The organism is Pseudomonas sp. FP2300 (assembly GCF_030687595.1).
Classification (GTDB): domain Bacteria; phylum Pseudomonadota; class Gammaproteobacteria; order Pseudomonadales; family Pseudomonadaceae; genus Aquipseudomonas; species Aquipseudomonas bijieensis.
In genome coordinates this window covers 230,035-345,377 of the sequence record NZ_CP117440.1, presented here as the reverse complement: position 1 = coordinate 345,377, position 115,343 = coordinate 230,035, and the positions used below count along the sequence as shown (strand labels likewise).

At 61.6% G+C, this 115,343-nt stretch carries 81 protein-coding genes and 1 tRNA gene (1 of these 82 running past the window's edge); 29 read left to right on the top strand and 53 right to left on the bottom strand.

The annotated features are described in order from the left end of the window. Positions 1-98 precede the first annotated feature (98 nt). Entirely contained in the window at positions 99-845 is a 747-nt protein-coding gene (locus PSH86_RS01425) for an NRDE family protein (RefSeq protein ID WP_109751887.1), read from the bottom strand. A 328-nt stretch (positions 846-1,173) separates the two neighbouring features. Here PSH86_RS01425 and PSH86_RS01420 point away from each other — a divergent pair, with 328 nt between their 5' ends. The 3 genes from PSH86_RS01420 to PSH86_RS01410 all read left to right on the top strand — a co-directional run bounded on the left by PSH86_RS01420 (position 1,174) and on the right by PSH86_RS01410 (position 3,855). Further along, entirely contained in the window at positions 1,174-1,956 is a 783-nt protein-coding gene (locus tag PSH86_RS01420) for a sulfite exporter TauE/SafE family protein (RefSeq protein WP_109752344.1), read from the top strand. Between the two features lie 68 nt (positions 1,957-2,024). Continuing rightward, entirely contained in the window at positions 2,025-2,834 is an 810-nt protein-coding gene (gene lgt / locus PSH86_RS01415) for a prolipoprotein diacylglyceryl transferase (RefSeq protein ID WP_163855770.1), read from the top strand. 49 nt (positions 2,835-2,883) lie between these two features. Further along, entirely contained in the window at positions 2,884-3,855 is a 972-nt protein-coding gene (locus tag PSH86_RS01410) for a thymidylate synthase (RefSeq protein WP_163855772.1), read from the top strand. Positions 3,856-4,022: 167 nt separating this feature from the next. Here PSH86_RS01410 and cadR read toward each other — a convergent pair whose 3' ends face one another. Further along, the gene (cadR, locus tag PSH86_RS01405) at positions 4,023-4,469 is read right to left on the bottom strand and encodes a Cd(II)/Pb(II)-responsive transcriptional regulator (protein WP_003196623.1); all 447 of its coding nucleotides are present in this window, start codon (positions 4,467-4,469) and stop codon (positions 4,023-4,025) included. 85 nt (positions 4,470-4,554) lie between these two features. Here cadR and PSH86_RS01400 point away from each other — a divergent pair, with 85 nt between their 5' ends. After that, the gene (locus PSH86_RS01400) at positions 4,555-6,774 is read left to right on the top strand and encodes a heavy metal translocating P-type ATPase (RefSeq protein WP_163855776.1); all 2,220 of its coding nucleotides are present in this window, start codon (positions 4,555-4,557) and stop codon (positions 6,772-6,774) included. A 152-nt stretch (positions 6,775-6,926) separates the two neighbouring features. Here the strand turns inward: PSH86_RS01400 and PSH86_RS01395 are convergent, their stop codons facing one another. Genes PSH86_RS01395 through PSH86_RS01385 form a run of 3 tightly spaced genes read right to left on the bottom strand, consistent with a single transcriptional unit; the run spans position 6,927 to position 12,135 of the window. Next, the gene (locus PSH86_RS01395; RefSeq protein ID WP_116833923.1) at positions 6,927-9,974 is read right to left on the bottom strand and encodes an efflux RND transporter permease subunit; all 3,048 of its coding nucleotides are present in this window, start codon (positions 9,972-9,974) and stop codon (positions 6,927-6,929) included. Continuing rightward, a complete protein-coding gene (locus PSH86_RS01390) occupies positions 9,971-11,035 on the bottom strand; it encodes an efflux RND transporter periplasmic adaptor subunit (protein WP_109751883.1) in 1,065 nt (354 codons plus the stop codon). The genes PSH86_RS01395 and PSH86_RS01390 overlap by 4 nt, the downstream gene beginning before the upstream one ends. Beyond that, a complete protein-coding gene (locus PSH86_RS01385) occupies positions 11,032-12,135 on the bottom strand; it encodes an efflux RND transporter periplasmic adaptor subunit (RefSeq protein ID WP_109751882.1) in 1,104 nt (367 codons plus the stop codon). The genes PSH86_RS01390 and PSH86_RS01385 overlap by 4 nt, the downstream gene beginning before the upstream one ends. Positions 12,136-12,261: 126 nt before the next feature. Between PSH86_RS01385 and PSH86_RS01380 the strand changes: the two genes are divergently transcribed. Further along, positions 12,262-13,422 carry an AAA family ATPase gene (locus PSH86_RS01380; RefSeq protein WP_116833921.1) on the top strand — a complete coding sequence of 387 codons (1,161 nt, stop codon included), beginning with the start codon at positions 12,262-12,264 and terminating at the stop codon, positions 13,420-13,422. A gap of 145 nt (positions 13,423-13,567) precedes the next feature. On the opposite strand, the gene PSH86_RS01375 is transcribed toward PSH86_RS01380, so the two are convergent. From PSH86_RS01375 to PSH86_RS01340, 8 genes are all read right to left on the bottom strand, one after another. Further along, complete coding sequence (locus tag PSH86_RS01375) at positions 13,568-14,449, bottom strand: transporter substrate-binding domain-containing protein (RefSeq protein WP_109751880.1); 882 nt, start codon at positions 14,447-14,449, stop codon at positions 13,568-13,570. Further along, positions 14,446-15,228 carry an amino acid ABC transporter ATP-binding protein gene (locus PSH86_RS01370; RefSeq protein ID WP_116833920.1) on the bottom strand — a complete coding sequence of 261 codons (783 nt, stop codon included), beginning with the start codon at positions 15,226-15,228 and terminating at the stop codon, positions 14,446-14,448. The genes PSH86_RS01375 and PSH86_RS01370 overlap by 4 nt, the downstream gene beginning before the upstream one ends. Then, positions 15,225-15,884, bottom strand: a complete 660-nt coding sequence (locus tag PSH86_RS01365; RefSeq protein ID WP_109751878.1) for an amino acid ABC transporter permease — start codon at positions 15,882-15,884, stop codon at positions 15,225-15,227. The genes PSH86_RS01370 and PSH86_RS01365 overlap by 4 nt, the downstream gene beginning before the upstream one ends. Continuing rightward, on the bottom strand, positions 15,865-16,530 hold the full coding sequence (locus PSH86_RS01360; RefSeq protein WP_092446076.1) for an amino acid ABC transporter permease: 666 nt from the start codon (positions 16,528-16,530) through the stop codon (positions 15,865-15,867). The genes PSH86_RS01365 and PSH86_RS01360 overlap by 20 nt, the downstream gene beginning before the upstream one ends. A 493-nt stretch (positions 16,531-17,023) precedes the next feature. Beyond that, positions 17,024-17,806, bottom strand: coding sequence for a MetQ/NlpA family ABC transporter substrate-binding protein (locus PSH86_RS01355; RefSeq protein WP_109751877.1), 783 nt, complete (start codon positions 17,804-17,806; stop codon positions 17,024-17,026). Positions 17,807-18,018: 212 nt separating this feature from the next. Next, complete coding sequence (locus tag PSH86_RS01350) at positions 18,019-18,954, bottom strand: sigma 54-interacting transcriptional regulator (protein WP_109751876.1); 936 nt, start codon at positions 18,952-18,954, stop codon at positions 18,019-18,021. Between the two features lie 47 nt (positions 18,955-19,001). Further along, a complete protein-coding gene (locus tag PSH86_RS01345) occupies positions 19,002-19,583 on the bottom strand; it encodes an alpha/beta hydrolase (protein ID WP_109751875.1) in 582 nt (193 codons plus the stop codon). Positions 19,584-19,796: 213 nt separating this feature from the next. Continuing rightward, positions 19,797-20,042: a DUF2789 domain-containing protein gene (locus tag PSH86_RS01340; protein WP_109751874.1), complete on the bottom strand. Its 246-nt coding sequence runs from the start codon at positions 20,040-20,042 to the stop codon at positions 19,797-19,799. A gap of 149 nt (positions 20,043-20,191) precedes the next feature. On the opposite strand from PSH86_RS01340, the gene PSH86_RS01335 reads away from it, so the two are divergent. Next, complete coding sequence (locus PSH86_RS01335; RefSeq protein WP_176688808.1) at positions 20,192-20,716, top strand: NfeD family protein; 525 nt, start codon at positions 20,192-20,194, stop codon at positions 20,714-20,716. Position 20,717: 1 nt separating this feature from the next. After that, positions 20,718-21,479 carry a slipin family protein gene (locus PSH86_RS01330; protein WP_305487275.1) on the top strand — a complete coding sequence of 254 codons (762 nt, stop codon included), beginning with the start codon at positions 20,718-20,720 and terminating at the stop codon, positions 21,477-21,479. 132 nt (positions 21,480-21,611) lie between these two features. Here the strand turns inward: PSH86_RS01330 and PSH86_RS01325 are convergent, their stop codons facing one another. The 5 genes from PSH86_RS01325 to PSH86_RS01305 are packed head-to-tail and all read right to left on the bottom strand — an operon-like array spanning position 21,612 to position 33,030. Beyond that, positions 21,612-22,553 carry a sulfotransferase gene (locus PSH86_RS01325; protein ID WP_232201383.1) on the bottom strand — a complete coding sequence of 314 codons (942 nt, stop codon included), beginning with the start codon at positions 22,551-22,553 and terminating at the stop codon, positions 21,612-21,614. Continuing rightward, entirely contained in the window at positions 22,541-23,326 is a 786-nt protein-coding gene (locus PSH86_RS01320) for an aspartyl/asparaginyl beta-hydroxylase domain-containing protein (RefSeq protein ID WP_109751870.1), read from the bottom strand. The genes PSH86_RS01325 and PSH86_RS01320 overlap by 13 nt, the downstream gene beginning before the upstream one ends. A gap of 12 nt (positions 23,327-23,338) precedes the next feature. After that, on the bottom strand, positions 23,339-24,853 hold the full coding sequence (locus PSH86_RS01315) for a TolC family protein (RefSeq protein WP_109751869.1): 1,515 nt from the start codon (positions 24,851-24,853) through the stop codon (positions 23,339-23,341). Between the two features lie 40 nt (positions 24,854-24,893). Then, positions 24,894-32,132 carry an Ig-like domain-containing protein gene (locus PSH86_RS01310; protein ID WP_305487272.1) on the bottom strand — a complete coding sequence of 2,413 codons (7,239 nt, stop codon included), beginning with the start codon at positions 32,130-32,132 and terminating at the stop codon, positions 24,894-24,896. Positions 32,133-32,184: 52 nt separating this feature from the next. After that, positions 32,185-33,030, bottom strand: a complete 846-nt coding sequence (locus tag PSH86_RS01305) for a sulfotransferase (RefSeq protein WP_109751867.1) — start codon at positions 33,028-33,030, stop codon at positions 32,185-32,187. Between the two features lie 304 nt (positions 33,031-33,334). Between PSH86_RS01305 and PSH86_RS01300 the strand changes: the two genes are divergently transcribed. Both PSH86_RS01300 and PSH86_RS01295 read left to right on the top strand, forming a co-directional pair. Then, entirely contained in the window at positions 33,335-33,922 is a 588-nt protein-coding gene (locus tag PSH86_RS01300) for a phage tail protein (protein ID WP_163855798.1), read from the top strand. A gap of 45 nt (positions 33,923-33,967) precedes the next feature. Beyond that, entirely contained in the window at positions 33,968-34,279 is a 312-nt protein-coding gene (locus PSH86_RS01295) for a hypothetical protein (protein WP_109751865.1), read from the top strand. Positions 34,280-34,427: 148 nt separating this feature from the next. Here PSH86_RS01295 and PSH86_RS01290 read toward each other — a convergent pair whose 3' ends face one another. The 7 genes from PSH86_RS01290 to PSH86_RS01260 form a co-directional block, all read right to left on the bottom strand. Beyond that, the gene (locus tag PSH86_RS01290) at positions 34,428-34,919 is read right to left on the bottom strand and encodes a GNAT family N-acetyltransferase (RefSeq protein WP_116833914.1); all 492 of its coding nucleotides are present in this window, start codon (positions 34,917-34,919) and stop codon (positions 34,428-34,430) included. Positions 34,920-34,928: 9 nt separating this feature from the next. Beyond that, positions 34,929-37,025, bottom strand: a complete 2,097-nt coding sequence (locus PSH86_RS01285; RefSeq protein WP_305487269.1) for a biotin/lipoyl-binding protein — start codon at positions 37,023-37,025, stop codon at positions 34,929-34,931. Position 37,026: 1 nt separating this feature from the next. Beyond that, positions 37,027-38,346 carry an efflux RND transporter periplasmic adaptor subunit gene (locus PSH86_RS01280; protein ID WP_116833912.1) on the bottom strand — a complete coding sequence of 440 codons (1,320 nt, stop codon included), beginning with the start codon at positions 38,344-38,346 and terminating at the stop codon, positions 37,027-37,029. Further along, positions 38,343-39,119: an efflux RND transporter periplasmic adaptor subunit gene (locus tag PSH86_RS01275; RefSeq protein WP_109751861.1), complete on the bottom strand. Its 777-nt coding sequence runs from the start codon at positions 39,117-39,119 to the stop codon at positions 38,343-38,345. The genes PSH86_RS01280 and PSH86_RS01275 overlap by 4 nt, the downstream gene beginning before the upstream one ends. Positions 39,120-39,382: 263 nt before the next feature. Beyond that, positions 39,383-41,818: an alpha/beta fold hydrolase gene (locus tag PSH86_RS01270; protein WP_305487266.1), complete on the bottom strand. Its 2,436-nt coding sequence runs from the start codon at positions 41,816-41,818 to the stop codon at positions 39,383-39,385. 9 nt (positions 41,819-41,827) lie between these two features. Then, a complete protein-coding gene (locus PSH86_RS01265) occupies positions 41,828-43,270 on the bottom strand; it encodes a TIGR01777 family oxidoreductase (protein ID WP_305487265.1) in 1,443 nt (480 codons plus the stop codon). Continuing rightward, positions 43,263-43,754 carry a cell division protein gene (locus PSH86_RS01260; protein WP_305487263.1) on the bottom strand — a complete coding sequence of 164 codons (492 nt, stop codon included), beginning with the start codon at positions 43,752-43,754 and terminating at the stop codon, positions 43,263-43,265. The genes PSH86_RS01265 and PSH86_RS01260 overlap by 8 nt, the downstream gene beginning before the upstream one ends. Positions 43,755-44,381: 627 nt before the next feature. On the opposite strand from PSH86_RS01260, the gene PSH86_RS01255 reads away from it, so the two are divergent. After that, entirely contained in the window at positions 44,382-44,750 is a 369-nt protein-coding gene (locus tag PSH86_RS01255) for a DUF6124 family protein (protein ID WP_176688814.1), read from the top strand. 162 nt (positions 44,751-44,912) lie between these two features. On the opposite strand, the gene PSH86_RS01250 is transcribed toward PSH86_RS01255, so the two are convergent. The 7 genes from PSH86_RS01250 to PSH86_RS01220 all read right to left on the bottom strand — a co-directional run bounded on the left by PSH86_RS01250 (position 44,913) and on the right by PSH86_RS01220 (position 53,935). Further along, positions 44,913-45,779 carry an ABC transporter permease gene (locus PSH86_RS01250; RefSeq protein WP_305487260.1) on the bottom strand — a complete coding sequence of 289 codons (867 nt, stop codon included), beginning with the start codon at positions 45,777-45,779 and terminating at the stop codon, positions 44,913-44,915. A 12-nt stretch (positions 45,780-45,791) separates the two neighbouring features. Further along, positions 45,792-46,652, bottom strand: coding sequence for an ABC transporter ATP-binding protein (locus PSH86_RS01245; protein WP_212801714.1), 861 nt, complete (start codon positions 46,650-46,652; stop codon positions 45,792-45,794). A 5-nt stretch (positions 46,653-46,657) separates the two neighbouring features. Then, positions 46,658-47,683 (bottom strand): ABC transporter substrate-binding protein, encoded by a 1,026-nt coding sequence (locus PSH86_RS01240; protein WP_305487256.1) that lies wholly within the window; start codon positions 47,681-47,683, stop codon positions 46,658-46,660. Positions 47,684-47,720: 37 nt separating this feature from the next. Continuing rightward, positions 47,721-48,623: a TauD/TfdA family dioxygenase gene (locus PSH86_RS01235; protein ID WP_163855814.1), complete on the bottom strand. Its 903-nt coding sequence runs from the start codon at positions 48,621-48,623 to the stop codon at positions 47,721-47,723. A gap of 412 nt (positions 48,624-49,035) precedes the next feature. Next, positions 49,036-50,403, bottom strand: a complete 1,368-nt coding sequence (locus PSH86_RS01230) for an HlyD family type I secretion periplasmic adaptor subunit (RefSeq protein ID WP_109751853.1) — start codon at positions 50,401-50,403, stop codon at positions 49,036-49,038. Next, the gene (locus PSH86_RS01225; protein ID WP_109752337.1) at positions 50,393-52,549 is read right to left on the bottom strand and encodes a type I secretion system permease/ATPase; all 2,157 of its coding nucleotides are present in this window, start codon (positions 52,547-52,549) and stop codon (positions 50,393-50,395) included. Before PSH86_RS01225 ends, PSH86_RS01230 begins: the two co-directional genes overlap by 11 nt. Before the next feature lie 36 nt (positions 52,550-52,585). Next, positions 52,586-53,935, bottom strand: coding sequence for a TolC family outer membrane protein (locus tag PSH86_RS01220; protein ID WP_109751852.1), 1,350 nt, complete (start codon positions 53,933-53,935; stop codon positions 52,586-52,588). Between the two features lie 358 nt (positions 53,936-54,293). Between PSH86_RS01220 and PSH86_RS01215 the strand changes: the two genes are divergently transcribed. Beyond that, positions 54,294-68,285, top strand: a complete 13,992-nt coding sequence (locus PSH86_RS01215; RefSeq protein ID WP_305487251.1) for a LapA family giant adhesin — start codon at positions 54,294-54,296, stop codon at positions 68,283-68,285. A gap of 182 nt (positions 68,286-68,467) precedes the next feature. Continuing rightward, positions 68,468-68,806, top strand: coding sequence for a hypothetical protein (locus tag PSH86_RS01210; protein ID WP_003196545.1), 339 nt, complete (start codon positions 68,468-68,470; stop codon positions 68,804-68,806). 286 nt (positions 68,807-69,092) lie between these two features. Here PSH86_RS01210 and PSH86_RS01205 read toward each other — a convergent pair whose 3' ends face one another. From PSH86_RS01205 to lapG, 3 genes are all read right to left on the bottom strand, one after another. Continuing rightward, on the bottom strand, positions 69,093-69,464 hold the full coding sequence (locus tag PSH86_RS01205; protein WP_305487249.1) for a DUF6124 family protein: 372 nt from the start codon (positions 69,462-69,464) through the stop codon (positions 69,093-69,095). Positions 69,465-70,820: 1,356 nt separating this feature from the next. Continuing rightward, positions 70,821-72,767 (bottom strand): cyclic di-GMP receptor LapD, encoded by a 1,947-nt coding sequence (lapD, locus tag PSH86_RS01200; RefSeq protein ID WP_305487247.1) that lies wholly within the window; start codon positions 72,765-72,767, stop codon positions 70,821-70,823. Between the two features lie 14 nt (positions 72,768-72,781). After that, a complete protein-coding gene (gene lapG, locus PSH86_RS01195; RefSeq protein ID WP_370873791.1) occupies positions 72,782-73,405 on the bottom strand; it encodes a cysteine protease LapG in 624 nt (207 codons plus the stop codon). Positions 73,406-73,673: 268 nt separating this feature from the next. Here lapG and PSH86_RS01190 point away from each other — a divergent pair, with 268 nt between their 5' ends. From PSH86_RS01190 to PSH86_RS01170, 5 genes are all read left to right on the top strand, one after another. Then, positions 73,674-74,366, top strand: a complete 693-nt coding sequence (locus tag PSH86_RS01190) for a GntR family transcriptional regulator (RefSeq protein WP_305487245.1) — start codon at positions 73,674-73,676, stop codon at positions 74,364-74,366. Positions 74,367-75,051: 685 nt separating this feature from the next. Then, positions 75,052-75,828, top strand: a complete 777-nt coding sequence (locus tag PSH86_RS01185) for a DUF3050 domain-containing protein (RefSeq protein ID WP_109756642.1) — start codon at positions 75,052-75,054, stop codon at positions 75,826-75,828. Then, on the top strand, positions 75,825-76,757 hold the full coding sequence (locus PSH86_RS01180; protein WP_109756643.1) for a diiron oxygenase: 933 nt from the start codon (positions 75,825-75,827) through the stop codon (positions 76,755-76,757). Before PSH86_RS01185 ends, PSH86_RS01180 begins: the two co-directional genes overlap by 4 nt. Before the next feature lie 10 nt (positions 76,758-76,767). Continuing rightward, positions 76,768-80,313, top strand: a complete 3,546-nt coding sequence (locus PSH86_RS01175) for a non-ribosomal peptide synthetase (RefSeq protein WP_305487242.1) — start codon at positions 76,768-76,770, stop codon at positions 80,311-80,313. Between the two features lie 32 nt (positions 80,314-80,345). Further along, complete coding sequence (locus tag PSH86_RS01170; RefSeq protein WP_305487240.1) at positions 80,346-80,810, top strand: SRPBCC family protein; 465 nt, start codon at positions 80,346-80,348, stop codon at positions 80,808-80,810. 195 nt (positions 80,811-81,005) lie between these two features. Here the strand turns inward: PSH86_RS01170 and PSH86_RS01165 are convergent, their stop codons facing one another. Beyond that, entirely contained in the window at positions 81,006-82,886 is a 1,881-nt protein-coding gene (locus tag PSH86_RS01165) for a methyl-accepting chemotaxis protein (RefSeq protein WP_109756647.1), read from the bottom strand. Between the two features lie 253 nt (positions 82,887-83,139). Here PSH86_RS01165 and PSH86_RS01160 point away from each other — a divergent pair, with 253 nt between their 5' ends. From PSH86_RS01160 to PSH86_RS01150, 3 genes are all read left to right on the top strand, one after another. Next, the gene (locus PSH86_RS01160; RefSeq protein ID WP_109756648.1) at positions 83,140-83,640 is read left to right on the top strand and encodes a sigma-70 family RNA polymerase sigma factor; all 501 of its coding nucleotides are present in this window, start codon (positions 83,140-83,142) and stop codon (positions 83,638-83,640) included. Then, positions 83,630-84,631, top strand: coding sequence for a FecR domain-containing protein (locus tag PSH86_RS01155; RefSeq protein ID WP_305487237.1), 1,002 nt, complete (start codon positions 83,630-83,632; stop codon positions 84,629-84,631). The genes PSH86_RS01160 and PSH86_RS01155 overlap by 11 nt, the downstream gene beginning before the upstream one ends. An 85-nt stretch (positions 84,632-84,716) precedes the next feature. After that, positions 84,717-87,221 carry a TonB-dependent siderophore receptor gene (locus PSH86_RS01150; RefSeq protein WP_305487235.1) on the top strand — a complete coding sequence of 835 codons (2,505 nt, stop codon included), beginning with the start codon at positions 84,717-84,719 and terminating at the stop codon, positions 87,219-87,221. A gap of 192 nt (positions 87,222-87,413) precedes the next feature. Here the strand turns inward: PSH86_RS01150 and PSH86_RS01145 are convergent, their stop codons facing one another. Continuing rightward, positions 87,414-88,487: a fatty acid desaturase gene (locus tag PSH86_RS01145; protein ID WP_305487233.1), complete on the bottom strand. Its 1,074-nt coding sequence runs from the start codon at positions 88,485-88,487 to the stop codon at positions 87,414-87,416. 100 nt (positions 88,488-88,587) lie between these two features. Between PSH86_RS01145 and PSH86_RS01140 the strand changes: the two genes are divergently transcribed. Continuing rightward, complete coding sequence (locus tag PSH86_RS01140; protein WP_305487232.1) at positions 88,588-89,592, top strand: AraC family transcriptional regulator; 1,005 nt, start codon at positions 88,588-88,590, stop codon at positions 89,590-89,592. Positions 89,593-89,891: 299 nt separating this feature from the next. On the opposite strand, the gene PSH86_RS01135 is transcribed toward PSH86_RS01140, so the two are convergent. Next, on the bottom strand, positions 89,892-90,578 hold the full coding sequence (locus PSH86_RS01135) for a Crp/Fnr family transcriptional regulator (RefSeq protein WP_305487230.1): 687 nt from the start codon (positions 90,576-90,578) through the stop codon (positions 89,892-89,894). Between the two features lie 87 nt (positions 90,579-90,665). On the opposite strand from PSH86_RS01135, the gene PSH86_RS01130 reads away from it, so the two are divergent. Further along, entirely contained in the window at positions 90,666-91,190 is a 525-nt protein-coding gene (locus PSH86_RS01130) for a DUF962 domain-containing protein (protein ID WP_305487228.1), read from the top strand. A 151-nt stretch (positions 91,191-91,341) separates the two neighbouring features. On the opposite strand, the gene PSH86_RS01125 is transcribed toward PSH86_RS01130, so the two are convergent. From PSH86_RS01125 to dibA, 9 genes are all read right to left on the bottom strand, one after another. Continuing rightward, positions 91,342-93,564: a GMC oxidoreductase gene (locus PSH86_RS01125; protein WP_249015806.1), complete on the bottom strand. Its 2,223-nt coding sequence runs from the start codon at positions 93,562-93,564 to the stop codon at positions 91,342-91,344. After that, positions 93,561-94,070, bottom strand: coding sequence for a sorbitol dehydrogenase (locus PSH86_RS01120; RefSeq protein ID WP_109756557.1), 510 nt, complete (start codon positions 94,068-94,070; stop codon positions 93,561-93,563). The genes PSH86_RS01125 and PSH86_RS01120 overlap by 4 nt, the downstream gene beginning before the upstream one ends. Further along, complete coding sequence (locus tag PSH86_RS01115; protein WP_109756558.1) at positions 94,060-95,430, bottom strand: cytochrome C; 1,371 nt, start codon at positions 95,428-95,430, stop codon at positions 94,060-94,062. The genes PSH86_RS01120 and PSH86_RS01115 overlap by 11 nt, the downstream gene beginning before the upstream one ends. A 289-nt stretch (positions 95,431-95,719) precedes the next feature. After that, positions 95,720-96,709 (bottom strand): sulfate/molybdate ABC transporter ATP-binding protein, encoded by a 990-nt coding sequence (locus PSH86_RS01110; protein ID WP_109756559.1) that lies wholly within the window; start codon positions 96,707-96,709, stop codon positions 95,720-95,722. A 3-nt stretch (positions 96,710-96,712) separates the two neighbouring features. After that, positions 96,713-97,582 carry a sulfate ABC transporter permease subunit CysW gene (cysW, locus tag PSH86_RS01105; RefSeq protein WP_063323502.1) on the bottom strand — a complete coding sequence of 290 codons (870 nt, stop codon included), beginning with the start codon at positions 97,580-97,582 and terminating at the stop codon, positions 96,713-96,715. Positions 97,583-97,594: 12 nt separating this feature from the next. Beyond that, a complete protein-coding gene (cysT, locus tag PSH86_RS01100) occupies positions 97,595-98,413 on the bottom strand; it encodes a sulfate ABC transporter permease subunit CysT (protein ID WP_013692011.1) in 819 nt (272 codons plus the stop codon). Positions 98,414-98,611: 198 nt separating this feature from the next. Continuing rightward, positions 98,612-99,625, bottom strand: coding sequence for a sulfate ABC transporter substrate-binding protein (locus PSH86_RS01095; RefSeq protein ID WP_116833893.1), 1,014 nt, complete (start codon positions 99,623-99,625; stop codon positions 98,612-98,614). Between the two features lie 137 nt (positions 99,626-99,762). Further along, positions 99,763-99,945 (bottom strand): sulfur starvation response protein OscA, encoded by a 183-nt coding sequence (oscA, locus tag PSH86_RS01090; protein WP_109756561.1) that lies wholly within the window; start codon positions 99,943-99,945, stop codon positions 99,763-99,765. A gap of 144 nt (positions 99,946-100,089) precedes the next feature. Further along, positions 100,090-101,997 (bottom strand): phosphodiesterase DibA, encoded by a 1,908-nt coding sequence (dibA, locus tag PSH86_RS01085; protein WP_109756562.1) that lies wholly within the window; start codon positions 101,995-101,997, stop codon positions 100,090-100,092. 146 nt (positions 101,998-102,143) lie between these two features. On the opposite strand from dibA, the gene desA reads away from it, so the two are divergent. After that, complete coding sequence (gene desA / locus PSH86_RS01080; protein ID WP_109756563.1) at positions 102,144-103,328, top strand: delta-9 fatty acid desaturase DesA; 1,185 nt, start codon at positions 102,144-102,146, stop codon at positions 103,326-103,328. A 323-nt stretch (positions 103,329-103,651) separates the two neighbouring features. Further along, positions 103,652-104,641 carry a sensor domain-containing diguanylate cyclase gene (locus tag PSH86_RS01075; RefSeq protein WP_109756564.1) on the top strand — a complete coding sequence of 330 codons (990 nt, stop codon included), beginning with the start codon at positions 103,652-103,654 and terminating at the stop codon, positions 104,639-104,641. A gap of 50 nt (positions 104,642-104,691) precedes the next feature. Here the strand turns inward: PSH86_RS01075 and PSH86_RS01070 are convergent, their stop codons facing one another. From PSH86_RS01070 to gabD, 3 genes are all read right to left on the bottom strand, one after another. Continuing rightward, complete coding sequence (locus PSH86_RS01070) at positions 104,692-105,909, bottom strand: HDOD domain-containing protein (RefSeq protein WP_176688819.1); 1,218 nt, start codon at positions 105,907-105,909, stop codon at positions 104,692-104,694. Positions 105,910-106,047: 138 nt separating this feature from the next. Beyond that, entirely contained in the window at positions 106,048-107,325 is a 1,278-nt protein-coding gene (gabT, locus tag PSH86_RS01065; protein ID WP_109756566.1) for a 4-aminobutyrate--2-oxoglutarate transaminase, read from the bottom strand. Between the two features lie 171 nt (positions 107,326-107,496). Continuing rightward, entirely contained in the window at positions 107,497-108,939 is a 1,443-nt protein-coding gene (gene gabD, locus PSH86_RS01060) for an NADP-dependent succinate-semialdehyde dehydrogenase (RefSeq protein WP_109756567.1), read from the bottom strand. A gap of 349 nt (positions 108,940-109,288) precedes the next feature. On the opposite strand from gabD, the gene PSH86_RS01055 reads away from it, so the two are divergent. From PSH86_RS01055 to PSH86_RS01045, 3 genes are all read left to right on the top strand, one after another. Beyond that, positions 109,289-109,365: transfer RNA gene (locus PSH86_RS01055), tRNA-Arg, on the top strand. A 358-nt stretch (positions 109,366-109,723) separates the two neighbouring features. Then, complete coding sequence (locus PSH86_RS01050; protein ID WP_018606623.1) at positions 109,724-110,227, top strand: inclusion body family protein; 504 nt, start codon at positions 109,724-109,726, stop codon at positions 110,225-110,227. 119 nt (positions 110,228-110,346) lie between these two features. Beyond that, on the top strand, positions 110,347-110,871 hold the full coding sequence (locus tag PSH86_RS01045; RefSeq protein ID WP_109756568.1) for an AidA/PixA family protein: 525 nt from the start codon (positions 110,347-110,349) through the stop codon (positions 110,869-110,871). 95 nt (positions 110,872-110,966) lie between these two features. Here PSH86_RS01045 and PSH86_RS01040 read toward each other — a convergent pair whose 3' ends face one another. From PSH86_RS01040 to PSH86_RS01030, 3 genes are all read right to left on the bottom strand, one after another. Further along, on the bottom strand, positions 110,967-111,584 hold the full coding sequence (locus tag PSH86_RS01040; RefSeq protein WP_305487217.1) for a hypothetical protein: 618 nt from the start codon (positions 111,582-111,584) through the stop codon (positions 110,967-110,969). Next, positions 111,581-112,153, bottom strand: a complete 573-nt coding sequence (locus tag PSH86_RS01035) for an RNA polymerase sigma factor (protein ID WP_305487215.1) — start codon at positions 112,151-112,153, stop codon at positions 111,581-111,583. Before PSH86_RS01035 ends, PSH86_RS01040 begins: the two co-directional genes overlap by 4 nt. Positions 112,154-112,318: 165 nt before the next feature. Next, on the bottom strand, positions 112,319-113,992 hold the full coding sequence (locus PSH86_RS01030; RefSeq protein ID WP_305487213.1) for a VWA domain-containing protein: 1,674 nt from the start codon (positions 113,990-113,992) through the stop codon (positions 112,319-112,321). Positions 113,993-114,199: 207 nt separating this feature from the next. Here PSH86_RS01030 and PSH86_RS01025 point away from each other — a divergent pair, with 207 nt between their 5' ends. After that, complete coding sequence (locus tag PSH86_RS01025) at positions 114,200-114,811, top strand: hypothetical protein (protein WP_109756573.1); 612 nt, start codon at positions 114,200-114,202, stop codon at positions 114,809-114,811. A gap of 10 nt (positions 114,812-114,821) precedes the next feature. Next, on the top strand, positions 114,822-115,343 hold the 5' portion of the coding sequence (locus PSH86_RS01020) for a hypothetical protein (RefSeq protein WP_109756574.1). The gene runs 66 nt beyond the window's last position; only the first 522 of its 588 coding nucleotides appear in the window; the start codon lies at positions 114,822-114,824; its stop codon lies beyond the right edge, outside the window.

The following is a 115,343-nucleotide window of genomic DNA, read 5'->3' as shown; positions in this document are numbered from 1 at the left end:
CCACAGGGGATCTCGGTTGTTCACACAATATGTGTTCACCGCCGATCCACAGTGGGAGCGAGCCTGCTCGCGATAGGGCCAGACCTGACACCACAAAGCTAGACCCTGACCTCGACCTCCCCCAAATGCCCCCCATGCGGCCCGAAACTGCGCTCGACCATATGCCGTGTCCCATCGGCATGGACAATCAACGCCGTGCTCGCCCGCGTCCCATAAGCCGGGCTGGCGATGAACACGCTCGACAACAGCATCTCGGTCGCCAGCCCAACGCCCGTATCCGGCAGCTCAGCCACCGGGGCGGGTTGCGGGTCGTTCAGCAGCGCCAATAGCGCCTGGGGCTGCGGATCGTCCAGCACCTCGGCCAGCGCCGCCCGGGCCTTGAGCAGCTTGGGCCATGGCGTGTTCAGCCCGGCGTTCGACAAACCATAGACGCCTTCGGCCAGTCGCTGTGGCCGAATATCACGGGCGTTGTGGTGCCAGAGCTCGGAGCCATCGCCGAGCAGCAGGTTGAACCCGCCATACTCGCTGGCGCGGGGCACGACTTCGCTCAAGTACTCGGCAATCGAGAGATTTCCGGTCAGGAACCGCGCCACCAGCTCACCGCGAGACTTGAATGCCGGCAACTGGCCCGGGTCACGGATGTTGGTCAGGGCGGCAAAGCGACCCTCGGCGCCAACGCCAAGCCAGGTGCCGCCGGCCTCCAGGTCGCGACCAGCGTGGACCTGGGGCGCGTCAGGCCACTGGGCCAGGGGCAAGGTCGGCCGGGCGTAGAACTCGTCGCGGTTGGCCGCCACGATCAATGGCTGGGCGTGGCCGGGGCGCCAGGCAAATACGATCAGGCACATCAGGTAATCCCGTTAACAATGCCAATCGGTTGAAAGAATAAAGCCAGACACAGTTTTTGTGGGAGGCACTGTGTGGGAGCAAAGCTTGCTCGCGAAACAGGCGCCTCGATTTCTGAAAGACCGTAGCGCCGCCATCGCGGGCAAGCCTTGCTCCCACAAAGCGGGGCGGGGCGACGTTTCGCTAAATCCCCTCGCCACAAGGTTTCGTGCCAAATGCTGTGATCACTCTACCCAGACATCGCCGCCACATCCATCGCCTTCAGTAGAGCCCAAGGCCCTGGATCCGTTACCATGCCGCTCTTATTTCGGGATGGGCGGGGAGACGCTGGTGGAATTTTTGCTCTATCTGCTGCTCGGCGCCTGCGCCGGCGTGCTGGCCGGGTTGTTCGGCGTGGGGGGCGGGATCATCATCGTCCCGGTGCTGGTGTTCAGTTTCACCTTGCAAGGCTTCGACCCGCAGGTATTGACGCACCTGGCCGTCGGCACCTCGCTGGCGTCGATCATCTTCACTTCGGTCAACGCCGTACGCGAGCATCAGCGCAAGGGCGCGGTGCGCTGGCCAGTGTTCGCCTGGATGACCGTCGGCATCCTGATCGGTGCCGGTTTTGGCGCGATCACCGCCGAAGCGATTTCCGGCCCGCACCTGCAGAGGATCATCGGCGTGTTCGCCCTGGTCGTCGCCGCGCAATTGGCCCTGGATCTCAAGCCCAAGGCCAGCCGTACGGTGCCGGGCAAGGGCGGCCTGACCTTGGCCGGCACGGTGATCGGCTGGGCCTCGGCGATCTTCGGCATTGGCGGCGGTTCGCTGACCGTGCCGTTCCTGACCTGGCGCAGCGTGCCGATGCAGCAAGCGGTCGCGACGTCATCGGCTTGCGGGCTGCCCATCGCCGTGGTCAGCGCATTAAGTTTCATGATTCTGGGCTGGCACGATCCGTTGTTGCCGGCCCATAGTCTCGGTTTTGTGTATTTGCCGGCGCTGCTGGGCATCGCCTTGACCAGCATGGTCTTCGCCCGTTTCGGTGCGCGGCTGGCCCATCGTCTGTCGCCGCGCTTGCTCAAACGGCTGTTCGCCGCTTTGCTGTTCTGCGTCGGCTTGAGTTTCCTGTTCTGACGCAATCCTGGCTTAATCCCGAGGTGGCAGCGTCGCCCGGGTATTTTTGACGTTTACGAGGAATATCAATGCTGCCTTACCCGCAGATCGATCCGGTAGCCCTGGCCATCGGCCCGCTGAAAATCCACTGGTACGGCCTGATGTACCTGGTCGGCATCGGCGGCGCCTGGCTGCTGGCGTCGCGCCGGCTCAACCGTTTCGACCCGACCTGGAACAAGGAAAAGCTCTCCGACCTGGTGTTCTGGCTATCCATGGGCGTGATCGTCGGCGGGCGCCTGGGCTACGTGCTGTTCTACGACCTGAGCGCCTACCTGGCCAACCCGACGCTGATCTTCGAGGTCTGGAAGGGCGGCATGTCGTTCCACGGCGGGTTCATTGGCGTGATGCTGGCGGCGTTGTGGTTCGGCAAGCGCAACAACAAGTCGTTTTTCGAGCTGATGGACTTCGTCGCGCCGATGGTGCCGATTGGCCTGGGCGCCGGGCGCATCGGCAACTTCATCAACGCCGAGTTGTGGGGCAAGCCGACCGACGTGCCGTGGGCGATGATCTTCCCGCCGTTCAGTGACCCGGCACAGTTGCCGCGCCATCCGTCGCAGCTGTACCAGTTCGCCCTCGAAGGCGTGGCACTATTCCTGATCCTCTGGCTGTTCTCGCGCAAGCCGCGTCCGACCATGGCGGTATCGGGTATGTTTGCCCTTTTTTACGGCATCTTCCGCTTCATCGTTGAGTTCGTCCGCGTCCCGGACGCCCAGCTCGGCTATCTGGCGTGGAACTGGCTGACCATGGGCCAGGTGCTATGCCTGCCGATGATCGTCGGCGGCTTGGCCCTGATCTGGCTGGCCTATCATCGCGCGCCAGCTGCGACGGCCAAGGTTTAAAATTCGAACCCCGGGGCGCTGGCCTCGGGTTCAAGGACACAGGTAATCCATGAAGCAATATCTCGATCTGGTGGCCGACGTCATCGAGCACGGCACCCGACAAGCCAACCGCACGGGCGTAAATACCATAAGCCTCCCAGGCGCCATGCTGCGATATGACCTCAAGCAAGGCTTCCCGGCCATTACCACCCGCAAAATGGCTTTCAAATCGGCCATCGGCGAGATGTGTGGTTTTCTCCGTGGAATCAACAACGCCGCTGAATTCCGCGCCCTGGGCTGCAAGGTCTGGGACCAGAACGCCAACGAAAATGCCCAGTGGCTGGCCAACCCGTTCCGCCAGGGCGAAGACGACCTGGGCGAGATCTACGGTGTGCAATGGCGCAAATGGCCGGCCTACAAACAGATCCCTTTGAGCAACCCGGCGGCCATCGAGCAAACCCTGGCCCAAGGCTACCGGCAAATCGCCGAAGGCGAAGAAAACGGCCAGGCCTACGTGGTGCTCTACAAGGCGATCGACCAGGTTCGCCAGTGCGTCGACACCATCATCAAGGACCCGGGCAGCCGCCGTATCCTGTTCCACGGCTGGAACTGCGCCCAGCTCGATGAAATGGCCCTGCCGCCGTGCCATCTGCTCTACCAGTTCCACCCGAATGTCGAGACCAGGGAAATTTCCCTGACCCTCTACATCCGCTCCAACGACCTGGGCCTGGGCACGCCGTTCAACCTCACCGAAGGCGCCGCGCTGCTGAGCCTGATCGGCCGCCTGACCGGCTACACACCGCGCTGGTTCACCTATTTCATCGGTGATGCCCACGTCTACGAAAACCACCTGGACATGCTCAAGGAACAGCTCAGGCGCGAGCCGTTCCCGATGCCGAAACTGGTGATTTCCGAGCGCGTGCCGGAGTTCGCCAAGACCGGTGTGTACCAGCCTGAATGGCTGGAACTCGTGGAGCCGAGCGACTTCTCCCTCGAAGGCTACCAGCACCACGCGCCGATGACTGCGCCGATGGCGGTCTAAAAGAATCCCACCATCCCCTTGTGTGCGGGCCCCGTGGGAGCAAAGCTTGCTCGCGACGAACGATAACGCGATCTACTGACGGATCGAGGTGTTTCCATCGCGAGCAAGCTTTGCTCCCACAGGCTCACCCATAGGCCGTTCTGTGTATTCGGATTGGCAGCAAGGGCTTAATGCCCATGACTCCTACCCACATGTGAATGCTCCACCTCCGGCGCCACCGCCCCGCTCACCTCCAGGCGCTGCAAGATCCCGCATTGATCCAGGTCCGGCCCTTCGCCACAGCGATGGCGCAGGTCGATCAGTTGTGTCTGCAAGGCCAACAGGCCATCGATGCGAGCCTTCACGTGCTGAATGTGTTCGTCGATCAGCGCGTTGACGCTTTCGCACTGGTCCTGGGGGCTGTCGCGCAGGGCCAGGAGGCTGCGGATTTCTTCCAGGGTCATGTCCAGGGTGCGGCAGTTGCGGATGAACGTCAGCCGCTCGGCATGGGCCTGGGTATAGACGCGGTAATTGCCATCGCTGCGGGCCGGTTCCGGCAGCAGGCCTTCGCGCTCGTAATAACGGATGGTCTCGACCTGGCAGTCGGTGATTTTCGCCAGTTCTCCGATCTTCATGGTGCGGCCTCCCAAATAGGTGCTTGACCCTATAGTGGCTACAGGGTCTTTACTGCGCAACAGGCACTTTTCACGGACGTACCCGATGAGCGACTCCCTCCATATCCACAAACCCGCCCACGACCATGACCACGGGCATTCCTGCTGCGCGTCGAAAGCGGCACCGGCGGTGGTCAACCTCGGCAAGACGCCGACGGACGGTGCGCGGTTGAGCAGTTTTCGCATCGAAGCCATGGACTGCCCCACCGAACAGACGCTGATCCAGAACAAGCTCGGCAAGCTCGAAGGCGTGCAGCAACTGGAATTCAACCTGATCAACCGCGTGCTGGGCGTGACCCACGATTTGCCCAGCGACGCACCAATCATCAAGGCCATCGAGTCCCTGGGGATGCAGGCCGACCCACTGACCCCGGGCCAGAAACCAGAAACCAACGACCTGCCCGCCCCAGCCAAGCCCTGGTGGCCGCTGGCGTTGTCCGGCGTGACAGCCCTGGGCGCCGAGGTGATTCACTTCACCAACGCCGCGCCAAACTGGGTGGTCGCGCTGATGGCGTTGGTGTCGATCCTCAGCGGCGGCCTGGGTACGTACAAGAAGGGTTGGATCGCCCTGAAGAACCGCAACCTGAACATCAATGCGCTGATGAGCATCGCCGTGACCGGTGCGGTGTTGATCGGCCAATGGCCGGAAGCGGCGATGGTGATGTTCCTGTTCACCGTGGCCGAACTGATCGAAGCCAAATCCCTGGACCGGGCGCGCAATGCTATCGGCGGCCTGATGCAAATGGCCCCGGAGCAAGCCACCGTGCAACAAGCCGATGGCAGTTGGCAGGTACAGGCGGTCAAGGCTATCGCCCTCGGCGCGCGCGTGCGAGTGCGCCCCGGCGAGCGCGTGGGCCTGGACGGTGACGTGGTCGCCGGACGCTCCACCATCGATCAGGCACCGATCACCGGCGAAAGCCTGCCGGTGGAAAAAACCGTCGGCGACAAAGTATTCGCCGGCACCATCAACCAGGCCGGCGAACTGGAGTACACCGTGACCGCGGCGGCCGATCACTCCACCCTGGCGCGGATCATCCACGCCGTGGAACAGGCCCAGGGCTCACGCGCGCCGACCCAGCGCTTCGTCGATCAGTTCTCGAAAATCTACACCCCGGCGGTGTTCATCCTGGCCTTGGCCGTGGCCGTCATCCCACCGCTGTTCATGGGCGCGGCATGGTTCGACTGGATCTACCGGGCGCTGGTGCTGCTGGTGGTGGCCTGCCCGTGCGCACTGGTGATTTCCACACCCGTGACCATCGTCAGCGGCCTCGCCGCCGCGGCGCGCAAAGGCATCCTGGTCAAAGGCGGCGTGTACCTGGAGGGCGGCTACAAGCTCGACTACCTGGCCTTGGACAAGACCGGCACGCTCACCCACGGCAAGCCGGTGCAAACCGACTATGTGGCGCTGGACCCCACCGTGGAAAGCACCGCCCCGGCCCTCGCCGCCAGCCTCGCCGCGCGCTCCGACCATCCGGTTTCCCGAGCGATTGCCCACGCAGCTGTGGATAAGCATCTGGCACAGCAGGTTGTGGATAACTTCGAGGCGCTGGCGGGGCGCGGCGTTCGCGGCGACATCGGTGGCCAGACCTATCACCTGGGCAATCATCGCCTGGTGGAGGACCTGGGCCTGTGCTCTCCCGAGCTGGAAGAAAAACTCTTCGCCCTGGAAAAACAAGGCAAGTCCGTGGTGCTGCTGCTCGACAGTACAGGCCCCTTGGCGCTGTTTGCCGTGGCGGACACCGTTAAGGATTCCAGCCGCGAAGCCATTCGGGAGCTGCATGACCTGGGCATCAAGACCCTGATGCTCACTGGCGATAACGTCCACACCGCTGAAGCGATCGCCGCCCAGGTGGGCATGGATCAGGCCCGCGGCGATTTGTTGCCGGAGGACAAGCTGCAAGCCATCGAAGACTTGTACACCCTGGGTCACCGCGTCGGCATGGTCGGCGACGGCATCAACGACGCACCGGCCCTGGCCCGCGCGGAAATCGGCTTCGCCATGGCGGCGGCCGGCACCGACACGGCCATCGAAACCGCTGATGTGGCGTTGATGGACGATGATCTGCGCAAGATCCCAGCCTTCATTCGCCTGTCGCGGCAGACTTCAAGCATCCTGAAACAGAACATTGCCCTGGCGTTGGTCATCAAGGCGATCTTCCTTGGGGTGACCTTCGCCGGCTTCGCCACCATGTGGATGGCGGTGTTTGCCGACATGGGGGTGAGTTTGCTGGTGGTGTTCAATGGGTTGCGGTTGTTGCGTAAATAAGAAGTCTTAGGTGGCTGGACGGGCCCTATCGCGAGCAAGCTTTGCTCCCACAGTTGGCGCTTTGTGAATACAGCGTTTTGAACTCACAGCAGATCTGCTGTGGGAGCAAAGCTTGCTCGCGATGGGCTGCACAGCAGCCCCAAAAAACAAGATCAATCACGCTTGGGCTCGCGAATCTTGTACCAGGCCACATACAGCGCCGGCAGGAACAGCAATGTCAGCAGGGTGGCGATGATGATCCCGCCAATCATCGCGTAGGCCATCGGCCCCCAGAACACTTCCCGGGCAATCGGGATCATCCCCAGGCTCGCCGCGGCCGCCGTCAGCAGGATCGGCCGGCGCCGGTGTTCGGTGGCCTCCACCACCGCATCCCAGGGCTCGTAGCCGTCACGTTCATACTCGTCGATCTGGGTCACCAGGATCACCGAGTTACGGATGATGATGCCGATCAACGCGAGGATCCCGAGGATCGCCACGAAACCCATGGGCGTGCCCGTCGGCACCAGCGCCAGCACCACGCCTATCAAGCCCAGGGGCGCGACGCTGGCCACCAGGAACAGTTTCTGCACGCTGTGCAGCTGGATCATCAGGAAGGTCGCCATCAAGAACAGCATCAGCGGCACGACACTGGCGATCGGCCCCTGGGCCTTGCTGCTCTCTTCCACCGTACCACCGGTGGCGACTTTGTAGCCCACCGGCAGGCCAGCGGCGAACTTGTCGATGGCCGGTTGCAGCTGCTTGACCAGGTCGGTGGGCTGGATTTCATCGCGCACCGCCGCCTTGATGGTGATGGTCGGTTTGCGGTCGCGACGCCACACCAGCGGCTGCTCCAGTTCATAGCCCACCGTGGCGAACGCCAGCAGCGGGATCGAGGTGCCGCTCGGGGTGACGATCTGCAGGTTTTGCAGGGTTTCCGGTGAGCCGCGTTCGGCGTCTTCGGCCCGGCCCACCACATTGATCAAGTAGATATCGTCATCGACCTGGGTCACTGGAGACCCGCTGACGATGCTGTTCATCAGCCTGGCCACGTCATCGGAAGACAAGCCCAGTTGCCGCGCCTTGTCCTGGGCGATGTCGATGCGCAGCACCTTGCCCGGCTCGTTCCAGTCGTAAATGATTTCGCCGATGTGCGAGTTCTTGTCCAGTTCGGTAGCCAGCTCGATCGCATGCTTGCGCACCTGGTCGATGTCCTTGCCGCTGACCCGGTACTGGATCGGCCGCCCCACCGGCGGGCCCATTTCCAGGGCCTGCACGTAGCTGCCGATGCCGACGAAGTCTTCACGCAGGCGCTTTTGCAGGCGTTCGGTGAGGGCAGTGCGCGACTCCAGGCCTTTACTGACGATCACCAGTTGCGCGTAGTACGGGTTCTGCAATTGCTGGTCCAGCGGCAGGTAGAAACGAATGGCGCCTTCGCCGATGTAAGTGCTCCAGCGCTCGATGTCCGGGTCGCCCTTGAGGCTCGCCTCCAAGCGATCGACGACCTTGCGGGTCTCATCCATCGAGGCGTTTTGCGGCAGGTTGAGGTCCACCAGGATTTCCGGCCGGTCCGAGGACGGGAAGAACTGGTTCTGCACAAAGCGCATGCAAAACACCGCCAGCACGAACAGCAGCACGGTGATGCCAATGGCCCACCAGCGATTGCGCATCGCCCACAGCAGGCCACCGTTGAAGGCCCGGCCGATCCGACCCGGCTCGGCGCTGTGGGGTTTCACGTTGGTGCTGAGGATGTGCACGCCAATCACCGGGGCGAAGAGCACCGCGACGATCCACGACACCAGCATTGCCACGGCGATCACCGCGAACAGGGTAAAGGTGTACTCACCGGCGGAACTGGCGTTCAGGCCAATGGGCACGAAACCGGCCACGGTCACCAGGGTCCCGGTGAGCATCGGGAACGCGGTCGAGGTATAGGCGAACGTCGCGGCCTGGTCCTTGCTGTCGCCTTTTTCCAGGCGCGTGACCATCATCTCCACGGTGATCATCGCGTCATCCACCAGCAGGCCGAGGGCGATGATCAAGGCGCCGAGGGAAATCCGCTGCATGGTGATGCCGCTGTACTCCATGAACAGGAAGACCATCGCCAGCACCAGCGGAATCGAGCAGGCCACCACCAGCCCGGCCCGTATGCCGAGACTGACGAAGCTGACGAGCAGGACGATGATCACCGCCTCGAACAAGGCGCTGGTGAAGCCACCGACCGCCTCCTCCACCACTTCGGCCTGGTCCGACACGGTATGCACGCCAACGCCCACTGGCAGGTCAGCGGTCAGCTCGCTCATGCGCGCATGCAACGCCTTGCCGAAATCCTGGATGTTGCCGCCCTTCTTCATCGCGATAGCCAGGCCGATGGCTGGCGTGCCATTGAAACGGAACATCGGTGTGGCGGGGTCGACGTAGCCGCGACGGATGTCGGCGATGTCGGCCAGTCGATAGAAGCGGTCATTGAGCCGCAGGTTGACGTTGGCCAGGTCCTTTTCCGACTGGAATTGCCCGGACGTGCGCACGGAAATCCGCTCGGGCCCGGCGTCGATGACCCCGGCAGGCGTGACCGCGTTCTGCGATTGCAGGCTCTGCACCACCTGGCGTTGATCGATGCCCAGGGCCGCGAGTTTGCGCGTGGAGAAGTTCAGGTACAGCACTTCGTCCTGCTCGCCCACCATCTCGACCTTGCCCAGGCCCGGTACGTCACGGATCTCGGCGCGCACCTGTTCCACGTAGTCACGCAACTGGCGCATCGACAAACCATCGCCGGTGAAGGCATACACCGAGCCGTACACGTCGCCGAATTCGTCATTGAAACCAGGCCCCTGCAGGCCGTCAGGGAAATCGCCGCGAATGTCGTTGATCTTCTTGCGCACCTGGTACCAGATCTCGGGAATTTCCTTGGCCCCGGTGGTATCGCGCAGGTACACGAACACCGTCGATTCTCCCGGACGGGTGTAACTCTTGACGTAGTCGAGGGAGTCGAGTTCTTCGAGTTTCTTCTCGATGCGATCAGTGACCTGCTTGAGGGTTTCCTCCTGGGTCGCACCGGGCCAACGGGTCTGGATAACCATGGTCTTGATGGTGAACGACGGGTCTTCTTCGCGCCCCAGGTTCATGTACGAAAACACGCCCATCAACAGCGCAACGAACATCAGGTACCAGACGAACGACTGATGCCGCAGGGCCCATTCGGACAGGTTGAAAGGCCCTTTCATCGTGCGTCCTCATCGAGTTTCACTTTCTGCCCCGGCTGGAGGCTGTTCACACCAGCGCTGACCACGCGGTCGCCAGCCTTGATGCCGTTGGCCACCAGCACCGAGTCGGCCGAACGTTCGAGAATCCGCACGTCACGGGGCGAGACTGTCTGGTTCTGCGGGTCGACCAACCAGATGCGGGCCTTGCCGTCGACTTCTTGCAGCGCGCTGAGTGGCAGCTCGATGCGTGGCTCGATGGTCGAACTCAGGGTCACGCTGATCGCCGTGCCCAGGCGAAAGCCGGGTGGTGTATCGGCCAGCGTCAGGCGCGCGCGACGGGTACGGGTGGCACTCTGGGCCTGGGGTTCGATCTCGCGCACGGTGGCGGTGGTATGAATGCTCGGGTCCAATTGCGCGGCGACCTCGAACACCACGTCCGCGGGCAGGCGTTCGACCAACCCGGCCGGCAGGTCGATCACCGCTTCCTTGATGTCCGGACGGGCCAGGGTCACCACTTGCTGGCCGGCGGTGACCACCTGCCCGGCTTCGGCATTCCAGGCCGTGACGATCGCGTCGTGGTCGGTGCGCAGCTCGCTGTAGTTGAGTTGGTCGCGGGCCTGCTCCACCGAGGCGCGGGCCTGTTCAAGGGACGCGCCAGTGGTTTTCAAGTCGGTCTGGGCGATGTCCAACTGCGCCTGGGCGCCGACGCCACGGTCGAACAATTGTTGCTGGCGACGGGCATTGGCCTGGGCATTGATGTACTGCGCCTCGATCCGCGCCAGGTCGCCCTGGGCGGCGCGCAACTGGTTCTGCTGGTCGGTGGGATCGAGGGTGGCGAGCAGGTCGCCTTTCTTCACTTCGGCGCCGACATCGACATTGCGGCTGGCGATCCGCCCCGGCACACGGAAGCCCACGTTGCTCTCGTAACGCGCCTGGATATTGCCGGCAAACCGTCCAAGCGCCTGTTGGTCGAGGGCCCGGACCTCGACGGACAACACCGGACGCACCGGTTCGGGCGGTGCTTCCTCCTTGGAACAGGCGGCCAGCAAGAGTCCGGCCGAGATCATCCACAAACGCTTCATGGCTGGGCTCCCGGCGTGGATTTTTCATGGGTGTTTTCAGCGATCTCGACGCGTACGCCGGGGTGCAGCAATTGCCCGCCGGCGGTGACGATTTTCTCGCCGCCCTTGAGGCCGTCGCTGATGATGACCTTGCCGGTCAGGTAGCGGCCGACCGTCACCGTATGCAACTGCGCCTTGCCTTCACCGTCCACCAGCCACACGGCCGGGTCGCTGAGGTTCTTGGTCAGGGCCGACCAAGGCAGTTCGAAGGCAGTCTTGCCGGCGGACTTGGCCGTGGCGCTGACCACCGACCCCAGGCGCATGCCTTCGGGTAAATCATTGAGGGTGACCTTGACCTGCACCGTGCCGGTCTGGGCAGACACCGCCGGGGTGATCTCGCGTACCGTACCAGTGGTCTTGATGGCGGGGTTATCCAGCAAACTGATAGTGATGGCAGGATCCGACGGCGGTTCGCTCAACAGCGATTCGTAGATGTTGAACACCGCGTCGCGTTCGCCGTCCCGGGCCAGGCTGAAGATCGGCTCCGTGGCCTGCACCACCTGGCCGACTTCAGCCTGGCGCGCGGTGATGATGCCCGGTGCCTCGGCAATCAGTGCGGTGTAGCTCAGTTGTTCACGAGCGTTGGCCAGTTGGGCCTGGGCGGCGGTCAGCGCACTCTGGCTGCTGCGCAGTTGGGCCTGGGCCGCGTCATATTCGCTCTGGCTGGTATAGCCCTTGGGCAGGAGTTTCTGCTGGCGCACGAAGGCCGCCGCACTCTGCTTGACCCGCGCCTGCTCGGCGGCCACCTGGGCCTCGGCGGAGTCGACATTGGTCTGCAAGTCGCGGGGATCGAGCCGGGCCAGTATTTGCCGGGCCGAGACTCGGTCGCCGACATCGACCTTGCGCTCGATGATCTTGCCGCCCACACGAAACGACAGGTCGGCCTGTACACGCGCCTGGACATCGCCAGTCAGGGTCACCGAGGCGGCGTATTCGCTGGGCACGGCTTGCTGCACAAAGACCCGTGGCAGGGCTTTTTCCGCAGGCTTTTCATCACCGCATCCGGCCAGTAGCGCGCAAAGGCCCAGGCCAACTACCAGTTTGATTCGGGGACCAGCCATGCAGACTCCTATGCGCTGTACGGACGTACCAGTGACGATACGACTGTGAGCTTAGAACAGGGTTCAACGAATACAATGGATGCCGCAGATCAGGCACACTGATCGCCTCCCTGTAGGAGCCTGCGCATGCTCAAGACCCTGGCGGTGGCCAATTATCGATCCATCAACAAACTGGTCATCCCCCTGGGCCGGCTGAACCTGATCACCGGCCCCAACGGCAGCGGCAAGTCCAATCTGTACCGAGCCCTGCGCCTGTTGGCCGAGACGGCCCAGGGTGGAGTGGTCAACGCCCTGGCCCGCGAAGGCGGACTGGACTCGACCTTCTGGGCCGGCCCGGAAGAAATCAGCCGCCGCATGCGCAACGGCGAGGTGCCGGTCCAGGCAGTTGTGCGCCAGGGCACCAAGCGCTTGCGCCTGGGATTCGCCGGTGAAGACTTCAGCTATTCGATTGCCTTGGGCCTGCCGGAACCCAGTCTTTCAGCGTTTTCGCTGGATCCGGAGATCAAGCGTGAATGCATCTGGGCCGGTCCGGTGTTTCGGCCGGCCAGCCTGCTGGTGGATCGCAACGGGCCGATGATCCGTGCCCGCGAAGGCCGTTCATGGGATGTGCTGGCCCAGCACACGCCGACCTTCGACAGCCTGTTCGACCAGGTCGGCAGCCTGCGCACTTCGCCGGAGGTCCTGCAGATGCGCGAGTTCATTCGTCGCTGGCGCTTCTACGACCATTTCCGCAGCGACGCCGACGCGCCAGTGCGCCAACCGCAACTGGGCACCCGCACGCCGGTACTGCACCACGACGGACGCGACCTGGCCGCCGCCCTGCAGACCATCCTTGAAATCGGTGACGTCGAGGCCTTGCATGCCGCCATCGGCGACGCGTTCCCCGGCGCCCACCTGCACATCGAGAAACTGCAAGGCGGACGTTTCGCCATCGCGTTCCAACAGCACGGCCTGCTGCGGCCGCTATCCGCCGCCGAACTGTCCGACGGAACCCTGCGCTATCTGTTACTGGTGGCCGCCCTGCTCACCCCGCGCCCACCCTCGCTGATGGTGCTCAACGAACCGGAAACCAGCTTGCACCCGGATCTGTTGCCGGCCTTGGCGCGGTTGATCATCCGCGCTTCAGCCAATTGCCAGGTCTGGGTGGTGTCCCACGCCACGCGCCTGATCGCCGCACTGGAGCAGGATGAGGACTGCAATTGCATCGTGCTGGAAAAGGAGCTTGGACAGACCGGGATTGTCGGGCAGCGGGCGCTGGATGAACCGGCTTGGCATTGGCCGGATTAATCAGCGCCAGATAAACCGAATCGCGAGCAGGCTCGCTCCCACAGGGGGAATGGTGCTCGACCGCAAATCTTCAGCCCTCCGCCGGCCAATGTGGGAGCGAGCCTGCTCGCGATGCGGTCCTTGAGGCGCTGCAACTGTCAGGAAATCAACCCTGCCATTTGCCACCCTCGACAATCACGCTCTCAGGCTTGGTGTCATCGCTCAATTCCTTGCGCACGTACTGGTCGTACAGCTTGAGCAGGTATTTCTCTTCACCCAGCTTCGCCAACTCGGCATTGACCCAATCACGCAGCTCGACATTGCCCTTCTTCACCGCCGGCGCAATCGGCGCTTCGGCGCCCAGTGTCTGCGCCAGCACGCGATAACCCGGGTTCTGCTTGGCCCAACTGAACAGCACCAGGTTGTCCTGGGCATAGGCGTCGCCACGACCGTTGGCCAGGGCTTGCAAGGACTCGGAGTTCTTCTCGAACTTGAGCAGTTTCCAATCCGGGTGATTCTTGGTCAGCCAGATATCCGCCGTGGTGCCGGTGGTGACGATGGTGGTACGGGTCGCCAGGTCATCGAGGCTTTTCACTTCGCTGGCCTGTGGCACCAGTGCCTGCACGGCGACTTTCAGATTCGGGTTGGTGAACTCCACCGCTTCCTTGCGCTCCGGGGTCACGGTCATGTTGGCCAGGATCAGGTCGACCTTGTCACTTTGCAGGAACGGAATCCGGCTCGCCGGCTCGACCGCGACGAACTCGACCTTGTTTTCATCGCCGAGCAGGTCCTTGGCGAATCGACGGCCAATGTCGGTATCGAAGCCGACATAACGCCCGGCCTCATCGACGAAGCCAAACGGTGGCTTGTCGGTGAAGACCCCGACGATCAATTTGTCCCGCGCCTTGATTTTGTCCAGGTAGCTGGCCGGCGCGGTGCTTTGGCTGGCGGTTTTCGGCTTTGGCGGTTCTTCGGTTTTATTGCAGCCGGCCAGCAGTGCAAGACCGAGCAGCGGCAGTAGCAGCAGAGAAGACTTGGCAGTTTTCATGACAGTTGCAGTTCCTTTGTTTGAGTCGTTTTGGGTAGTGCGGCGACGTAGGAGAACTTCTCCAGGAACTGCTGCGCTCGTGCGGTTTGCGGGTTCGTAAAGAAAATCTCGGGAGGGTTTTGTTCAAGGATTCGCCCAGCATCCATGAACACAATGCGGTCAGCCACGGCCCGGGCGAAGGCCATTTCGTGGGTGACGATCAACAGCGTCATGCCTTCGCGGGCCAGGCCCTGGATGACCTCCAGCACTTCCTTGACCATTTCCGGGTCGAGGGCGGCGGTGACCTCGTCGAACAACATGACCTTGGGGTTCATGCACAGCGAGCGAACGATAGCGATGCGTTGCTGCTGGCCGCCGGAGAGCTGGCGTGGAAAGGCATCGCGCTTGTCCAGCAAGCCCACCCGGGCCAGCAGGGCTTCGGCCTGGTCGCGCGCTTCGCGGCGGTCGCGTTTCTGTACTTTGACCGGGCCGAGCAGCAGGTTATCGAGCACGCTCATGTGCGGGAACAGGTGGTAGCTCTGGAACACCATGCCGATCCGCTGTCGTACTTCACGCCAGTCGGTGCCCTTGTCCAGCAACTCGCGACCGGCGAATCTCAGGCTGCCGCTGTGGGCCGCTTCCAGCCCATTGAGGCAACGCAGCAAGGTACTTTTGCCGCACCCACTGGGGCCGAGGACGACGATCACTTCGCCGGCCTTCACTTGCAGGTCGATGCCGTCCAGCACCTGCTGCTCGCCGAAAAACTTGTTGAAACCCTTGAACTCGATCAATGCGCTCATGCTTGCGTCCAGCGCCGCTCCAGCACGCGCGAGGCGGCCGAGAGCGGGTAGCAGATGAAAAAGAAAAACAGGAATAGCGCGCCGTAGATCAGCACGGATTCATAGGTACGCTCGATGATCTGCTGGCCGACCTTGATCACATCCACCACGCCGATCAGCACGGCCAGGGAGCTGGTCTTGATGATGCGCGTGTAGACGTTGATGGTTGGCGGCGTCATGCGTTTGAGCGCTTGCGGCAGCAGTACATGGCCGTAGAGTTGCGGACCGTTCAGGCCAATGGACAAGCCCGCCTCGCGCTGGCCGCGCGGCAACGAATGCAAGGCTCCGCGCACCACTTCCCCGACTTCACTGGCGCCCCACAACGACAGCACCAGCACCGCGCACCAAAAACTTGGAAGGCTCAGGCCGAAAAAGATCGGCAGGCCGAAGAACAGCAAATACAACCAGACCAGCACCGGGATCGCCCGGAACAATTCCAGGTAGACCCGCAGGACGACGTCCAGCCACTTCACGCCCAACGTACGCAACACGCCGTAAAGCACGCCGCCAACGGTGCTGATGGCGATGCTCAGCAAGGAAATCGACAGGGTTTGCGCAGCGCCCTTGCCCAGTTGCGGCAACGACACCCACAACAATTCAAGACCCGAACTGGCCATGCTGGAGCCTCCTTTCCAGACGGCTGAGCAGCAGCGACAACGGCAAAAACAGCAGCACGCAAATCAGCGTCAGCACGGCGAGCATTTCGTAGGTCTTGTAATAGAGCGCGATGTAGCTTTTGGTGGTGTAGAGAATCTCCGGCACCGCTACGGCCGAGACCACGGTGGTCTCCTTCAGCAGGAAAATGAAGTTGGCGAACAGCGATGGCAGGCTGAGGATCCCGGCCTGCGGCAGGATCACGTAGCGCAACAACTGCCCATGGGACAGCCCGATGGAGCGACCGGATTCCAATTGCGCCTGGGGCACCGCGTCCACACCCGCACGCAGCACTTCCGTGAGGTAGGCACCGCCCAGGAACGTCATGGTAATGATCGCCGCCGCAAACCCCGAGACCTTGATACCCAACGCCGGCAAGGCAAAGTAGACGAAGAACAGCTGGATGAGCAGCGGCGTGTTGCGCGCCAGTTCCACATACAGCCCCACCAGGCGTTGCAGGTAAGGTGTGCGCGACACCAGGATCGTTGCGTTGACCAGCGCCACCAGCAGCGATGTGGCGATGGCGATAAGGCCGACCTGCAACGTCACGCCCACGGCCTTGAGAAACGCCGGGAGGGTGCTGAGGATAAAAGCGTAATCGAAGTTCATTGAACATCCTGGACGCCGCTCGGTAAGCGGCGGTAGTGCGGTCCATGGGCAGCGGATAGCTGCTCGGCAGGAGCTGACTTTAAAGGTATAAGAAGCGCAATTTAAATACCGTTAAAGCATATTGATATCACACAAAAAACTATTCCCTCGATTTGCCGCGATGGGCAAAGCCGACTATTTTTCTTTGCGTCGCAGGGAGGACTTTTGTCCGAAATCCCCGAACCATTACAAGGAAGAAGACATGGCTGACGTAAAAGTGCCGCAGCGACTGGAACCGCAGGAAATACTGAAATTGTTGGTGGCGTTGCGCAGGGCGTTGAAGACCAGGGTGGCCTGACAACTAGTGTGGCGAGGGGATTTATCCCCTCGCCACAGGACAGGTTCGACTCGTCTCAAATAAATAACCTCCCCCCACGGGATCTCGAGCACAAAAAAACGCCGACGCTGTATCAGCCGTCGGCGCTTGAAACCGTGAAAGGGTTTAGCGCACCAATCAGAACGCCGGCAGTACCGCGCCGCTGTATTTCTTCTCGATGAACGCCTTCACTTCCGGGCTGGTCAAGGCCTTGGCCAGTTTCTGGATGGCCGGGCTGTCCTTGTTGTCCGGACGGGCTACCAGGAAGTTGACGTAAGGCGAATCCGCACCTTCGATCACCAAGGCATCCTTGGCCGGGTTAAGACCCGCTTCCAGGGCATAGTTGGTGTTGATTAGGTCCAGGTCGACCTGGTCCAGCACACGCGGCAGCATGGCCGATTCCAGTTCCTTGAACTTGAAATTGTGCGGGTTCTTGGCGATATCTTTCGGAGTCGCCAAAGCGTTTTTCGGGTCTTTCAACTCGATCAGGCCAGCCTTTTGCAGCAGGATCAGGGCACGGCCGCTGTTACTGCCTTCGTTGGGCAGCGCGATGGTCGCGCCGTTTGGCAGATCAGCCAGCTTCTTGTACTTCTTCGAGTAGCCGCCGAACGGTTCGACGTGAACGCCGATCACGGTCACCAGGTTGGTGCCTTTACCTTCGTTGAAGTTTTTCAGGTACGGCAGGGTCTGGAAGTAGTTGGCATCCAGGCGCTTCTGGTCAACCTGGACGTTGGGCTGGACGTAGTCGGTGAAGACCTTGATCTCCAAGTCAACACCTTCTTTGGCCAGGGCTGGCTTGATCAGTTCAAGGATCTCGGCGTGAGGCACCGGGGTAGCCGCCACTACCAGTTTTTCCGCGGCCTGGGCCAGGCCCGAGGTCAGGGCTGCCGCCAATGCGGTGAACAACAGAACCTTTTTCATGCAGTGTCCTTATCGAAAATCACTGTCGTCATGGACGACGGCCAAATGTGGGAGTGCCAGTGAAGTGCTATCGCTGGCGTGAGGCGGACAATACCGATATTTTTTATTCCTTAACAATATCTTTTATTCAAGTTCATATTCATTTTACTCATATAGAAAAACACCACTTTGTGGCAAGGGGATTTATCCCCTCGCCACAATTCCGGTGTTCTCTATAGCGCTTGGCTCAACTGATTGAGCAGCGCCTTGAGGGCCGTGCGCTCGGCGGCCGTGCCTTGTGCAACGACCTGCGCCACCTGGCGGTCGATCGATTCCAGGGCCGATGACTGGGACGGCAAATTCAAGTGCTCCGGCAAGATTTCATCCCCCGTGCTCACCAGCAACGCGAAGTGAATGACGTTTTCCAGCTCACGGGTATTGCCCGGCCAACTGTGCTGTTCAAGGGCATGCTGTGCCGCCTCGCTGATCAGCGGCACGCTGAGGCCGAGCCGCTGGCTATAGATGCCCAGGAAATATTCGGCCAGGGACAGGATATCGCCCACCCGCTCGCGCAGGGCCGGCAGCTCGAGCTGGCCTTCGCCAAGGTAGTGGTAGAGCCGTTCGTGGAATTTCCCGGCCGCCACCGCTTGGGCCAGATCGATGCTGGTGGCTGCCACCAGACGGACATCCACCGGGCTGGGCTGATGTGCACCAACACGGGTGACTTCGTGGTTTTCCAGGGCCGCCAGCAACTTGATCTGGATTGGCAGTGGCAGATCACCGATCTCATCCAGGTAAAGGGTGCCACCATTGGCCGAACCAAACCAACCGGCCCGGCTGCTGGCCGAGCCGCTGTAGCTGCCGGCGGCATAGCCGAACAGTTCGGCGTCGGCGTAGGTCGGGCTGATGGCGCCGCAATTGACCGAGACGAACAACCCTCCGCGATCACTTGCGCGATGGATATGCCGGGCAAGCAGCTCCTTGCCGCTCCCGGTTTCGCCACGTATCAGCACCGAGATCGCACGCGGCGCCAATTGCTCCAACTCCTGGCGCAACTGCCGCGAACGGGGGTCGACAAACACCAGCGCCTTGGCGCGAATGCTCAGGGGGCTTTTTTCCGCATCGGGAAAGGTCAGCAATGGCTGGCCGAAGGTTTCATGCAAACTCATGGCAGGCTCCCGCCCCAGACCGCCGGGAGACGGGGGGCGCTAAAAATTCAGGCGCGACGCAGGGCGTGATGCTCCATGCGATTTTGCAGACGATAGAGATAAGCGAACCCCTGCTCCCAGCGTTGGTGGCCGGACTTCACGTTGATATGCCCCGCCCCCGCCAGGATGCCGGCCTCGGCCCCCCAGTTGCGTGCCAGCTCCAGGGCGCGCGGGGCGCTCACGGCGGCGTCGTTGTCGGAGCTGACCACTTGGCTGGGGAACGGCAACAAATCAGTGGGAATCGGCGCGAAATTGCGCAGCGCCGGGGCGCAGGCCGGCCGCTCGACATCCGCCGGCGCCACCAGCAATGCCCCACGCACCTGTCGCAGAAACTGCACCGGCGCGGTGGCGGCCCAATGGGCAACCGTGATGCAGCCCAGGCTATGGGCAATCAGGATGACCGGCGTGCTGTCGGCGGCGATGGCTTCGGCCAAAGCCGCGACCCAATCCTCGCGCCGAGGCGTCAACCAGTCGGCCTGCTCGACCCTGGCGCTGTTAGGCAGGCTGTTCTGCCAGTGGGTTTGCCAATGATTTTCTGGCGATCCTTGCCAGCCCGGCACAATCAGGTAGCGAATCGATTCGTTGCGCATGGGTGCTCTCCTGCGTGTCTGTTCCCGGACGAGTATAGGGAGGAGAGCTATATTCTTTAAGGAATAAGAAGCTATTTGTTAATACTTAAAACGAATAACAAGTCAACACCGTGGGAGCGAGCCTGCTCGCGATGGCGATATGTCCGTTACATCAATGTCGACTGACAGTCCGCTATCGCGAGCAAGCTCGCTCCCACAGGTTTCGTATGCGCCTCACTCGCTACGCCCCTTGCGCAGCAACACGTCCAACTGGTCCACCACTTCCGCCCAATCCGCATCCTCGAGGATTTCTTCACGCAACAATTGCTGCTGGCTTTCGCTCCAGAAAAACGCGTCAGCCAAGTGCAGCTCAGGCTTGAGGGGTGAATGGGTCGCGATGAATTTATCGATCTCAACGGCGTCGTCGGACAGGCCCAATTGCTTGAACAGCGCGGGCAGGCTGTGGATCGGGGGTTCCATGGGGGGGCTCCTGGCAATAAGACCGATTGTTGGGTTCTTTCCCGCAGTCTAGCCCCTCATTGACCGCCAGACTGATCAAAATTCAATCAACCCTCGACTCGACTAGACTTTGAATAACATCCCGACGAATACACGTTGCGGAGGGTCCTGTGAACATTCACTGGTTGACGCTTGCGCTGCTGGCGATCAGCGGGCCTGCGTTCGGCGCCGATAGCCTCGTGCTGCCAGGCACCGATCCCCTGGGTTTCTGGCTGGTCGCCGTTGGCGTGGCCTTGCTGGTCTTCGAGGCGGCCCTGCCCAATTATGGCGTCGCTGGGCTGGGCGGCATTGTCCTGTGTGTGATTGGCGCGGTCATCCTGACCAACGCTGATGTGCCGGTTCCCCTGATGATCGGCCTGGGCCTGGTCAGCGCCTTGCTGCTGATCGCCCTGCTGGTCCGTGCGTTGAAAACACGACCACGCCAACCCGTCAGCGGCGACGCCGCATTGCTGGGCAACATCACTACGGTGACCGCGTTGCAGGGCGGGAATAATCATCATGGCTGGGTCCAATTGGAAGGCGAACGCTGGCAGGTGGCAAGCGCGACGCCGCTGCGCCCTGGGCAAGCGGTACGGGTCATCGCCCGCAAGGGTTTGCTGCTGGAAGTGGCCCCCGCTGATTCACAAGGAGTCTGAGATGGGCATGCAAATCGGTTTTGCGCTGCTGTTGTTGCTGTTGATCGCACTGGCGGGGGCGACGTTCCGGATCCTGCGCGAATACGAACGGGCAGTGGTGTTCCAGCTCGGTCGGTTCTGGCAGGTCAAAGGGCCGGGGTTGATCCTGCTGATTCCGGTAGTCCAGCAGATGATCCGCGTCGACCTGCGCACGATTGTCCTCGACGTGCCGCCCCAGGACGTGATCACCCGGGACAATGTCTCGGTGAAGGTCAACGCGGTGCTGTATTTCCGCGTGCTCGATCCGCAGAAAGCCATCATCCAGGTGGAAAACTTCCTCATGGCCACCAGTCAACTGGCCCAGACCACCTTGCGTGCGGTCCTGGGCAAGCATGACCTGGACCAGTTGCTGGCCGAACGCGAGCAATTGAACAGCGACATCCAGCAAGTACTGGACACCCAGACCGACGCCTGGGGCATCAAAGTGGCAAACGTCGAGATCAAGCATGTGGATCTCAATGAATCGATGATCCGCGCCATCGCCCGACAAGCCGAAGCCGAACGGGAACGCCGGGCCAAGGTGATCCACGCCGAGGGCGAGTTGCAAGCCTCGGAAAAACTCATGCAGGCCGCCGAAATGCTCGGCCGCCAGCCGGGTGCCATGCAACTGCGCTACATGCAGACGCTGGGGTCGATTGCCGGGGACAAAAGCTCCACCATCGTCTTCCCGTTGCCGATCGAGTTGCTCAAGGGGATGGCGGAGTTGTCGCCCAACAAGTCTTGATCGGCGAAGCGGACAATATCCTTGTGGCGAGGGAGCTTGCTCCCGCTGGGCTGCGAAGCAGCCCCAGAATCTGGCGGTCGCTGCGCAACCGAGCGGGAGCAAGCTCCCTCGCCACAGAAGCGTTTTGTCCAGTTACGTGGTCAGTGACTTCAACGCTTCATAGGGCCCCTGCGCCCAACGCATGACCTGCTCACGCAACAGCGCCGAAGCCTCCCGGCGCTTGCCCGCGCTGTCCCTGACAAATGCCTGCCCCGGCTGCTTGGCATGCTGCCCCGCCATCGCAAACACCTGCTTGCGCTGTGCGTCATTCAGCCCGAAAAACACCGCCAGCCGCCCTGCCATCGCATCAGGCAACTCAGCGTAGTTAACCGCCAGCCCGGTAAATTCATGGCAGTGCCCCAGCCCCACCTGCAACAGCCGCCCCAACCGGCGGGCGATGAAATCCTCCTGACCGCTGAAAGGCGCTCCATCGTCCAGCACACTCGCGCCAATCATCCCCGGCACCATGTGCATACCGGGGCGGCGCAGGTGGGAGACGGCGATTTCCAAGGGGTCGCGGTACACGAACAACCAAGGCGTGTCGGGAAAACACTCACGCAGCAGTGGCAGCTCACCGATGTTCCAGGCGTCCAGCTTGACCACCAGGCGCTGCTCCATACCTCGACGACGCTGCCCATAGGCCGACATCAAGCCCTTGAGCGCCACGCACCGCTCGGCAGGCGGCAAATCGCTGCGCAGCAACGTATCCAGGGGCGGCGGTTCAGAGATGACGATGTGATCGTCCAATTGGGCGAGCATCTGGCTGATCAATGTCGAGCCACAACGCGAGGCATGGAAAATGAACGCACTGGGCGCAAGGCCCGGGCTTTGTCGCTGCCACTGGCTGAGAGCGTCCAAGGACGTCTGGCGGCGAAACGCCTGGTTGAAGGGCAAGCGCAGGGCGTCATCCACCGCATCGCCAAAAAACGGCTGCAACAGTCGCGTGTCGCCAAACCAGCACCAATCGACCTGCCATTGCGCGGCTTCTTGCCATAGGCGGATCGGCAGCCAACCGTGCAGATTCAGGTCTTCCACTGATCTCTCCACCGCTGGCGACCATTGCGCATCGCCGCCCGCAATTCTTCCCGAGTGAAATAAAGCCCTTGCTCAGCCCCCAGCGCCAGCGCGGACGCTATGAAAGCGTCCGGGTCATGCAGGCTCTGCAGAGCCCGGGCAAGGTAAGGGTCAGCTTCTACGCGCCGCTGAAAGCGGACAAGATCGCTTTGCCCGGCGCCAGCGGCGGGCGTGGTGGGCAGTCCATCGGCAATCTGCTGTTCCAACCATGGTCCTGGGCGGCAATCGAGCACCAGATGAACTCTCGGTGCGGCGCTGCGGTTATCGACGCGATGAGGCCGCGCCAAGTCGAGGAACCAGCACTCGCCCGCCCTCATCGGAATGATTTGCCCATCCAGGAAGAAGTCCACCTCAGGCGGGCTGAGCAGCGGAACGTGCAGGCGCAGGTCGGCGTCCGGCCCACCCAGGTCATAGTCACGATGCTCGTGAATGCACCCACCGGGCCCAAGCCGCAGCAGCCGGGCCGAGACGATCTCCAGGGGCCAGTCGCGCAACGCTTCATGCCAACGGCCATCCTTTGACCAAGGCGCGCGATGCAGGGGCTGGCCGCGTCCGGGAGCCAGCTCGGTAACGGCATCGGCCGCCGAAATCAGCGCCACGCCGCTCCAGTCGCCGCTGTGATAGGCACTGTTGAAATGCCCCTGCCAGCGCTCGTCTTCAATGGCCGCCAGTGCCTGCAACAGCAACGGCAGATCCACCGCCACCGGCAGCCGGGAAAACGCCGGGCGCGTCATGCCAGCGCCCGATTATTGGGTCACCGTGGCCGTCTTCGGCAGCGTGATATCGCCCTGGGCCCAGGCCGCTTCGCGGTTGGCCAGCGCCGTGGCGATCGACTGGACTTCGGTCGATTGCACTTCGTTTGGCAGCGGGTCGAGGCCGGCGCTGGCGAAGATCTGCCCGTAGGCGTTGCGCAGATCGGCGTAAGCCAGGTCCCGGCGCAGATCGGCCTGCAGGGTGTTCAGTTCTCCCTGGATCAGGTCCAGCTCGCCGATGCCGGCAGCCTGGTGACGGCTGCGCAACTGACCGACAATCTGCCCGTCGATGTCCGACAACTGCTGACTGGTCTTGAACTGACGCAGCGCTTCGCGATAGTTGGCATTGGCCACGTACAACTGCGCCAGCACGGCAATCGACATCGCCTGGCGTCGCGCCGACGCCACTTCTTCACCGGCCTTGGCCACATCGATGGCCGCCGGGGCGGAAATCACGTTGAACAGGTTCCAGGTGACTTTCACGCCATAATCGGCCCAGCCCTGCTCCACCAGGAACGAGTTGCTGTCGTAATGCCCGCCAGCGGAGAACTCCAGCCCCGGCAGCAGGCGCAGCATGGCCTTGCGGGTTTCAGCGGCGGTGATGCGGGTCTGGTAATCCTGCTCGCGCAGTTCCGGACGGCTGGCCAGGGCTTCCTGTTCGAGACGGGCCAGGTCGACCTTGAGTTCCGGGATGTCATATTCATCCTGGGTCGCCAGGGTCAGCTCGGTACCCAAGGGCAAGTTGATCAGGGTCGCCAGTTCGGTCTTGGCCAGGGACAGCGCCCGGCGTTGCTCTTCGAGCTGGCGGGTGGCCTGGATCAGCGAGCGCTGGTAGCCCAGAGCCTGCACCGGGTCACCGATGCGCTGTTCGCTCATGCTCTGGCTGTTGCCGCGTGCCGTCTCGACCCGGGCCATCAGGCTGTCGATCTGCTTGAGCAAACGCTCGGCGGCCATGGCTCGCCAGTAGGCCGAACGCACGTCCTGGACGATGGTGTTGATCACCTTGCGCCGGCGCTCCTGCACGATCAGTCGCTGGTCCCCGGCCTGCTTGGCGCTGATATAGCTGACGCCGAAATCGAGCACGTTCCAGACCATGGTCAGGTCGGCCACCTCGCGGTCGCGGTCCTGGGAGGTCGACGGTTCCAGGGACTGGGTGCCGGTTTCCACGCTCTGGCTGCTGGAGGCATTGACGTTGTTACGGCCCACATAACCGGCGTCCAGGGCCATGCGCGGCAGCATGTCGAAACTGGCCAGGTCCAACTGACGCTTGGCCAGGGCTTCCTCCATGATCTTCAAGCGACCTTCGAGGTTGTACTTCACTGCCCGGGCCATGGCCTGGTGAAGGGTCAATGGGCCGCTGAGGGGCTCCTGGTCCTTGTACATGTTTTGCAGGTCGGTTCGGGCGCGCTGTTCGCTGACGCTGCGATCGATCGGCTCGCTGGTGACCGCACATCCACTGACCACCAACGCCAGCAAACTCATACCGAATAACTTCTGACTTCTATTCATTCCCTGGATTGCCCCTGGCTGCCCCAATATTTTTTTAGAATCAGGCCTGCACCTGGCTGATGCCGACCTGTCGTAACGCGGTTGCCAGGCTATCGACCTGACGCTGTTCAGTGTCCTTGAGATGTTGCAACTGCTGACCCAGGGTAGGCGCCCCGAACATCCCGCGCAGCCCTTGGGACACATCGCCACCCTGCATCGACTGGCTGCCGAAGGCGTCCATCGATTCGCCCTCGGAAGTGGCGTCCTGGTTGAACAGGGTCGACAGCGTGCTGCTGCCGAACACCCCGCCATCACCACCACCAAAGCCCAGGAACCCTTGGCCGGAGCCATCGCCGGCGGCGTCATTGCCGAACACCTGGGCGATATAACTCGGCGCCAGCGCGCCATGATTGATGAAAATACTTCCTATCGGCTGAGTCCCGTTGCCCAGGTCCCGTTGCTCGAACAGCGGCGGGAAGCCCAGCGGCGTACCCAGGTTGCCGGTCGGCGGGGTAAAGACGATCGGTTGCAACGGCACCTCGGACGGTGGCGTAACCGTGACCGGGTCGGAGGTCAGGAACTCCGGCGGCGGCTTCACATCGTTGGGCACCACGGTGTCGATCGCATAGTTGTTGGACACCGCCACGCTGGCCCCGGCGTTGCCCGACAGGTCACTGACGTTGCTGGTGTCCAGGGCAATGAAGTTGCTCGGGTCGGTGAGGTTCACTGTCGGCGTGAAGGTGGCCGTCCAGGTCTTGCCGCCGTCACTGGTGGTCAGGTTGGTCAGTTCACCGTTGGTGACGCTGAGGTCCGACAAGTCAAAATCCGTCACTGCTTCGCTGAAGGTGAAGGTCACCTGGGTCGTCTCGCCCACCGTCAGGTTCGGGTCGGCGACCACGATGGTTGCCGTCGGCCGGGTGGCGTCGAGCGCGTAGTTGCTGGAAATCGCAATGCCCACGCCGGCGTTGCCGGCCAGGTCCTGCACAGTGCTGGCGTCGAGCAGGATCAGGTTGGTGGCGTCGTTGACGCCTGCGGTAGGCGTCAGGGTCGCTGTCCAGGTCAGGCCGCCGTCATTGCTGGCGAGGTTGGACAACACGCCATTGGCGACACTCAGATCCGACAAGTCGAAACCAGACACCGCCTCGCTGAAGCTGATGGTCACCGTCGTGCTCTGGCCGATGCCCAGGGTGGTGTCGCCCACGGTGATGGTGGCACCAGGGCGAACCGTATCGATCGCGTAGTTGTTGGAGACCACTACACCGACACCGCTGTTGCCCGAGGCGTTGACCACACCGCTGGTGTCCAGGCTGATCAGGTTGCTGGTGTCGGTGATGCTGGTCGTCGGGGTGAACGTGGCCGTCCAGGTAACGCCGCCGTCGGAAGAAGAGACGTTGCTCAGCGTGCCGTTGCTCACGCTCAGGTCGGTGTTGTCGAAACCGCTGACCGCTTCCGAGAAGGTGATGGTCACCAGTGAGGTTTCCCCCACCTTGAGCGCGTTGTCGGCCACCACGATCGTAGCCGTCGGTACCTGCGTCTCGACCGCATAGTTGGCCGAGTCGGTCGTGCCTGTCCCGGCATTGCCCGCCGCGTCGCTCACACCGGTATTGTCCAGGGTGATCAGGTTGCTGGCGTCGGTCACGCCCAGGGTCGGGGTGAAGGTCGCGGTCCAGGTCAGGCCGCCATCGCTGCTGCTGACCGCGCTCAACGTGCCGTTGGCAACGCTCAGGTCAGCGTTGCTGAAACCGGTCACCGCCTCGCTGAAGGTAATGGTCACCTGGGCGGTTTCACCCGGTTTCAATACCGAATCGCTCAGCACGATGGTGGCGGTCGGACGCTGAGTGTCGACGCTGTAGTTGTTCGAATCGGTGGTGCCGCTGCCAGCGTTGCCCGCCAGGTCGGTGACGCCGCCGTTGGCAAGGGTGATGACATTGCTGGTGTCGGTGATGCCAGCGGTTGGCGTAAAGGTCGCGGTCCAGGTGATGCCGCCATCACTGCTGCTCAACCCACTGAGCGTACCGTTGGCAACGATCAGGTCGGCGTCGGTGAAACCGGTCACGGCCTCGTTGAAGGTAATGGTCACCAGCGACGTCTCGCCCGCGGCAATGGCCGTGTCGGCCACGACAATGGTCGCCGTTGGGCGCACGGTATCGATGGCATAGTTGTTCGAGTCGGTGGTGCCGACGCCGGCGTTGCCCGAGACGTTGACGACACCGGTATTGTCCAGAGTGATCAGGTTGCTGGTATCGGCAATGCTCGCGCTCGGTGTGAACGTGGCCGTCCAGGTGACGCCGCCGTCGGACGACGACACGTTGCTCAACGTGCCGTTGCTGATGGTCAGGTCGCTGTTGTCGAAACCGCTCACCGCTTCGTTGAAGGTGATGGTCACCAGGCTGGTTTCACCGATGCTCAGGGATGTATCGGCCACCACGATGGTCGCCGTCGGCACCTGCGTGTCGATCGTGTAGTTGGCCGAGTTGGTCGTGCCGGTGCCGGTATTACCCGCCGCGTCGCTGACGCCGGTGTTGTCCAGGACGATCAGGTTGGACGTATCCCGCACGCCGAGGGTCGGCGTGAAGGTTGCGGTCCAGGTCAGGCCACCATCACTGCTGCTGACCGCACTCAGGGTGCCGTTGGCAACGCTCAGGTCAGCGTTGGTGAAACCGCTCACCGCTTCGCTGAAGGTGATGGTCACCAATGAGGTTTCGCCGACACTCAGGCTGGTATCGGCCATGACGATGGTCGCCGTTGGGCGCACGGTGTCGATGGCATAGTTGTTCGAATCGGTGGTGCCAATGTTGAAGTTGCCCGCCAAGTCAACGATGCCACCACTGTTGAGCGTGATGACATTGCTGGAGTCGTTGATGCCTGCGGTCGGCGTGAAGGTTGCGGTCCAGGTGATGCCGCCGTCGCTGCTGCTCAGCCCCGAAATCACACCGTTGGCGACGGTCAGGTCGGCACTGGTGAACGCCGTCACGGCCTCGTTGAAGGTGATGGTCACCAACGAGGTTTCGCCAGCGGCAATGGCAGTGTCGGCGACAACGATGGTCGCCGTTGGACGCACGGTATCGACGGCATAGTTGTTCGAATCGGTGGTGCCCACGCCGGCGTTACCCGAAGCGTTGATCAAACCGGTATTGTCCAGGGTGATCACGTTGCTGGTATCGGAAATGCTCGCGCTCGGCGTGAATGTGGCGGTCCAGGTCACGCCGCCGTCGGTGCTGCTCATGGTGCTGAGCGTACCGTTGCTGACGGTCAGGTCCGAATTGTCGAAACCGCTGACCGCCGAGTTGAACGTCACGGTGACCAATGACGTCTCGCCGATGCTCAGGGTGGTATCGGCAATCACGATGGTCGCCGTCGGGACGTTGGTGTCGACCTGGTAGTTGTTGGAGTTGGTGGTGCCGGAACCGCTGTTGCCCGCCGCATCGCTGACCCCGGTGTTGTTCAGGGTGATGACGTTGGACGTGTCGGTGACGCCGAGGGCCGGGGTGAAGGTGGCTGTCCAGGTGAAGCCGCCGTCACTGCTGCTGACCGCACTCAGCGTGCCGTTGGCGACGCTCAGATCCGAATTGTCGAAACCGCTGACCGCCTCGGAGAAGGTAATGGTCACCAGCGAGGTTTCGCCGACGCTCAGGGCCGTATCGGCGACCACGATGGTGGCGGTCGGGCGCAGGGTGTCGACGAGGTAGTTGTTGGAATCGGTGGTACCGCTGCCGGTATTGCCCGCTCCGTCCGCCACGCCCGTGTTGTTCAGCGTGACCAGGTTGGTGGCATCATTGACGCCCACGCTCGGCGTGAAGATGGCGGTGTAGGTGATATTGTCGCTGGTGCTCAGGCCGCTCAGGCTGCCGTTGGCCACCGTCAGGTCGGCCAGGGTGAAACCCGTCACAGGCTCGCTGAAGGTAATGGTCACCACCGTTGTTTCGCCAATACCGATGGTCGAGTCGGCGACCACGATGGTGGCGGTCGGACGCACAGTGTCGATGGCGTAGTTGTTGGAATCGGTAGTGCCGCTGCCGGCGTTGCCCGCCGCGTCCGTCACCCCGGTGTTATCCAGGGTGACCAGGTTGGTGGTGTCGCTGACGCTGGCACTTGGCGTGAGCGTGCCCGTCCAGGTGATGCCGCCGTCGCCGCTGCTCAACCCGGTGATCGTGCCGTTGGCGACCGTCAGGTCAGCGGTGGTGAAGCCCGTCACCGCTTCGTTGAAGGTAATGGTCACGAGGGACGTTTCGCCAACCCTCAAAGCGTTATCGGCGACCACGATGGTGGCGGTCGGGCGCACCGTGTCGACGGCATAGTTGTTGGAACTGGTGGTGCCGCTGCCGGCATTACCGGCCGCATCCACAATGCCGGTATTGGCCAGGACGATCAGGTTGGTAGCGTCGGTGATGCTGGCGCTCGGGGTGAGCGTCGCGGTCCAGGTGATACCACCGTCGCTGCTGCTCAGCCCGCTCAGGCTGCCGTTGGCCACCGTCAGGTCGGCCAGGGTGAAACCCGTCACCGCCTCGCTGAAGGTAATCGTCACCAGCGATGTTTCGCCGATGTTCAACGCGGTATCGGCCACCACGATAGTGGCGGTCGGGCGTAGCGTGTCGATCGCGTAGTTGTTCGAGTCGGTGGTACCGGTGCCGGTGTTTCCGGACAAGTCAGCAATACCGGTATTGGCCAACGTGATCAGGTTGCTGGTGTCGCTGACGCTGGCGCTCGGGGTCAGTGTCCCGGTCCAGGTGATGCCGCCATCGCTGCTGCTCAGCCCGGTGACCGTACCGTTGGCCACCGTCAAATCGGCGGTGGTGAAACCGCTCACCGCCTCGCTGAAGGTGATGGTCACCAGCGACGTTTCGCCGACACTCAACGCAGTATCAGCGACCACAATCGTGGCGGTCGGGCGCAGAGTGTCGATAGCGTAGTTGTTGGAGTTCGTCGTTCCCACGCCGGCGTTGCCGTTGAGGTCCGCCACGCCAGTGTTATCCAGGACAATCAGATTGGAGGTATCAGTGATCGCCGCGTCCGGCGTCAGGGTGGCCGTCCAGGTGATGCCGCCGTCGCTGCTGCTCAGGCCGCTGATCGAGCCGTTGGCCACGGTCAGGTCGGCGGCCGTGAAACCACTCACCGCTTCGCTGAAGGTGATGGTCACCACCGAGGTTTCACCGACTCTCAGGGCGGTGTCGCTGACCACGATGGACGCCGTCGGCGCCACGGTGTCGTTGACCACGTAATTGTTCGAGAGGGTGGTACCCACGCCAGCGTTGCCGGCCAGGTCGGCGACCCCGGTATTGTTGAGGGTGATGACGTTGGTGGTGTCGGCGATGTTGCTGGCCGCGGTCAGCGTGCCGGTCCAGGTGATGCCGCCATCGCCGCTGGTGAAGGAGCCCACGGTGCCGTTCTGCACCGTCAGGTCCGCCGCGGTAAGGCCCGTCACAGCCTCGGAGAAGGTGATGGTTACCGTCGACGTGCCACCGGAGTTCAGGCTGGTGTTGGCCACCACGACAGTCGCTGTGGGCGGCGTCTCGTCCGGCACATAGTTGGTATTGATGGTGCCGCCATCGCCGTAGACGTTGGCCACCGAGGCCGGCGAAACACCCGCGGTACCCGCACTCGTGCCACCCACGCCACTGCCACCGACGTTGCCGGCCAGGGCCGCGAAGTTGGCCGCGGTGATCAGGATCGAACCTTTGTTCCAGATGGCGCCGACACCGACGCCGCCGGCACCGCCCGTGTGGTTGTAGCCGCCACCGGCGCCACCGCCACCACCACCGCCGCCTGCGCCGACGTTGTTGGAAATCACCGTGTTGCCGATGATCCGCAGGGTCGCGCCGGTGTCGTTGTAGATACCGCCGACCGCCCCGCCACCAGCACCACCGATGTCGTTATAACCATCGCCACCGCCACCGCCGCCGATGGACAGCCCACCGCTGACGGCCGTACCGCCCGCGGAGCCGGTGCTATAGCCCGGATAGGCGGAGCCGCCAGCCCCACCGGTGGAGGAACCGCCACGCCCGCCCATGTTGAAGAAGCCACCACCGGCACCGCCCTGCCCAGCCGAGCCGTTGGAACCCGTGGCATTGAGGGTGTCGCCGCCCTTGCCGCCAGTACCGCCGGTGATCGCGCCGCCGCCACCACCGCCACCGCCGGCGTATTGCGGCGTCACACCACCACCGCCACCACCACCCGAAGCGGCGTTCGCGGTCACCGTCACGTTGCGCAGGGTCAAGGTGCCGGCGTTGTAGATACCACCACCCTTGGCGACGAGCGCATCGTCGCCACCGTTGCCGCCGTTGCCCGCCGTCATGCCCCGAGTGATCACCAGCCCATCGAGGGTCGCCGTCGTCCCGGCTGTCACGTTGATGATCTGGGTACGGTATTGTCCGTCGAGGGTGACGTCGGCCACGTTATCGTTGTTGAGATCACCATCGATGGTGACGTTTCTATTGACGTCCAACACCTGGGTCAGCGCGACGGTCATGCCGGTATTGAAGGTGACGATGTCACCGTTCTGCGCCGAGGCCAGGGCTGCGCGCAAAGACCCGACACCCGAATTGAGGTTGTTGGTGGCGGTCCAGGTGGCCAGGCCCCATTGGTAGTCGCTCATGGCGCTGGCCGAGAGCACATTGGCGCTTTCGATGTTGCCGGTGGCGATTTCCAGGTCCCAGTCACCGCCAAGGCCGGTACGGTCGTTGGACGCCGCTACATCGCGGCCGGTCAACGTCGCCAATGAATCGACCAGGCTCAGGCCGCGATCGCCTTCGGCGGTGTAGCAGCCGTAGATCAGGATATCGCCACCGACGTTCATGTCCTGGCCGATCTGCGCCAGCACTTCGCTGCGGGCCTGGACGTTATCCGCCGAGAGGTAGCTGTTGCCCAGCCACAGATCACCGGCGTTACCGTGGGCGATGATCTGCACCGAGCTGATGCCCTGGTGGGTGTCCAGGTAATCGGCGATCTGCTGCAAGCCGTCCTTGGTGGCGTCCAGTTGCACCACCTGGGTACCGGGCGCCACGCCTTCGAGCAGGCTGGCGGAATCCTTGACCCGTGAATCGACGAACACCACGGACTTGCCCGGCACGGCGGCCTGGGTGGCATCGACCTGCCCCTGCGGTGCATGGGTGTCTGAAGCCTGGTCGGCCGTGGGTGTCTTGGCCGCCTCGGCGGTGGGCTGGGCGTCCGGTTGCGCGGCATCGGCCACGGTAGCGGCCACCGCGCCGTCGAACAGCATTCGCGGCTCCAGGGACATGATCATTGGCGATGCCAGGGCCTGTGCCCCCTCGGTTACCCGCGACTTAGCTTTGCTCCACCACATGACGATCACCTGGACTCGAACTTCTTGAACACGCAAATGAAAAAAACCGCGATCAGCTGGTCGCGGCGTCGGTTTTCATACGAATGACATTGGCAGCGCTGGCGGAACCATCGCGCCAGAACGACAACTCGGCATACTTTTCAAACAGATCCGGCGGCAGCAAGGTCCGCCGGGCTTGCGGCGCGACCTTGGGCTTGACCTTGTGCAGGCCGGCAACACCCAGGGCCTGGTCAAAGGCCGGTGCGTCGTAGGTCAAGTGATTGAAATCGTGTTCGAACCAGGGCTCGCCGATGAACTCGTACACCAGCCGCATGACCCGCTCCGGGGCCTGGCTCAGCAGGTCGTAATCGACAATCAGCAGCGACTCGGCGTTTTCGCCGTAATAGGCCTCTTTGAGCGCCGTCCAGGCAAACCCTACCAGGCGATTGCGCTGGGCCAGGGTTTCGCAGCGGCTGTAGACGGTATTGCGCTCGTCATCGTCGTTGAACAGCTTGGTGTTCTCGAACGGGTTGGCGCGGTAGAGCCGCTCCAGGCTGTCGAGTACCCAGGCGACGTTGCGCACACAGGCGATGGTCTTGGCTTGGGGGAACAGATCCTGCAGGGCCGGCAGGCGCGCGCACCATTGGCGGTTTGTATCGAAGATGACAGGTTTATCGGCTTTGTCGGCGTAGTAGGAATCGAAGAGTCCGCGCAATAGGCGGCGACGCAGGTCGGTGTCGATCACCGAGCCGAACTCACTGCCGGCACTGCATTGCTGCAGGACGCTGCTGAACAGCGAACCGACGGGGCTGGTCATGCCGGCATGGAAGCGCGGGTTCTGCAGCAAAATGGCAGAAAGCAGGGTCGAGCCCGAGCGCGGTAGACCGGAGATAAAGTGAAACTGCGGCAATCCCTTCACCTTGTTTGTAGTCCTTTTGTACGCAAGCGTAGCCGAGGAAATAATCGCCGCCTAGTAGTACTTTGATATCAAATTCATCCAGATCCGTAAAAAAGATGGACGGTATAGGCGCAATACGAACCTGAATCGTTTAAGCCAATCGACAGCATTTTTCCGCCCTTGCAGCCTGCAGAATCAAACATCCCGGTCTACGCTCAGCCGTGCGTGACCAGGCCAGGGAGTGAAGAAGTCGGGCTGATCGCAATCCTCTCCCTCGGACCCTGTCGGCATTGCCAAATAAACAATCTGAAGGGATGAGGAATCTATGGAAGTATTTATGGGCACCATCCAGCCGTTTGCCTTTAACTTCGCCCCCAATGGGTGGGCGCTGTGCAGCGGGCAGACACTCGGCATTTCCCAATACCAGGCGTTGTTCTCCCTGCTCGGCACGTACTACGGGGGCAACGGCACCACCAACTTCATGCTCCCCAATCTGCAAGGCCGCACGCTCTTGGGACAAGGCAACGGCCTGGGCCTGACTCCGCGTGTCATCGGCGAAGTCGCCGGCACCGAAAACGTCACCCCGACGATCAACAACCTGCCTACCCACTCTCACACCATGGCGGGACTCACCGCCTCCACCACTCTGCAACTGGCGAACCCGGCCAGCAACCCGGTGAACACACCAACGGCCACCAATTCGTTCATCGGCACCTCGGGCACCGGCCCGGGCGCGGCCAATATCTATTCCGACCAGCTAGGTGCCTCGCCGATACCGGTCAAGGGCGTGAGCACCACCATCGACGGCACGATCTCCCCGACGGGCAACGGCTTGCCGCTGGCGATCATGAACCCGTTCCTGGCGATCAACTTCAGCATCGCCTTGAACGGTCTCTTCCCGTCCCGTAACTGATCAATCGTCGGAGGGCTTCGGCCCTCCGACTGTTGGAGAGTCGATATGCTGCAACAGGTTCACAGCCACCATTTCCAACCACTGCTGGGCCAGACCAGCAGCCTGACCCTGCCCGACGGCAGCTCTTTGCCGGTGCGGATCGAGAGCCTCGCGCAAACACCCCGGTCGAAGTTGCCCAACAGCGAACGCATGCCGTTCAGTGTGGAATTCAACAGCCTGGAAAGCACCGATTTCGTGGATGGGTTATGCGCCCTGGAAGTGCCTGAACTGGGCAGGCTCGAAGGGGTGTTCGTATCGCGGATCCCGCCCATGGGACGGGATCCGACGCTGGGGTATTTCTACATCGCATTTAACTGATCGCACAAAACTTGAGTTCACAACAAACCTATTGTGGGAGCGGGCTTGCTCGCGAAGGCGGTGTATCAGTTGGCAAATTTATTACTGACCCACAGCCTTCGCGAGCAAGCCCGCTCCCACAGGGATTTATGGCGTCTGCAAGATTGGGTCAGTTGCCTTTCGGATACCAGACCAGCCGCTCCGCCGCCGGGCTGCGCTCCTGCACCTCGAAACCCAGAGCCAGATAGTGCTGGCGCGCGTGGAGGTTGCTGGCCCAGACCACCGTCGCCACCGGACAGCGGATCTGTTGCGCGGCTTTCTGCACCCCTTGCAACACCGTCCGGCCATACCCCTGCCCACGCGCCTGGGGAATGAACGCCAGGTACAACACACGGATTTCATTGGGGCCAAAATCCGTACTCAACGCGCCGATAGCGGTGCCGAGTTTTTCCACGACGTAATGCATGGCGTTGGGGAAGTTCTCGCCCAACCCTTGTTCCTGCACCTGGAACTGCTGGGCAATCACCTGTTGCACCTGCTCATGCTCACCGTCGATCCATTGCAGGTCCGGTCGCGCCGCCTGGTACAGGCTCTGCAAGAATGGCCCGTCGCTGATCCGCGATGGACGCACCACCAATCCCTCTGCCGCCACTGAATCCATGTCTGCTCCTTAAAAGCCGCTTTCCCTGACCCCCAACGCCGCCAACCGGCGCCAGGCCGCTCCCAACACCGACTCGCCCTTGCCCTGCAACACCGCCACGCCACGCAACGGTTGCACCGGAGCCAACGCGTCATCGACCGCACTCAGGCGCACGCCATATTGCGCCTGCACGGGCTCAGCCCGTTGCTGCGAATCGCGGCGTACCGCAATCGGTCCGTGATGATCGGACGTCAACGCTTGCTGTTCGACCCAGGCCACGCCGTTGGTGTCGATTTCATTCAACTGCACGGCAATCGAGGCGTGCATCGGATCGTCAGCGATGAAGCGTCCCGTGGCACCCGGTCCGACCCGCCAAAGCTCGGCTTCGGTCAGGTATCCGCGTAACCGCGAATCGGTCTGCACCACCCGCGCCAGCACCTGCGTGGGCGACAACCAGCGCCCGACCGGGAGTTGTGGCAACAAGTCGCGCACCTGGCCGGCATGGGGCGCACGCAACAACAGGCGTTCACGCTGGGCGACCAGGCCCCGGTACTCGGCCACCGCTTCGGCCAGTTGCTGTTCGATGATGCCGGCATCGGCGGCGGTTTCGCTGCGCCCGGCCTGGCGACGCATCTGCAACTGCTGGATCTCGATTTCCCGACGCACGATGGTCAGGCGCGAGGCCATATCCGGCGATTCCAGCTCGATCAGCACATCGCCCTGGGCCACGGTCTGGCCGTCGCGCACATTCACCTGCTTGATCCGCGCCGCCACCGGCGCGTGCAAGGCACTGGCACGCCCGGCCTCGAGCATGGCCGGCACTTCCACTGCGCTGCGCCAGGGCAGCAACAACGCCAACAGCAACGCCAGCAGTGCCAGGGCGCTCAGGAACACCCGCGCACCATGGGCCTGCTCGCGGCGACTCCACCATTGCCGCCATTCATTCACGATGGGCATAAAAATGAACCACACCAATTCCACCATCATCAGAAAAATGCCCAGCACCTTGAAGAACAGGTGATAGACCGCCAGGGCAATCCCGAAAAACAACAACGCCCGCCATAACCAGGAACCATAGCCCCACACCAGCAAACGGCGACGCATCTTCGGGGACCAGGTTTCCGGGGCCGCCGCGCCATAACCGAACAAGGCTTCGCGCAGGCGCCAGCGGCACAGGGCGAACGCCCTCCCCTGAAGGTTGTCCACCGCCCAGAAATCACTGAGCAGGAAATACCCGTCGAAGCGCATGAATGGGTTCAGGTTGATGATCAACGTGGTGATCCACGTGGCACTGGCCAGCATGAACGCTGCCGTGCGCGCCGGCCCGTCGGGCAACAACGACCAGGCCAACAACGCGACGCACGCCAGCAGCAGCTCGGCCAGGACCCCGCCGGCACCGATCAGCAGTCGCGCGCGACGATCGTTGATTCGCCAGGCGTCGCTGACGTCGGTATAGAACATCGGCAACAGCACCATGAACGCCACACCCATGCTTTGCACACGACAACCGGCGCGCTTGGCCATGAAGGCATGACCGAATTCGTGACACAGCTTGGCAAAGAGCAACGCCGTCCCAAAGGCCAGCGCACCGCCCAGGCTGAACAGGTGGGGAAAGGTCGCGACGAAGCGCTGCCAATCCCGTGAAACCAGGAAAATACCCAGGCCCAGGGTCAGCGGCAGGCCATAGCGCAGGATCCCGGGGCCGAACCGCGCCAACCAGGGCCAGGCACGATTGAGAAAGGCGTCCGGGCGCCACAGCGGAATACGAAAAAACAGGTATTGATGCAGCAGGATCTGCCACAGGGTCTGGCGCTGGGCGGCGGTCTTGAATTGATAGCTGTCGCGCTGTTGCGGGTCCATGGCACTGATCAGATCGTGACCGCGCAAGAAGCCCAGCAGTTGCTCCAGGGATTCGCCATTGAGCGGCAGGCCCGGCTCGCGGTTCGCAGCTTGCAGCACTTGCTCCGGATCACCCAGGGACCAGTGCCGCAGCATGCGCATCGCCGCTGCGCCAAGCTTGAAATAACGCCCGCGCACCGGATCGGCCAGGGTCCATTGGGGCGAACCATCCGGGTCCGGGGCTGCCGGGGACAATTGCAGGTCCGGCCGCAGGCTCGGCAGCTCCATGCTACAGACCTACGCTCTGGCGCAGGCCGGCCAGTGGCCGACGCAACAGGTACAATGCCAGCGGCGCACGGTCGCCGAAGACCTTCGCCGTGCCCCGCAGGCCGATGCGCGGCGCGGCCGCATCGAAACGCGCATCCAACCGATACGCCAGTTGCCCGGCGGCGGTAGGCTGCGCTTCATAGGCCGAACGCTCCAGCCAGGCCAGGTGTCGCTGCAACGGATCACTGTCGAGAAACAACGCCACTTGCGCACCGGGCTCCAGGGCAATCGCGTCGCCCACCGCCAATTCAATGCGCAACTCGGCCTGGTTCGGATCGGCGATTTCCATCAATCGCTCGCCGGTCTGCACCGGTTTGCCGAGCCAGCGTTCGGCATCGGCGAACACTGCAATACCATCGCGCTCGGCGCGGACTTCGCTGCGCTTGAGCAGTTCAAGCGCGTAGTTACGTTCGGCGCGTTTCTGTTCGACACGGGCGGCCAGCAAATCAATCTTCGAACTCGACTCTGCGTCGGCAAACGAGCGCTGGGAATTGGCCTTGAGTTCCGCCTCGGCCACGCCCAACGCACGCTCGGCGACATCGGCCTGGGCCTTGAGGCTGGTGCTTTCGAAACGCAGCAGCAGGTCACCGTTCTTGACGGTCTGGTTAGGCTTGACCAGGAACTCGGCGATCACCCCGTCCAAAGGCGCCGCCACCACCTGCCCGCCCAACGGCACCACTTCGGCCGGGGCCAACACGGACTGGCGCACCGGAATCAACAACCCCAGCAGCAACACCGCCACCAGGGCGACCTGGCGCTTGCGTGTCCAGCGCAGGCGCCACGGCTTGCGCGGTTGCAGCGCCAGCCAGGCGTGGCTGTAGGTGTCGCCCAGTTGCGACAGCAGCACTTGCTCGGGCGGGGTCCATGGCAGGTCGCGGGCCAGCCACAAACCGCCAAACACCTGGCCCTGATGATCGATCAATGGCAGCCAGAAGACTTGGCCGGCCGACAGGCTTCGCCAGTCTGCCCGGATGGATTCGCTGACCAGATCGGCGCTAATCACCCGAGCCTGGTTCAACACTCCCTGTTTGAACAACTGCGCCACCGCCTGCTCGACGAACGCCACAAATGGCGCGTTCGGCTCCACGGCACTGACACCGGTCACGGCCTGAACCTTGCCAGCGATCAATAACGCGGCGTGGCGAAAGCCGAACAGGGCCTGGCCGTCGTTGACCAGGCTGTAGCTCAACTGCGCCGGCGTACGCGCAGCCCGCGTCTGGCGTTCCAGGTCGAGGAAGCGGGCGAACACCTGTTCGGCGCTGCCCGTTATCGGCGCGTTCACTTGGGCTCCGCGAAACGCGCGGTACCACTCATGCCGGACAGCAAGCCGCTGGCATCCGGCACGCTCGCCACCAGCAGCAAGGTCTGGCTGCCCTCATCGATGCGCGCGCCCAGGCGCTTGACCGTCGCCTGCAACGGCTTGCCGGTTTCATCGGGGACAAAGGTGAAAGGTTGACCGGGCTTGAGCCGGTCCATCCAACGCGAAGGCACCAGCAGATGGATCTCCAGGGTGCGGTTGTCGACCACATCCAGCAACGGCGCACCGGCCGCCACGCTTTCATAACGCTGGACCTTGCGCGCCACCACTTGCCCGTCGAACGGTGCGATCACGCTGCAGCGCTTGACCTGGACCTGATACACCTGGGACTGCGCCTGAGTCTCGCTGAGCCGGGCCTCGGCCCGCGACACTTCAAACCGCCCGACTGATTTCAAGGCCGCCAACTGCCGGTTATGCGCCAGTTCTTCACCGGCACCACGGCTGGCCGCCTGGGCCGCGTTGAGCTGGGCCTGATACGCCGAGCAGTCGAAACGCGCCAGGGTGTCGCCCTTCTTGAACGACTCGCCCTCACTGAACGGCAACTCGACGATACGCCCGGCCAACTCGCTGGCCAGCACCGCCTGATCCCGTGCCCGAAGCACCCCTCGCGCCTCGTTGCCAGACGCACTGGCCGAGACGTTGCTCTCAAGCAATGGATCGTCTGCTACAGGCGTTTGCGCCTGGACACCGCACGTTACAAAGGCCAATCCCACAACCCAACTACTCAAACGCCGCATGACCGTTACTCCCTGACGGATGGGCGGAGTCTACGACAGCGGTGAGAGGCGTCAAGGGAGGAGCTGTGAGAGGTGAGAAATCTGATGGTCATACACGCTCTGTGGCGAGGGGATTTATCCCCGCTGGGCTGCGCAGCGGACCCAAAGCAATTTATTCAATTTCCCTGGTTCAACGAGGTGTCAGGTTTCGGGACTGCTGCGCAGTCCAGCGGGAGCAAGCTCCCTCGCCACAGGTTCTGTGATCGACGATCATCGCGCAGGGCCTACTCCACCAACGTCAACTCACCATCGCAATACACCACCTCACGCCCCAACCAAGCCACATCGACCTGAGGCAATACCGCCGAGGGTTTGCGCAGTTCACGCAGTAGCGTCGAGCCGTGGGACAAACGCCCACCCATGCGTGCAATCACCGCCCGGGCGCTTTGATAGTGGGCGTGGCGGCCGGGGTCGAGGGTGTCTTCCAGCAGAATGTCCTCGCCCAAAATGCCTTGGGCCTGACCCGGGTAGATCAGGAACCCACTCGCCTGCTCGGTGCCTTCACGACCGTCCTGCCAGAAGCTGCCGTCGCGGCTGCGGATGTCCGGGTGCGGCGCGAACCAATGCGCCCGATCGGCTAACGGCATGGCGTGATGCAGGCGAAAGAAGATCCGCATCAGGTTGTCGCGATACCATTCGCGTACTTGCAGGTAGTAACCGCGCAACCCCGGCAGACCAGCGCCGTGAGCCAGGCGAATCGCCAGGGGCCATTGGGGGAATACCTGCAGTGGCAGCTCGGTCGGGGTCGGGCGTGGCGTCGCCGGGTCGGTTTCCCACGGCAGTCGATGGGGGCTGTGTTCAAGGTTGTCATAGGCGGTCGGCGGTCGTCCCAGCAGATCGCCGCCGCTGCTGGCCAACGCGGTCGCGATGCATAGATTGCCCTGCACCACGAACACATAGAACCGGGTGAACCAGTCAGCCAGTTGTTGGCCGCCAGCGCTTTGGGCGGTCAGTTCATGCAGCTCTCGGTCGAAGCGTTGCAAGCCGTTTTCCAGCGTCAGCAAATGACCACGCGCAATGCGTTGCATACGCAGGAACAATGGCAGCGAACGGAGCAAGCGCAGGGGCCGCCAAGGTAAATGCGGGGTGGCGCCACCGACCTCACCGGCGTAGTTGCTGGCACTGATGCCCCAGTCGGCCAGTCGGGCGAGAAACAGGTCGTTGTTGATATACGAAGCGCCGCCAAACACCGCCGTGAAGGGCTCGTTGTCCTGCAACACCCTTGAGTCCCAACGGGCCATGATCGCCGGGATGCTCGCCGCCGCGCGGCGCTGGGCGTACTCCACCAACACGCTGGGCTGCGGCGGCAGGATCTCGGCGATGTTGGCGGCAGTCAGGTGGCGGCGCCAGCCGTAGTCGCTGATCGGCCGGTACTGCAGCAGCCAGAGTTGCGTGCCGTCCCAGGCCCATTCGACGTCGCCGGGCACGTAGTGAAAGACCCGCAATACGCCTTGGAGAAACCGCCATAACGCTTCGGCGGTGAGGCCATGGGCTGGCTTGAATGCACCGCTGTTCCATGACTCGCCGAGACGGGAAATGATCGCCCGCTCGGGGCTCACCTGGCCATCGGCCAACGACTCCAGGTGACCTTCGACCCATTCCAACTCAACTGACAGGTGACGCACGAAGGCAATCCCGGACAGCCGTGGCGCGATGAAGCGCTGCACCACCACTTCCTCGACACCTGCCGCACTCAACTCGGCAATCCGCGCCGGTACGTTGTCCGTCGGCTCACGCAGGTACGTGGTGCTCAAGCCCGCGTTGGCCGCATCGGCTTGATCCTCCCCGTAACTGGAGGAGCGTACTGCCCAGATAGCATGCGGTTGGCTCTCCAGAAATTTTGGCAAGCGCGGATCATCGCAATCGTTGAGCGACAGCGCCGCAGGCACCGGCTGCCCAGCCAGTGCCGCCAGCCGCAAGCGACCGCCCTTGGTATGCGCGACGAAGCCACGTTCGCCGGACTCCAGCCACGCCGCGAACTCAGCGGGTGAGTCGATCCACGGGTAGTGGCCCCAACCGGGTTTCAGGCTGATGGTCAAATCGGCACGGGCAAGAATGGCCGACCATGCCGCCGCTTGGGCGACGCCCAGTACCTTGTCCTGATCGCCCCACACCAGTTCGACCGGGTCGGTGATCCACTCCAATAACGGCAACGCGGTGTCCGCGCGCACCAGATCCCAGTGCGGCACAAAGGCTCGGCAGCGGGCGTACCCGGCGCCCATGCGTTGGTACTGCGCGGACGTCCAGGTCTGGCGGGAGAACTTGTGGGCGAACAGCGTCGGCTTGTTCGCCAGCAGCCAGTGAATGGTCTTGCGGATTGGCAGCGGTGACATCAACGCCGGCAACCGCCGCTGCCACAAAAACGCGCCCACCGGCGCCAGCAACACACTGCGGCAAAAGTGCCCGGGCTCGCGTTGCAACGCGTGGAGCACCAGCAAAGCGTTGACCCCGACCGCCATGATCGCGCAGCCCTTGTCCGTTGCCGCCAGCAACGCTTGGGCGTAGGCCGCCAGGTCTTCGCAGGGAGCCTGAGGGTTGCTGCCGAAGCCGGGCAGTTCCAGCGGCACCACGTCGTAGTGTTGAAAGTGCGGCAACGCATCGTCCCACCAATCGGCGGCGCTACCGTTGCCGGCCAGCAGGTACATCCGCGGCTTGCTCATGGATGCTCCTCAGGCCAGGTCGCGCAGGGCAGCGTCGAGCGTCGGGTAACGGAACGTATAACCCGCCTCGACGAGACGGCTCGGCAGCACACGCTGGCCGTCGAAAAACAACTGCGCCATTTCGCCGGCCAGGGCGCGCACCGGCGCGGCGGGAATGTGGAACCACACCGGGCGCTTGAGCACCTTGCCGACGCTTTCGGCGAACAGCGCCTGACTGACTGTTTCTGGTGCCACCAGGTTGTAGGTGCCGCTCAGGTTTTCGTCATCGAAGGCGCGGGCGATGACGGCAATCACGTCGTCGCGGTGCACCCAACTCATGATTTGCCGACCATCGCCCATCCGCCCGCCGAACCCCAGGCGAAACGGAATCAGCAACGGCAGCAACGCACCGCCCGGACCGAACACCACGCCCAGGCGCATCACCACCTGGCGCACGCCCAGCTCGGTGGCGGGCAACGCCGAGGCTTCCCAGCGCGCACAGAGTTCGGCCATGAAACCATCGCCCCGGGCAGCGCTTTCATCGAGGCTCTCACTGGCATCACGCACGCCGTAGAAGCCGATGGCAGAAGCTTGAATCCACAGCGCTGGCTTGTGCCGGGCGTTGTTCAGCCAAGCCATCAATGCCTCGGTGGTATTGACCCGGCTGGCGATGAGTTGCGCCTGACGCTTGGGGCTCCAGCGTGGGCCGGCAACCGGTGCGCCCGCCAGGTTGATCACCACATCGAAGGTTTCGTCATGGCCCAGCTTGCCCAGCGAACGCAGGCAACGGGCGCGGCCATCGAACAGGTAGGCCGCCTTCAATGGATCGCGAGCCAATACGCTGACCGTGTGCCCGGCGTCGAGCAGTTGGTTGACCAGGGTTTCGCCGATAAACCCGGTGCCACCGGTGACCAACACGCGCTTGTAGCCGCCACCGGCAAACGGGTTGGCGGGCTTGCCCGCGCGTTGCATGCGCAAGGCCGCCAAGCCGTCGCGAATCCCCGAGGCCGTGACGCCGATGGCGAACAAGGTCAGCAACCAACCGCGCCAGCCCAGGTCGATCCCGCTCAGGCCGGTGGGCAAACTCGCCCACTGCGCCAGTTGCACACCGTACAACGCGAAGAAGGCACCGCCGTTGACCGCCAGCACCGTGTGCATGATGCGTTCGATGGGCGGCAGCTTGCGGCTCCGGTCTTCGACCACGAAGTCCCAGAGCGTCAGGCCGATCTCCAAGGCGAACAGCAAGGCGATGACAATCGCCCACGTGCCTTCGAAGGCCAAATGCGCAATGCCCAGGAACAGGATCCCGTAGAAGCACGAACGCAAGGCATGGATGGACAATTCCAACCGGGCACTGTGGCGATAGGGCAAGGCGACGGTAAGTTCGTGGTGATACAGGGTGTCCAGCGCACCGAGGACAGCCTGGGCAATCAACAGCGTGATAGCCCAGTCCAGCAGTGAAAAGTCAGGCATGGCTTGAATCACTCGACGCGTTGTCAGTCAGGGATGTGCGGCGGTCGTGGCGATAGAGCCAGAACAGCGGCGGCAATAATACGAGCAATGCGATGCTGTCTAGCCACAGGTGCGACCAGACCCGGGCCTGGGCAGAGATCAACATGTCCTGGGGCGCCCAGAGCACGATGCCAGCGATCAACCAGCCCCAAGGCATGGCGCACTTCAGACGACTGCCTATGTGCACGAGGGCAAGCATGTACAGCCCATAGCTTTGCAACGTGGCGCCGAACAAGGCCAGCCACCAGACTTGCTGCGTGCGGGCCGTCGCGGGCACCACCGCGTCGGCGCCCCAGAAAGCCTGCTCGATGTTCTGCAGATAACCGTCGAGCAAGCCCGAATGGCCGGCCCAAGTCAGCGTAACGCCGGCGAGCAGATGCATCAGGGCGGCGGCATATAACCAAACGACCAGGGCTTTGCGAAGGGTGCTGGGAGGGGTTGGCATTCCATGTCCTGAAGGCTTGCTTGAGGGCCGCCAGTCTAAAGGAAATGAACGGGGCTTTACTTGGCTAATAGGCTGGGCAGCGATAAATAAAATCCGCCGCCTGGAGCGCTTGAAACCTGCGCCCCGCACCCAAGCCGAACACAGTTGTGGCGAGGGGATTTATCCCCGCTGGGCTGCGTAGCAGCCCTAAAAGCGGCCGCCTCGGTGTGTCAGGTTGTTGGTCTTCAGCCATTTGGAGGGCTGCTGCGCAGCCCAGCGGGGATAAATCCCCTCGCCACAGGTTCTGTGTACCGCTTACCTACAGCAGGGTCCTAGGAGATTTCCTTCAAGTTGCGGCGATGTTGGTGAACTTGTCCGGCTTGGGGCTCACCGCTAGTCTGAGTTTGTCACTGAAAAAACGGTGACACGGACGTGCAAGTCCGAACAAACTGTTTAGGATGCACCGCTACATCGCTCAGGGGCTTCTTCTGCCCACTGGCTTCATGGCGGCTGCGCGCAGGAGATCCTTGGATCTGCTGGGTGTCCTAAACAGGCCCGGTCTTGCACACCTGCGTACGGCCGCCACCCCATTCGCGTGCAAGCGGACGGTAACGGCTTCCAACTAATTTACTGTTTAGGATTTTTCTAATGTTCAAAGTCACTCCGAATCCGCCAGGAAGCCCTGGCAGCACCTCCGACAAATCCTCGAAAACCAAACTCGACGAAGCCGCCGAACGCGCCCTCGACTACTACCTCAACCCCAAACCCACCGATGAAGCCTCGGGCAAAACCCAAACCGCCCAACTCTTCATGGTCGCCCCGGACATCGACACCGAAACCCTCCTGGCCAATGCCTCCGAAGACCTGCTGTCCATCAGCGCCATCGCCGCCGACCTGGCCGATGATGTCGATGGCACCCGTCGCAGCGTGATCCTGGCGATCAGCCGTATGGCCGATGGGGTGCATTTGTTGGTGGAGCGGGCGATGGATCGACTGGAGGTTCAAGCTGCGCGCTGACAGAGCTGCGCTGAATTGAAAACCGTCATCGCGAGCAGGCTCGCTCCCACATTGCATCTGTGTTGGCTGAGATATCCGCGACACAGCCAATCGCCCTGTGGGAGCGAGCCTGCTCGCGATGACGTCAGCCCAGGCACCCCGAACTGTGGCGAGCAGTACTGATCAACGCTGCATCCCCCAGCGCTTCACCGTCACCCGCTCCAGGGAATCAAACACCAGGTTCTCCACCAACAACCCAATCAAAATCACCACCGCCAACCCGGCAAACACCTTGTCGGTGTACAGCTCGTTGCGGTTCTGGAAGATGTACCAGCCCAGGCCGCCCTTGCCGCTGGTGGCACCGAACACCAGTTCGGCGGCGATCAGCGTGCGCCAGGCGAAGGCCCAGCCGATTTTCAACCCGGCGAGGATCGACGGCAGCGCCGCCGGGATCAGGATGAACAGCACAAAGCGCAGGCCCTTGAGCCCGTAGTTGCGACCGGCCATGCGCAACGTTTCCGACACACCAAGAAACCCCGCATACATGTTCAACGCCAGCGCCCACAGCACCGAATGCACCAGCACGAAAATCAGGCTGTTCTGCCCCAGGCCGAACCACAACAACGCCAGCGGCAACAGGGCGATGGCCGGCAGCGGATTGAACATCGACGTCAAGGTGCTGAGCAGATCACGCCCCAACTGCGTCGACACCGCCAGGGTGGTCAAGCCAAACGCCAGGATGATGCCCAGCAAATAGCCTTTGAGCAGCACCACCAGGGAAATCCACACCTTGCCCAGCAACTCGCCGCTGAGCAAACCGTCGTACAACGCATTGGCGGTCTGCAAGAAGCTCGGCAGCAACAGGTCGTTATTCTGGTAACGCGCCACGCCCTCCCACACCAACGCCAGCACGAACAGGATAAAACTCTTGCGCAGCCAACCCTGCTGCCAGAGGCGCTGGCCCAAGGGCAATTCCCGCTCCAGCGGCACGTGGGTCAGGGGTTGCAGGTCAACTTCGTATTCTTCGCGCGCAGGCGATAATTGGCTCATGAACGGCTCCCCTTAATACGCGATACGGATGTCGGTGAAATCCAGCTCACGCTCGGTTTCAGGCGGCTGACCTTCATTGAACAGCAATCCATGGATCCGCCGCGCCGTATGCTGGAACCCCACGCCACCAAGGCTGTGCAAATCGTATTGATGGCTGTGGATTTCCGCCCGTACACGGCCAGGATGCGGCGACAACAGGAGGATGCGATTGCCCACCACCAACGCCTCTTCGATGGAGTGAGTGACGAACAGCAAGGTGAAGCGCACCTCCTCCCAGAGCAGCAGCAATTCTTCCTGCATCTTGCGCCGGGTCAGGGCATCGAGGGCGGCGAAGGGTTCGTCCATCAAGAGGATTTTCGGCTGCATCGCCAATGCCCGGGCAATCGCGACGCGGGCCTTCATGCCACCGGACAAGGTGTGGGGATAGGCATCGGCAAACGCCGCCAGGCCGACCTTGTCCAGATAATGCAGTGCCCGTTCCTCGGCCTCGCGGCGTTTGAGGGTGTGGGACGCCAGCAGCGCGAACATCACGTTCTGCTTCACGGTTTTCCACGGCGGCAGTTGATCGAATTCCTGGAACACCACGATCCGGTCCGGCCCCGGCGCACTGACGGTTTGGCCTTGCAAGCGAATCTCGCCCTCGCAAGGCGCAATGAAACCACCAATGGCCTTGAGCAAGGTGGACTTGCCGCAACCGGACGGACCGAGCAAAACAAAGCGATCCGCCGGGTCGACTTCGAAACTCACCTGGTGGGTGGCCCGTACTACCCGCTGCGGCGTGCGGTATTCCAGGCTGACGTTATCCACCGACAACAACGCGGTGCCGGTGGAAGTGGGGTTGCTGGCCGCGTGGCCTTGCAAACGCGCGTTCATGACGATCAGCTCCCCTGCAACGGTTTGGCGTCCTGGAAGAAATAGTCTTCCCATGACGCGGGTTTGTTCTTGATCGCGCCGACGCGGTAGAGGAATTCGGCCAGCGGGTAGGTGTTTTTCGGCGTGACAGTGAATTCGATCTGCGGGTTATCGATGATCTTCAGCAAGGTCGCCCGGTCGATCTTGGCCTTGGTCACCCGCAGGTAGGTGTCCGCCGCCGCGCCCTTTTCGTTCTGGGCGAACTCGGCCGCTTCGGTCAACGCCTCGACGAACGCCTTGTAGGTCTTCGGGTTTTCATCGCGGAATTTCTCGGTGGCGAACAGCACCGTGGGCGAGTTCGGCCCCAGCACGTCATAGGAGTTGAGCACCACGTGGACGTTGGGGTTTTGCAGCGCTTGGTCCTGGAACGGCGGGTTGGAGAAATGCCCGGTCAACTCGGTGCCGCCGGCAATCAACGCCGCCGTGGCGTCCGGGTGCGGAACCGCCAGGGTGTACTTGTCCAGGCGATTGAAGTCCTTGTCGCCCCACTGCTTCGCGGCGGCGTATTGCAGGAACCGTGACTGCACCGAAACACCCACCGCCGGCACCGCGATGCGGTCCTGCTCGGTGAAGTCGGCGATGGTCTTGACCTTGGGGTTGTTGCTCAACAGGTAATAGGGAAAGTTGCCCAGGGAGGCCACGGCCTTGACGTTCTGCTTGCCACGGGTGCGGTCCCAGACCGTCAACAACGGCCCGACGCCGGCCCCGGCAATGTCGATGGAGCCCGACAGCAACGCATCGTTGACTGCCGCGCCGCCGGACAACTGGGTCCAGTCGACCTTGATGTCGATACCTTCCTGCTTGCCATGCTTCTCGATCAGTTGTTGATCGCGAACCACGTTGAGTAACAGGTAAACGATGCCGAACTGCTCGGCGATACGAATCTCGCCCTCGGCGTGGGCACTGGCGGGCGCGACCAGACTGCCGGCCAGTAAACTGAAACCCAGGCCGACGGCGGCGGCCAGCGGTGCAAAAGCAATGCGTTTGGACATGGTGAGTCTCCGGGCTCTTTGCGCGCTGCGCAGCCGATCAGAAAGGGGCGTCGCCCTGGATGGTGGTGCGATACAGCTTGCGGCGCAGATGACTCGGGCAACCGGCGGCCAGATGGATCAGCGAACGGTTGTCCCAGAACACCAGGTCATGGGGCTGCCATTGATGGCGATAGATGTTCTGCGGCAGCACGCTGTGGGCATACAGCTCGGCCAGCAGTGCGTTGCTCTCGTCCTCCGGCAGGCCGACGATGCGGGTGGTGAACCCCTCGCTGACGAACAACGCCTTGCGCCCGGTTTCCGGGTGGGTGCGCACGATCGGATGCACCACTTCCGCGACCTGGGCCAATTGCTCTGGGGTAAGCGTCGGGCGCCAGTTGCCTTCGAATTTGGTTTCGCTGTAGCGCGCCGTGTAGGAATGCGCCGCCGAACGGCCCTCAACCGCTTTACGCAAGGCTTCGGGCAAGCCCTCCCAGGCCTTGTGCATGTCGGCGAACAGCGTGTCGCCACCTTCGCTCGGCAGCTCCTGGGCGTGGAGCATTGAGCCGAGGCTGGGCAGCTCTTTGTAGGAAAGGTCCGAATGCCAGAACTTGCCCGCATCCCCCAGGCCGATGGATTGGCCGTTTTCGATGATGTTGGAGACGATGAGGATTTCCGGATGCCCGGCCAGCAGGAACTGCTTGAGCACATGGATTTGCAGCACGCCGAAACGGCGGCTGAAGGCGATCTGTTGTTCAGGAGTGATGCGCTGGTCGCGGAACACCACAACGTGATAGTCCAGGTGCGCACGATGGATGCGGGCGAAATCCTGGTCATTGATCGGCCGGGACAGGTCCAGCCCGACGATCTCGGCGCCGACGGCATCGGGGAACGGACGGATTTCGAACGACTGCGGCGCAATGTTCGCGGCATTTGAATCTGGAGAAAAAGAGACGGCTGGCATACATCACTCCCACGCACAGCGCGCTTTACAGGCGCGTGTCGATCAAAAACTCACGGAGGTCCCGTGTCGATTTGTGTCGTGCGGCGCGCCGATTGGTCGGCAGGTACGCAGGAGGATGACCTTAAAGGTATAAGAAAGTTAATTTAAATATTAAAAATGCATAACCATATGGCAGAACCTGTGGGAGCGAGCTTGCTCGCGATGACGGTGTGTCAGTGATCGATAAAAATCTGACCTGCCGCTATCGCGAGCAAGCTCGCTCCCACAAGGGCTTGGAGAATGGCACGATCCCGTGGCGAGGGAGCTTGCTCCCGCTGGGGCGCGCAGCGGCCCCAAAAAGCAGTGAGCGCTTCGCACTCAAGCGGGAGCAAGCTCCCTCGCCACAAAAGCGGCAAGCCACAGACCTGTGTGCCTAGCGCTCGTGCAACGCCTCGGACCGGGCCTTGATGATGGGCTTGAGCAGGTAGCTGAGCACGGTTTTCTTGCCGGTGATGATGTCCACCGAGGCCACCATCCCTGGGATGATCAGCAAGGGCTTTTCAGGCGTGCCCAGGTGGCTGCGTTCGGTGCGCAGCTTGATGATGTAGTAGGTGGTTTTCTTGTCTTCATCGGTGATGGTGTCGGCGCCGATCTGTTCCAGCTTGGCTTTCATCCCGCCGTAGATGGTGTAGTCGTAGGCGGTGAATTTCACCGTGGCGTCCTGGCCGGGGTGCAGGAAGGCGATGTCCTGGGGACGGATTTTCGCTTCCACCAGGATGGTGTCGTCCAGCGGCACGATTTCCACCAGGTCACTACCGGGCTGGATCACCCCGCCGATGGTATTCACGAGCAACTTGTTGACGATACCCCGCACCGGCGATGTCACCAGGGTCCGGCTCACCCGGTCTTCCAGGGCCTTGCCGGTGGCCTGGGCCTTATTCAGGTCAGTGCGGGCTTCGTTGAGCTGGGTCAGGGCTTCGCTGCGGAATTTGCCGCGAGTCTCGTCGATCTTGCGCTGCACTTCCTTGATCGCCGATTCGGCGCGGGGGATCGCCAGCGTGGTAGCGTCCAGTTGCCCACGGGTCTCGACTTCGGCGCGCTTGAGCCGCAGCACTTCCACCGGCGACACCGCGCCCTGGGCCACCAACGGCTCGGACATGTTGATTTCCTGGCGCTGCAGCGCCAGGCCGGAACGGTACTGCGCCTGCTTGGAGACGAACTCGCGCAGTTCCTGCTGGCGCTGGATCAACTGCTCCTGCAAGCCGCCGATTTCATCGTGCAACTGCTGGCGACGGCTGATGTACAGCGACTCTTCGCTGGCAGCCTGGCCCGGCACGGCCTTGAGCACATCGGCCGGGAAGTTCAGCGGCCGGTCATCGACCTCGGCACTCAGGCGCTCGACCCGCAACAGCATGGACAGGCGATCAGCCTCGGTTTCGCCGACGTTGGAAACAAACCGCGTGTCATCCAGGCGAATCAGCGACGCGCCGGCGTCGACAATCTGCCCTTCCTTGACGAACAGCTCAGCGACGATGCCGCCTTCCAGGTTCTGGATCTTCTGGATCTTGGACGATGGGATCGCCTTGCCGTCGCCCTTGGTCACTTCGTCGATCTCGGCGAAATTGGCCCACAGCACCAGGAACACAAAGAAGCCGATGATGCCCCAGATCGTCAACCGCACCACCCGCGGAGCGTCCTCGATCAGGGCTTTGTTGACCTCGGGCAGCGGTTGCCCGTGCAGCGAGTCGGAGCCTTTGAAATAGCGGCCCACGGCACCCTTCAAACCGGATTTAAGCAACACTGATCTGCCCCTTCTTCAACGCTTCCATGACAGCGGCTTTCGGGCCGTCGGCGAGAATCTGTCCACGGTCGATCACCAGCAGGCGATCCACCAGCGACAGCAAGGAGGCCCGGTGCGTCACCAGCAGCACGGTCTTGTTTTCCACCACGGCGGCCAGGCGCTGCTTCAAGCGTTCTTCACCGGTGTTGTCCATGGCGCTGGTGGGTTCGTCCAGCAACAGGATGGGCGGGTTGAGCAGCAGCGCGCGGGCCAGGGCGACGTTCTGGCGCTGGCCACCGGACAGGTTCTGCCCGCGCTCACCGACCTGCAGTTCATAGCCTTGCGGATGCAGCCGCGCGAACTCATGCACGCCCGCCAGCTCGGCGGCCTGGAGCACCAACTCGTCTTCGACGTAACGGGCGCCGGAGGTCAGGTTGTCTCGCAGGGTGCCGGCCAGCAACTGGATGTCCTGGGGCACATAGCCAATGTTGTAGCGCAGCTCGCTGACGTCGATCTGGCGGATGTCCACGCCGTCCACCAGCAACGCGCCGTCGTCCGGCTGGTACAGGCCCACCAGCAACTTGGCCAGGGAGCTCTTGCCCGAACCGCTGCGGCCAATGATGCCGATTTTCTCGCCCGGCTTGATCACCAGGTTGATGTTCTTCAGCGCGGCGTTCTGCTGGCCCGGGTAAGTGAAATTCAACTGACGGCATTCGACGGCACCCTGCAATACCTTGCGGCTCAGCGGACGCTCGTCGAAATTGCGTTCCTGGGGCAGCTCCATCATCTGGTCGACCGAGGTCATGGTCACCCGCGCCTGCTGGTAGCGGGTCAGCAGGCCCGACAACGAGGCCAACGGGCTGAGGGCGCGGCCGCTGAGCATGTAGCAGGCAACCAGCCCACCCATGCTCAGGTTGCCAGCGATGATCAGGTAAACGCCAAAGACGATCATGATCACGCCGGCCAGTTGCTGGATCAGCAAGGTGATGTTCATCGCCAGGCCGGAGAGCATCTTCACCCGCAGTTCGAGGCGACTGAGGGTACCGATGGTCTGTTCCCACTGGTACTGACGCTCGCTCTCGGCGTTGTTGACCTTCACTGCGTCCAGGCCGGCCAGGGTCTCGATCAGGCTGGATTGGCGTTCGGCACCCAGGGCCATGGTGCGCTCCATAGTCGCTACCAGAGGCTTCTGCAAGGCATAGCCAATCAGCAGGGCAATCGGGAACGCCAGCACCGGAATCCACACCAGGTGCCCGCCGATGATCGCGATGACCATGAAAATCAGCAGGGTGAACGGCAGGTCGATCAGGCTGGTGAGGGTCAGCGAGGCGAGGAAGTCCCGCAGGCTCTGGAACTCATGGATGTTCTGGGCAAAACTGCCGACCCGCGCCGGGCGGTACTTCATGGACATGCCGACGATGCGCTCGAACAGCGTCGCCGAGATGATCAGGTCGGTTTTCTTGCCCGCCAGGTCCAGACACAGGCTGCGCAGCATCTTGAGGATCAGGTCGAACACATAGGCGCCGGTGATACCCACGGCCAGCACCCACAGGGTCGATTCGGCCTGGTTCGGCACCACGCGGTCGTAGACGTTCATCACGAACAGTGGCGCGGCCATGGCGATGATGTTGATCAGCAAGCTGGCCGCGATGGCATCGGCGTACAGCCAGCGGGACCGTTTGAGAGTGTCGCGAAACCACGAACGCGCCCGGGGAATGAGCGTGCCGTGGTTGACGTCAAATTTATGCTGCGGTTGGGCGAAGAACACCTTGCCGCTGTAGTCATCGGCCAGCAGTTCGCGGCTGATGGTCACCTCACCGCCGTCGCTTTCGCTGAGCAACAGTCGTGCCTGGTCGTCACCGACCCAGCCCAGCAGCACGGCGCTGCGGCCGTCTTTGAGCAGCAACAGCGCTGGCATGGCGATGGGTGGAATTTGCTCGAGCTTGCGTTGCAGCACCCGGCCCTGCAGACCGGCACGGGCGGCGGCACGCGACAATAATTCGACGCTCAGCCGTTGCTTGGGCAGCGGCAGGCCGGTGGTGAGCATCGCCGCGCTGGCCGGCTTCTGATGCAGCATGCAGAGCGCCAACAGACCGTCCAGCAACGGGTCGTCGTGCAGCGTGCGCGGGTCATGAACGAGTTCGACTGGACTGACTTCTGATTCCACGCTCTGCACTCTGACTGATTAAAACGGGTTGTAGACTCAATTCATCCCAGGCAACTGAACCTTGGGTTTCATGTCGTTCTGCACAACCGATGCCAACGGTGCGACCACACCCTGGCTTTTCAACAACTGCCCCATGGTTGCCTTGATCCGGTACTGGGTGAAAAGCTGCACGTTTTTGATTTCCGCCAGGCGCCGGGATGCGCTGAACAGCTCGTTTTCGCTGTCGAGCAAGTCGAGCAGGGTCCGCTCGCCAAGGCTGAACTGTTTCTGGTAGGCGGTGCGCACGTTGGCGCTGCGATCCACATATTGCTGGGCGACCGGCACCTGGGCGTTGGCGTTGTTCAAGGCGTTCCAGGCCAGGCCCAGCTCTTCGTTCAACTGGCGCAGCGCGTTGTTGCGGATGTCCAGGGCCTGGTTGGACAGGTACGACTTGGACTCCAGGTCCGCCTTGTTGCTGCCGCCGGCATACAGGTTGAAACGCATGCGCAGCATGGCCTGCCATTCATTGTTGTGGCCGTTCTGGCCGTCCAGGTCGTTGTCGGCCGTGCGACCCAACTCGGCGTCGAAGCGTGGGTAGAAGCTCGACTTGGCGGCTTCGTACTGTTGCTCGGCAGCGGCGATGTCAGCTTCGGCCGAACGCAATACCGGGCTGTTTTCCAGCATCTGGGCGCGGGCTTCGGTCAGGTTGGCCGGCAACAGCGCCATAAAGTCGGCAGGACGTTCCAGTTGATCGGGCAGTTGGCCGACGGCGCTGAGGTAGTTGGTCTCGGCATCGGCCAGGTTGGTCTGTTCGGTGATCAGGTTGTTGCGGGCCTGGGCCATGCGCGCTTCGGCCTGGTCCAGGTCGGCGCCGCTGCCCACGCCACGGGAAGTGCGCAGCTTGATCTGGTCGAAGATACGCTCGTGGCTCTTGAGATTTTCCTCGGCCAGGCGCACGAACTCGCGACGGGTCAGCACGTCCAGGTAGACCTGGGCCACCGTCAATCCGGTGCGCTCGGATGCGTCCAGCAGCGAGTAGGCACGGGCATTGACGGTGGCTTGTTGACGCCCCACTTCGCTGGACGTCGCAAAACCGTCAAAAACCATTTGCGACAGACGCAGGCTCGACTCGCTGCGGTTCAGGGTTTCCCAATGATTGTTACCGCCTGAACGGGTGGTGACGCTGTCGGTGCCTTCACGGCCGTATCCGGCTGCAAGGTCCACTCTAGGCAGGTAGCCGCCCTTGGCGGCCTTGAGTTGGTAATCGGCCGCGAGGCGACTGTTCACACCGGCCTGGATTTCAGGATGGACGTCCAGCGCCTGTTGCATGGCCTGCGGCAAGGTTTGTGCTTGTACGAAACTGGCGGCGAGGGCGAAGGGTAAAGCCTTGAGCAGGTGCGAACGCATGGTTGGATTATTCCCGAAACTCTTGTCTTGAATCACAGCGAAACGTGGCGCTGCATCGGATGATGGCAACCGGAATGACCGTATGTCGGAAAGTTCAAAACAGGAGCTGGAACACGCACCGAAAGAACAGGTCGCCGCTTAAATATCAATGTGACATTACGCCAATGATTGTTTAGGATGGCTGGCATAAGGTCAATAGTTTGGCACAAACAAAATAATTGAAAAATAAGAGCCAAAATATTGACATGTGAAAGCGTCAAATAACCTTACTTTGTGAACATGAACGTCCAGACCGCTGCCGCCTACAAGCTGCCGGGTCCATGGAAGTCTACTGAGCGTGGCACCCGGAGAGTCTTCAATGAGCAGTGTTATTGCCGTTGTCAAAAGCATTGTTGGTCAGGTTTTCGTCGTATCCCCCGAGGGCATCCGGCGCGTACTCATTGAAGGTGATCGCCTGAACGTAGGCGACCAATTGGACACCGGGCCTGCTGGCGCCGTCACACTGGAGTTGGCCGATGGCCGCACCCTGGACCTGGGTCGCGACACTCAGTGGAGCGCCAATGCTCCGGACTCTTCCACTGACCTGGCACAAGCCACTGCCCAGGCCGCACCGTCGGTAGAAGAACTGCAGCAAGCCATCGCCGCTGGCGTCGACCCGACGACCGCCCTGGAAGCTACCGCCGCCGGCGCTACCGCCGCGGGGACTGGTGGTGCCGCCGGTGGCGGCCACAGCTTTGTGGTGCTGGATGCCACCGCTGGCAGTGTCGACCCTACCGTTGGCTTCCCAACCGAAGGCCTCGCTGCGGCTGCCGCCACCGATGACAACATTCTGGGTGGCGACACCACGGATACGACCGCCAACGCCGTGCTCAATGCAACGATGACCCTGAGCGCCACCCCGACCTTGACCGAGGCCGGTGGCGTGCTGGTGTATACCGCGACCGTCACCCAGGCGCCCCAGACCGATCTGACCGTGACCCTGTCCAACGGCTCTGTGATCGTGATTGCTGCCGGACAAACCACCGGCAGCGTCAACGTGCCGCTGGCACCGAACGACACCGTTTATAACGACGCCAACCAAATCAGCGTGACCGTCACTGGCACCACCGGCGGTACCGGCATCGCCGTGACCGTACCGACCACCCCGGCCGTGACTCAGATAACCGACACCATCGACACCACCACCGTCACCCTGACGGCGGGCAACACCGTGACCGAAGGCGGCCAGATCACCTACACCGCCACCCTGACCAACCCGGCCCAGACCCCAGTGACCGTGACTTTGAGCAACGGCTCGGTCATCACCATTGCTGCTGGCCAGACCACCGGCAGCGTTGCGGTCGATACTCCGACCAATGATGTCTACAACAACGGCAGTACGGTCAGCACCACCATCACCGGCGCAACGGGTGGCAACTTTGAAAATCTGGTACCGAGCACTGCGCCTGCTGTCACCACGATTACCGATTCGGCTGACACCACCGGCCTGACCCTGACCGCCAGCAACACCATCACCGAAGGCGGTTCGATCGTTTACACCGCGACGCTGACCAACCCGGCTCAGACTCCTGTGACCGTGACCTTGAGCAACGGCTCGGTCATCACCATTGCTGCTGGCCAGACTTCCGGGTCCGTCAACGTCGAGACGCCGGCTAATGACGTCTACAACAATGGCAGCACGGTCAGCACCACCATTACGGGCGCAACCGGCGGCAACTTTGAGAATCTGGTACCGAGCACTGCGCCTGCTGTCACCACGATTACCGATTCGGCGGATACCACTGGCCTGACCCTGACCGCCAGCAACACCATCACCGAAGGCGGTTCGATTGTTTACACCGCGACGCTGACCAACCCGGCCCAGACTCCGGTGACCGTGACCTTGAGCAACGGCTCGGTCATCACCATCGCTGCGGGCCAGACGTCCGGCACTGTTAACGTCGAGACGCCGGCTAATGACGTCTACAACAACGGCAGTACGGTCAGCACCACCATTACCGGTGCCACCGGCGGTAATTTCGAAAACCTGGTGCCAAGCACTGCGCCTGCGGTCACCACGATCACCGATTCGGCGGATACCACCGGCCTGACCCTGACCGCCAGCAACACCATCACCGAAGGCGGTCAGATCACCTACACCGCGACACTGACCAACCCGGCTCAGACTCCGGTGACCGTGACCTTGAGCAATGGCGCGGTGATCAACATCGCTGCAGGCCAGACGACTGGGACCGTCAACGTCGAGACACCGGCCAATGACGTCTATAACAACGGCAGCACAGTCAGTACCACCATCACCGGTGCCACCGGCGGTAATTTCGAAAACCTGGTGCCGAGCACTGCGCCTGCGGTCACCACGATTACCGATTCGGTAGACACCACTACCGTGACGTTGACTGCTACGCCAACCGTGAATGAAAACGGCACCATTACTTACACCGCCACCCTGACCGGTGCCGACGGCAAACCCGTCATTGCGCAAAATGGTCCGGTGACCGTGACGTTGGAAAGCGGCAAGACCATCACCATCGCTGCGGGCGCAAGCTCGGGCGTGTTGGATGTAGCCGTTGGCAACGATGTATATCAAGGCCCAACCACCGTGACCGAGTCGATTGCCTCGGCATCGGGCGGTAACCTGGAAGCTATCGCTCCAAACACTGCGCCAGTCAGCACCGTCGTCAGCGACGTCAACGACACCACCACCGTGACATTGACCGCCAATCCGACCGTGAATGAAAACGGCACCATCACCTACACCGCGACGCTGACCGATGCCAATGGCAATCCGGTCACCGCGCAAAACGGTCCGGTGACCGTCACCCTGGAAAGCGGCAAGACCATCACCATCGCTGCGGGCGCAAGCTCGGGCGTGTTGGATGTAGCCATTGGCAACGATGTATATCAAGGCCCAACCACCGTGACCGAGTCGATTGCCTCGGCATCGGGCGGTAACCTGGAAGCTATCGCTCCAAACACTGCGCCAGTCAGCACCGTCGTCAGCGATGTCAACGACACCACCACCGTGACATTGACCGCCAATCCGACCGTGAACGAAAACGGCACGATCACCTACACCGCCACCCTGACCGGTGCCGACGGCAAACCCGTCATTGCGCAAAACGGTCCAGTGACCGTGACGTTGGACAGCGGCAAAACCATCACCATCGCTGCGGGCGCAAGTTCGGGCGTGCTCGATGTCGCTGTCGGCAACGACGTTTACCAAGGTCCAACCACCGTGACCGAGTCGATTGCCTCGGCATCGGGCGGTGACCTGGAAGCTATCGCTCCAAACACCGCGCCAGTCAGCACCGTCGTCAGCGATATCAACGACACCACCACCGTGACGCTGACCGCCAATCCGACCGTGAACGAAAACGGCACCATCACCTACACCGCCACCCTGACCGGTGCTGATGGCAAACCGGTCATTGCGCAAAACGGTCCGGTGACTGTGACGTTGGAAAGCGGCAAGACGATCACCATCGCCGCGGGCGCAAGCACTGGTGTGTTGGATGTAGCCGTCGGCAACGATGTGTACCAAGGTCCAACGACGGTTACTGAGTCGATCAAAGATGCATCCGGCGGCAACTTGGAAGCTATCGCTCCTAACACTGCGCCAGTCAGCACCGTCGTCAGCGATGTCAACGACACCACCACCGTGACATTGACCGCCAATCCGACCGTGAACGAAAACGGCACGATCACCTACACCGCCACCCTGACCGGTGCCGACGGCAAACCCGTCATTGCGCAAAACGGTCCAGTGACCGTGACGTTGGACAGCGGCAAAACCATCACCATCGCTGCGGGCGCAAGTTCGGGCGTGCTCGATGTCGCTGTCGGCAACGACGTTTACCAAGGTCCAACGACAGTTACTGAGTCGATTGCTTCCGCAACGGGTGGCAACCTCGAAGCTATCGCTCCTAACACCGCTCCGGTTAGCACCATCGTTAGCGATGTCAATGACACCACCACCGTGACCTTGACCGCCACGCCAACCGTAAATGAAAACGGCACCATCACTTACACCGCCACCCTGACCGGTGCCGACGGCAAACCTGTCATCGCGCAAAATGGTCCAGTCACCGTGACGTTGGACAGCGGCAAAACCATCACCATCGCTGCGGGTGCGAGCTCGGGCGTGTTGGACGTAGCCGTTGGAAACGACGTGTACCAAGGTCCAACCACCGTCACCGAGTCGATCAAAGATGCATCCGGTGGCAATTTGGAAGCCATTGCTCCAAATACTGCGCCAGTCAGCACCGTCGTCAGCGATGTCAACGACACCACCACCGTGACGTTGACCGCTACGCCGACCGTGAATGAAAACGGCACCATCACCTACACCGCCACCCTGACCGGTGCCGACGGCAAACCGGTCATTGCGCAAAACGGTCCAGTGACCGTGACGTTGGAAAGCGGCAAAACCATCACCATCGCCGCCGGTGCAAGTTCGGGTGTGTTGGATGTAGCCGTCGGCAACGATGTGTACCAAGGTCCAACCACCGTGACCGAGTCGATTGCCTCGGCATCGGGCGGTAACCTGGAAGCTATCGCTCCAAACACTGCGCCAGTCAGCACCGTCGTCAGCGATGTCAACGACACCACCACGGTGACGTTGACCGCCAATCCGACCGTGAACGAAAACGGCACCATCACTTACACCGCGACCCTGACCGGTGCCGACGGCAAACCCGTCATTGCGCAAAATGGTCCGGTGACCGTGACGTTGGACAGCGGCAAGACCATCACCATCGCCGCCGGTGCAAGTTCCGGCGTGTTGGACGTGGCCGTTGGCAACGACGTTTACCAAGGTCCGACTACCGTCACCGAAAGCATCAGTACCGCCAGTGGCGGCAACCTCGAAGCTATCGCTCCTAACACCGCTCCGGTTAGCACCGTCGTCAGCGACGTCAACGACACCACCACGGTGACATTGACCGCCAATCCGACCGTGAACGAAAACGGCACCATCACTTACACCGCGACCCTGACCGGTGCCGACGGCAAACCCGTCATTGCGCAAAATGGTCCGGTGACCGTGACGTTGGACAGCGGCAAGACCATCACCATCGCCGCCGGTGCAAGTTCCGGCGTGTTGGACGTGGCCGTTGGCAACGACGTTTACCAAGGTCCGACTACCGTCACCGAAAGCATCAGTACCGCCAGTGGCGGCAACCTCGAAGCTATCGCTCCTAACACCGCTCCGGTTAGCACCGTCGTTAGCGATGTCAATGACACCACCACCGTGACCTTGACCGCCACGCCAACCGTAAATGAAAACGGCACCATCACTTACACCGCGACCCTGACCGGTGCCGACGGCAAACCCGTCATTGCGCAAAATGGTCCAGTCACCGTTACCCTGGACAGCGGCAAAACCATCACCATCGCTGCGGGTGCGAGCTCGGGCGTGTTGGACGTAGCCGTTGGAAACGACGTGTACCAAGGTCCAACCACCGTCACCGAGTCGATCAAAGATGCATCCGGTGGCAATTTGGAAGCCATTGCTCCAAATACTGCGCCAGTCAGCACCGTCGTCAGCGATGTCAACGACACCACCACCGTGACGTTGACCGCTACGCCGACCGTGAATGAAAACGGCACCATCACCTACACCGCCACCCTGACCGGTGCCGACGGCAAACCGGTCACGGCGCAAAACGGTCCGGTGACTGTGACGTTGGAAAGCGGCAAGACGATCACCATCGCGGCGGGCGCGAGCTCGGGTGTGCTGGATGTGGCTGTCGGCAACGACGTTTACCAAGGCCCAACGACAGTTACTGAGTCGATTGCTTCCGCAACGGGTGGCAACCTCGAAGCTATCGCTCCTAACACCGCTCCGGTCAGCACCATCGTTAGCGATGTCAACGACACCACCACGGTGACGTTGACCGCTACGCCGACCGTGAATGAAAACGGCACCATCACCTACACCGCCACCCTGACCGGTGCCGACGGCAAACCCGTCATTGCGCAAAATGGTCCAGTCACCGTTACCCTGGACAGCGGCAAAACCATCACCATCGCTGCGGGTGCAAGCTCGGGCGTGTTGGACGTAGCCGTCGGCAACGATGTGTACCAAGGTCCAACCACCGTGACCGAGTCGATTGCCTCGGCATCGGGCGGTAACCTGGAAGCTATCGCTCCAAACACTGCGCCAGTCAGCACCGTCGTCAGCGATGTCAACGACACCACCACCGTGACATTGACCGCCAATCCGACCGTGAACGAAAACGGCACGATCACCTACACCGCCACCCTGACCGGTGCCGACGGCAAACCGGTCATTGCGCAAAATGGTCCAGTCACCGTCACCCTGGACAGCGGCAAAACCATCACCATCGCTGCGGGTGCGAGCTCGGGCGTGTTGGACGTAGCCGTTGGAAACGACGTGTACAAAGGTCCAACCACCGTCACCGAGTCGATCAAAGATGCATCCGGTGGCAATTTGGAAGCCATTGCTCCAAATACTGCGCCAGTCAGCACCGTCGTCAGCGATGTCAACGACACCACCACCGTGACGTTGACCGCTACGCCGACCGTGAATGAAAACGGCACCATCACCTACACCGCCACCCTGACCGGTGCCGACGGCAAACCGGTCACGGCGCAAAACGGTCCGGTGACTGTGACGTTGGAAAGCGGCAAGACGATCACCATCGCCGCCGGTGCAAGTTCGGGCGTGCTCGATGTCGCTGTGGGTAACGATGTTTACCAAGGCCCAACGACGGTTACTGAGTCGATCAAAGATGCATCCGGCGGCAACTTGGAAGCCATTGCTCCAAATACTGCGCCAGTCAGCACCATCGTTAGCGATGTCAACGACACCACCACGGTAACGCTGACCGCCAATCCGACCGTGAACGAAAACGGCACCATCACTTACACCGCGACCCTGACCGGTGCCGACGGCAAACCGGTCATTGCGCAAAATGGCCCAGTCACCGTTACCCTGGAAAGCGGCAAGACCATCACCATCGCCGCCGGTGCAAGTTCGGGCGTGCTCGATGTCGCTGTCGGCAACGACGTTTACCAAGGTCCAACCACCGTGACCGAGTCGATTGCCTCGGCATCGGGCGGTAACCTGGAAGCTATCGCTCCTAACACCGCGCCGGTCAGCACCGTCGTTAGCGATGTCAACGACACCACCACGGTGACGTTGACCGCTACGCCGACCGTGAATGAAAACGGCACCATTACTTACACCGCCACCCTGACCGGTGCCGACGGCAAACCGGTCATTGCGCAAAATGGTCCAGTCACCGTTACCCTGGACAGCGGCAAAACCATCACCATCGCTGCGGGTGCAAGCTCGGGCGTGTTGGACGTAGCCGTCGGCAACGATGTGTACCAAGGTCCAACCACCGTGACCGAGTCGATTGCCTCGGCATCGGGCGGTAACCTGGAAGCTATCGCTCCAAACACTGCGCCAGTCAGCACCGTCGTCAGCGATGTCAACGACACCACCACCGTGACATTGACCGCCAATCCGACCGTGAACGAAAACGGCACGATCACCTACACCGCCACCCTGACCGGTGCCGACGGCAAACCGGTCATTGCGCAAAATGGTCCAGTCACCGTCACCCTGGACAGCGGCAAAACCATCACCATCGCTGCGGGTGCGAGCTCGGGCGTGTTGGACGTAGCCGTTGGAAACGACGTGTACAAAGGTCCAACCACCGTCACCGAGTCGATCAAAGATGCATCCGGTGGCAATTTGGAAGCCATTGCTCCAAATACTGCGCCAGTCAGCACCGTCGTCAGCGATGTCAACGACACCACCACCGTGACGTTGACCGCTACGCCGACCGTGAATGAAAACGGCACCATCACCTACACCGCCACCCTGACCGGTGCCGACGGCAAACCGGTCACGGCGCAAAACGGTCCGGTGACTGTGACGTTGGAAAGCGGCAAGACGATCACCATCGCCGCCGGTGCAAGTTCGGGCGTGCTCGATGTCGCTGTGGGTAACGATGTTTACCAAGGCCCAACGACGGTTACTGAGTCGATCAAAGATGCATCCGGCGGCAACTTGGAAGCCATTGCTCCAAATACTGCGCCAGTCAGCACCATCGTTAGCGATGTCAACGACACCACCACGGTAACGCTGACCGCCAATCCGACCGTGAACGAAAACGGCACCATCACTTACACCGCGACCCTGACCGGTGCCGACGGCAAACCGGTCATTGCGCAAAATGGCCCAGTCACCGTTACCCTGGAAAGCGGCAAGACCATCACCATCGCCGCCGGTGCAAGTTCGGGCGTGCTCGATGTCGCTGTCGGCAACGACGTTTACCAAGGTCCAACCACCGTGACCGAGTCGATTGCCTCGGCATCGGGCGGTAACCTGGAAGCTATCGCTCCTAACACCGCGCCGGTCAGCACCGTCGTTAGCGATGTCAACGACACCACCACGGTGACGTTGACCGCTACGCCGACCGTGAATGAAAACGGCACCATTACTTACACCGCCACCCTGACCGGTGCCGACGGCAAACCGGTCATTGCGCAAAATGGTCCAGTCACCGTCACCCTGGACAGCGGCAAAACCATCACCATCGCCGCAGGTGCGAGCTCGGGTGTGCTGGATGTGGCTGTCGGCAACGACGTTTACCAAGGCCCAACCACCGTCACCGAGTCGATCAAAGATGCATCCGGTGGCAATTTGGAAGCCATTGCTCCAAATACTGCGCCAGTCAGCACCGTCGTCAGCGACGTCAACGACACCACCACAGTGACATTGACCGCTACGCCGACCGTGAATGAAAACGGCACCATCACTTACACCGCGACCCTGACCGGTGCCGACGGCAAACCCGTCATTGCGCAAAATGGTCCAGTCACCGTCACCCTGGAAAGCGGCAAGACCATCACCATCGCTGCGGGCGCAAGTTCGGGCGTGCTCGATGTCGCTGTGGGTAACGATGTTTACCAAGGCCCAACGACGGTTACTGAGTCGATCAAAGATGCATCCGGCGGCAACTTGGAAGCTATCGCTCCTAACACCGCTCCGGTTAGCACCGTCGTCAGCGACGTCAACGACACCACCACGGTAACGCTGACCGCCAATCCGACCGTGAACGAAAACGGCACCATCACTTACACCGCGACCCTGACCGGTGCCGACGGCAAACCGGTCATTGCGCAAAATGGCCCAGTCACCGTTACCCTGGAAAGCGGCAAGACCATCACCATCGCCGCCGGTGCAAGTTCGGGCGTGCTCGATGTCGCTGTCGGCAACGACGTTTACCAAGGTCCAACCACCGTGACCGAGTCGATTGCCTCGGCATCGGGCGGTAACCTGGAAGCTATCGCTCCAAACACTGCGCCAGTCAGCACCGTCGTCAGCGATGTCAACGACACCACCACGGTGACCTTGACCGCCAATCCGACCGTGAACGAAAACGGCACCATCACTTACACCGCCACCCTGACCGGTGCCGACGGCAAACCGGTCATGGCGCAAAACGGTCCGGTGACTGTGACGTTGGAAAGCGGCAAGACGATCACCATCGCCGCGGGCGCAAGCTCGGGCGTGTTGGACGTAGCCGTTGGCAACGACGTGTACCAAGGTCCGACTACCGTCACCGAAAGCATCAGTACCGCCACTGGCGGCAACCTCGAAGCTATCGCTCCTAACACCGCTCCGGTTAGCACCGTCGTTAGCGATGTCAATGACACCACCACCGTGACCTTGACCGCCACGCCAACCGTAAATGAAAACGGCACCATCACTTACACCGCCACCCTGACCGGTGCCGACGGCAAACCTGTCATCGCGCAAAATGGTCCAGTCACCGTTACCCTGGACAGCGGCAAAACCATCACCATCGCTGCGGGTGCAAGTTCGGGCGTGCTCGATGTCGCTGTGGGTAACGATGTTTACCAAGGTCCAACGACGGTTACTGAGTCGATCAAAGATGCATCCGGCGGCAACTTGGAAGCCATTGCTCCAAATACTGCGCCAGTCAGCACCGTCGTCAGCGATGTCAACGACACCACCACGGTGACCTTGACCGCCAATCCGACCGTGAACGAAAACGGCACCATCACTTACACCGCCACCCTGACCGGTGCCGACGGCAAACCTGTCATCGCGCAAAATGGTCCAGTCACCGTTACCCTGGACAGCGGCAAAACCATCACCATCGCTGCGGGTGCAAGTTCGGGCGTGCTCGATGTCGCTGTGGGTAACGATGTTTACCAAGGCCCAACGACGGTTACTGAGTCGATCAAAGATGCATCCGGCGGCAACTTGGAAGCCATTGCTCCAAATACTGCGCCAGTCAGCACCGTCGTCAGCGACGTCAACGACACCACCACGGTGACATTGACCGCCAATCCGACCGTGAACGAAAACGGCACCATCACCTACACCGCCACCCTGACCGGTGCCGACGGCAAACCCGTCACCGCGCAAAACGGTCCGGTGACCGTCACGTTGGAAAGCGGCAAAACCATCACCATCGCTGCGGGCGCAAGCTCGGGCGTGTTGGATGTGGCCGTCGGCAACGATGTCTACACCGGTGCACCGTCCATCACCGAGACGATCAAATCGGCCTCCGGCGGCAACCTCGAAGCCATCGCGGTCGATAAGACCGGCGCGTCGACGGCCGTGGGCGACACCGTCGACAACACCACCGTCAGCATCACCGGCAGCACGTCGGTCACCGAAGGCCAGGCGGCCACATACACCGTCAGCCTGACGAACCCTGCACAAACCGAGGTGACACTCAAGATCGTCTACAGCGGCACCGCCGCCGACGGCACGGACTTCACCGGTGTCTACACCGTGAAGATCCCGGCCAACGCCACCAGTACGACCTTCAATGTGGCGACGCTGGACGACAAGATCTCCGAAGGCACTGAAAACTTCGTGGTCAAGATCGACTCGGCCACCGGTGGCAACTTCGAGCACCTGGCGGTCAGCGGTACCAACGGCAGCGTCAGCACCTCGATCATCGACAACGATGCGCCGCCTGTACTCGACCTGGACGCCAACAACTCCAGCGGCAAGACCGGTGCCGATTACCAGGTGACGTTCACCGAAGGCACCACTGGCCCCGGCGTGTCCATCGCCGACACCGACCTGAAAATCACCGACCCGGACAGCACCATGCTGACCGGCGCCACTATCGTGCTGACCAACCGCCAGCCTGGCGATGCGCTGAACCTGGGCAACAGCGTCAATGGCATCAGCATCAACGCCAACAGCACGGACGGCAAGGTCGTGCTGACGCTGACGGGCAATGCGACGCTGGCCGACTACATGCAGCAGATCAAGAACATCAGCTTCATCAACAACAGCGAAGACCCGAGCACCGTACCGCGCATCATCACCGTGACGGTGACCGATGGCGCGAGCTACTCCAACACCGCAACCACCACTGTGAACGTGGTCGGGGTCAACGATGCGCCAGTGGCCACCGGTGGCGCGGTGACCGGTACCGAAGACACTTCGCTGGTCCTCGGCTGGTCGACCTTCGGCATCAGCGATGTGGACAGCGCCGCCGCCAGCCAGGGTGTAAAAATCACCGGGCTGCCGAGCGACGGCAAGTTGCAGTACCTGGACGGCGCCACCTGGAAGGACGTGGCCAGCAACCAGACCTTCACCAAGGCTGACATCGACGCTGGCAAGCTGCGCTTTACCCCCGATGCCAACGAATCTGGTGCCAACGGCAACCCGGCTGGCGTGGGCGATCAAAAGGCCGATTACGCGCAAATCAGCTTCCAGCCAACCGACGGTCAGGCGTTGGGCAATACCAGTACCGTGAAGATCGACATCACGCCGGTCGCCGACGCACCGACCCTCAACGTGGCCGGCAACAACGTGACCTCCACCGGCCTGATCAAGGAAGTCTGGACCGGCCTGTCGGGCCTGGGCACCGATGGCAGCGGCGCGGCCTCCGGCACGCTCAAGTCAGTGATCGATGCCGCCGGCACGCCGAACAGCAGCACCAACGTGACCAACGTGCAGTCCGACAGCAACGTCAACGCCGGTACGGCATCGAAAACCTCTGGCCTGATCTTCCTCGAAGCCGGCAAGACCTACACCTTCAGCGGCACGGGCGATGACAGCCTGCTGGTCACCATCGGCGGCAAAACCGTGGCGGCAACGACCTGGGGCGCTGGCGGCCAGTTGAACGGTTCGTTCACGCCGACCACCAGCGGCTACTACACCCTGGACATCTACCACCACAACCAGAGCGGCCCGGGCAGCTATGACGTGAACCTGTCGATCAACGGCAGCACACCGGTCGACCTGAACGGTGCCGGCGTGCCGCTGTACACCGGCGTGACCGACCTGGTGAACGCTGGCGTGACCGTCTCCGACTTGCACGGCACCAACGGTGAAGGCTACTACGACGGCTACAAGCTCAACGAAGGCGCCGAAGGCACCAGCGTGAACCTGTCGAAGATCACCACCGCCCTGACCGACACCGACGGCTCCGAAAGCCTGAGCGTGAAGATCGGTGGTATTCCAGAAGGCAGCGTGCTGAGCGACGGCGCGGGCCATACCGCTACCGTGGGCAGCAACGGCGAAGCTTCGGTCACCGGCTGGAACCTGGGCAGCCTGACCCTGACCCCACCGGCCTACTACAACGGCCACTTCAACCTGACCGTGACCTCGACCTCCACCGAAGCCCTCGGCGGCTCGGCGGTGAGCACAGCGCAGATCCCGGTCACGGTGTACCCGGCGACCTACAACGCCGTCACCGCCACGTCTGGCAGCGACAACGTCACCGGCACCGACGGCAACGACATCGTGGTCGCCGACATCGGCGGGCTGACCGTGGTGCCAGGGGTCAACTACAACATTGCCTTCATGGTCGACAGCTCGGGCAGCATGAGTTCGTCGTCTGTCACCGCTGCCAAGAACTCCTTGACCCAAGTGTTCAACACCCTCAAGCAGAGCCTGGGCAGCAACTCCGGAACCGTGAACATTTTCCTGGCGGACTTCGATAACCAGGTAAACAAGAACGTTGCGGTCAACCTCAACGATCCGAACGCGCTGACACTGCTCAAGAGCGTGCTCGACTCGATGGTGTCCGGCGGCAATACCAACTATGAAGACGTGTTCAAGACCACCGCAAACTTCTTCAACAGCACCCAGGCCCTGAGCAATACCGGCGCGAAGAACCTGACGTATTTCATCACCGACGGTGAGCCAACGCGCTACCAGTCCGGCGAAGAGACGAACCCAGTGTTGTACGGCACCGTCAAGCTCGACGACGTCCTGAGCGCGGCCAACTACACCGTTGGCAAGTACTACACCCAGACGATCGACAGCACACACAAATTCATCATCGAAGAAAATGGGGACATGTTCCTGTCGATCAAGAACGGCAAGAATTGGAATGAAAACTACGTCGGCACGGTGCATGCCGAGGGCAATGGCACGTTCGAGTTCTCCAACCAGGCCGGCGGTTGGTGGGGCGACTCCTCGGCAGCAGACGGCTCAACGGCCAGCTTCACCCTGCTCAAAGGTCTGAGCAACGTTGAAGCCATCGGCCTGAACAACGGCGTCACCCTGTCCGATCTCGCCCCCTACGACTCCGATGGCAAGCCACAAACCAACATCGACCCGAGCAACCTGGCCAACTCCATCATCGGCCACACCGAAGCGACCCTGCCGGGCGCCGATACGGTCAACGGTGGCGACGGCAATGACATCCTGTTCGGCGACCTGGTGAGCTTCAACGGCATTGCCGGCGAGGGTTACCAGGCCATCCAGGCGTTCGTGGCCCAGCAGAGCGGCGTGGACGTCAGCAAGGTCACCACCAGCAACGTGCACCAGTACATCACCGAGCACTACACCGCGTTCGATGTGTCCGGTGCCCACGATGGCAATGACACCCTGCTGGGCGGCGCCGGCAACGACATCATTTTCGGCCAGGGTGGCAGCGACACGCTCAACGGTGGCAAGGGCAATGACATCCTGCTGGGTGGCACGGGTAACGACACACTGATCGGTGGTCAGGGCAATGACACCCTGATCGGTGGCCTGGGAGGCGATACCTTTGTCTGGAAATCCGGCGACACCGGCACTGACGTGATCAAGGACTTCAAGGCCAGCGAGGGCGACCGGATCGACCTGCGAGATCTGCTGCAGGGCGAAACCGGAAGCACCATCGACCACTTCCTGAAAATCAGCACGGTCGATGGCGTGTCCTCGCTGCAGGTCAGCACCACCGGCCAGTTCAACGCGACCAATGGCGCAGCGGCCACACCGGATGTGACGATCAAGCTCGAAGGCAACAACTGGTCGAACATCAACCTGAACACGTTGATCGCCGGCAGTGACCCGACCATCAAGGTCGATCACAACAACAGCTGAACCTGACACAAACCCGTGGCGAGGGAGCTTGCTCCCGCTGGGGGGGCGAAGCGGCCCTGTTTTTTAGGGCTGCTGCGCAGCCCAGCGGGAGCAAGCTCCCTCGCCACGATAAGTGTTCATACTCCTCTGCAGTTGGCCTATGCTGCCCAGCATGACGCCGCTTCATACATGAGGGATGCCCGATGTTTTACGTGCAACGCGATGCACAAGGCCTGCTGGTGCGCGTAGAAGCCACCGCCTACGCCGAAGCCACCGAGACCTTGCCGGCCGACAACCACGAGATCCAGGACTGGTTCGCCAACCAGGCGGTGGAAAACAGCCTCAAGCAGCTCAAGCAGAGCGACCTGGAGATGATCCGGGTACTCGACGACTTGATCCAGGTGCTGACCAGCAAAGGCGTCATCCGCGTCACTGACCTGCCACCGGCGGCCCAGGCCAAACTGATGGACCGCACCCAGGCCCGGGAAGCATTGGGTGGGTTGAGCCGGTTGATCGATGATGATGAGAAGGGGTTGATCTAGGCCTGGTTTCATCGGTGTCAGGGCTGCCCTCATCGCGAGCAGGCTCGCTCCCACAGGGGGATGGGGTAAGTCGCAGATATTGCCGTCGCACAGTTCTTATGTGGGAGCGGGCTTGCTCGCGAAAGCGGTGGGTCAGATGTCGATGATGTTGACTGTGCCGCCCCCTTCGCGAGCAAGCCCGCTCCCACATTGGATTTGTGCCAGGGCGCAATTTTCCATTCGCCAACAGATCTCTTGTAGGAGCGAGCTTGCTCGCGATGGCAATCGTCAATCCACCGCTGGCCTGTCAGCTCGACGCTTGCACTTCAAGCCGATCCATCGCCCGCTCCACCAACAAATGCACCCCATCGGCCATTCGACTGATCGCCAGGATTACGCTGCGGCGTGAGCCGTCGACGTCATCAGCCAGGTCGGCCGCGATGGCGCTGATGGACAGCAAGTCTTCGGAGGCATTGGCCAGGAGGGTTTCGGTGTCGATGTCTGGGGAGACCATGAAGAGCTGGGCAGTTTGGGGTTTTCCCGAGGCTTCATCGGTTGGTTTGGGATTGAGGTAGTAGTCGAGGGCGCGTTCGGCGGCTTCGTCGAGTTTTTTGGATTTAGAGGATTTGTCGGAGGCGTTGCCAGGGCTTTCTGGCGGATTCGGAGTTACTTTAAACATGTCGTGAAGCTCCATCTGTAGAAGTGGAACCGACACCCTTCGCTTGCACGCAAATGAGGTGGCAGTTGTACGCAGGTGTGCAAGACCGGGCAGACGGAACCCCGGCAGACTCCTCCTCGCGAAGAAATCTCCCACGCACAACCGCCATAAAGCGCTTGCGCGTCGTCTTTTAACCGGCTTGCACGCCAGTGTCACCGTTTTTTTCAGTGACAAATCCAGACTAGCCACGGGACAGACGCCGGACAAGTTCTCCAAGTTCGCTACAACTCGAAGGAAATCTCCTAGGACCTTACTTTTAGATGGGGTGTATATCCATTTCTGCGGTAACGGCTACTGGCGGTTCCGCTCTTACAGCGGGTCACTTTTGAAGAGCGCAAAAGTAACCAAAACGCTCATGCCCCACCACTCGGCACCTCGCCTAGGCTCGGTGTGCCCTCACTCCGGCATTGCTCCGTGGGCCGCCGCGAAGGGCCATCCATGGCCCAGCGCGGCTACCTCGGCATCCATGCCGAGGTGCCCACTACGCAATGCCTGCGTTCGGCCATCGTGGTTAACGGGGCGCCAAAATCTACGTCCACCGCGAGGCGGCCTGATAGCCGACCTGGTTCTTGATGGGGATCGCGTTCCTCTGTAGGAGCGAGCCTGCTCGCGAAGAGGCCAGCAAGCCCAGTAGACATATGACTGAACCACCGTTATCGCGAGCAAGCTCGCATAGCGTTTACCGTTGATCAATCTGTGCCGTGATGGCTGGGAAGCTTTTGTGGCGAGGGGATTTATCCCCGTTGGGCTGCGCAGCGGCCCCCAAACCAAGCAACTCGGTGTGCCAGGAAGGCTGAGTTCATTGCTTTAGGGCTGCTGCGCAGCCCAGCGGGGATAAATCCCCTCGCCACAGGACTGTGCCGCTCCCAAAAACCCTGTGGGTATCCAACATCACCACAAACTGACCCTCCGCATCGCGAGCAAGCTCGCTCCCACAATGGGACCGGAGTACGGCCGGGAGAGCCAGGTCGGCTGTCAGGCCGCCTCGCTTCGGCTTTTGATCTGGGGGCCCCGTTAACCACGCTGGCCGAACGCAGGCATTGTGGAGTGGGCATCCCGGCATGGATGCCGGGATAGCCGCGCTGGACCATGGATGGTCCTTCGCGGCGGGCCCACGGAGCAATGCCGGAGTGAGGGCATGCCGAGCCTAGGCGAGGCACCGAGTGGTGGGGCAAGACCTTTTGGTTACTTTTGGGGCGTTTGCCAAAAGTGACACGCCGTAAGGGCGTAACCGCCAGCCGCCGTTACCGCAGCAATGGATATGTACTCGTTCAAAAAAGCACAGGCCGGCTACCAGGCCGCCTCGTCAACAAAGCCTCACCCCCACCGCCGAGGCTCCCCAACCAGTTGCCCCTGAACCCCAAACAACCCCATCTCCCGAATCACCGCCAACTCCCCCTCCGTCTCAACCCGCTCAGCAATCAACGGCAAGTCAATACTGTGGGCAGCACGCTGGATCGCTTCGATAAACAGACGCTTGTCACTCTCCTGATCAATGGCACGGATATAGCTGCCATCGATCTTCAGGTAAGCCAACCCCAACCGCGACAAGTTACCGATCATGCTGAACCGCCCACCAAAACGCTGCAGGCTCAGAGAGAAGCCAAGCTCGCGCAAACGCCGGGTCAATTGTTCCAGGACAGCTTGCTCCGGCAATTGCTCTTCACCAATCTCCAAGGTCAAGCGCGACCCAAGGTTGGAATGCGCCCGCAGGATTTCAAAGACCTTGTTCAGCGCCTGCGGATCGGCCAAGGTCGCCGAAGACAGGTTCAGCGCCAGGGATTGCTCATGCCCGGCCATTTGCTCGAGCACCTGTTCGAGCATCAAACGGTCCAGGCGCGCGGTCCAGCCAAAGCGCTCCAACCACGGCAAGAACCGCCCGGCGGGAATCGTCTGACCCTGCTCGTCCAACAAACGCGACAGCACCTTGTAATGCAACACTACCTGGGTGTCCTGGGCAGCCACCACCGGCTGGAAGTACAGCTCGAATCGCTGATGATTCAAGGCCTGGTCGAGCAACGTGTGCCAGGCATGGTGATCATCGCCGACGCTCGCCGAGGCGCTGTGGTCCAGGCAGGCCCAACCCGGTTCGCCCTGGCTTTCGGCCTGGGCCAAAGCCTGGTCGCCAAGCTGGAGCACCGCTTGCGGCGAGTCGCCATGGACGAACGGCGCCAGCCCGATGGAGGCCACCGACGCCACATCCGTCGCACCGGTGGCATGCAAGCTCGCCAACGCGGCTTCGAGGTTCTGCGCCAGTTGCAGCGCTTCCTCGCGCACCAGCCCAGGTGCCAGCACCGCGAACTCGCCACCGCGAATACGCGTGACCAGGTTATGGGTTTCCGGATACCGCGCGCATTCGCGCAGCAATTGCTCGCCCACCGCCTGGAGCAACTGGTCGGTACGCTGCCCGCCCAACCGCTGGTTCAAACCGGCCAGGTCCTTGACCCGCAACAACAGCAGATAACCGGAGCTGGCCTGCTCCGGGTTGCTCACTCGCGCGTTGAGCTGCATCTCGAAATAACGCCGGTTGGCCAGGCCCGTGAGATTGTCCTGGTAAGACTCGACCCGCAGCTTCTCGCTGCGCTCGGCCTGCTCCTGGAACAGCGCCTTGAGTTTCTCGACCATCTGGTTCATCGCCTGCACCACGCGCCGCAGTTCAGGCGTGCGTGGCAGCTCCGGCAGGCTCAGGAACTCGCGTCGGGCGATAGCATGGGACTGATGCACCATGTAGTCCAGCGGCTTGAGCTGGCGACGCAGCAGCAAGGCTCCCAGCACCGCGCTCACGGCGCCGCACAGCAGCAACCAACCCAGGCTGCCCAGCGCGCTCTGCCACAGCTTGGCAAGGGCAAACATCGGGTGGCTGACCACTTCGACCCGCGCCGCCTGTTCCCAGCCGCGGCTGACGATTGCATCGCCGCCGGCCGGTTCCAGGCCGATCAGCTTGACGAACCACTGCGGCACGCTGCCGGCGTCCGGCGTGCCGGTACGTTCGACAAGGGTCTTGTCGGTGGCCACATCGACCACGCGAATGCTGGCGTAGTAGCCGCTGTCGAAGATCGAGCTGACCATCAGCTCCACCATCGCCGGGTCGTCGATGTTCGGTGTCAACGACAACGCCAGCGCCGTGGCCGCGTCCTGGGCGTGGGAGCGTAACTGGTTGACGTACTGGGCCCGCGAGCTCTCCAGGCTGACCATGAAGCTGCCGCTGAAGGCAACCACCAGGAACAGACAGATAGCGATCAACAGCTGTTTGAACAAGGACATCTGAGCGCGCGCTCCTAGTTAGTCGTCTCGACCGGAAAACCTTCGGCCTGCATTTTTTTCAACACATCCTGCCACCGGGACAGGCGCTTGGTGTCACCCACTTTTTTGTTGCCCTTGGCGCCCGGCAGCCACAGCCCTTCGGCATTGAAAGAGTAGACCGGGAGCAAGTCGGTTCGCTGGCTGGCCGGCAGGATGCCGTCGATCAGGCTGTCGAGGACCAGCGGCATCGCCTCGGGCGTGGCGTAATAGGTGAGCACCATGTGCGCACGGTTCTGCCGCAAGGCCTTGACGTAGGTGATGCGCAGCTTGTCACTGGACACCCCGAGATGACGCAGGCTGAAATACTTGGCGATGGCGTAGTCCTCACAATCGCCGGCCCCCTTCCACAGGGCCTGGATCGGGGTTTCCCAGTAGTCGACCTCGCGCCACAGGTCGATGTCTTCCACGTAGCGCACCTGTTTGTTGAAGAACAGGTTCACCACCTTGAGCTGTTCCAGTTCCGGGATCTGTTTCTGCGTCGCCAACAATTGCTGCCACGCGTCGATCCGTTGCTGCCCTTCGCCCAAGGGACCATATAACGCTTGCGCCCGTCGGCTGATCTGCGCAAAGTCCCAGTCAGCCCGTAGGCCACCCAGCATCAGGCCGGCCAGCAGCAATGCCGAACACAGCCAGCGCAAGGACCTGAGAACAGGGAAAGGTGCAGCCAAGGGAATACGTCCGAAAAGGGCCGTTGGAAATTCGTTGGATGGTGAAGCCTGGCCCACTAAAAGACAATGGCAGGGTGCAATCACCGCAGGCAGACTAAACTTTAGTTCAGGAACTGGGGCCGCGAGATTTTGACGGCTTGGAAATCTGTAACTAACGTTGGCTTGGATCCAATTTCGTTACTACCAGTCAGGTGTTGTCGTGACACAGAAGCCAAAACCGCTTAGCACTATCCAGGTCAACGGGCCCATCCCGGCTGACCAGGCACGTTCGATCATCGAAGAGTCTCTGCGCGAGGCCATCCTCGATGGACGCCTGCCTTGCGGCACCGCCCTGCGCCAGCAGGAACTGGCCGACCTGTTCGGCGTGAGCCGCATGCCCGTACGCGAGGCATTGCGCCAGTTGGAGGCGCAGTCACTGCTCAATGTGGTCCAGCACAAGGGTGCTGTAGTGGCGCCATTGATTACCAACAATGCAGTAGAAACCTACGCCCTGCGTTCGGTCCTGGAAGCTTTCGCCCTGCGCCTGTCCATCCCGCTGCTCGATGACAGCGACCTGGCACTGGCCGCCCGGTACATCGAACAGCTGGAAACGGAAACCGATCACGCCGAGATCGGCAAGCTCAACCGGCTGTTCCACATGTCGCTTTATCACAAGGCCCCCAACAGCAAACTGCTGGACCTGATCGAGCGCGAGCTCAATGAAGAAGAGCGCTTCCTGCGCTTTCACCTGTCATCCATGGGGCTGGGCAAGTTGAGCCAGGACGACCATCGCGCGCTGCTCGACGCCGCGCGTGCCAAGGACATCGATAAGGCCATCGTATTGCTGGAGCTGCACCTGGAAAAAGCCTCCGTCACCATGCGCCGCTATCTGGAACAGTCGTCGAACCCTTGATCCCACACCGGCCGCTCCGGCCGGCGTAAAAACTTCTTACATATCCTTCCGACTCACTTGTCGCCTGCGCGGCGCGGCCTGGCCGTGGCCGCGACTCGTCGTCCCATCAGTTCAATGGCACTGCCATCGATTTGGGCTCACTCTTGCGCTTGTCGATTCAAAACAGACCTGAAGAAGTCAACGCCTGGCTGAAACCAGACGAATCGAAGCCAATACGCAAGGAGCGTCGTCCAACCGGCGGGATGATCGGATGTCCGACCGACGTCCTGCCCATAACATAAAACTTCTTAACTCCCCGATCCCTGAAGTGCTCCGAGTGAGGCATTCACTCGAACTATTCGATTCTGATACCCCTAAATCGGAAGGAGCTTCTTCGCCCCAATAAAACTTATATAAAAAGTTTTAAAAACCTTCTTCGCGCCCAATAAACAGTCAACTTAAAATAATTAAAAAATTACTTGCCGCCTACTTGTTTCATGTATTAGCTTTTTGTTCGTCGCACTCTTGGCGACCCTTTCAACTCCCCACAAACCCTTTAAACACAGGCACAGCAAGCCAGAAACACGTACTAAAGGCGAACATTTAAGCTACTTGGTAATTCATGGATTCCGATTCAGGCACCCGCTCGCCCTAATTAAATAACGAGCCGCCTTCCGGATAAGACATCATTGATGAGGACGTTCCAATGCAGCCAACCAAAGAACAACTATCTCTGAAAAAACACGAACTTGGCCAACATCCGGTTTTTTCCGAAATAACATCAATCGATCTGTTACGCCGCTTTATGGAAAGCCATGTGTTTGCCGTGTGGGACTTCATGTCACTGACCAAACGGCTGCAACGGGAGCTGACCTGCGTGCACCTGCCCTGGCTGCCGCCGGCAGACCCGCACGCGGCACGCCTGATCAACGAAATCGTCTTGGGCGAGGAATCGGATGACCGCCCAGGAGCAGGCTATTGCAGCCATTTCGAACTGTACCTGGATGCCATGCGCGAGGTCGGTGCCGATACCCGCGCCATCGAGCAATTCATCACTCTGCAGCAGGAAGGCGTCAGCCCCGAAACGGCGCTGGAGAGTGTCGATGTCGAGCCGGCGGCGGCACGCTTCGTCCGCCAAACCTTGCACACCGCCCTGCACGCCCCGGCTCACAGCGTGGCCGCCGCGTTCGTGCATGGACGCGAGAGCGTCATCCCGCAGATGTTCCAGCGCATGCTGGATGCCTGGGGCATAGGCCTGGATCAGGCACCGACCTTTCGCTACTACCTGCAACGGCACATCGAAGTCGATTCCGAAGACCATGGCCCGGCAGCGGAAAAACTCTTGGCCCGGCTGATCGACGGCGACCCGCAACGTGAAACCGAGGTACTGGTCGCCGCACTCGCCGCGGTCCACAGCCGTGCGGCCTTGTGGGACGGCCTGCGTCAGAGCATGGCCCAGCCGGTTGCGCAGGTGATGCCATGAACGCCATCCCTTACCAATCCTTCGCCGACGCCTGGGAAAGCCGCGCCACCATCCGCACCCGACCACGGCGTCGGGTCGAAGACGACGACAAGCTGATCTTCCCCATGAGTCGCCAGCCGCTGGTGCACAGCCAGACCTTTCTCAGCCACTGCCCGCAGTTGCGCGACTTTGTGCTGGTGCAGAGCCTCTACAAGTTCATCAACGACGTGGTGATTTTCGAGACCGAGTTGGTGGACCACACCGCCCGGCGTATCGCCAAGAACCGCTTCGGCATCGAGTTCCCGTTCGCCTGCCGTTATGACGCGATGACCGTGGTGGTGGACGAGGATTATCACGCGCTGGTGGCGATGGACTTCATGCAACAGACCATCGACATGACTGGCATCGATCCCATTCCGCTGCCTGGGCAGATCGAACTCAGCCGCGCCATACCCGCGACCCTGGCCCGGGCGCCAGAGCATTTGCTCAGCGCCGTGGAGCTGATCTGCATCGCCATCGCCGAGAACACCGTGACCAACGAAGTGGCCGCATTCGCCCGGGACGACTCGGTCAAGGCCTCGATCAAGGGGCTGATGGCCGATCACTTGCTCGACGAGGGACGGCACTCCGGTTTCTGGACGCGACTGGTGCAGATCTACTGGCGCACTGCCCCCGAGGAAGACCAGGAGGCGATTGCCCGATTGATGCCCGGCTTCATCGCCCAATACCTGGCGAGCGACCTGCAGCAAGCGTTCGACTTCGAGCTGATCGCGCACCTGCCCGTCGACGAGTCGGTGCGCCAGTCGCTGCGTGAAGACGCCAGTGCACTGGCGTATCCCATCAATCGTTTTCACCCGTTGGTGGGCAACATCACGCGCTTTTTCCGCGGCAGCTCGATGCTCGCGTCCCCCTGCGTACGCGACGCCCTTGCCGATTACCTGACCCCATGAGGACCTTTCGATGAGACGCCTCGAAATCGCAGTGCCTGGCACAAGCCAGGCCATGGCCGAACTGGCCCGGGAACTGGAGCTGCATGGCCACGGTGTGGTGGATCGGCAATCGCCGTCCGGGCACGGCGCGGTCGACCTGTTGATCGACGATGGTACCGTGCAGTGCAACACCCAGGCCCGCTCTTGCCTTCAGGTACGCGTGGCGTTGCAGGCCATGCCCGGGCAGGTATTACCGCAACCGGTGTTGGTGTTTAGCGACGCTGCGCAGCGGCTGTTGTGCCAGGAAGTGATCGCGACGCAACGTGACGGCAATGGTCAATCGTTGCGCCTGCGTACGCTGGCGACGCTGGTCGAGACGGGCGCACGACTGGTCAGCCAGTTATCCCGGGATCAAACCTGCTTCGATCACTGGCCGACGGCACACGCTGACACTGTCGCCGCCCCCCTGCTCGGGCTCGATGCGCTGGAGCCGCTGGCGTTCGAGCACGGCCTCAATCGGCCGCCGGTACCCTGGCTGCTGGCCGCCGCCGACGTGCCGGTGATGCACAGCATCGAACAGCGCATGCTCGATGATGCGACGCAACCGGCCCTGTGGATCGATGGACAACTCATCGACTACAAATCCTTGCGCCGCCTGGCGCTGAGGTTGCAGCAGCCGATGCTGGAAATACTGCAACGAGCAGAACATGAGAAAGGAGCTGTTGGAGAACCTGTGGGAGCAAGGCTTGCCCGCGATGAAGACACCGATGCTCTCAAACAAACCGCGTCATCGTTCATCGGGGGCAAGCCTTCCTCCCACAGGCCTTCCTCCCACAAGGTGATCGGCGTGTGCCTGCCCAAGTCCGCGCACCTGTATGCGGCGATCCTGGCAGTGCTGGGCTGCGGGGCGGTGTATCTGCCGCTGGACCCGCAGCACCCGGCGCAACGTCGGCGCTTTATCCTGGAGAATGCCCAGGCGGACCTGCTGCTGCACGACGGCGACAGCGACCTGGGCGAGCTCTCGTTGCCCACGCTGAATGTCCATCAACTGCCAATGCCCAAGCCAGGCATCCCCGCTTCGCTGATCCGCCGCAGGGTCGACAGCGACGAACCGGCCGTGGCGATCTACACCTCCGGCACCACCGGCCAGCCCAAGGGCGTGTTGCTCAGTCACCGCAACCTCAGCCATTTCTGCGCCTGGTATGGCGACTACGTCGGGTTGCAGCGCGACAGCCGCGTGTTGCAGTTTTCCACCATCAACTTTGACGCCTCGCTGCTGGATATCCTGCCGACGTTCATCCACGGCACCCTGCTGGTGGTACCCAGCGAAGACCAACGCCGCGATCCGCAGCAATTGGTCGCGTTGATTCACCAACAGCACATCAGCCACGCCTTTTTGCCGCCTGCGCTGTTGAGCGTCATGCCCCTCGATGCCCCGCTCGGCCTGACGCACTTGATCACCGGTGGCGATGTCTGCGAGCCGTTCGTGATCGAACAGCTCGCACCACAATGCCAGTTCCACAATATCTACGGCCCGACCGAAACCACGGTCCTGGCCACCACGCGGCCATTCAGCGTCGGCGACAACAACCGCAACCTTGGCGTGCCCATCGCCAACGGTCGGGTACTGATCCTGGACGAACAACTGCAACCGGTTCCCCAAGGTGTCCCCGGCGAGCTGTACATCGCCGGCCCGGGTGTCGGCCTGGGTTATCTGAACGATCCGGCGCTGAGCGCGACGCGCTACCTCGACCTGACGCTGCCCACCGGGCAAACGCTGCGGGTCTATCGCACGGGAGATATCGGGCAATGGACCGACAACGGCATTGAATTGAGCGGGCGGCGGGATAACCAGGTGAAGATCCGCGGCTTTCGGGTCGAACCCGAGGAAATCGAGCATTGCCTGCGCGACAGCCAGTTGTTTCGCCAGGTGGCGGTGGGAGTCGATGAACGACGGCGGATCCTGGCGTTCCTGGTGCATCCCGAGCAAGCGCGACCCGGCGCTGCCCTCCAGGCCCTGCGCGAGCATGTGCAGAACAGCTTGCCCAGCTACATGCACCCGGCGGCCTACGTCGAGTTGCCCAGCCTGCCTTACACCAGCAATGGCAAGGTCGATCGTCGGGCATTGCTCGCCATGGCGGTGCAGGTGCACGCCGACGGCCAGCGGCGCCAGCCGCAGAGCGCCCTGGAGACGCAACTGCGACAACTGTGGGCCGATCTGCTGGAGCTGCCGGTCGAAGATATCGCCACCGACGAAAGCTTCTTCAACCTGGGCGGGCACTCGATCCTGCTGTCACGACTGCTGCTGAGTCTCCGCCAGACGTTCGGCCGCAGCCTGTCGATCAATCGCTTCATCGAAGCGCCGACGTTGATGACCCTGGCGAAGTTGCTGGACGACCCTGAACAAAACAGCGCATCGACCCTCAGCACCCAGGCCTTCATCGATGCCGAGGCCGAGCTCAACCTCGATCCGCTGCCCATCAGCCAATGCGGCGATGTGCATAAGGTGGTAGTGACCGGCGCCAACAGCTTTCTCGGGGTGCACATCGTCGAAGCGTTGCTGGCCTGGGGCGCCACCGAAGTCGCGTGCCTGGTACGTGCCAGCGCTGAACAAAGCGCGGCCGAGCGGTTCTCCCAGGCGCTTCAGGACAATCACCTGACCCACCTGGATCTAGACCGCGTCAGCGTATATGCCGCCGACATCACCCAGCCGCAACTGGGTCTGCCGGACGACGTCTATGCGCACATCGACCGTACCTTCGGTGCGCTGGTGCACAACGCGGCCCACGTCAACCATGTGCTCGACTACGAGTCCCTGGCGCGGGACAACGTGGAGCCGATCTTCGAATGCCTGCGCTTGTGTGAGGGGCGCAGCAAGAAGATCTTCAACTTCGTCTCTACGCTTTCGGCGTCCAGTGCCCTGGATGCCGACGGCCAGGTACTGGAACAGCCCGCCGCCAAGACCCCACCGATCTACATCAAGAACGGCTACAACCTGTCCAAATGGGTGGGCGAACGGATCCTGCAGCGCGCTCGGGATCGCGGGGTTTGGGTCAATCTGTTCCGCCCCGGCAACATCAGTTTCAACAGCCTGACCGGGGTCTGCCAGCCCCATAAGAATCGCTTGATGCTGATGCTCAAGGGCTCGATCCAGCTCGGCCAGGTGCCAGACCTGTCCCTCAATTTCGACCTGATGCCGGTGGACTTCCTGGCCCGTTTCATCGCCTTCCACGCCAGCCGCTACCAGCCGACGCAAGCGGTGTTCAACCTGCACAACCCCGAGCCGTTGAGCTGGGACGCTTATGTGGCGTCGTTCCGCGACAGCGGCCGGGAGTTCTCCCTGGTGAGCGTCGCCGAGTGGCAACGGCAACTGGCGCGGGTCGATGCCGACAACGCGTTATTTGGCGTGCTGGGTTTCTACCTCAACGGCTTCGAGGAAGACATCGGCGACATCTCGCTGATCAGCCATGACAACGCCCGCGCCGGTGTGCGGCAGATGGGCGCCCGCTACCCGGAAAAGTCCCCGGCCCTGTTACGCCGCGGCGCTGATTACCTCAAGGCTATCGACTTCATCTGAAACACCCTCAACCCAAAGCAAGGAGCAAGACCATGAGTGCATTTCAACCCGACACCCTGATCAAGAACCCCCATGCCTGCCACGTCGAAACCTCGGTGGAGGTGCCAGCCGACGCGGCGCGCGTCTGGGAGGTGGTGGGTGATTTTGGCGGATTCAACCGTTTCATTCCGGCGCTGGAGCGTATCGAAATGACCGGTGATGGAGTGAGGTCCCTGCGCAAGAAATTCTTCCGCGACGGGCAGAACCTGGTGGTGGAAAAGCTCAACAGCCGGGACGACCAGGCCATGCACATGACCTGGACGCTGATCTACAACACCCTGGGCATCGACAACCTCTGGGCGGCGATGCGCGTGGAGCCCCTGAGCGACAACCGCTGCCGCGCCACCTGGACCATCATCGCCGACCACACCGATGCTCATACACCGTCGGGGTTCAAGGATTTCCTGCAAGGATTTGCCGATGAGGCGATGGGGAATGTGCAAATGATGTTCAAGTAAGCACCACTCCCTTGTGGGAGCGGGCTTGCTCGCGATAGCGGTGGGTCAGTTGGCAATGATGCTTGCTGTGTCGCCGTCATCGCGAGCAGGCTCGCTCCCACACTGGTTTCGGGGTGGGCCGAAGATCCAGGCTCACCGCCAATCCCTGTGGGAGCGAGCCTGCTCGCGATTGCGGTATCGCGGTTAGCGGTGATGTCAGATCTTGAAGCTGTCCACCAACTGCTTCAGTCGATTGGCCTGTTGCGACAAGGCATCGCAATCCTTCAGGGTTTCATTGAGGTTGGCCACGCTTTGCTGGTTCAGCAGGTTGATGTGGCTGACGTCCATGTTGAGGGTTTCCACCACGGCAGTCTGTTCTTCGGTCGCGGCGGCCACCGACTGGTTCATGCCGTCGATCTCACCGATGCGCTGCGTCACGCTGACCAGTCGCAGACCCGCCTGGTTAGCCACTTCCACGCTTTCTTCGCTGGAGGTCTGGCTGGCGTTCATCGTCGTCACCGCTTCACGGGAGCCGACTTGAAGCGAGGTGATCATCTTGTGGATTTCTTCGGCCGACTCCTGGGTGCGGTGCGCCAGGTTGCGCACTTCATCGGCCACCACCGCAAAACCACGCCCGGCTTCACCGGCCCGTGCCGCTTCGATGGCGGCGTTCAGGGCCAGCAGGTTGGTTTGCTGGGAGATGCCCTTGATCACATCCAGGATGTGCCCGATGTTATCGGTGCTGGCGTTCAGGGTTTCGATCTGAGTGCAGGAAAGGCTGATCTTCTGCGACAGCTCGGTCATGGCCTGGATGGTTTTTTCCACCACCTGGCGACCGTCATCGGCCTGTTCGCTGGCACCGCTGGCATGTTGCGAGGCGTCGGCGGCATTGCGGGCGATTTCCTGGGTCGCGGCGCCCAACTGGTTGATAGCCGCGGCCACGCTGTTGGTACGGGCGCTCTGCTCATCCGAGCCGACGAGCGAAGCGTTGGACGAGGTCATCACCCGCTGCGACAGGTCATGCACCTGGCGAGTCGCGGAAGACACTTCCGAGATCGATGCGTGAATCCGCTCCACGAACTGGTTGAACGAACCACCCAACACGGCGAATTCGTCCTTGCCCTGTACGACCAGGCGCCGGGTCAGGTCACCTTCGCCCTGGGCGATGTCCTGCATGGCGCGGCCCATGGTGGTCAATGGACGCATCAACACCTGGATCAGCATGCTCAGCAGCAAGGCAATGGCCGCCACCGCGACAAACATCGCAATCAACGCAGACGTACGGAACTGGCTCAGCGGTGCGTAGGCCTTGGCCTTGTCGATCGACAGGCCGATGTACCACTCGGCGTTCGGCAGGCCGGTCACAGGGGTAAACGAAAGGATACGGTCCTGACCGTTGAGCTCGACCTCCTGGATACCCTTGCCAATGCGCACGGGGGTGCCGGGGTAGATGTCCTTGAGGTTCTTCATCACCTGGTCTTTATCCGGACTGACGATCACCTGACCGTCGCCGCTGACCAGGAACGCATGGCCGATACCACCGAAATCCACGGAGTTGATGATTTTCACCAGGGTTTCCAGGCTCAGGTCGCCGCCCACCACGCCGAGCAATTCGCCGTTGTGCTTCACCGGCAGGGCAATGGTCACCACCAGGCCACCCACCGCCGCCAGATAAGGCGGGGTCAGCATGGTTTTATCGGCGCTCACGGCTTGTTTGTACCAAGGGCGCTGACGCGGGTCGTAGCCATCAGGCATTTTTGCGTCAGGACGTTGGGTGAAGACACCGTTGGCCTGGCCCACATAAGTGAACTGGAAGTTCGACGTCAGCGCCGGCTGATCGACCAACCCCGGCAGATCCGCACCAGTGCCTTGATGGGCGATGTTTTGCGCCAGGTTTTCCAGCACCAGTATCCGGCCACTCATCCAGTTCTGGATGCTGCTGGCGGTCAGGTCGCCGGATTGCTCGATGGACGACTCAAGGCTGCTGCCGATGGTGTTGCGCTGCAAATAATCGTTGTAGAGGGTGAACAGGGCAAAAGCCAGAACCACCACGCCAGAGGCGGCCAGAAGGATTTTGTGACTGAACTTTAGATTCATCGAGGAGGCTTCTTATGCAAGGAGTGGGGGTGCATTCCAGGTTTGCAACGTTCCATGTGACAGTGCGAGCGGTTATCACTTCGCTCCACTTTGGTGCACGCATACCAGTCTGTCGGCAAGCCTGTACAAATAATTAGAGTTTCGAAGAAATAGGCGACGGGAGGCCACAGCGAGTGAACGGTGGTTGCAAATTCGCCGACGCCTGATGACAATGCGACCTATTATCATTTGTAACATCCAGGCCGTCGCGTCCATGTCATCTCCCGAGTTTGCAGTACAGGCGCTCTACAGCCGACATCACGGCTGGCTCAATACGTGGCTGCGCACCCGGTTGGGCAATGCCGCCGATGCGGCGGATCTGGCCCAGGACACTTTCGTGCGCCTGTTGCAGCGTAGCGAACGCCTGGAGCTTCGAGCCCCACGCGCTTTTTTGCGCACCATCGCCCAAGGCCTGGTGATCGACCATTGGCGTCGAGAAGAAATCGAACGTGCCTACCTCCAGACCATAGCCCACCTGCCGGAAGCCGAAACCCCCGGCGCCGAAACCCGGACCTTGATCCTGGAATTGCTCGAAGCCATTGCCAGGATGCTCGAAGGCCTCAAGCCGAAAGTGCGCAAGGCCTTCCTGTTGGCCCAGTGCGAAGGCCTGACGCACAAACAGATTGCCGAGCAAATGGGCATTTCGCTGCGCTCGGTGGAGCGCTACGTCGCCGATGCGCTATACCACTGCTACGTGTTGCGCTATGAAAGCTGAGCCGGCGGATCACTTGCAGAGCCGCCGTAACGGGCCGTCGCAACAGGTGGTCAGGCAAGCGATCAACTGGCTGCTGCGCCTGCGCAATCACACCGCTCACCCGACCCTGCGCCAACAATGCGACACCTGGCGCGCCGCCCATCCAGAACACGAACTGGCCTGGCAGCGGGTGCAATCGCTGCACAGCGAGTTGACCTCGAACCTGCGGGCAGTGCCCGGTGCCCATGTCGCGCTGAATACCCTGGAAAACAGTGCCCAGCGCCTCAGTCGCCGCCAGGCCCTGAAGTTGCTCTCGGGTGCCGCACTGGTGGGCGGCGCGACATGGCTGGGCAAGGATCTGGGCTGGCGCCCATGGAGTGCCGATTTCGCCACCGCCACGGGTGAACGCCGCGGTTTCCAACTGCCGGACGGCTCACGGCTCGAACTCAATACCCACAGCGCCGCCGACCTGGATTTCACCGCCGGGCAACGCCTGATCACCCTGGCCCGCGGTGAAATCATGGTCACCTGTGGACGCGACCCGGGACGTGCGCTGCGGGTGCAAGGCCGACATGGCCTGTTCGAAGGGCTGGAGGGGCGCTTCGTCGTGCGCCAGGACAGCGACTGCACGCGCTTGAGCGTCACCAGCGGCCGGGTCGTTATTCGTTCCCACCCCAACAGCGATGGCACACCCATCCAGGTCGAGGCCGGGCAAAACTACCTGATCACCCCATCGACAGCGACCCTGGCACCGCCCCTGGACATGGACGCAGGTGCCTGGGCCGACGGGTTGATCGTCACGCGCAACATGCGCCTGACGGATTTTCTCAACGAAGTAGGACGCTACCGCCCAGGCTATTTGAACTGCGCGGCGTCGATTGCCGACCTGCGTCTGTCGGGGGTTTTCCGTTTGGAGGACACCGACAAATTGCTGGCCGTCCTGCCACGCACGCTCCCTGTGCAAATCCGTTATCGAACCCGTTGGTGGATCACGGTGGAACGCCTGGCTTGATTTTTTTTGGCGGGTTTCAAGCCGGTGTCCGGCTAGGACAGTAAGCAACCCTTATCTGCCTCCAGCGACTCCAACGGAACCCACAATGACTGAGCGCGTACATCTCAAGAATCCCTTCGGCTTATCTTCACAACCAGGCCTGTTGCGCCAGGCTATTCATGCCGCGCTGTTCTCCGCCGCGCTGGGGGGCAGCGTCGTACCGATGCTTGCGGTCGCCGCACAAAGCGACGTGACCGCCAGCCGCCAGAGCTACAACATTGCTCCCGGCCCGCTGAGCGATGTGTTGAATCAGTTCGCCCGCCAGGCTGGGATCACCCTGGCAAGCACCCCGGCGCAAACCGGCGGCGTCCAGTCCCCGGGGCTCAAGGGCGAGTATTCGCGCGAACAGGCCTTGAGCCAGTTGCTCAGCGGCTCAGGACTGGTTGCCGTCAGCCAGGATGGCAGCAGCTACGTGCTGCAAACCGAGACCGCCGGCAGCACGCTGGAACTGCCGACCACGGACATCAAGGGCTTCGCTCTGGGTAACGCCCTGGGCAGCATGGAAGGCTACAACGCCACCCACAGCCAGGTCGCCACCAAGACCAGCACCGCCCTGCGCGAAACGTCCCAGAGCGTGTCCGTGGTCACCCGCGAGCAAATGGACGACCAGGGCGCGCAAACCGTCTCCCAGGCCATGCGCTACACCCCTGGCGTGCTGACCAACCCCTACGGCGCCACCCACCGCTACGACTACGTGGCGATGCGCGGCTTCAACGACGGCTCGGTGGATAACATCTACCTCGACGGCCTCAAGTCCATGGGCGACAGCGGCACCTACAGCTCCATGCAGGTCGACCCGTACTTCCTGGAGCGGGTCGATATCCTCAAAGGCCCGTCCTCGGTGCTCTACGGCCGCAGTTCGCCCGGCGGCCTGGTGGCGCTGACCAGCAAGAAGCCGCTGTACGAGGCCTATCACCAGATCCAGGCCACGGTCGGCACCCAGGGCCAACGGGGCATGGGTTTCGACTTCAGCGGCCCGGTGGATGACGACAAACGCATCACCTATCGGCTGATCGGCCTGGCGGATAGCTCCGATACCCAGTTCGACCACAACAAGGAGAAGCGCTTCGCCCTGGCCCCCACGGTGAACATCGATTTCAGCGACGACACCTCGCTGACGCTCCAGGCCTACCTGCAACATGACCCCGACGGTGGCTACCACGGCGGCATGCCGGCCGACGGCACCTTGCACCAGCGCAACGGCCGACGGATCTCGGAAAACTTCTTCGAAGGCGAACCTGGCGTCGACGGTTACGAACGCGACCAGCAGTCGTTCGGCTACCAGTTCGAGCACCGTTTCAACGATGTTTTCACCGCCCGGCAGAACTTCCGTTACCTGGACTCCCAGGTCACCAACGATCAGGTCTACGCCTATGGCTGGACCACGCCCACCAGCAACGAATTGAACCGCTATTACACCGGCGCCGAAGAAAAGCTCCACTCCTTCATCGTCGACAACATGCTGCAAGCCGAATTCTTTACCGGTGCGACCAAGCACACCGTGTTGATGGGTGCGGACTATCAACGACGCAAAACCGTGGTCGACTGGACCAGCGGCAGCCTCGCCCCGATCAACGCCTTCGACCCGACCTATGGCAACTCGGCCATCACCTACTTCAGCCCCACCAGTTACCTGCGACGCCTGGAGCAGACCGGCGTCTACCTGCAAGACCTGATCGAGATGGACAAGTGGCGCTTCTCCCTGGGCCTGCGCCAGGACTGGGTCGAGACCTCGGATGAAAATCGCATTGCCGAATTCGGTCGCCCGCAAGGCACCGAAATCAACGACAAACGCACCAAGCTCACCGGCCGTGCCGGGGCCCTGTACCTGTTCGACAACGGCCTGGCACCGTACGTCAGCTATTCCGAGTCGTTCAATCCGAACTCCTACGCCGACAGCGCCGGCAACCCGCTGCCGCCCACCGATGGCAAGCAATGGGAACTGGGCCTGAAGTACCAGCCGCCGGGCACTGATGACCTGTACACCGCCTCGCTGTTTCGCATCGACCAGGAAAACCTGGCGACCAAACTGCCCCAGGAGAACTTCTACCGCGCCATCGGTGCCGTGCGCTCCCAAGGCCTGGAACTGGAAGCGCATCTGCAACTGACCGAGCAATTCAAAGTGCTGGGCAGCTACACCTTCACCGATATCGAATACTCGAAATCGATGATCAGCACCTTGAGCACCGCCACCGACCTCATCGAAAACAAGGGCAATTCACCGACCCAGGCGCCGCGCCACATGGCCTCGGTCTGGGCCGACTACAAGTTCGACAGCGGCGCCCTCGACGGCCTGCGCCTGGGGGGTGGCGTGCGGTATGTGGGCTACAGCTGGGCCGACGCGGAGAACACCATGAAGGTGCCGTCCTACACGCTGTTCGATGCCTCGGTGGGGTATGACCTGGGCAAGGTCGGCTTGAAGGGCGTGGACGTGCGCCTGAACGCCAACAACCTGACCAATGAAACCTACGTCGCTTCCTGCGCCAGCTTGAGCTATTGCTACATGGGTGAAGAACGCAATGTGGCGGCGACGGTGAGTTACCAGTTCTAACCCGTTTCCCAGAGCTGACACCTCCCCTGTGGCGAGGGGATTTATCCCCGCTGGGCTGCACAGCAGCCCCAAGACCCGGCACTGCGGTGTGTCAGGCCTGACGACACCCAGCCTTTAGGGGCCGCTTCGCGGCCCAACGGGGATAAATCCCCTCGCCACAGAATGTGTTTTTCATGCCTAAAGTGGTGCGTCTCAAACCCGAGCCGGCCCCACCTCATCCCGCAGCACATTCTCCTCACCCACAAACCGATTCGCCCGCCTGAACGTGCCAAAGTCATTGAACCGCACACCCATTTCCCGCATCACTTGGTGAGCCACCGGCACCGTCAGTTGGCGAATGTAAAACGGCTCCTTCACCACGAAATGATGAATGCCGTGGCTGCTGCCGAAATTGAAGCAGAACGCCTGCAACGGCCACAACCACCAGGGGTTCAGCACCTGGGTCTGCTGGATGACGTTGCCCGGTTCGATGTCGCCGTAGTAGTGCATGTTCGAACTGATGAAGTGCAGGCAAAAGGTCCGCAATACATTCGGGCCGATGATCACCACCACCGCAATGTCGATCACCTGCATCGTCGCCAGCGTAGTCGTCGACCAGTCAATCGACGTGCCCAGCAGGCTGGCGACACCGTTGGCCCCGTGGAAACCGAGAAACACATACCAGGCGCCCCAGTGCAGCAACGCCAGTGGGAAATAAACCTTCAGCGTGCGCTTGAGGATGCTGCGCTTGTGCGCCCAGGTCTTGGCCCGCAGCAGACGGATGAGGGCCGACATCACGTTGTCGCCGACCATCAGCAACCGCGCCAGCCCCCAGGGTTCGCCGTTGGTGATGGCCCGTTCCTCCATATCGGCCTCGCTGCCGGACACCTTGTGATGGTTGAGGTGCAGGTGGCGGCGGATCCACGGGTTGATGGTGCTCGGCCGCGCCAGCCACACCAGGCCCATCATCAGGTTGTGGGGCAGGCGTTGCTTGCGAAAGTACATGCTGTGGATCAGGTCGTGTTCCAGCTCGTGGGTCAGGGAGGCGAAAAAAGCGTTGAGCAGCAGGCACGCCCATCCGGCAAGATGACCGTTGATGTAGAGCAGCGCCAAACCGATCATTCCGGCCAGGGCAAACGCCAGGATGCCCGCGCCCAATGCATCCTGGTGGCGCAAAATCGGGTAGCGCTGACGCAATTGCTCGCCCCGGGCCAATACCACCTGGCGAATATGGGCGGATCGCTGCTGTGCATTCAATCGCTCGGGGCTTGCGCAAGTGCCGTGCATGGCTTACATCCTCTGTTATCGATGTGCTCATCCTGCCGGGCGTTGTCCCCTCGGGTGGTAGCCGTAAACGCCAACCTGTTGACCGCAAGCGCCAATCGTCATGACTGAACCGACCTCCCTTGCCAGCTGGACCCGCGCCCTGCGCAAACAGCTCGATGCGTTGGGCCTGGACAGCCATGCCCTGTGCGTCGAAGCCGGGCTCGATCCACAACTGATGGACGACCCGAACGCCCGCTACCCGCTCTCAGGCACCACACGCCTGTGGGCGTTGGCGGTGCAGGCCAGCGGCGACCCGGCCATCGGCCTGCGGGTCTCGCGCTTCGTCAGCCCCACCACGTTCCACGCGCTGGGTTATGCCTTGGTCGCCAGCGGCAGCCTGCGAGAAGTGTTCGAGCGGATCGTGCGCTATCACCCGGTGGTCAGCGATGCGCTGACCCTGCAATTGAGCCGTGGCGAAGACCGTTATCGCTTCAGCCTCGACGTGCCGCCGGGCCGACCGGCGCCAGCCTTCGAGGCCATCGATGCGTTCGCGGCGATTTATGTGCGCACCTGCCGCAACCGCCTGGGCCGCGATTACGCACCGCTGGCGGTCTACCTGCGACGCCCGGAGCCAGCGGATCCCGCGCCCTGGCACAAGGTATTCCGCTCGCAGGTACATTTTGGCGCCGACCAGGATCGCCTGGAGTTCGAGCTCAGCGACTTCGACAGCCACCTGGACGACGCCAACCCGGAACTGGCCGAACACAACGAAACAGTGCTCGAGCGCACCCTCGCCCAGCTCAAGCCACTGACCTGGGAACGCAAGGTCCGCGCGGCCATCGAGGCCCAACTGCCCGAAGGCGAACCCAGCGCCGAACGCATCGCCCAGGCCATGCACCTGAGCCTGCGCAGCCTGCAACGGCACCTGGCCGACGAAGGCTGCCGCTTCGACGCACTGCTCAACGAATGCCGGGAAAACCTCGCGCTGCTGCACCTGCGCGATCCGCAATGTTCGCTGAGCGAAGTCAGTTATCTGTTGGGATTTGCCGATGCCAGCAGCTTCAGCCGCGCGTTCAAACGCTGGACCGGAATGACGCCGGGACAGTTTCGGGATGGGTTGCGCTAGGGATTTTCGACGCCTGGGCTGGCCCCATCGCGAGCAAGCTCGCTCCCACAATGGGGACGGTGTGACCACGATAGTTGCGACAACACCAACCCCCTGTGGGAGCGGGCTTGCTTGCTCGCGATGATTTTCGCCCAGGCAACCCAAGCCCCGTGGCGAGGGAGCTTGCTCCCGCTCGGCTGCGCAGCAGCCGCAAAACCGGTCCAAGCACTCCGCCTGTAAACATGCTGGGGCCTGCTGCGCAGGCCAGCGGGAGCAAGCTCCCTCGCCACACCGTTTGTGCATGGCCGCTCCCACAGACTTCAGGTTGTGGTCAGGGCCCGCAACCGCTCGATATCCAGGATTTCAATCTCGCCATAACCCAGGTGGAGAATGCCCTGGGCCTGCAGGTCCTTGAGGACCTGGTTGGTAGTCTGGCGCGACAGCGCGAGCATCAGCGCCAGTTGCTCCTGAGGCAGTTGCAGAACCCGGCGCGCCGGTTCGATTTCGCCGTAGCCTTCGGCGATCATCAGCAGGCGGTGGGCCACGCGGGCCGGTGCGGGCATCAGGCTCAGGTGCTCGAGGTTGATGAAGGTCAGGCGCAGTTTGTGGCTCATCAATAATGCGAGATGCCGCCAATAGATCGGTTGTTCTTGCAGGAAGGCCAGCAACGGCGCCTGGGGCAAGTGCAGCAGCGCAGATTGACCTACGACCACCGCATCATGGGTCCGCGGCTGGCCATCGAACAGGCAGATTTCACCGAACCAGTGGGGCGCCTCCACCACGCTCAGCAACGCCTCCTTGCCCTGTTCGTTCACCGCACCGACACGCACCGCGCCTTCCAGCACGGCATACAACCCGCAGGGTGGATCGCCACGCTGGAACAGCCGATGGCCCGGCGGCAGGCGGCGCAGCCGCGCCATGTCCAGCAGACTATTCTGTAACTCATCAGGCAGATGGCTGTACCAATGGCCGGCCATCAGGTGTGAGTGCCAGGGATGCGAATTCATGGAAACTCCGGGACAAGTGTCGGCTAACTGACAGAACGCCTTGGGGTACCTGGGCATCATGCAGGCATCACCTCAGGAGGAACAACAATGAAAAGCCTCGTCGATCATCTCAGTCAATACGCCGCCTATCACCGCGACCCGCGCAACATCGCCAGCCATTTCATTGGCATTCCTCTGATCTTCGTCGCCGTCGCCGTATTGTTGTCACGACCCGGCTGGCCGATGGGTGCGGTTCTGGTGTCGCCCGCGTTGCTGGCGGCCGTGGCCAGTGCGTGGTTCTACCTGCGCCTGGAAATACGCCTGGGTGTGTTGATGACGGTGCTGCTGGGCCTGGCGGTTTGGCTGGGCCAGATGCTCGCCGCGCAAAGCACTTCGATGTGGCTGGGCAGTGGCCTGGGCATGTTTGTAGTGGGTTGGGTGATCCAGTTTGTCGGTCACTATTACGAAGGCCGCAAGCCGGCGTTCGTCGACGACCTCACAGGGTTGATTGTCGGGCCGTTGTTCGTGGTGGTTGAAGCGGGTTTCCTGCTGGGACTTCGTGGCGAACTGAAGCAGGCTATTGAAGAGCGCGTCGGGCCGGTAACCCTGCGCAACCAGCGCTCGGCGGCCTGAAGCCCCCTCTATGGGAGCGAGTCTGTGGGAGCAAGGCTTGCCCGCGATGGCATCGCCTCGGTCTATCAGCTACACCGAGGTGTTTGCATCGCGGGCAAGCCTTGCTCCCACAAGCTCGCTCCCACAGGAGGTGAACCCTACCGCTCAAGCGTTACAGCGCACCAAACTCGACCCGAATCGTCAGCGCACCGGTGTTATCTTTCAAGCCAGACCCGTACTGCCCGGTCAGGTCATCGTTGATGCACAGTTGCAGCTCCCCTTGCTGGTCGCCCGGAACCTGCGCCAGATCACCCACCAGGAACGGCTTGCCACCATTGCCCACGCGACCGATCAAGGCGCCTTCGGCCGCACCGGGCAACGCATAGCTGCTGTAGTCGATGTGCCTGGAACCGCCCTTCCCATCGACATTGCCACCCTGCGGACTCGCGCACCATAACCCGCTGACGTAACGAACCAGGCGCGGTACCAACCCGTTGACCTGCACTCCAGTGCCCTGCCAGGCGATGTTGGATTGGACCTGCATCGTCACCGCCTTCAGGTCGTTGGCCACGGTGTCCCCGGCCTGGAACGACAGCGCCGCAATCGTCAGGCTCGGATTCGAGGTGCCGGTGCTGGGGAACACGCCATCGCCCACCAGGAACAGGTTCTTGTGGTCCCAACTGCGTTGATACTTGTCCACCACCGACTTGGCCGGGTCATCGCCCATGCGATAAGTCCCCATCAGGTGCCCGGCGCCCTGGAAGCTGTAATCCTCGTCTTTGTACCTGAAGGTCCCTTTGCCAATAGGTGCCGTCAGTTCCACGGCCCCGAGCAGGTCCTTGATGATGTGGCTCGCCAGTATCTTCGCCTGCCTGAAACCTTCCTTGGTGTAATCGGACAGGTCGTAGTGGATTTCCGGCCGGAGAATGCCGAGCCCGTCCGTGAGCTTGTCCGTCGAGGGCACGATGTAGCTATTGGACTGGTCGGGATGCTCCTCCACCTGCTCCACCAAAAAACCGATCCGAAACTGGCGGATGAACAGGTCGTTGAGCCGTTGAATCAGCGCCGTGCCGTAAAGCGCCTCAGTGGGCGGCGGCGGGTTCTCTTTCGATGGCAACGGGTTGGTGCAACTTTTGTTCTTGCCGTCGATAAAATCGGCCACGGTGACGTAAGGGTCGCCCACCGGCCAGTTCCAGCCCTCGTTGCCGATTTCGATGCGCCATGCCGCTCGCTGGCTGCGAAAGTCGCCATCACGCAGGCTCTCGATGCCCGCCGTGGACACCGGGCCACGGTATGGAAATACCGTCTTGCCTTCCGGCATCAGCCCCCAGGCCAGGTAAATCGGGTGGTCGGACAAACTGCGTCCCACTTGCCCACTGCTGTTGGCCACGCCGTTGGGCCAGGCCGGGGTCTTGGAGTTGAGCAACAATTTAGGGGTTTCAATGGCATGGGCCGCGATCACGTAACGCTGCCCGATGGCCACGCCGGTTCCCGTCTGCGGTCCGTCGCCAAGCTGGTATTGAATGAATTCGACGCCATTGATGTTCTTGTCCGGGCCCACCGTCACTTTGCTGGCCACGGTCCGGTACATGACCCGGACCTTGCCGGTGGACAGGGCCTTGTTCATGGTCACGGTCGCGTCGTACTTGGCCTGGATCGGGCAGATCGGCGTGCAGTTGGTATTGCCGGCACACACCCGACGCCCGGCGTAGGGCTGGGAGTTGCGCCCGGCCGGCGTAGGGCTGACCACCAGCGGCAAGCCGTCGAACGTCTGCCCGGTCACGGCGCTGACGAAACTGCCATCGACCAGCGACAACGGGATGCTGTGCATCGGGAAGGAATAACCTTCGGGAAAGGTCATGCCCAGGTAGGCCTGGTCGGCGACATTGGCCGACACCCCGATTTCCGCCTCGGCCCGGCAATAGGCGCTTTGCAGGTCGTCGTAACCAATGGGCCAATCCACCCCTACGCCGTACTTGCTCCTCAGGCGAAAATCGTTCGGTACCATGCGCAGGCACGTCCCGACCCAATGCCAGGTCGTGCCGCCGCCCACCCGTTCATAGGTGCTGTTGAAGGGCAGCGGACCTTTCTGCACCAGGTAGCTGGTTTTCGGCTCGTTCCAGCCGAGGATCAGGTCGGCGATGGTGGCCCGAGGGGCATTTTCCTTGGCCGGGTCACGCGGTGTATCCAGGGTCGACACCGGCGGATAAGGGGATTCCGGGGTTTTCAGCGTGGCGGTGTAGAAGCGCTCCAGGTATTGCGTGCGGTTGACCGGGATCTCCGGACCCGATTCGAGCACCAGTACATCGACGCCGGCCATGCCCAACTGATAAGCGATGATACTGCCGGCCAGCCCCGCGCCAACGATGATCACCTCTGCTTGTTCGGTACTCATGACGAGGCTCCCTGATCGTTGGCGGGCACGCCGGTGTAGTCCTCAAGGCTGGGCGGCGTGGTGTTCCAATAGCCGAAAAACATCTCGCTGTAGCCCATGGGATGGGCCTGGGCAATTTTCCAGGCCCAGCTCTGGATGTAGGCCTGGTCGGACACCACCGTCGAATCGGTCGATTTGTAGCTGCCAGTGGCATACGGCTGATACCAGACCCCCAGCAACCACAGCTTCATGATCGAACGCGCGGCTTGGGCGGTCTGCGTGACGGCTGGGCGCGATCCGTCCATCAGCACCGCCTTGGCGATCTGGTCGGGCGGGATGTGGTCGGCCGCCAGCGTGGCGTATTGCGTCAGTAACGTGTTGAGCACCTCAGGGGTGATACGCGGGGTGATGAACGCGAGAAAAGTCGACGGCAAACCTACCTGGTCGATCGTCGGTGCCAGCCGATCGGTGGGAATGCCGGTCAGGGCCGATGACAGGCCTACGAAATTGTCCAGATCACTGCTCATGGTTGACTCCTTGTCCGCCAGTGGACTGTGCGCGTTCGAGTAAATAGGTGAAATCCGCGAAGCTGGTACGCGGTGACTCGGTGACATGGGTGGCCGCATTGCCGTGACAGGCCATGCAACTGGAAGATGCCTGGGGCACCGTGCCCTGGATGTAGGTTTCCAGCGTGGCGTTGGCCAGGAACAACGGCGCGGGACTGCCCAACGGGTTGGCGGCTGATATCTGGCAGTTCGGCTGTGGTGCCGACGGCCACTGGGTACTGATCAGTTGATAGTTCGCCCAGACGCTCTGCGGGTTCACCGTGCGCAACAGCGCTTGATAGGTGGTATTGAGGTTTTTGGTGGCGTCGGTCAGCGGCACGTCGCGCACGATTTGCGAGGGCGTCGCCTTGACCGCCGGGTTCCAGGGCCGTGGCGGCGGCTGGTTGATATCGCTTTTGCTGGCCGCGTTGTAGAACAGATATGGCCCAGTCCGCTGGGCGACGGGGGTGTTTTTGTCCGGCACATTCTTCACATGCTCGAAGGTTGACCAGACCCATTGCGCCGCGCTGGCGGTCTTATGGACCATGTGCAATCCCACCAACCCGACCGGCTCGGAGACGCACGACTCCTCGACAATCGGCCCATGGCTCGGGTCGCTGTTGCCCGGGGTATAGACCAGCGCATCGACGGTGTGAAAATCCTGCCGGTTGTCATTGGGGCCCAGCACTTTCCACGACGCTTTCACCATCACCGCACCGACCTGCTGGCTCTCGGTGGAACCGCAGCTGAAGGCCACGGCGTTCTTCGGATTGGCGGCAAAGAACTTCTGCTGGCCTTCGATGCTATACAGGCCATTGTCGACGATCCCGTTGAACATCGATTGGTTGACCACGATTTCGTTGCGCGTGTAGACGCCGTTCTGGTCCACCAGCGGGCCGCTCTCGAAGGGCTGGATAAACTCATCCAGCACATCGGGTACCTTGCCCATCTGCTGCAACAACCGGCCGGGCTTGAGTGACTTGCACGCGTCGGGGAGGCTTGCCGGGGCGTTCCAGGGCAGCGGCGTCTGGCCCTTGGCCCGGAAGATCTGGTAGCTCTCTTTCCAGCTTTCCCACACCGTGGCGCCATCCTGCTTGCCGATAGAGGTGCCGGTATTGGGATTGCCGTTGTCCAGCGCGGGCCAGTTCAGGGCAATGAAGGTCTGCCATGACAGGTCGTCGAAATCGCGCTGAAGGCTGACCAGAGTGGGATGTTGGCCGGTAACCGTGACATCGAATGGTATCTGCGGCGATAACGAGGGGGTGGCGCTGACGGATGGGCTCAATAAAACGCTTATCAAGGCACAGCCAAACGGGCCGTGCCGACTGACTTCCATTCTCATGCTTTATCTCCTTGGCATCAGGGCGCCAGGAGATAACACCGGTCCTTACCTAGACTCTCACTGCCTCCTGGCAAGTCAGAGTCTAGGTAGGGTTTGAGATGGGAAAAGGTGGTGGAGTAGAACCAATCGAAGCAAGGTCGGGCGGTGTTATTCGGATTCGACTCGAGGTGTCAGTGAGGGCGCCATCGCGAGCAGGCTCGCTCCCACAATGGATCTCCATAAGTACACAAATATTGTGTTCACTGAAGTTCTACTGTGGGAGCGAGCCCGCTCGCGATGCTTTTTGCTTTTAAAGGTTTGAGACTTTCTGCCAGACCTTCGGCTTGAAGAACAGCGTCTCGCCCTTCGCCAGGCCCACCAGGCTGTCGTGGTCCTTAACCACTTCGGCTTCGATCAATTCGCTCTGGCCTTCCACCTTCAGGGTTACCCGAGTGGTGGCGCCGAGCGGGCGAATATCCCGCACTTCGGCGGCATGGTGGTCTTCCAGCTCCGAGCGCGACAGGGACACTTCGTGAGGGCGGAACAGCACATGCCGGTCCTCACCCAAGTGCAGGCGGTTCGAGTCGCCGAGGAAGTGATACACAAAGTCGCTGGCCGGGTTTTCATACACATCACCCGGTGAGCCGATCTGCTCGATCACGCCTTTGTTCATCACCACGATCCGGTCGGCGACTTCCATGGCTTCTTCCTGGTCGTGGGTCACGAACACCGAGGTCAGGTTGATGTCCTCGTGCAGCCGCGCCAGCCAGCGACGCAGTTCCTTGCGGACCTTGGCGTCGAGGGCGCCGAAGGGTTCGTCCAGCAGCAATACCTTGGGCTCCACCGCCAATGCGCGGGCCAGGGCAATGCGCTGGCGCTGGCCGCCGGATAACTGCTCGGGATAGCGGTCGGCGAGCCAGTCCAGTTGCACCATGTTCAGCAATTCGTGGACCTTGGTCGCGATCTGGCTTTCGTTCGGGCGCTGGTTCTTGGGCTTCATGCGCAGGCCGAAGGCAACGTTATCGAACACCGTCATGTGGCGGAACAAAGCGTAGTGCTGGAACACGAAACCGACGTTGCGATCACGTACGTCGTGGCCGGAAACGTCCTCGCCGTGGAACACGATGTTGCCCTGGTCCGGGGTTTCGAGGCCGGCGATGATCCGCAGCAGAGTGGTCTTGCCGCAGCCCGACGGGCCCAGCAGCGCCACCAGTTCACCGCTCTGGATGTCCAGGCTGATATCGTCCAGGGCCTTGAAGGCGTTGAAATTCTTGCTGACGTTACGAACTTCGATCGACATGACTTATTCCTCCGCGGCGCTGGCGCGCAGGCGGTTGATTCGGTTTTCGCTCCACTGCTTGAGCAGCAGGATGAAGAGCGCCAGGATCAGCAACAGGCTCGCTACGGCGAACGCGGCCACGTGGTTGTATTCGTTGTAGAGGATCTCGACGTGCAGCGGCAGGGTGTTGGTCACCCCGCGAATGTGCCCGGACACCACCGACACCGCGCCGAACTCACCCATGGCCCGGGCGGTACACAGCACCACGCCATAGATCAGCCCCCACTTGATGTTCGGCACGGTGACATGCCAGAACATCTGCCAGCCATTGGCACCCAACAGGCGCGCGGCTTCTTCTTCCTGGGTGCCCTGCTCCTGCATCAGCGGGATCAGCTCACGGGCCACGAACGGCACGGTGACGAAGATGGTCGCCAGGACGATGCCCGGCAGCGCGAACACGATCTGGATGTCGTGATCCGACAGCCATGGCCCGAACAGGCCCTGGGCGCCGAACATCAGCACATAGACCAGGCCGGCGATCACCGGCGATACCGAGAACGGCAAATCGATCAGGGTCACCAGCATGCTCTTGCCACGAAATGAATATTTGCTCACGCACCACGCAGCGCTGACACCGAACACCAGGTTCAGCGGCACCGAGATCAGCACCGCGATCACCGTGAGCTTCAACGCCGACAGCGCGTCAGGTTCAAAAATCGCCGTGAAGAACGCTCCCAGGCCGAGTTTCAGGCCCTGGGACACCACGATGAACAGCGGCAGCAGCAGGAACAGCGCAAAGATCAGCCAGCCGAGGCCGATCAGGATTCGCCGCGAAGTCGCACTGCCGCGGCGAGCGGCGTTGGTGGAGGCCGCGGAAATAGACGATTGGGACATGTTCGCGCCTCCTTATGGGGTTTCGATGCGCCGCTGCAGCAGGTTGATCAGCAGCAACAGGACGAAGGAAACCACCAGCATCAACACGCCGATGGAGGTGGCGCCGGTGTAGTCGTATTGGTCGAGCTTGACCATGATCAGCAGCGGCAGGATCTCGGTTTTCATCGGCATGTTGCCGGCGATGAAAATCACCGAGCCGTACTCGCCCACGCCACGGGCAAAGGCCAGGGCGAAGCCGGTCAACCAGGCCGGCAGCAACGCCGGCACGAGGATGTGACGGAACACCTGCCATGGCTTGGCACCGAGGCAAGCGGCGGCCTCTTCGACTTCACGGGGAATATCGGCCAGCACCGGCTGCACCGTGCGCACCACGAACGGCAACGTCACGAAGGTCAGCGCCAGGGTGATGCCCAGCGGGGTGTAGGCGATCTTGAAGCCCAGGTCGGTGGCGAACTGGCCGACCAGGCCGGTCGGCGCATACAGCGCCGTCAGCGCAATACCAGCCACGGCGGTGGGCAGGGCGAACGGTAGGTCGATCATCGCGTCGATGATCTTGCGACCGGGGAAGGTGTAGCGCACCAGCACCCAGGCCAGCAGCGTACCGATCACGCCGTTGATGATCGCGGCGTACAGCGCCGTGCCGAAACTGAGCTTCAAGGCAGCCAGCACCCGCGGCGCCGAGATGATCGCCCAGAACTGTTCCCAGGTGAGTTGGGCGGCATGCACGAACATCGCCGCCAGGGGTATGAGCACAATCAGACTGAGGTACACCAGGGTGTAGCCCAGCGTCAGCCCGAAGCCGGGTATGACGGGGGATATGCGACGCGACATAAAGGTCCTTGGTTGAAAACACACTGTGGGAGCAAAACTGGGTGGGAGCAAGGCTTGCCCGCGACGGGGGGCGACTCGGTTTCTAAAGGACCGCATCGCCTTCATCGCGGGCAAGCCTTGCTCCCACAACAACATCCCCTTGCCACAGATTCAGTGTCCGGCATTAGCCTGCAATCAGCTCATTCAGGCCTGTCCAGCTTACTGCGCCTGATAGATCTGGTCGAACACGCCGCCATCATTGAAGAATTTCGGCTGGGCGGTTTTCCAGCCACCGAAGTCCTTGTCGATGGTCACCAGGTCCAGTTTCGGGAACTGCCGGGAATACTTGGCGGCCACGTCCTTGTCACGTGGACGATAGAAGTTCTTCGCGGCGATTTCCTGGCCGGCCGGGCTGTACAGGTGCTTGAGGTAGGCTTCGGCAATCTCAAGATTGCCCTTTTTCTCGGCGTTCTTGTCCACCACCGCCACCGGCGGTTCGGCGAGGATCGACAACGACGGCACGACGATGTCGAACTTGTCCGCGCCGCCATCTTCTTTCAGCGCCAGGAAGGCTTCGTTTTCCCAGGCCAGCAACACGTCGCCCTGACCGTTGTTGACGAAGGTAATGGTCGAACCACGAGCACCGGTGTCGAGGATCGGCACGTGCTTGAACAACGCTTGCACGTACTCCTTGGCCTTGGCTTCGTCACCCCCGTTAGCCTTGAGACCGTAGGCCCAGGCGGCGAGGAAGTTCCAGCGAGCACCGCCGGAGGTCTTCGGGTTCGGGGTAATGACCGACACATCGTTCTTGATCAGATCGCCCCAGTCCTTGATGCCCTTGGGGTTGCCCTTGCGCACCAGGAACACGATGGTGGACGTGTAGGGTGTGCTGGCCTCCGGCAGGCGCTTTTGCCAGTCCGCCGGCAGGGACTTGCCCAGCTTGGCGATTTCATCGATGTCGCCGGCCAGGGCCAGGGTCACTACGTCAGCCCGCAGGCCATCGATCACCGCCCGGCCTTGCTTGCCCGAGCCACCGTGGGATTGTTGAATCTTCACGCTGTCGTCCGGGTGCGCTTTCTTCCAGAAACTGACGAATTCGGCGTTGTAATCCTGATAAAGCTCGCGAGTCGGGTCATAGGAAACGTTGAGCAGCTCATAATCCTTGGCGACGGCCGAACCTGCAAAAACAGCACTGGCCAGGGCGGCCAGGGCATAACGACGAATTGACGACATAGTGAAAGCTCCTGGAATTCTGGTTTTCTTATGGCTTCTGGAAATCGGGTGGTCGGTAAAAAGATCACAGCCTTCGGCAGCTCCTACGCCAAGCCCCCCTGTAGGAGCTGCCGAAGGCTGCGATCTTCTAGATTTTTTCAAGACGGCTTATGACTCGGCTGTTGCAGGCGGAACTTTTCCTTGCGTTCGATCTGGACCACCTGGGCGTTGTGCACAGTGATTTCCACTGCCCCAAAGCGTAGATCGCGCAATGCGCTCTGGATCTCGCGCAAGATGGTTGCTTCGTCCTGGCCGTCAACGCTACGTAGAGATACGCTCATGCTGCTGCTCCTTTGAATGAATGCCTGGCAGTGGGCGGCACTGCTTACGGCGTGGGAGCAATACTAGATAAAGCGAGATATTCTTAAAAAGACTATTTAAGAATTTTTATATAACCAAAAAACCAGACAAGTCACACGACATATTCAGGCGATAGCCGGTGCATGGCTCCAGTCCAGTTGCACCGCCGCAACAGGCCGCCCAAACCAGTAGCCCTGGCCCAGCTCACAGGCATGTTCGAGCAGGAATACCGCTTGCTCGCGCTGCTCGATGCCTTCGGCGTGCACCTGCATGCCCATGCTGCGGGCCAGGGCAACGATCACCCTGACGATCGCCGCGTCGTCCTCATCCCACGGCAACCCGGCGACAAAACCCTGATCGATCTTGAGCTTCTGCACCGGCAAGCGCTTGAGCCGCAGCAACGACGAATAACCCGTGCCGAAATCGTCGATCGCCAGCCGCACGCCCAACTCCCGCAGGCGGTGCATCTGCTCCAGCGCCACTTCCGGGTCTTCCATCACCGCGCTTTCGGTCACTTCCAACTCCAGGCAAGCGGGGTCCAGACCCGTGTCGTGCAGTACCCGGGCGACTTGCTCGAACAACTCGTGATGGGCGAACAATCGACTGGAGACGTTGACCGCGACAAATGACAGCATCACGCCGGCTTGCTGCCACTGGCACATTTGCCGACAAGCCTGCTCCATGACCCACGCGTCGATCTGGGCGATCAGCCCGGTGCGCTCAGCGATGGGAATGAACTCGGCCGGCGACACCAACCCACGCGTGGGATGCTGCCAGCGCACCAAGGCCTCGACACCGATCAGGCGACTGGTCGCCAGGTCGTGTACCGGCTGGTAGTGAACGCGCAGCTCCTGTTCCTGCAGCGCGCGACGCAGTTCGAAAGCGATCTCGACCCGTTGCTGAGCGTGGGCCGTGAGCTCTTCGGTGTACAAGGCGTAGCCATCGCGCCCGGCACTCTTGGCCTTGAACAAGGCCGAATCGGCGTTGCGCAGCAGTTGCCCGGCGCTGAGGGCATCGCCGGGAAACAGGCTGATACCGATGCTGGCATTGATGAACAAGGCGTGGTCATCGAAGCGCAGTGGCTCTTTCAATGCATCAAGGATGCGCCGGGCCAGCGCCGCTGCCTGGCCTGGCTGCGAGCAGTTTTCCACCAGTACCGCAAACTCGTCGCCCCCCAGCCGGGCCAGGGTCACGCCCGGGGCGAAAAGCCCGCGAAACCGCTCGGCCACGCCTTTGAGCAGCTCATCGCCCACGTTATGACCCAGGCTGTCATTGATGTTCTTGAAGTGATCCAGGTCCAGCAGCAGCAACGCGCAGCCACGCTTGTGCAACTGCGCCGACGTCAGGGCCTGCTCGGTGCGATCAGAAAACAGCAAGCGGTTGGGCAAGCCCGTCAGCGGGTCGTGATGGGCCAGGTAAGCCAATTCGTGCTCGGAATCCTTGATGGCGCTGATATCCGAAAACACCGCGACATAATGGCTGATCTGGTCGTTATCATCGCGAACGACGCGGATCGTCTGCCATTGCGGGTAGATCTCACCACTTTTGCGCCGATTCCAGATTTCCCCGCTCCACTCGCCCTGGCTGGCCAGGGTGGCAAACATGTCGCGATAGAAATCCGGACCATGGCGACCGGACTTGAACAGATTGGGACGCTGGCCCAGCACTTCCTCACGCACATAACCGGTGATCGCCATGAAAGCCCGGTTCACGTGCACGATCAGGCCGTTGCGGTCCGTGACCAACACCCCTTCGCGGGTGCAATCGAAGACGGCGGCAGCCTGGCGCAGGCGCTCTCGATCGGCGCTGTGCTCGCTTTTCCCAAAGAACCGCGAGATCCGTGCCCGCGCCAGGAAGACCAACCCAGCGCTGAGCAGGATCCAGGCATAACCGTTGATCAGTAACCAACGCTGTCTGTCGGCCAATTGATCGAAGAAACTGCTCAATAAATAACCAATCAGTTGCAGCCAGACGACTGACAGCACGAGATAAAGCAGCGCTACGCGCATGGCACTGCGTTGATAGGCAGTCATTCGGCCTTCCATGTCCCTACGAAGAGGTGGGGATTATAGAGGAAGAAACATCCAGCCACTCTTATCTGAAAGGCCGACTGGTTTTATCTGTAGGGCCGGTGATAATGCAACGGCAGTTTCTATCTTTATCGAGGGCCCTACAGCCTATGTGGTACGAAGGTTTTCTTGGCCTGTCGGCCTGGTCACTGGTGGCAGTCACCCTGCTGATGACCCACGTCACGATCATTGCCGTCACGGTCTACCTGCACCGTTATTCAGCGCATCGCTCCCTGGAGCTCAATGCCGGCCTCAAGCATTTCTTCCGTTTCTGGCTGTGGCTGACCACGGCGCAGAACACCCGCGAGTGGACCGCCATCCACCGCAAGCACCACGCCAAATGCGAGACCGTCGACGACCCACACAGCCCGGTCATCAAAGGCTTGTCCACCGTGCTGCGCAAAGGCGCCGAGCTGTATCGCGCCGAGGCGGAAAACCCGGAAACCCTGCGCATCTACGGCAAGAACTGCCCCGAAGACTGGATCGAGCGCAACCTTTATAGCCGCTTCCCTCTGCTGGGCGTGGCGATCATGGCGGGCATCGATCTGCTGCTGTTCGGCACCATCGGCATCACCATCTGGGCTATCCAGATGATGTGGATTCCCGTCTGGGCCGCCGGCGTGGTCAATGGCCTGGGCCATGCCGTGGGCTACCGCAATTTCGAATGCCGCGACGCGGCAACCAACCTGGTGCCCTGGGGCATCCTGATCGGCGGCGAAGAACTGCACAACAACCACCACACCTATCCCAACTCGGCCAAGCTGTCGGTACGCAAATGGGAATTCGACCTGGGCTGGGCCTGGATCCGGGTGTTCAGTTTCCTGCGCCTGGCCAAGGTCCAGCGGGTTGCACCGATCGCCCACCGGGTCGAAGGCAAGGGCCACCTGGACATGGACACGGCCATGGCGATTCTCAACAACCGTTTCCAGATCATGGCGCAGTACCGCCGGCTGGTCATCGCGCCGCTGGTCAAGCAGGAACTGGAGAAAGTCGATCACTCGGTGCGGCACCAATTCCACCGGGCCAAACGCCTGCTGTCGCGGGAAACCAGCCTGCTGGACGACCGTCACCACGTGCGCATCCAGAACATGCTCGAACACAGCCAGGCGCTGAAGGTGATCTACGAGAAACGTCTGGCCTTGCAGCAGATCTGGGTCAAGACCAGCAGCAACGGCCACGACATGCTCGCCGCCATCAAGGAATGGGTCCACGAGGCGGAGGCCAGTGGCATCCAGTCCCTGCGCGAGTTTGCCGACCAACTCAAGACCTACTCGCTAAGGCCTGCCACGGCCTGACAAGACCACTGTGGTGAAGGGCTCCTGTGGCGAGGGGATTTATCCCCGCTGGGCTGCGCAGCAGCCCCAAGACAGTCGATTCGAGTGATCCAGACACACCGCGCCATCAGGTTTCAGGGCTGCTTCGCAGCCCAGCGGGGATAAATCCCCTCGCCACAGGTTCAACCCCATAATTTGACTCGCTAAATCCCCCGCCCTTCGTCGCCTGAAAAGGAACTTCGCCCAGAATCCCCTATCTCAAAGAGCACTTCGCCATCCAGGCGGGCTTTGGAGAAAAGTGCGTGCGAACCAACAGCAGTGCACGCTCTTTGAGATTTGTGCCGATGGTCGACAAGAACCTACAGGATTATTCCCTACCTCAATGGCCCGAGGCGGCCCAGACGCTCATGGCGCTGATGCATGCCCAAGGCGAAGTGGCGCGTCTGAGCGAGCGTGAGCAGTTGTTCAGCTCGCTGCTGGTCAGCGTCAATGCCGTGCTCTGGGCGTTCAACTGGGAAACCCGGCAAGTGCTGTATGTCAGCCCGGCCTACGAGCGGATCTTCGGCCGCCCCGCAGGCCTGGTCCTGGCTGACTACAATGAATGGCGCGACGCAATCTACCCCGACGACCTGGAATACGCCGAACGCAGCCTGGCCGAAGTATTGGTCAAGGGCGCCGTCGAGGACCGTGAATACCGCATCATCGCTGGTGATGGCCAGGTCCGCTGGCTGAGCGACAAGTGCTTCATCAACCGCAAGGCCGAGCCCGGGCAACCGGTGATCGTGGTCGGTATCGCCGAGGACATCACCGAAAAGAAGCTGCTGGAAAGTGAATTGCAGCGCCTGGCGACCACCGATGTGCTGACCCAGAGCAGCAATCGCCGGCATTTTTTCGAATGCGCCAACCGTGAGTTCGAGCAGGCCAGGCTACAAGGGATGCCCATGGCGTTCCTGTTGCTGGACATCGATGACTTCAAGGTAATCAACGACACCTACGGTCATCAGGAAGGCGACAACGTGTTGCAGAAAATCGCCGAAAGCGGACGGTCCGTGCTCAGGCGCGGTGATCTGTTCGGGCGGATCGGTGGTGAAGAGTTCGCCGCGGTGTTCCCCGGCTGCGCCCCAGACATGGCATTGCAGGTCGCCGAGCGGTTGCAACGGGAAATCCAGCGCCTGATGTTTCGCTGCGGCGAGCAGGCCTTTGGCATTACCGTCAGTCAGGGTCTGACCAGCATCACCGCCGACGACCAGAGCCTCGACAACCTGTTCGCGCGCGCCGACGCAGCCATGTACGAAGCCAAGCGCAAGGGCAAGAACCGCATCATTGCCGCTTGACGCAATCGCAGTGCAATTGAATCCAGCCATCCCCCGGAGGTTGGATGGCTTTATTTACGGCGCAACCGCATCAACTCCGGCAAGCCAATCTTCAGCAACCGCGCCGTACGGCCACGGGCCAGTTCTTCAAGACCTTCATGGGCAGGCAGATGCGCCATCTGCGCCGCCATGTTCATCACTAAGGCTTCACGGGAATAAACCCCGCCCCCAAGGCTGTAGACCGCCGCGATCAACTCTCGCAGCTCCAACGGCAGACGCCAGCGGGCCCGTAACGCCGAGCCAAAACTGGCGCCGAACTTGACCAGCGAGTCGCCTACTTCCTCCGGCTCGTCCAACTCGCCACCGGCCTGTTTCCACTCCTCCAGACAGCGCAGCAACGCCAGGTCGCCCAGGCGATGCAATAATCCGGCGCAATAACAGCGCTCCTGCTCCAGGTCCAGCAACCGCGCCATCGTCCGGGCGTATTCGGCCGTGTGCAGCGATAGCTCCCAGTAACGCTCGGCATAATCCGCCAGGCACGGGACACTAAGCCTGGCACAGCGCTTGAGGGTAAGGCCGAGGATCAGGTTCATGCTTTGCCCGGTGCCGAGCTGGTGCAGCGCCTGGGCCACGGTCTGCACCGGGCCACCACCCTGATGCTGGGCAGCGCTATTGGCGGCGGCGATCAGCACCGCAGTGATTTGCGGGTCGGTGCGGATTTCTTCTTCGAGCAGTTTCAGGTCCAGGCCGCCGGGGTTGAGGCTGCGCTTGACCGCCACTTGCACATCGGTCATCAAAGGCGCGCCCTCGGACAGATCACGCCGACGTTCCAGAAAAGTGGGCAGGGTCAACCCCGCTCCCGGGATCGGCGCGTCGTTGGACGTTTCCTCACCGCCGCCCAACAACAACCCCTGCAAACGCTGGGTCAGGTTTTCCCGGTTCAAGGGCTTGGTCAAATACGCGGTCGGCGCCAGCGGCAAGACCTCGCGCACGCTGGCGCTGTCGTTTCGACGGCTCATCAGGATGAACGGCAGCGGTGGGGTACGGTGCTGCTGGCGAAGGCCACGCAGGATCGCCAGGCCATCAACCCCCGGCAGCTCCCAATCGGCGATCACCAGATCGTAGGGATGGCTCGCCAACAATTCCAAAGCCTGTTTGCCCTCGCCACAGGTGTCCACCCGAGCATCGCAGCGCACACTCGACAACACCTGTTCGAGTAGCTCACGGGACGCCGGATCGGCCTCGGCGATCAACACTCGTGGTACAGCGGGTAAGTCCACAGCAGTCATGCAGCATGCTCCCTTGCCATACTTGCACCTTAGACGCTGGTGGCCGTTCCAGACAGCCCAAAATCCACTGGCAGGTTCGCGGATATGAAAAAAACCCGCCAAAAGGCGGGTTTCTGTGGATCAGTGCACAACCCGGGCTCAGAGCTCGGAGAAGCACTCTTCGATGATTGCCAGGCCCTTGTCCAGTTGCTCATCCGGCGCGGTCAGCGGCACCAGCACCCGCAGAACGTTGCCGTAGGTGCCGCAGGACAGCAGGATCAGACCCTTGTCGCGCGCCTTGGCCACGACCTGAGCGACCGCGGCGGCATTCGGCTTGTGGGAGTCGCCGTTTTCGAACAGCTCCACGGCAATCATCGCGCCCAGTGCACGCACCTCACCGATGACCGGGTACTTCTTCTGGATAGCCTTGAGGCCAGTCACCAGACGCTCGCCCACGGCCTTGCAGCGATCAAGCAGGTGTTCTTCTTCGAACACTTCCATCACCGCCAGCGCCGCCGCACAGGCGATCGGGCTACCGGCATAGGTGCCGCCCAGGCCACCCGGTGCGATGGCATCCATGTACTCGGCCTTGCCGCACACACCAGCCAACGGGAAACCGCCAGCGATGGATTTGGCGAAGGTGGTCAGGTCGGCGGCAACGCCCATCTGCTCCATGGCAAAGAAGGTGCCGGTACGGCCGGCGCCAGTCTGCACTTCGTCAGCGATCAGCAGGATACCGTGCTGGTCGCACAGGGCGCGCAGACGCTTCATGAACTCCTTCGGCGCCACATAGAAACCACCCTCGCCCTGCACTGGCTCGATGATGATTGCCGCGATGTCACGCGGTTCGGCGTCGTTCTTGAAGATACGCTCGATGCTGGCGATGGAATCATCGATGCTCACGCCATGCAGTTCGTTCGGGTACAGCGCGCGGAAGATACCGCCGGGCATCAGGCCCATGCCCGCCGAATACGGCACGACTTTGCCGGTCAAGCCCAGGGTCATCATGGTGCGACCGTGGTAAGCACCGGTGAAGGCGATGACACCGGCACGACCAGTGGCGGCGCGGGCGATTTTCACGGCGTTTTCCACCGCTTCCGAACCGGTGGTGACCAGCAGGGTTTTCTTGGCGAAATCACCTGGGACCTTGGCGTTGATTTTTTCGCACAGTTCCACGTATGGCTCGTAGGCCAGGACCTGGAAGCAGGTATGGGTCAGTTTGTTCAGTTGCTCGGTCACGGCGGCGATGATTTTCGGGTGCACGTGGCCGGTGTTCAGCACGGCGATGCCGCCGGCGAAGTCGATGAATTCACGGCCTTCGACGTCGGTTACCGTGGCGTTCTTCGCCGATTCGGCGAAGATCGGGTGAATCTGGCCGACACCACGGGGAACAGCGGCGGTACGGCGGGCCATCAAGTCAGCGTTAGTCTTGCTCATTACAGTCCTCATTCGCCGCTCATCGGTCGGCGTAGTTCAAGGAATACATGGCGGGGAGGCAACTGCGACAGCATGCGATGATCGACTGCCACAGGGTTCCGGCCACAAGAAACAGAACAGGTAAAACACGCAAAGGGACAGCGCTCTCGTGCCCTTTGCGCTTGAAGCGGATCAGATACCCAGGCAGAGGTATTTGATTTCCAGATAGTCCTCGATGCCGTACTTGGAGCCTTCACGGCCCAGGCCCGAAGCCTTGATACCGCCGAACGGCGCGACTTCGTTGGAAATCAACCCGGTGTTGACGCCGACCATGCCGTACTCCAGGGCTTCGGCCACACGGAACACACGGCCCAGGTCACGGGCATAGAAGTACGAGGCCAGGCCGAACTCGGTGTCGTTGGACATCGCGATCACTTCAGCTTCGTCTTTGAAGCGGAACAGCGGCGCCAGCGGGCCGAAGGTCTCTTCCTTCGCTACGGCGGCGTTTTTCGGTACGTTGGTCAGGATGGTCGGCTCGAAGAAGTTGCCTTCCATCGCCTTGCCACCCGACAGCACGGTCGCGCCTTTGCTGACTGCATCGGCGATGTGTTCCTGCACCTTGGCGACCGCCTTGCCATCGATCAACGGACCGGTGGTGGTGCCATCGTCCAGACCGTTGCCGATCTTGAGCTTGGCGACCGCCGCCTTGAGTTTTTCGGCGAAGGCGTCGTACACCGAATCCTGGATGTACAGACGGTTGGCGCAGACGCAGGTCTGGCCGTTGTTGCGGTATTTGGAAATGATCGCGCCTTCCACGGCCTTATCCAGGTCCGCGTCGTCGAACACGATGAACGGCGCGTTGCCGCCCAGCTCCAGGGAGACCTTCTTGATGTCCTTGGCGCATTCGGCCATCAATTGGCGACCGATCTCGGTCGAGCCGGTGAACGACAGCTTGCGTACGATCGGGTTGCTGGTCAGCTCACCGCCGATGTCGCCGGCACTGCCGGTGACCACGCTCAGCACGCCTTGTGGAATGCCGGCACGGTGTGCCAGCTCCACCAGTGCCAGGGCCGAGAACGGGGTTTGCGAAGCCGGCTTGATGACCATGGTGCAACCGGCAGCCAGGGCCGGACCGGCCTTGCGGGTGATCATCGCGGCGGGGAAGTTCCACGGGGTAATGGCCGCGGTCACGCCGATCGGCTGCTTGATCACGATCAGGCGCTTGTCGGGCTGGTGGCCAGGAATCACGTCGCCGTAGATGCGCTTGGCTTCCTCGGCGAACCATTCGATGAACGAGGCGGCGTAGACGATTTCGCCCTTGGCTTCGGCCAACGGCTTGCCTTGTTCCAGGGTCATCAGGCGACCGAGGTCGTCCTGGTTTTCGATCAGCAACTCGTACCAGCGGCGCAGCTTGTTGGCGCGCTCCTTGGCCGTCAGCGCACGCCAGGCCGGCAGTGCCTTGTCGGCGGCTTCAATCGCCCGACGGGTTTCGGCAGCGCCCATCTTCGGCACGGTGCCCAGGACTTCGCCCGTCGCCGGGTTGGTGACATTGATCGTCTGACCATTGTCCGCATCGACCCACGCGCCATCGATAAAGGCTTGCTGGCGGAACAACTGGGTGTCTTTAAGCTGCATGTCGGCTTTCCTTAACAGCACCGCGCACGCGCGGAGCGAATTAGATTTGTAGAAAGGCGCCTCGGGGGCTGCCGTCAGGGAAATCATTCACCGGGCTGAAGCACAGAAATAACGCACATAAGCACAGACGTGCGGTTCAGCACCCAGACAAGAGCGTTTGAAATCTCAAACGAATCCTAGGGCCGATGGGGGTGAAGGACAATAGGCTGTTCGAAAAAAAGAACGAAAAATACGAATTTGCCCGCTTTTTCTGATCAGCGTAGCCGACACCAGCCCAGACTCATGAAAACACCGGCAAATCAGCAGCATGGACGCCCGCCATGCATATGAGTATCATGGCGCCCGCGTCGCACCAGTAGCTCAGCTGGATAGAGTACTGCCCTCCGAAGGCAGTGGTCGTGGGTTCGAATCCCGCCTGGTGCACCATATCCCATTCTAGACCTGTCCCGGACAGTCTACGAAACACCCCAAGAAGCCCGCCCTGTGCGGGTTTTTTGTTTTTTGGTTGTCCACGAGCCAGCACATCAGATGCGCAAATCCAGAAGCACCGAGCGCGCCCTCGTTAATATGATTTTGTTTTTTGACAGCTTCCTGATCCGACCTATAGTCACCATCGCGACCTGCAGGAAGGAACCTGAATCGTCAGCCAGTCGGCATGGAGCCAGGCCAGCTCGTATCCGTGACAAAAAAATTCCTTCCGATAGTGCACACGCAGGCCGCGACGCGGTGAAACGTAATTGTCTTTTGGCACGAGGCCAAAGACCTACTATCAAGGAGCTTCATAATGTCTCGAGTCACGGATGTGCTGGTTTCAATCGATACTGAAACCATCCTGAAAAACTACCCGAACATTAGTAAAAACCCCAACTCGCCAACGCTGATCGACTTCAAGCACGTATACATGGTGACGAACCAGGACAACGTGGTGAGCGGCCAGGCTGGTGGCGAACTCGACTTGAAGGCCCAGGTCGGCGATCTGATCCGCTGGCGTGAAACCAGCCTGTCGCAGAGTTTCGAAACGGCGGTGATCTTCTACAAGTTCATCGGCAACGCGGGCAACGAATTGATCTCCCCACCCTCGCCGCGCAAGGCTACCGCTTGCGTCGCGGTACCCAACACCAGCAACCCGTCAGTCCCCAGTTGCCAAAAGGTCGATAACCACTACTGGTCTTCGGAAACCCTGGCTTGTGGCCGAGTGACCTATCACTTCAACTTCCTGATCGTCGACCGCAACTGCAGCATCGTCGCCTGCTGCTCGTGGGACCCGTTCATTTCCATTCACAACTGATGTAGCCGGCCCCTTGGCGACAAGGGGCCAACCAAACTCGCGGCCGCTGCGACCAAACAGGATGTTTCGCTCTACCAAAGCGGCCGCGACTACCGCCAACATCATGAAAGGAAGCCGTGATGTCTACCGAACCCAGCGCTATTTCCAGCGAAACAGGCACTGCGCATGTTTCCCTTATCGTTGACGCCGAGACACTGCTCTCGCGTTATCCACAGGCCAGCCAGGATCCGAATACGCCAACGCCCATTGATGAGCATTTCATTTTCCTTCTTGGAGGCGCCCTTCTGTCCAATACAAAAATCGACAGCAGGGGGCTGCCCATAAGTCTCGGTCGCATCACCCATCTACGCAGTCGCACCATCGCCCTTCGAGCCGAGCACAGCGTGGTGCTCTATGAATTTGCGGTCGAGACTGGAGAAGTTCTGCCAGCGCCGGAGTTGGTGGTAAACGCCGATCAGACCGTACCGGCCATCGACGTCGAAAACCTCACCCAACCCATCCCCCAACAGACTGATGATCACTTCTGGCGTTGCCGACCGCTCAGTCAAGGCAAGGAGAGCAGTGAGTTGAGGTTTATGTTGGTGAACAGCCAGTGTGAAGTGGCGGGTTATTTCAGTTGGGCAGTTGACGTCATCGTCGAGTGAGTGGACGCCTGCCCCTCGTTAAACCAGGTTACCCCCTTGCAAAAAAAAGCGCCCAGGTCGCCAGGACCTGGACGCTTTTAGCGACGCAGGTTTACTCAACGCTTTTGCAGTGCCTCCAACCGCGCCGGCAGGTCTTCCTTGGGAAAACGCTTGTGCAGCGCCAGCAGCTTCTCATCAGCAGCCTTACTCTCACCCGCCTCGCGCAAGCGCAGGATTTCCAGCAAGCCTTGCTCCAGCGATGGCTGCGCAGCCGGCGCGGATTTGCTCATCTTCGCCGCTGGTTTTTCCACCAATGATTGCATCGGGCTTGCCGGGGCCCGGGCCAGTTCGCCTTGGGGCGCCATGCGGGTGATCGGTGCAGGAGCGGGCATGGCCGGCGGCGGTGCAGCGGCAACGGCGGGCGCTTGCCGATCGGCGGAAAGCTCCATCGAGGCGGGTGAGGACAGCTCGTCATGAGGCACGGGCGAACGCAGCACCAGGCCAATCATCAGCGCCACGCCGGCGACTGTGGCGAATGCCATTTGCCAGCGCGGCCGTTGGCAGGCTTGCAGCCAGCGTTGCCATAGGCTTGGCGTCGGTGTCGGGGCTTCGCGGCGGGCGGTGGCCAGAATGAAGGCGTCCAGGGAGGCCGGAGGCTCGCCGCTGGCGTGTTGACGGAAATGCTCGATCAGCCTTTCGTCGTCGGGATCCGGGATATGTTGGGAATCAATCATGCGGGTACCTCCTCGGCCAGCAGTCGATGCAATTTCTGCTGGGCGTAACGCAAGCGGCTTTTGACCGTTTCCAGCGGGGCGCCGGTCAAGGCGGCGATCTGTGGCAGCTCCAGGTCGCCGTGCAGGCGCAGCAGGAAGACTTCCCGCTGATCTTCGGGCAAGGCCTGCAACGCCGCATCGAGACGGGCCTGGTCGCGACTCAGGCTCAGCTGTTGCTCAGGACTATTGGTGTCGTCGGGCTGGACGTGAAGCTGCTCGTTGTAACTGTCGTGCAACGGGTTGTGGACCCCGTGTTTGCGCCAGTGATCGATCAAGCGGTTGCGGGCAATCTGGAATAGCCAGGTACGAAAACTCGCCCGGCCTTGTGGCTGGGTGGTGCTGCGGATCAGGCTGAGCCAGGTCTCCTGGAAGACTTCCTCGGCCAGTTCGGCCTTGTTGCTCAAGGACACGAGGAAACGGTAAAGCCCTAACCTATGACGGGCGTAGAGGACTTCAAAAGAAGCCTTGTCGCCGTTGCGGTAGCGGGTCAGCAGCGATTCGTCGCTGGGAGGATCAAGCGCAGCGGGCATGTGGGTGGCGAACTCCTTTCGATGTGGAACAATCTTGCAAATTGCAGAGGATTCTGTGGGAGCGAGCCTGCTCGCGATGGCGTCAGGTCAGTCAACAATGATGGTGACTGGCCCACCGCAATCGCGAGCAGGCTTGCTCCCACATTTGATCCGTTGTGCTCGAGATCAGCGCTTGACCGCAGGCTCGAGACTCTGGGCCAGTTCCACCAACTGCACAAACTCGGCACGCAGCCCAAACGGATCATCGCCGCGGGCCGAGCGCGCTAATTGCGCGGTGTCCTTCAAGGTCATCGTCCCAGTGTAGCGTCCATCGCCCTTGAGCTGCTGGGCAAACGCAGCCACAGCGGCCGAGAAGCGCAAGTCATCGCTGGTCTTGGCATCGTTTGGCGCGCTGTCGATAGGATGCTCGATCAACCGGCCACTGCCACCCTCGGCGGGCTTGTAGCGTACGCGCAACATCGCCAGCTCTGCTGACTTGCCGTCCAGCTTGGCCGTGTTGGCATAACGCAACGGCTCCAACCAGCCCTGCTCGCCTTTCGGGACAATTTCATACAACGCCGTCACCGTATGTCCGGCGCCGATCTCACCCGCATCGACCTTGTCGTTGTTGAAGTCCTCACGCTTGAGTGCGCGGTTCTCATACCCCAACAGGCGATACTCACTGACCTGGGCGGGGTTGAACTCCACCTGCAACTTCACATCCCGCGCCACCACCGCCAGGGTTGAGCTGAGCTGGTCCACCAACACCTTGCGCGCTTCGAGCAGGTTATCGATGTAGGCGTAGTTGCCGTCACCGGCGTCAGCCAGTTGCTCCATCAGGTGTTCATTGTAGTTATCCACACCGAAGCCCAGCGTCGTCAGGGAGACGCCGCTTTTACGCTGGTCCACCGCCATTTGCTTGAGGCTGTCGAAATCACTGATACCGACGTTGAAATCACCATCGGTGGCCAGCAGGATGCGATTGATGCCCTTGTCGATAAAGCTCTCCCGAGCCATTTGATAAGCCAGTTCGATACCCGATGCCCCTGCGGTGGAACCACCGGCGTCGAGTTGATCGATGGCGTTGCGGATTGTCACCTTGTCGCGCCCCGAGGTGGGCTTGAGCACCACCCGGGACTCACCGGCATAGACCACCAGGGACACCCGGTCCTGGTCGCGTAATTGATCCACCAGCAATTTCAACGTGCTCTTGACCAACGGCAGGCCTTCGCGTCGGTCCATGGAACCGGAAACGTCCACCAGGAAGACCAGGTTGGCCGGCGCCAGATCCGCCACGGCGCGGTCGCTGGCCTTGATGCCGATGCGTAGCAAGCGGGTGTGGGGGTTCCACGGCGACGGGGCCACTTCGGTGGTCACGCCAAAGGGCGAACCGTCGGTGGGCAGGGCGTAGTTGTAAGGGAAGTAGTTGACCATTTCCTCCAGTCGCACGGCCCCTTCGGGCGGAAGACTGCCTTGATTGAGCAAACGGCGCACATTGGCGTAACTGCCGGTATCGACATCCACGCTGAAGGTCGAGACCGGCGTTTCGGCCACGCTGTGGATCGGGTTGTCCGGCAGTTTTTCGTACTGTTCACGCGATTCGGCGCGGTAACCGGCGGCGACGGCATCGTTCGCCACGCTGGGAGCGGGCATCGCAGCCGGCTTCATGAGCATGCGCTTGGCCGTCGGCTGGCGCGCTTCGGCGAGCTCGCCTTGCGGTACCACGCTGGGCGCCACAGGCACCGGCTCGGACGGCCTGGCAGCCTCTCGGGAAGACAACCCACAACCGGCCAACGCCACCAGCAAAGTCACGGCGAAGCCCTGGGCAGCAGGACGCATAAAGGGGAGTGGACGGGACATGGACTGAACCTCGTGAATGAATGATTCGTACACAAGCTCAGACGCAAGGCACTTACGGTTCGGGTTAACCGGTCGAAAATATTTTCCGGCGGCTGACAAGCCTCGCCATTTTCCTCTCCAGCCCCTTGATACCTTTGTGGTTTTCCCTCAAGTTACCGCCCCCCAAGTCGAGACATTAAAGTGCCATCAATCCTATAAGGACATTCCGTGTTCAAAACACTCCTCAAGGCCTCCGCCCTCATCGCCACCCTGTCGATGACCGGCTGCGTGTCTTATACCGTCACCGGCCCAGTGGGCGCTCCGCAGCACCCGGCTCCCGTCAGCAGCCCACGTATCGCACAAATCGCCGATGTCGCCGTGACTGCCCCCGATGTCAACGATGCCACGCGCACGGCCATCAGCCGCTCGCTCACGACCCAGCTCAACCAGTACGTGCAAACTGGCGGCTACTTCAAGCAAGTCACCGAATACCCGACGCGCCTGGGCGAGAACGACGTGCTGCTCAAATTCAACATGACTTCCCTCAAAGGCCATCGCGCCCCGCACCCGGGCTACTTCCCCGGCGCGTTGCTGACGCTGACGGTCTGGATCTGGGTTAACGGTCCTATCTACGTCGACAGTTTCGACGTTGCCGGCAACCTGGTGATCGTCGACCGCGACGGCAAGGAACTGGCTGCGGCCAAGGAAGAGGTCAAGCTCGAGCGCAACGTTGGCCTGTATGGCCGCGAATACTGGGCGCCAACCATGGGCGCCCAGCAAATGAACCAGTTGGTCGCACAACTGCTGGACACCGCTACCGCGCGCCTGGCCAAACAATAAGGAGCAACACATGATGGGTTTCATCAAACACAGCCTGGTGCTGGCCGCCGTCCTACTGACCGGTTGCGTGTCCTACTCGCAACACGAATTGCCTGACGTGAAGACCTGGCCACCAGCCGCCGCCACGCCAGCCGCCAAACCCAGCGCTTTCCTGCGCACCACAGCGCAGAACCAGGTCAACAGTGGCCCGGCCGTGGCTGCTTCGGGTGCCCAGGCCAGCGCTTGGGAAACCTCCGTGGCCGAGACGTTCCGCGATTCCGGGCGCTTCGCGCGGGTCAGCACCGACAAGGTCGAGTCGGACATCTACGCCGAAGCCACCTTGAGCAACAACGAACAGTTCAGCATGGCCTCGGCCATCATCACCGGCGCGACCTTCTTCGTGATTCCCTCCACGGCCGAAAACACCTTCACCCTCGAAACGGTGTTCAAGGACAAGGACGGCAAGGAACTGGGGCGCGTGCAGAAGAGTGAGTCGGTGCGGACCTGGATGCATCTGGTGCTGATTTTTGGCATTCCGTTCCAGCAGGACACT

Coding starts and splice junctions, on each gene's coding strand:
- PSH86_RS01425 (WP_109751887.1), bottom strand. CDS start 845: ATGTGCCTGATCGTATTTGCCTGGCGCCCCGGCCACGCCCAGCCATTG.
- lgt (WP_163855770.1), top strand. CDS start 2,025: ATGCTGCCTTACCCGCAGATCGATCCGGTAGCCCTGGCCATCGGCCCG.
- PSH86_RS01410 (WP_163855772.1), top strand. CDS start 2,884: ATGAAGCAATATCTCGATCTGGTGGCCGACGTCATCGAGCACGGCACC.
- cadR (WP_003196623.1), bottom strand. CDS start 4,469: ATGAAGATCGGAGAACTGGCGAAAATCACCGACTGCCAGGTCGAGACC.
- PSH86_RS01400 (WP_163855776.1), top strand. CDS start 4,555: ATGAGCGACTCCCTCCATATCCACAAACCCGCCCACGACCATGACCAC.
- PSH86_RS01395 (WP_116833923.1), bottom strand. CDS start 9,974: ATGAAAGGGCCTTTCAACCTGTCCGAATGGGCCCTGCGGCATCAGTCG.
- PSH86_RS01390 (WP_109751883.1), bottom strand. CDS start 11,035: ATGAAGCGTTTGTGGATGATCTCGGCCGGACTCTTGCTGGCCGCCTGT.
- PSH86_RS01385 (WP_109751882.1), bottom strand. CDS start 12,135: ATGGCTGGTCCCCGAATCAAACTGGTAGTTGGCCTGGGCCTTTGCGCG.
- PSH86_RS01380 (WP_116833921.1), top strand. CDS start 12,262: ATGCTCAAGACCCTGGCGGTGGCCAATTATCGATCCATCAACAAACTG.
- PSH86_RS01375 (WP_109751880.1), bottom strand. CDS start 14,449: ATGAAAACTGCCAAGTCTTCTCTGCTGCTACTGCCGCTGCTCGGTCTT.
- PSH86_RS01370 (WP_116833920.1), bottom strand. CDS start 15,228: ATGAGCGCATTGATCGAGTTCAAGGGTTTCAACAAGTTTTTCGGCGAG.
- PSH86_RS01365 (WP_109751878.1), bottom strand. CDS start 15,884: ATGGCCAGTTCGGGTCTTGAATTGTTGTGGGTGTCGTTGCCGCAACTG.
- PSH86_RS01360 (WP_092446076.1), bottom strand. CDS start 16,530: ATGAACTTCGATTACGCTTTTATCCTCAGCACCCTCCCGGCGTTTCTC.
- PSH86_RS01355 (WP_109751877.1), bottom strand. CDS start 17,806: ATGAAAAAGGTTCTGTTGTTCACCGCATTGGCGGCAGCCCTGACCTCG.
- PSH86_RS01350 (WP_109751876.1), bottom strand. CDS start 18,954: ATGAGTTTGCATGAAACCTTCGGCCAGCCATTGCTGACCTTTCCCGAT.
- PSH86_RS01345 (WP_109751875.1), bottom strand. CDS start 19,583: ATGCGCAACGAATCGATTCGCTACCTGATTGTGCCGGGCTGGCAAGGA.
- PSH86_RS01340 (WP_109751874.1), bottom strand. CDS start 20,042: ATGGAACCCCCGATCCACAGCCTGCCCGCGCTGTTCAAGCAATTGGGC.
- PSH86_RS01330 (WP_305487275.1), top strand. CDS start 20,718: ATGGGCATGCAAATCGGTTTTGCGCTGCTGTTGTTGCTGTTGATCGCA.
- PSH86_RS01320 (WP_109751870.1), bottom strand. CDS start 23,326: ATGACGCGCCCGGCGTTTTCCCGGCTGCCGGTGGCGGTGGATCTGCCG.
- PSH86_RS01315 (WP_109751869.1), bottom strand. CDS start 24,853: ATGAATAGAAGTCAGAAGTTATTCGGTATGAGTTTGCTGGCGTTGGTG.
- PSH86_RS01310 (WP_305487272.1), bottom strand. CDS start 32,132: ATGTGGTGGAGCAAAGCTAAGTCGCGGGTAACCGAGGGGGCACAGGCC.
- PSH86_RS01300 (WP_163855798.1), top strand. CDS start 33,335: ATGGAAGTATTTATGGGCACCATCCAGCCGTTTGCCTTTAACTTCGCC.
- PSH86_RS01295 (WP_109751865.1), top strand. CDS start 33,968: ATGCTGCAACAGGTTCACAGCCACCATTTCCAACCACTGCTGGGCCAG.
- PSH86_RS01290 (WP_116833914.1), bottom strand. CDS start 34,919: ATGGATTCAGTGGCGGCAGAGGGATTGGTGGTGCGTCCATCGCGGATC.
- PSH86_RS01285 (WP_305487269.1), bottom strand. CDS start 37,025: ATGGAGCTGCCGAGCCTGCGGCCGGACCTGCAATTGTCCCCGGCAGCC.
- PSH86_RS01275 (WP_109751861.1), bottom strand. CDS start 39,119: ATGCGGCGTTTGAGTAGTTGGGTTGTGGGATTGGCCTTTGTAACGTGC.
- PSH86_RS01270 (WP_305487266.1), bottom strand. CDS start 41,818: ATGAGCAAGCCGCGGATGTACCTGCTGGCCGGCAACGGTAGCGCCGCC.
- PSH86_RS01265 (WP_305487265.1), bottom strand. CDS start 43,270: ATGCCTGACTTTTCACTGCTGGACTGGGCTATCACGCTGTTGATTGCC.
- PSH86_RS01260 (WP_305487263.1), bottom strand. CDS start 43,754: ATGCCAACCCCTCCCAGCACCCTTCGCAAAGCCCTGGTCGTTTGGTTA.
- PSH86_RS01255 (WP_176688814.1), top strand. CDS start 44,382: ATGTTCAAAGTCACTCCGAATCCGCCAGGAAGCCCTGGCAGCACCTCC.
- PSH86_RS01250 (WP_305487260.1), bottom strand. CDS start 45,779: ATGAGCCAATTATCGCCTGCGCGCGAAGAATACGAAGTTGACCTGCAA.
- PSH86_RS01245 (WP_212801714.1), bottom strand. CDS start 46,652: ATGAACGCGCGTTTGCAAGGCCACGCGGCCAGCAACCCCACTTCCACC.
- PSH86_RS01240 (WP_305487256.1), bottom strand. CDS start 47,683: ATGTCCAAACGCATTGCTTTTGCACCGCTGGCCGCCGCCGTCGGCCTG.
- PSH86_RS01235 (WP_163855814.1), bottom strand. CDS start 48,623: ATGCCAGCCGTCTCTTTTTCTCCAGATTCAAATGCCGCGAACATTGCG.
- PSH86_RS01220 (WP_109751852.1), bottom strand. CDS start 53,935: ATGCGTTCGCACCTGCTCAAGGCTTTACCCTTCGCCCTCGCCGCCAGT.
- PSH86_RS01215 (WP_305487251.1), top strand. CDS start 54,294: ATGAGCAGTGTTATTGCCGTTGTCAAAAGCATTGTTGGTCAGGTTTTC.
- PSH86_RS01210 (WP_003196545.1), top strand. CDS start 68,468: ATGTTTTACGTGCAACGCGATGCACAAGGCCTGCTGGTGCGCGTAGAA.
- PSH86_RS01205 (WP_305487249.1), bottom strand. CDS start 69,464: ATGTTTAAAGTAACTCCGAATCCGCCAGAAAGCCCTGGCAACGCCTCC.
- lapD (WP_305487247.1), bottom strand. CDS start 72,767: ATGTCCTTGTTCAAACAGCTGTTGATCGCTATCTGTCTGTTCCTGGTG.
- lapG (WP_370873791.1), bottom strand. CDS start 73,405: ATGCTGGGTGGCCTACGGGCTGACTGGGACTTTGCGCAGATCAGCCGA.
- PSH86_RS01185 (WP_109756642.1), top strand. CDS start 75,052: ATGCAGCCAACCAAAGAACAACTATCTCTGAAAAAACACGAACTTGGC.
- PSH86_RS01180 (WP_109756643.1), top strand. CDS start 75,825: ATGAACGCCATCCCTTACCAATCCTTCGCCGACGCCTGGGAAAGCCGC.
- PSH86_RS01175 (WP_305487242.1), top strand. CDS start 76,768: ATGAGACGCCTCGAAATCGCAGTGCCTGGCACAAGCCAGGCCATGGCC.
- PSH86_RS01170 (WP_305487240.1), top strand. CDS start 80,346: ATGAGTGCATTTCAACCCGACACCCTGATCAAGAACCCCCATGCCTGC.
- PSH86_RS01165 (WP_109756647.1), bottom strand. CDS start 82,886: ATGAATCTAAAGTTCAGTCACAAAATCCTTCTGGCCGCCTCTGGCGTG.
- PSH86_RS01160 (WP_109756648.1), top strand. CDS start 83,140: ATGTCATCTCCCGAGTTTGCAGTACAGGCGCTCTACAGCCGACATCAC.
- PSH86_RS01155 (WP_305487237.1), top strand. CDS start 83,630: ATGAAAGCTGAGCCGGCGGATCACTTGCAGAGCCGCCGTAACGGGCCG.
- PSH86_RS01150 (WP_305487235.1), top strand. CDS start 84,717: ATGACTGAGCGCGTACATCTCAAGAATCCCTTCGGCTTATCTTCACAA.
- PSH86_RS01145 (WP_305487233.1), bottom strand. CDS start 88,487: ATGCACGGCACTTGCGCAAGCCCCGAGCGATTGAATGCACAGCAGCGA.
- PSH86_RS01140 (WP_305487232.1), top strand. CDS start 88,588: ATGACTGAACCGACCTCCCTTGCCAGCTGGACCCGCGCCCTGCGCAAA.
- PSH86_RS01135 (WP_305487230.1), bottom strand. CDS start 90,578: ATGAATTCGCATCCCTGGCACTCACACCTGATGGCCGGCCATTGGTAC.
- PSH86_RS01130 (WP_305487228.1), top strand. CDS start 90,666: ATGAAAAGCCTCGTCGATCATCTCAGTCAATACGCCGCCTATCACCGC.
- PSH86_RS01125 (WP_249015806.1), bottom strand. CDS start 93,564: ATGAGTACCGAACAAGCAGAGGTGATCATCGTTGGCGCGGGGCTGGCC.
- PSH86_RS01120 (WP_109756557.1), bottom strand. CDS start 94,070: ATGAGCAGTGATCTGGACAATTTCGTAGGCCTGTCATCGGCCCTGACC.
- PSH86_RS01115 (WP_109756558.1), bottom strand. CDS start 95,430: ATGAGAATGGAAGTCAGTCGGCACGGCCCGTTTGGCTGTGCCTTGATA.
- PSH86_RS01110 (WP_109756559.1), bottom strand. CDS start 96,709: ATGTCGATCGAAGTTCGTAACGTCAGCAAGAATTTCAACGCCTTCAAG.
- cysW (WP_063323502.1), bottom strand. CDS start 97,582: ATGTCCCAATCGTCTATTTCCGCGGCCTCCACCAACGCCGCTCGCCGC.
- cysT (WP_013692011.1), bottom strand. CDS start 98,413: ATGTCGCGTCGCATATCCCCCGTCATACCCGGCTTCGGGCTGACGCTG.
- PSH86_RS01095 (WP_116833893.1), bottom strand. CDS start 99,625: ATGTCGTCAATTCGTCGTTATGCCCTGGCCGCCCTGGCCAGTGCTGTT.
- oscA (WP_109756561.1), bottom strand. CDS start 99,945: ATGAGCGTATCTCTACGTAGCGTTGACGGCCAGGACGAAGCAACCATC.
- dibA (WP_109756562.1), bottom strand. CDS start 101,997: ATGACTGCCTATCAACGCAGTGCCATGCGCGTAGCGCTGCTTTATCTC.
- desA (WP_109756563.1), top strand. CDS start 102,144: ATGTGGTACGAAGGTTTTCTTGGCCTGTCGGCCTGGTCACTGGTGGCA.
- PSH86_RS01075 (WP_109756564.1), top strand. CDS start 103,652: ATGGTCGACAAGAACCTACAGGATTATTCCCTACCTCAATGGCCCGAG.
- PSH86_RS01070 (WP_176688819.1), bottom strand. CDS start 105,909: ATGACTGCTGTGGACTTACCCGCTGTACCACGAGTGTTGATCGCCGAG.
- gabT (WP_109756566.1), bottom strand. CDS start 107,325: ATGAGCAAGACTAACGCTGACTTGATGGCCCGCCGTACCGCCGCTGTT.
- gabD (WP_109756567.1), bottom strand. CDS start 108,939: ATGCAGCTTAAAGACACCCAGTTGTTCCGCCAGCAAGCCTTTATCGAT.
- PSH86_RS01050 (WP_018606623.1), top strand. CDS start 109,724: ATGTCTCGAGTCACGGATGTGCTGGTTTCAATCGATACTGAAACCATC.
- PSH86_RS01045 (WP_109756568.1), top strand. CDS start 110,347: ATGTCTACCGAACCCAGCGCTATTTCCAGCGAAACAGGCACTGCGCAT.
- PSH86_RS01040 (WP_305487217.1), bottom strand. CDS start 111,584: ATGATTGATTCCCAACATATCCCGGATCCCGACGACGAAAGGCTGATC.
- PSH86_RS01035 (WP_305487215.1), bottom strand. CDS start 112,153: ATGCCCGCTGCGCTTGATCCTCCCAGCGACGAATCGCTGCTGACCCGC.
- PSH86_RS01030 (WP_305487213.1), bottom strand. CDS start 113,992: ATGTCCCGTCCACTCCCCTTTATGCGTCCTGCTGCCCAGGGCTTCGCC.